Origin of the sequence: Gracilibacillus suaedae, from assembly GCF_017599345.1 — a bacterium.
GTDB classification, from domain to species: Bacteria; Bacillota; Bacilli; order Bacillales; family Amphibacillaceae; genus Gracilibacillus; species Gracilibacillus suaedae.
Genome location: NZ_JAGFVL010000020.1, coordinates 1 through 115,343 on the forward strand (window position 1 = coordinate 1; position 115,343 = coordinate 115,343).

Annotated in this window: 89 protein-coding genes (1 of these 89 running past the window's edge); 16 read left to right on the forward strand and 73 right to left on the reverse strand. The window is 36.9% G+C overall.

What is annotated here, in order from left to right:
- Positions 1 to 560: 560 nt before the first annotated feature.
- Positions 561 to 1,622 carry an ABC transporter substrate-binding protein gene (locus J5J03_RS04375; protein WP_208586442.1) on the reverse strand — a complete coding sequence of 354 codons (1,062 nt, stop codon included), beginning with the start codon at positions 1,620 to 1,622 and terminating at the stop codon, positions 561 to 563.
- Between the two features lie 408 nt (positions 1,623 to 2,030).
- Here J5J03_RS04375 and J5J03_RS04380 point away from each other — a divergent pair, with 408 nt between their 5' ends.
- From J5J03_RS04380 to J5J03_RS04395, 4 genes are read left to right on the forward strand one after another with little or no spacing between them, the layout of a single operon-like run.
- Positions 2,031 to 3,272: a HAMP domain-containing protein gene (locus tag J5J03_RS04380; protein ID WP_208586444.1), complete on the forward strand. Its 1,242-nt coding sequence runs from the start codon at positions 2,031 to 2,033 to the stop codon at positions 3,270 to 3,272.
- Between the two features lie 24 nt (positions 3,273 to 3,296).
- Positions 3,297 to 5,030 carry a sensor histidine kinase gene (locus J5J03_RS04385; RefSeq protein ID WP_208586446.1) on the forward strand — a complete coding sequence of 578 codons (1,734 nt, stop codon included), beginning with the start codon at positions 3,297 to 3,299 and terminating at the stop codon, positions 5,028 to 5,030.
- Between the two features lies 1 nt (position 5,031).
- Complete coding sequence (locus tag J5J03_RS04390) at positions 5,032 to 6,537, forward strand: response regulator (protein WP_208586448.1); 1,506 nt, start codon at positions 5,032 to 5,034, stop codon at positions 6,535 to 6,537.
- Positions 6,538 to 6,551: 14 nt separating this feature from the next.
- Entirely contained in the window at positions 6,552 to 7,499 is a 948-nt protein-coding gene (locus J5J03_RS04395; RefSeq protein WP_208586450.1) for a substrate-binding domain-containing protein, read from the forward strand.
- Positions 7,500 to 7,591: 92 nt separating this feature from the next.
- Here the strand turns inward: J5J03_RS04395 and J5J03_RS04400 are convergent, their stop codons facing one another.
- The 5 genes from J5J03_RS04400 to J5J03_RS04420 form a co-directional block, all read right to left on the reverse strand.
- A complete protein-coding gene (locus J5J03_RS04400; protein WP_208586452.1) occupies positions 7,592 to 8,272 on the reverse strand; it encodes a YesL family protein in 681 nt (226 codons plus the stop codon).
- A gap of 48 nt (positions 8,273 to 8,320) precedes the next feature.
- A complete protein-coding gene (locus tag J5J03_RS04405) occupies positions 8,321 to 9,355 on the reverse strand; it encodes a LacI family DNA-binding transcriptional regulator (protein WP_331460434.1) in 1,035 nt (344 codons plus the stop codon).
- Between the two features lie 44 nt (positions 9,356 to 9,399).
- On the reverse strand, positions 9,400 to 10,230 hold the full coding sequence (locus J5J03_RS04410) for a carbohydrate ABC transporter permease (RefSeq protein ID WP_208587077.1): 831 nt from the start codon (positions 10,228 to 10,230) through the stop codon (positions 9,400 to 9,402).
- 29 nt (positions 10,231 to 10,259) lie between these two features.
- Positions 10,260 to 11,177 (reverse strand): carbohydrate ABC transporter permease, encoded by a 918-nt coding sequence (locus tag J5J03_RS04415; RefSeq protein ID WP_208586456.1) that lies wholly within the window; start codon positions 11,175 to 11,177, stop codon positions 10,260 to 10,262.
- Positions 11,178 to 11,266: 89 nt separating this feature from the next.
- Positions 11,267 to 12,598, reverse strand: coding sequence for an extracellular solute-binding protein (locus J5J03_RS04420; protein WP_208586458.1), 1,332 nt, complete (start codon positions 12,596 to 12,598; stop codon positions 11,267 to 11,269).
- Between the two features lie 443 nt (positions 12,599 to 13,041).
- Between J5J03_RS04420 and J5J03_RS22330 the strand changes: the two genes are divergently transcribed.
- Positions 13,042 to 13,185, forward strand: coding sequence for a DUF3221 domain-containing protein (locus tag J5J03_RS22330; protein ID WP_208587080.1), 144 nt, complete (start codon positions 13,042 to 13,044; stop codon positions 13,183 to 13,185).
- A 55-nt stretch (positions 13,186 to 13,240) separates the two neighbouring features.
- On the opposite strand, the gene J5J03_RS04430 is transcribed toward J5J03_RS22330, so the two are convergent.
- Both J5J03_RS04430 and J5J03_RS04435 read right to left on the reverse strand, forming a co-directional pair.
- Positions 13,241 to 13,423, reverse strand: a complete 183-nt coding sequence (locus J5J03_RS04430; protein ID WP_018931074.1) for a cold-shock protein — start codon at positions 13,421 to 13,423, stop codon at positions 13,241 to 13,243.
- A 965-nt stretch (positions 13,424 to 14,388) separates the two neighbouring features.
- Complete coding sequence (locus J5J03_RS04435) at positions 14,389 to 17,490, reverse strand: glycoside hydrolase family 2 TIM barrel-domain containing protein (RefSeq protein ID WP_208586460.1); 3,102 nt, start codon at positions 17,488 to 17,490, stop codon at positions 14,389 to 14,391.
- Positions 17,491 to 17,624: 134 nt separating this feature from the next.
- On the opposite strand from J5J03_RS04435, the gene J5J03_RS04440 reads away from it, so the two are divergent.
- Positions 17,625 to 18,608: a LacI family DNA-binding transcriptional regulator gene (locus tag J5J03_RS04440; protein ID WP_208586462.1), complete on the forward strand. Its 984-nt coding sequence runs from the start codon at positions 17,625 to 17,627 to the stop codon at positions 18,606 to 18,608.
- A gap of 52 nt (positions 18,609 to 18,660) precedes the next feature.
- Here J5J03_RS04440 and J5J03_RS04445 read toward each other — a convergent pair whose 3' ends face one another.
- The 6 genes from J5J03_RS04445 to J5J03_RS04470 all read right to left on the reverse strand — a co-directional run bounded on the left by J5J03_RS04445 (position 18,661) and on the right by J5J03_RS04470 (position 22,305).
- Positions 18,661 to 19,446: a sugar phosphate isomerase/epimerase family protein gene (locus J5J03_RS04445; RefSeq protein ID WP_208586465.1), complete on the reverse strand. Its 786-nt coding sequence runs from the start codon at positions 19,444 to 19,446 to the stop codon at positions 18,661 to 18,663.
- 402 nt (positions 19,447 to 19,848) lie between these two features.
- Positions 19,849 to 20,466: a hypothetical protein gene (locus J5J03_RS04450; protein WP_208586468.1), complete on the reverse strand. Its 618-nt coding sequence runs from the start codon at positions 20,464 to 20,466 to the stop codon at positions 19,849 to 19,851.
- A 123-nt stretch (positions 20,467 to 20,589) separates the two neighbouring features.
- On the reverse strand, positions 20,590 to 21,606 hold the full coding sequence (locus J5J03_RS04455) for a dienelactone hydrolase family protein (RefSeq protein ID WP_208586470.1): 1,017 nt from the start codon (positions 21,604 to 21,606) through the stop codon (positions 20,590 to 20,592).
- 161 nt (positions 21,607 to 21,767) lie between these two features.
- Entirely contained in the window at positions 21,768 to 21,911 is a 144-nt protein-coding gene (locus tag J5J03_RS04460) for a hypothetical protein (RefSeq protein WP_208586472.1), read from the reverse strand.
- Positions 21,901 to 22,071 (reverse strand): hypothetical protein, encoded by a 171-nt coding sequence (locus J5J03_RS04465; protein WP_208586474.1) that lies wholly within the window; start codon positions 22,069 to 22,071, stop codon positions 21,901 to 21,903. The genes J5J03_RS04460 and J5J03_RS04465 overlap by 11 nt, the downstream gene beginning before the upstream one ends.
- A gap of 24 nt (positions 22,072 to 22,095) precedes the next feature.
- Positions 22,096 to 22,305 (reverse strand): hypothetical protein, encoded by a 210-nt coding sequence (locus J5J03_RS04470; RefSeq protein WP_208586476.1) that lies wholly within the window; start codon positions 22,303 to 22,305, stop codon positions 22,096 to 22,098.
- 174 nt (positions 22,306 to 22,479) lie between these two features.
- Here J5J03_RS04470 and J5J03_RS04475 point away from each other — a divergent pair, with 174 nt between their 5' ends.
- The 3 genes from J5J03_RS04475 (at position 22,480) to J5J03_RS04485 (ending at position 25,313) form a co-directional block, all read left to right on the forward strand.
- Entirely contained in the window at positions 22,480 to 22,731 is a 252-nt protein-coding gene (locus J5J03_RS04475) for a YkuS family protein (protein ID WP_208586478.1), read from the forward strand.
- 274 nt (positions 22,732 to 23,005) lie between these two features.
- A complete protein-coding gene (locus J5J03_RS04480) occupies positions 23,006 to 24,400 on the forward strand; it encodes a Na+/H+ antiporter NhaC family protein (RefSeq protein WP_208586480.1) in 1,395 nt (464 codons plus the stop codon).
- A 67-nt stretch (positions 24,401 to 24,467) separates the two neighbouring features.
- Entirely contained in the window at positions 24,468 to 25,313 is an 846-nt protein-coding gene (locus tag J5J03_RS04485) for an alpha/beta hydrolase (RefSeq protein WP_208586482.1), read from the forward strand.
- Between the two features lie 452 nt (positions 25,314 to 25,765).
- Here J5J03_RS04485 and J5J03_RS04490 read toward each other — a convergent pair whose 3' ends face one another.
- From J5J03_RS04490 to J5J03_RS04660, 33 genes are all read right to left on the reverse strand, one after another.
- Positions 25,766 to 26,422, reverse strand: a complete 657-nt coding sequence (locus J5J03_RS04490) for an SGNH/GDSL hydrolase family protein (protein ID WP_208586491.1) — start codon at positions 26,420 to 26,422, stop codon at positions 25,766 to 25,768.
- Positions 26,423 to 26,439: 17 nt separating this feature from the next.
- Positions 26,440 to 26,961: a D-lyxose/D-mannose family sugar isomerase gene (locus J5J03_RS04495; protein WP_208586499.1), complete on the reverse strand. Its 522-nt coding sequence runs from the start codon at positions 26,959 to 26,961 to the stop codon at positions 26,440 to 26,442.
- A 283-nt stretch (positions 26,962 to 27,244) separates the two neighbouring features.
- Positions 27,245 to 28,399 carry a Gfo/Idh/MocA family protein gene (locus J5J03_RS04500; protein WP_208586501.1) on the reverse strand — a complete coding sequence of 385 codons (1,155 nt, stop codon included), beginning with the start codon at positions 28,397 to 28,399 and terminating at the stop codon, positions 27,245 to 27,247.
- A gap of 16 nt (positions 28,400 to 28,415) precedes the next feature.
- Positions 28,416 to 31,826 (reverse strand): glycoside hydrolase family 2 TIM barrel-domain containing protein, encoded by a 3,411-nt coding sequence (locus J5J03_RS04505; protein WP_208586503.1) that lies wholly within the window; start codon positions 31,824 to 31,826, stop codon positions 28,416 to 28,418.
- Between the two features lie 27 nt (positions 31,827 to 31,853).
- Positions 31,854 to 32,546, reverse strand: a complete 693-nt coding sequence (locus J5J03_RS04510; RefSeq protein ID WP_208586505.1) for a YesL family protein — start codon at positions 32,544 to 32,546, stop codon at positions 31,854 to 31,856.
- 255 nt (positions 32,547 to 32,801) lie between these two features.
- Entirely contained in the window at positions 32,802 to 34,442 is a 1,641-nt protein-coding gene (locus tag J5J03_RS04515) for an ABC transporter substrate-binding protein (protein ID WP_208586514.1), read from the reverse strand.
- A 111-nt stretch (positions 34,443 to 34,553) separates the two neighbouring features.
- On the reverse strand, positions 34,554 to 35,426 hold the full coding sequence (locus J5J03_RS04520) for a carbohydrate ABC transporter permease (protein WP_208586516.1): 873 nt from the start codon (positions 35,424 to 35,426) through the stop codon (positions 34,554 to 34,556).
- 13 nt (positions 35,427 to 35,439) lie between these two features.
- Complete coding sequence (locus J5J03_RS04525) at positions 35,440 to 36,381, reverse strand: ABC transporter permease (RefSeq protein WP_208586518.1); 942 nt, start codon at positions 36,379 to 36,381, stop codon at positions 35,440 to 35,442.
- 496 nt (positions 36,382 to 36,877) lie between these two features.
- On the reverse strand, positions 36,878 to 37,897 hold the full coding sequence (locus J5J03_RS04530; RefSeq protein ID WP_208586520.1) for a Gfo/Idh/MocA family protein: 1,020 nt from the start codon (positions 37,895 to 37,897) through the stop codon (positions 36,878 to 36,880).
- A gap of 100 nt (positions 37,898 to 37,997) precedes the next feature.
- Complete coding sequence (gene yicI, locus J5J03_RS04535) at positions 37,998 to 40,262, reverse strand: alpha-xylosidase (protein ID WP_208586529.1); 2,265 nt, start codon at positions 40,260 to 40,262, stop codon at positions 37,998 to 38,000.
- Positions 40,263 to 40,283: 21 nt separating this feature from the next.
- On the reverse strand, positions 40,284 to 41,108 hold the full coding sequence (locus tag J5J03_RS04540) for a carbohydrate ABC transporter permease (RefSeq protein WP_018931102.1): 825 nt from the start codon (positions 41,106 to 41,108) through the stop codon (positions 40,284 to 40,286).
- Complete coding sequence (locus J5J03_RS04545) at positions 41,105 to 41,968, reverse strand: carbohydrate ABC transporter permease (protein WP_018931103.1); 864 nt, start codon at positions 41,966 to 41,968, stop codon at positions 41,105 to 41,107. Before J5J03_RS04545 ends, J5J03_RS04540 begins: the two co-directional genes overlap by 4 nt.
- A gap of 72 nt (positions 41,969 to 42,040) precedes the next feature.
- Positions 42,041 to 43,336 (reverse strand): ABC transporter substrate-binding protein, encoded by a 1,296-nt coding sequence (locus J5J03_RS04550; protein ID WP_208586533.1) that lies wholly within the window; start codon positions 43,334 to 43,336, stop codon positions 42,041 to 42,043.
- A 196-nt stretch (positions 43,337 to 43,532) separates the two neighbouring features.
- Complete coding sequence (locus J5J03_RS04555; RefSeq protein ID WP_208586536.1) at positions 43,533 to 44,612, reverse strand: LacI family DNA-binding transcriptional regulator; 1,080 nt, start codon at positions 44,610 to 44,612, stop codon at positions 43,533 to 43,535.
- 615 nt (positions 44,613 to 45,227) lie between these two features.
- Positions 45,228 to 47,255: a beta-galactosidase gene (locus tag J5J03_RS04560; RefSeq protein WP_208586538.1), complete on the reverse strand. Its 2,028-nt coding sequence runs from the start codon at positions 47,253 to 47,255 to the stop codon at positions 45,228 to 45,230.
- Positions 47,256 to 47,480: 225 nt separating this feature from the next.
- Entirely contained in the window at positions 47,481 to 49,181 is a 1,701-nt protein-coding gene (locus tag J5J03_RS04565; protein WP_208586540.1) for an ABC transporter substrate-binding protein, read from the reverse strand.
- A gap of 50 nt (positions 49,182 to 49,231) precedes the next feature.
- The gene (locus tag J5J03_RS04570) at positions 49,232 to 50,116 is read right to left on the reverse strand and encodes a carbohydrate ABC transporter permease (RefSeq protein ID WP_208586542.1); all 885 of its coding nucleotides are present in this window, start codon (positions 50,114 to 50,116) and stop codon (positions 49,232 to 49,234) included.
- A gap of 21 nt (positions 50,117 to 50,137) precedes the next feature.
- Complete coding sequence (locus tag J5J03_RS04575) at positions 50,138 to 50,998, reverse strand: ABC transporter permease (protein WP_231710610.1); 861 nt, start codon at positions 50,996 to 50,998, stop codon at positions 50,138 to 50,140.
- A gap of 904 nt (positions 50,999 to 51,902) precedes the next feature.
- Entirely contained in the window at positions 51,903 to 53,246 is a 1,344-nt protein-coding gene (locus J5J03_RS04580; RefSeq protein ID WP_208586546.1) for a DUF4340 domain-containing protein, read from the reverse strand.
- The gene (locus J5J03_RS04585) at positions 53,233 to 53,919 is read right to left on the reverse strand and encodes a YesL family protein (RefSeq protein ID WP_208586548.1); all 687 of its coding nucleotides are present in this window, start codon (positions 53,917 to 53,919) and stop codon (positions 53,233 to 53,235) included. Before J5J03_RS04585 ends, J5J03_RS04580 begins: the two co-directional genes overlap by 14 nt.
- Positions 53,920 to 53,932: 13 nt before the next feature.
- Entirely contained in the window at positions 53,933 to 55,414 is a 1,482-nt protein-coding gene (locus J5J03_RS04590) for a response regulator transcription factor (RefSeq protein WP_208586550.1), read from the reverse strand.
- The gene (locus tag J5J03_RS04595; protein WP_208586552.1) at positions 55,415 to 57,223 is read right to left on the reverse strand and encodes a cache domain-containing sensor histidine kinase; all 1,809 of its coding nucleotides are present in this window, start codon (positions 57,221 to 57,223) and stop codon (positions 55,415 to 55,417) included.
- 71 nt (positions 57,224 to 57,294) lie between these two features.
- Complete coding sequence (locus tag J5J03_RS04600; RefSeq protein ID WP_208586554.1) at positions 57,295 to 59,547, reverse strand: glycosyl hydrolase family 95 catalytic domain-containing protein; 2,253 nt, start codon at positions 59,545 to 59,547, stop codon at positions 57,295 to 57,297.
- 5 nt (positions 59,548 to 59,552) lie between these two features.
- Positions 59,553 to 62,348 carry a beta-glucosidase gene (locus J5J03_RS04605; protein WP_208586556.1) on the reverse strand — a complete coding sequence of 932 codons (2,796 nt, stop codon included), beginning with the start codon at positions 62,346 to 62,348 and terminating at the stop codon, positions 59,553 to 59,555.
- A gap of 398 nt (positions 62,349 to 62,746) precedes the next feature.
- Positions 62,747 to 63,532: a Nif3-like dinuclear metal center hexameric protein gene (locus J5J03_RS04610; RefSeq protein ID WP_208586565.1), complete on the reverse strand. Its 786-nt coding sequence runs from the start codon at positions 63,530 to 63,532 to the stop codon at positions 62,747 to 62,749.
- Between the two features lie 411 nt (positions 63,533 to 63,943).
- A complete protein-coding gene (locus J5J03_RS21940) occupies positions 63,944 to 69,310 on the reverse strand; it encodes a family 43 glycosylhydrolase (RefSeq protein WP_231710603.1) in 5,367 nt (1,788 codons plus the stop codon).
- Between the two features lie 287 nt (positions 69,311 to 69,597).
- Positions 69,598 to 70,590 carry an endo-1,4-beta-xylanase gene (locus J5J03_RS04630; RefSeq protein WP_208586567.1) on the reverse strand — a complete coding sequence of 331 codons (993 nt, stop codon included), beginning with the start codon at positions 70,588 to 70,590 and terminating at the stop codon, positions 69,598 to 69,600.
- A gap of 20 nt (positions 70,591 to 70,610) precedes the next feature.
- Complete coding sequence (locus tag J5J03_RS04635; RefSeq protein ID WP_208586569.1) at positions 70,611 to 71,528, reverse strand: carbohydrate ABC transporter permease; 918 nt, start codon at positions 71,526 to 71,528, stop codon at positions 70,611 to 70,613.
- 12 nt (positions 71,529 to 71,540) lie between these two features.
- Complete coding sequence (locus J5J03_RS04640; protein WP_208586571.1) at positions 71,541 to 72,509, reverse strand: ABC transporter permease; 969 nt, start codon at positions 72,507 to 72,509, stop codon at positions 71,541 to 71,543.
- Between the two features lie 224 nt (positions 72,510 to 72,733).
- Entirely contained in the window at positions 72,734 to 74,455 is a 1,722-nt protein-coding gene (locus J5J03_RS04645; protein ID WP_208586573.1) for an extracellular solute-binding protein, read from the reverse strand.
- Positions 74,456 to 74,721: 266 nt separating this feature from the next.
- Positions 74,722 to 76,482, reverse strand: a complete 1,761-nt coding sequence (locus tag J5J03_RS04650; protein ID WP_208586575.1) for a sensor histidine kinase — start codon at positions 76,480 to 76,482, stop codon at positions 74,722 to 74,724.
- Between the two features lie 10 nt (positions 76,483 to 76,492).
- A complete protein-coding gene (locus tag J5J03_RS04655; protein WP_208586577.1) occupies positions 76,493 to 78,031 on the reverse strand; it encodes a response regulator transcription factor in 1,539 nt (512 codons plus the stop codon).
- Positions 78,024 to 78,689, reverse strand: coding sequence for a YesL family protein (locus J5J03_RS04660; RefSeq protein ID WP_208586579.1), 666 nt, complete (start codon positions 78,687 to 78,689; stop codon positions 78,024 to 78,026). The genes J5J03_RS04655 and J5J03_RS04660 overlap by 8 nt, the downstream gene beginning before the upstream one ends.
- 204 nt (positions 78,690 to 78,893) lie before the next feature.
- Here J5J03_RS04660 and J5J03_RS04665 point away from each other — a divergent pair, with 204 nt between their 5' ends.
- A complete protein-coding gene (locus J5J03_RS04665) occupies positions 78,894 to 80,033 on the forward strand; it encodes a glycosyl hydrolase family 8 (protein WP_208586581.1) in 1,140 nt (379 codons plus the stop codon).
- A 96-nt stretch (positions 80,034 to 80,129) separates the two neighbouring features.
- Here the strand turns inward: J5J03_RS04665 and xylB are convergent, their stop codons facing one another.
- Both xylB and xylA read right to left on the reverse strand, forming a co-directional pair.
- Positions 80,130 to 81,629 (reverse strand): xylulokinase, encoded by a 1,500-nt coding sequence (gene xylB, locus J5J03_RS04670; protein ID WP_208586589.1) that lies wholly within the window; start codon positions 81,627 to 81,629, stop codon positions 80,130 to 80,132.
- Between the two features lie 114 nt (positions 81,630 to 81,743).
- Entirely contained in the window at positions 81,744 to 83,069 is a 1,326-nt protein-coding gene (gene xylA / locus J5J03_RS04675; protein ID WP_208586597.1) for a xylose isomerase, read from the reverse strand.
- A 161-nt stretch (positions 83,070 to 83,230) separates the two neighbouring features.
- Between xylA and J5J03_RS04680 the strand changes: the two genes are divergently transcribed.
- The 3 genes from J5J03_RS04680 (at position 83,231) to J5J03_RS04690 (ending at position 86,480) form a co-directional block, all read left to right on the forward strand.
- The gene (locus tag J5J03_RS04680; RefSeq protein ID WP_208586599.1) at positions 83,231 to 84,406 is read left to right on the forward strand and encodes an ROK family transcriptional regulator; all 1,176 of its coding nucleotides are present in this window, start codon (positions 83,231 to 83,233) and stop codon (positions 84,404 to 84,406) included.
- Positions 84,407 to 84,582: 176 nt separating this feature from the next.
- A complete protein-coding gene (locus J5J03_RS04685) occupies positions 84,583 to 85,455 on the forward strand; it encodes a superoxide dismutase (protein WP_208586601.1) in 873 nt (290 codons plus the stop codon).
- An 83-nt stretch (positions 85,456 to 85,538) separates the two neighbouring features.
- The gene (locus J5J03_RS04690; RefSeq protein WP_208586612.1) at positions 85,539 to 86,480 is read left to right on the forward strand and encodes an NERD domain-containing protein; all 942 of its coding nucleotides are present in this window, start codon (positions 85,539 to 85,541) and stop codon (positions 86,478 to 86,480) included.
- Between the two features lie 172 nt (positions 86,481 to 86,652).
- Here J5J03_RS04690 and J5J03_RS04695 read toward each other — a convergent pair whose 3' ends face one another.
- From J5J03_RS04695 to J5J03_RS04740, 10 genes are all read right to left on the reverse strand, one after another.
- Positions 86,653 to 88,161, reverse strand: coding sequence for a GH39 family glycosyl hydrolase (locus tag J5J03_RS04695; protein WP_208586614.1), 1,509 nt, complete (start codon positions 88,159 to 88,161; stop codon positions 86,653 to 86,655).
- Positions 88,158 to 88,802 (reverse strand): bifunctional 4-hydroxy-2-oxoglutarate aldolase/2-dehydro-3-deoxy-phosphogluconate aldolase, encoded by a 645-nt coding sequence (locus J5J03_RS04700; RefSeq protein WP_208586616.1) that lies wholly within the window; start codon positions 88,800 to 88,802, stop codon positions 88,158 to 88,160. The genes J5J03_RS04695 and J5J03_RS04700 overlap by 4 nt, the downstream gene beginning before the upstream one ends.
- 11 nt (positions 88,803 to 88,813) lie before the next feature.
- Entirely contained in the window at positions 88,814 to 89,770 is a 957-nt protein-coding gene (locus J5J03_RS04705) for a sugar kinase (RefSeq protein WP_208586618.1), read from the reverse strand.
- A gap of 2 nt (positions 89,771 to 89,772) precedes the next feature.
- Positions 89,773 to 90,618, reverse strand: a complete 846-nt coding sequence (locus tag J5J03_RS04710; RefSeq protein ID WP_208586620.1) for an SDR family oxidoreductase — start codon at positions 90,616 to 90,618, stop codon at positions 89,773 to 89,775.
- Positions 90,587 to 91,693, reverse strand: coding sequence for a mannonate dehydratase (gene uxuA / locus J5J03_RS04715; RefSeq protein WP_208586629.1), 1,107 nt, complete (start codon positions 91,691 to 91,693; stop codon positions 90,587 to 90,589). The genes J5J03_RS04710 and uxuA overlap by 32 nt, the downstream gene beginning before the upstream one ends.
- Positions 91,694 to 91,710: 17 nt before the next feature.
- Positions 91,711 to 93,756 carry an alpha-glucuronidase family glycosyl hydrolase gene (locus tag J5J03_RS04720; RefSeq protein ID WP_208586633.1) on the reverse strand — a complete coding sequence of 682 codons (2,046 nt, stop codon included), beginning with the start codon at positions 93,754 to 93,756 and terminating at the stop codon, positions 91,711 to 91,713.
- Positions 93,757 to 93,773: 17 nt separating this feature from the next.
- Entirely contained in the window at positions 93,774 to 94,451 is a 678-nt protein-coding gene (locus tag J5J03_RS04725) for a GntR family transcriptional regulator (RefSeq protein ID WP_018931137.1), read from the reverse strand.
- A 77-nt stretch (positions 94,452 to 94,528) separates the two neighbouring features.
- Positions 94,529 to 95,014, reverse strand: a complete 486-nt coding sequence (locus J5J03_RS04730; protein WP_208586635.1) for a hypothetical protein — start codon at positions 95,012 to 95,014, stop codon at positions 94,529 to 94,531.
- Between the two features lie 785 nt (positions 95,015 to 95,799).
- Complete coding sequence (locus J5J03_RS04735) at positions 95,800 to 96,318, reverse strand: DoxX family protein (protein WP_208586637.1); 519 nt, start codon at positions 96,316 to 96,318, stop codon at positions 95,800 to 95,802.
- Positions 96,319 to 96,371: 53 nt separating this feature from the next.
- Positions 96,372 to 96,890, reverse strand: a complete 519-nt coding sequence (locus J5J03_RS04740) for a DoxX family protein (RefSeq protein ID WP_208586639.1) — start codon at positions 96,888 to 96,890, stop codon at positions 96,372 to 96,374.
- A 244-nt stretch (positions 96,891 to 97,134) separates the two neighbouring features.
- On the opposite strand from J5J03_RS04740, the gene J5J03_RS04745 reads away from it, so the two are divergent.
- Positions 97,135 to 98,055, forward strand: a complete 921-nt coding sequence (locus J5J03_RS04745) for an aldo/keto reductase (RefSeq protein WP_208586641.1) — start codon at positions 97,135 to 97,137, stop codon at positions 98,053 to 98,055.
- A gap of 71 nt (positions 98,056 to 98,126) precedes the next feature.
- Here J5J03_RS04745 and J5J03_RS04750 read toward each other — a convergent pair whose 3' ends face one another.
- The 5 genes from J5J03_RS04750 to J5J03_RS04770 all read right to left on the reverse strand — a co-directional run bounded on the left by J5J03_RS04750 (position 98,127) and on the right by J5J03_RS04770 (position 103,085).
- Entirely contained in the window at positions 98,127 to 98,567 is a 441-nt protein-coding gene (locus J5J03_RS04750) for a hypothetical protein (protein WP_208586644.1), read from the reverse strand.
- A gap of 321 nt (positions 98,568 to 98,888) precedes the next feature.
- Entirely contained in the window at positions 98,889 to 99,710 is an 822-nt protein-coding gene (locus tag J5J03_RS04755) for a sugar phosphate isomerase/epimerase family protein (protein ID WP_208586646.1), read from the reverse strand.
- The gene (locus J5J03_RS04760) at positions 99,707 to 100,885 is read right to left on the reverse strand and encodes a dihydrodipicolinate synthase family protein (protein WP_208586648.1); all 1,179 of its coding nucleotides are present in this window, start codon (positions 100,883 to 100,885) and stop codon (positions 99,707 to 99,709) included. Before J5J03_RS04760 ends, J5J03_RS04755 begins: the two co-directional genes overlap by 4 nt.
- A 12-nt stretch (positions 100,886 to 100,897) precedes the next feature.
- A complete protein-coding gene (locus tag J5J03_RS04765; protein WP_208586650.1) occupies positions 100,898 to 102,049 on the reverse strand; it encodes a Gfo/Idh/MocA family protein in 1,152 nt (383 codons plus the stop codon).
- Positions 102,050 to 102,242: 193 nt separating this feature from the next.
- Positions 102,243 to 103,085: a helix-turn-helix transcriptional regulator gene (locus J5J03_RS04770; protein WP_208586652.1), complete on the reverse strand. Its 843-nt coding sequence runs from the start codon at positions 103,083 to 103,085 to the stop codon at positions 102,243 to 102,245.
- Between the two features lie 131 nt (positions 103,086 to 103,216).
- Between J5J03_RS04770 and J5J03_RS04775 the strand changes: the two genes are divergently transcribed.
- Entirely contained in the window at positions 103,217 to 104,398 is a 1,182-nt protein-coding gene (locus J5J03_RS04775) for a Gfo/Idh/MocA family protein (RefSeq protein ID WP_208586654.1), read from the forward strand.
- Positions 104,399 to 104,441: 43 nt separating this feature from the next.
- On the opposite strand, the gene J5J03_RS04780 is transcribed toward J5J03_RS04775, so the two are convergent.
- Both J5J03_RS04780 and J5J03_RS04785 read right to left on the reverse strand, forming a co-directional pair.
- On the reverse strand, positions 104,442 to 104,690 hold the full coding sequence (locus J5J03_RS04780; protein ID WP_208586656.1) for a hypothetical protein: 249 nt from the start codon (positions 104,688 to 104,690) through the stop codon (positions 104,442 to 104,444).
- Between the two features lie 36 nt (positions 104,691 to 104,726).
- Positions 104,727 to 105,617 (reverse strand): helix-turn-helix domain-containing protein, encoded by an 891-nt coding sequence (locus J5J03_RS04785; protein ID WP_208586658.1) that lies wholly within the window; start codon positions 105,615 to 105,617, stop codon positions 104,727 to 104,729.
- Between the two features lie 278 nt (positions 105,618 to 105,895).
- Here J5J03_RS04785 and J5J03_RS04790 point away from each other — a divergent pair, with 278 nt between their 5' ends.
- Positions 105,896 to 108,265 (forward strand): carbohydrate binding domain-containing protein, encoded by a 2,370-nt coding sequence (locus J5J03_RS04790; RefSeq protein WP_208586668.1) that lies wholly within the window; start codon positions 105,896 to 105,898, stop codon positions 108,263 to 108,265.
- A 63-nt stretch (positions 108,266 to 108,328) separates the two neighbouring features.
- Here the strand turns inward: J5J03_RS04790 and dhaM are convergent, their stop codons facing one another.
- The 7 genes from dhaM to J5J03_RS04825 all read right to left on the reverse strand — a co-directional run.
- Positions 108,329 to 108,715, reverse strand: a complete 387-nt coding sequence (gene dhaM / locus J5J03_RS04795) for a dihydroxyacetone kinase phosphoryl donor subunit DhaM (protein ID WP_208586670.1) — start codon at positions 108,713 to 108,715, stop codon at positions 108,329 to 108,331.
- Between the two features lie 2 nt (positions 108,716 to 108,717).
- Complete coding sequence (gene dhaL / locus J5J03_RS04800; protein WP_208586673.1) at positions 108,718 to 109,338, reverse strand: dihydroxyacetone kinase subunit DhaL; 621 nt, start codon at positions 109,336 to 109,338, stop codon at positions 108,718 to 108,720.
- A gap of 12 nt (positions 109,339 to 109,350) precedes the next feature.
- Positions 109,351 to 110,343, reverse strand: a complete 993-nt coding sequence (gene dhaK / locus J5J03_RS04805) for a dihydroxyacetone kinase subunit DhaK (RefSeq protein ID WP_208586675.1) — start codon at positions 110,341 to 110,343, stop codon at positions 109,351 to 109,353.
- A 117-nt stretch (positions 110,344 to 110,460) separates the two neighbouring features.
- Positions 110,461 to 112,113, reverse strand: a complete 1,653-nt coding sequence (locus tag J5J03_RS04810) for a glycerol-3-phosphate dehydrogenase/oxidase (RefSeq protein ID WP_208586677.1) — start codon at positions 112,111 to 112,113, stop codon at positions 110,461 to 110,463.
- Positions 112,114 to 112,234: 121 nt separating this feature from the next.
- The gene (glpK, locus tag J5J03_RS04815; protein WP_208586685.1) at positions 112,235 to 113,725 is read right to left on the reverse strand and encodes a glycerol kinase GlpK; all 1,491 of its coding nucleotides are present in this window, start codon (positions 113,723 to 113,725) and stop codon (positions 112,235 to 112,237) included.
- A 79-nt stretch (positions 113,726 to 113,804) separates the two neighbouring features.
- On the reverse strand, positions 113,805 to 114,647 hold the full coding sequence (locus J5J03_RS04820) for an MIP/aquaporin family protein (protein WP_208586687.1): 843 nt from the start codon (positions 114,645 to 114,647) through the stop codon (positions 113,805 to 113,807).
- Between the two features lie 295 nt (positions 114,648 to 114,942).
- Positions 114,943 to 115,343 carry the end of a glycoside hydrolase family 31 protein gene (locus J5J03_RS04825; RefSeq protein ID WP_208586694.1) on the reverse strand. Its footprint extends 1,984 nt past the window's final position, so only the last 401 of its 2,385 coding nucleotides appear in the window; its start codon lies beyond the right edge, outside the window; it ends in the stop codon at positions 114,943 to 114,945.

The following is a 115,343-nucleotide window of genomic DNA, read 5'->3' on the forward strand; positions in this document are numbered from 1 at the left end:
CCGAAATCAACCAATCGATTTCTCCACCATATGTAGCATAGGGTGCGACTATGCCCAAGGGCGGGGTTTACAGCCGATTAGCACTGTAATAATACAGAAAAGTTTAGTTCCATGAGTTCATTTCTTTTTATAATCAGAGAACAAAAATAGCGTAGGCAGAATACGGAGACTCCTGTGGGACAGCGAAAGCTGAAGATCCACTTTGCAAAGTTAGCTGAAGCCGAGCCCACGGAAAGCGGAGCGTTCTGCCGGAGCGGTTTATCTGCACTCTTCAAGGAAAGAATGGAAGAAAACAAATCCACGTCTTCATTACTTCGCAGTTTATAGAAAATTCATGTTAGATACCTAGAAAGATAAGGTGAAACTTATCACGGTGTTAGCTTCTGATAACCTTCACTTAGCTTCCTTGTATTACTCAAAGCTTGAAATGAGGACCTCACAGAGGTTTAGCACCGTGATAAATCAGAACTACTCCCCTATTAAGGGAATAATCATTCGGATGTATGTTTGACTGATATACTTTTGTCTCACACTCTACTTCATTGCTTTCTCTCTATTTCTTAATATTCACGTGTTGGCAATAGCTTTTCTGCTTGATCCATTGTGTACATACTTTCTTCTACCGCAATACGTTTATCTAATTCCTCTCCAGCGAAGTGTTGTTCAATTAAATCCACTAATTGCGGACCAAACAACGGATTACATTCGATTGTGACGTTCATTTTGCCATCAGCCATAGCTTCGAAAGCTCCTTTTACAGCATCTACACCAATAATCGTAATGTCTTCTGCCGGTTTTAAACCATATTCTTCAATTGCTTGAATCGCACCAATCGCCATATCATCGTTATGCGCATATAGTACATCAATGTTGTCACCATCAGATTTTAAGAACGCTTCCATCACTTCTTTTCCTTTTGCTCTTGTAAAGTCACCAGTTTGTGATTTGATAATTTCAAATTTATCTTCTTCTCCAATTATTTCTTCAAAACCTTCTTTTCGGTCAATAGCTGGCGCTGAACCCACAGTTCCTTGCAGTTCAACGATATTGATAGGTCCCTCTTTATCTGCCATTTCTTCCACTAACCAGTTTCCTGCTTTACGTCCTTCTTCTACGAAATCAGAACCAAGGAACGTCGCCCATAACGAATCATCGTCAACATCTACGGCACGGTCTACAAGAAACACTGGTATGCCTGCATCTTTTGCTTCCTGTAATACAGTTTCAAATCCAGTTTCTACTACTGGTGAGAAAACAATTGCGTCTACCTTTTGGGTAATAAAAGAACGAATTGCTTTAATCTGATTTTCTTGTTTTTGCTGGGCATCAGAGAATTTCAACTCGTGACCAGCATCTTTAATTGCATCTTGGATCGACTTCGTGTTAGCGGTACGCCATTCACTTTCAGCACCTACTTGTGAAAAACCGATCACTAATTTTTCAGCTGCTTGATCATTACTATCTTGGTTTTCTGTATCATTTCCATCTTCTGTTTGTTCCGTGTCATCACTCGCATCCTCATCATTACCACCACTTTCATCTGCAGAACCACATGCCGCTAACAATAATAAAAGTGCGAATAGTAACACTAATAACCCCTTAGCTTCTAAAAATCTCTTCATGTTCGTATAACCTCCCTTTTTTCTACACCAATATATGTTGGTATAGGGTTATTCTAAAACGCTTCCACGTATTAAGTAATAGAAATTTTTTTGAAAAAAATTAAAATATTTATGAATGATCTTTTTTTAGTTTAATTTTTTTAACTAAAATTGTATTATTTTTTAAAATACATAAAATAGACTATAGAAACTTGTTCTAATAAGTTAAAATATAGGAAAGACTTATTTAAAACAACGAGCGTATCTTTTACATATAAAGTTTCGTTATTGCTCAGCGGGAGCTCTGTCCCCCACTGAGCAATAGCGAAACTTATCAGGGTGTTAGCCCCTCTTATCTTCGTTGTGTGAAGGAGGGCTATTACAGACAATTAGCACCGTGATAAACCATCAATAAGGAGTATGGTAAAAATGAATGCGTTTTCAATTTATCGTAAATTATCGATTCGCTCAAAATTCCTGATTCTATTTGTTTTACTTTTCATATGGTTAGGTCTGATCCAACTTGTACAGCTCTTCTTTTTTATTAGTTATATTAAGCAATACAACGAAATGACGGAAACAATCCATTTAACGAATTCGATTCACGGTCAGTTAAGAGATCAATTAGAGGAAGAAATTCGAGATATCGTTTATGGAAAAGTCTATTTTGAAGATGGAAGCCAATATCGAATTTTATCCCAAATGGAGGAACACCTAAACACTGTAGCAAGTAAGGAAATGGCACAACCATTTACCAATGAAATAGCAGAGGTAAGGACAATTCTTGAAACAACAACCGAATATGTCGACCAACTAGGTGATCAAATTAAATTAAATGCACCTGCCGAAGACAAATATATTACACAAGAATATATCGGCATCGCTTCAGGATTAATTAATAAGCATGTCCAGACATTACTGCAAAAGACTTTACAAGAAAGTGAAATAGAAAAGGAAGCGATTAAAGAAAAAATCAGTCGTGATATCGTTATAAGTGTTACAGTCTACATACTATTAGTAGTAGTTACATTTTTCGTGATTTGGATCGTTTCTAAACGTATGTTAAAACCGATCTATTCTTTACAACATCTTGCCAAAGAAATTGCGAAAGGAAAATTAAATATTAAGATTAACCCGGTAACAGCGACAAATGAAATAGATGACCTTTATAATGGTTTTCGTTTGATGACTAATTATTTAAAACATATTATTAGTCAAGTACATCATACGAGTGAAGAAATCATCCGCACATCACAACAAATTCATCAGAGTACAGAGGAAAATCTTGCAGCTGGAGAACAAATGACATCTACTAGTCAATTCATCACCCGTGATCTACAGCTACAACATACATTGCTGCAACAACTGCAGCGAGAAAATGAAAATTTATTACAAAGACAAATAAGTTTTCAAACGCAATTAAATAATCTTCCTGAGGAACAACATTTCATCTATGAACACACTTCTATCACTATCACCATCATCAAACAGCTACAAAAAAATATCGAGGAATTTAAAAGTCAAATCACGGAGTGCTTCGCAAATATGGAAGTGATCGGAGCTCTAGGTGAAGAACAATTAACCACTATCGAAGAAATCGCCGAAAACTCTGATAAGCAGCTAGCCTATTTAGATCAACTACAGCAGCAATTAAGACACTTTACTATTTAACTGCGGCCTAAGGGATGATATCTTATGCAAAAGAATTGGTTCAATTGGTTAGACAAAAGCTTACGCCTAAAAATGCTCGTTATGTTTGTTCTGTTAACAGTCTTTCCGTTAGTTTTAATCGGATTAATATCTTATATAAAATCATCTAATATTGTTTCAGAACGAGCTTACAGTTTGGCGCAAATTAAAACAAGTCAAATTACAAGAGAGATTGATGTTGTTTTTCAAGACCTTCATCGATTTAATGAGATTGGAAAACAGCAGAGTACCGTTCAATTCTTGCTCCATCAAGAAGAAACCTACGATGAAGCGAAAGAAATACTAAGTTTGTTTGATTTTTACCAGAAAAGCTATTTATCAGGTGAAGATATCTTCGACATTGAAATCATGAATTTAGAAGGTAAAACAATCAGTCATAACAAAGGGGTCTATCAACGCAGCGATATCGATACAGAGGAATGGTTAACCGGAGATCCTACACAAGCTAAGATGGAAATTGTCTATCGAAATGGTTTCCCCATATTAGAAATATCGAATGCTATTGTATGGGATATAACAGATTCTGTGATCGGTTTGTTAAAAATAACAATTGATGCATCTGTGATCACTGCTGTTTTGGATGACGTCAAGTTAACGGAGAGCAGTTCCTTCTTTATCACATCCAGTGATCGTGATATCTTCTTTCAGCAAAAGCAACGTAATGATGCAGACAATGTTTATTTCGACCTGGATAGAATTTCCGAGAAAGAACAGGGGTATTACACAGATGATGGCACATTTTATGTCTATGAAACTTCGAAAATGACAGACTGGAAAGTCATCGGCCAAGCGCCAATTCATGAAATTATGAAGGATAGTAATGAAATTCGTAGTTTAATCTTTTTAACCGTTATTTGTAGTATCATTTTCATTATCGGACTTTATATGTTTATTTCTAACAAGTTAATATTACCGATCCGCATACTAAAAACCAAAATGACGCATGCTGCCGAAGGAAATCTTCATGCAAAAGTAAACCCGGTTGGAGAAGATGAAATTGCAACTTTAGGCCATAGTTTCAACCAAATGATTGCCAAAATAAAATTGCTTCTCGATCTAAGTATTGAAGAGCAAAAGAAACTGAAAGCAGCAGAATTTCGTACCATGCAGGCTCAAATAAATCCGCATTTTTTATATAACACGCTCGATACAATCGTCTGGTTAGCAGAAGCAAAAGAACATGAATCTGTTATCGAACTGACTAAAGCCTTATCCCAATATAGTAGAATCTCTCTCAATAAAGGAAAAGACTGGATCACTATTGCAGATGAAATGTCTCATATAGATAGTTATTTATATATTCAACAAACTAGATATGAAGATATATTAGATGTAACGGTTGATGTAGAGCAGAATCTATATCACTATCATATTTTAAAGCTCTTATTACAGCCTGTAGTGGAAAATGCCATTTATCATGGCATTAAAAATAAACGCGGCAAAGGGTTTTTACGGATAAACGGAACATTAGAAGATAAAGATAAGGTTCGTTTTGAGGTGATTGATAATGGCATTGGAATGGATGAAGACCGATTAGAAAAGTTAAGAAATCACCTAATCTCCGGCGAAATTGTTCCAGATTCGAAAAACGGATTCGGACTTATAAACGTACAACAACGAATACAGTTGTATTATGGAAAAGAATATGGATTAAAGATAAATAGTTGGAAAGGATCAGGAACAAAGGTAACGATCACTATTCCAAAAAGGGGTGCGTAAATTGAAAAAAGTATTCTTAGTTGATGATGAAGCTGTGATTAGACGGGGGATTGCACAAAAGATTGATTGGAAAAAAGAGGGGTTTATCTATTGTGGTGATGCATCTGATGGAGAAATGGCATTACCATTAATTGAAAAACATCAGCCTGATATTGTGATTACCGATATAAAAATGCCTTTCATGGATGGATTATCGCTATCCAAAATAATAAAGGAAAAAATGCCACATGTTAAAATCATTATTTTAAGCGGACACGATGAGTTCGAGTATGCTAGGCAAGCGATACGAATACAAGTTGAAGAGTATTGTTTGAAACCTGTAAGCAGTCAAGATTTAGTATCTATATTACGAAAAGTAAAAGCGGAGATGGAAACAACAAGGAAGGTTTTTAATAGCATAGAAACTAAGGAAGCATTATATGAACAACTTTGTAAGGGCTTCCTATCAACAGAGGAAATTATCCATCAAACCAAAAATCTTCAAGTAGATTTAATGGCGAGTTATTACACTGTCCTTGTAATCGAACGAAAGAGTGAAACAATCAAACAAAAATTAGCAAGTTACCAACCCTTACTTTTTGAAAAAGATACGAAATCGGTGATGATTTTAAAGCATGACTTGGAACATTTACTGCTAAAGCAAATCAAAGAAATAAAAGAGATAGTAACATCCCATCATCAACCGCTTTTATTTGGATTAGGATCGATCGAGACAAGGACGGAACATATTACGCTAGCTTATGAAAATGCATTAGAAGCTTATAGTTACAATCGTGCCATACAATCTTATACTTTTTTGCAAGATCATCAGGACTTCCATCAGGAATTAATGCAGTCCTTTGACAGAAGAAAACTCATTCATTTTCTAAAGTTTGGCCAATTAAATCAACTAGATACGTTTGTTCAATCATATGCTAGTTTTATTTATCAAAAACAAGAACCTTCCAATGTATTTCTCTATTATTTTTTGCTAGATTTTACGATTACACTCCGACATCATCTGGACGAAACTGTTCAATATGATAACCGTTGTAAAGAAAGAATTGAACCATTAGAAAATTCTATCCACCAAGTTCGGACCAAAGAAGAGATGATTGATTTGATGAAAAAAATGCTACATCCATTGTTAGTACAGCATGATTATCACTCTAGCAAATATGGAAAGGTGATACAACAGGTGAAAAAAGTAGTTACTTCACGATTTCATGATTCCAGTTTGTCTCTTCAAGAAATTGCAAAGGAAGTAAATATTAGTGCTTCTTACCTTAGCAATATTTTTAGTAAAGAGATGGAGCAGACGATTACGGAGTATTTAACGAAAACAAGAATGGAGCAAGCAAAAATATTATTACAAACAACTGATCAAAAAACATACGAAATTGCTTATAAAGTAGGCTTCAATGACTCTCATTATTTTTGTCATACATTTAAAAAATTGACAGGTATGACAACAAAGGAATACAAAAATCATATAGCAGAAACGATTTCGGCAACAAGCTTCAACTAAAAAGAGGGATATATATGTGGAAATGGATTTTTACGATATTGGGTCTTTACATTTGCATTAGTATTATTATCTTATTTTCTGAATCCAATCAACCCGTATTGCAAGAAGATAGTATACAGAATAATGAGCAACTAGATTTGGGTTATACATTTGCAATTATTTATCCCGTCGCACATCCTTTCTTTGAAAAAGTAACCAAAACTGCGCGTGAACAAGCGGACAATCTAGGAATTAACATTATTATTGATGCACCCAAAATTGCTTCTGCTGAAGATCAGGCAAAAATTCTGCAAGAATATATAGAACTACAGGTAGACGGAATTGCCATCGGAGCTACAGATCCGGAGAAGATAACTCCTATCATCAATCAAGCAATTGATCAAGAAATTCCTGTTGTTTCCTTTGATACGGATGCTCCAAACAGTAATCGATACGCCTATATTGGCACAGATAATTATTTAGCTGGCTTACATATTGGGGAGACGGTAGCAAAGCATTTAAATTATAGTGGAGAATTAATTGTAAGTAGTGGATTACCGACAATGGAAAACTTACAGCTTCGAATAAAAGGTCTAAAAGCTGTCGTCGAACGATATCCTGATTTGACAATAGAAGAAATATCCTTTAGTGACGGAACAGCACCTGATACTTTATCAAATATCGAAGAATTAGTAGATAATCACCATGATTTTGATGGTTTTGTTGGTATTGATTCATTGGCCGGTCCTGCTGCCATTACGGTTTGGAAAGCTCATGGCCTTGATAAAACAGCGGTTACTTTTGATGATTTACCGATTATTCTGGAAGGATTGAAGAATGGGCAAATTACAAGCACTATCTCCCAAAATCAAAGTGAGTGGGGAAAACTGCTCATCAAAAGACTAGTTGAATTGAAAAACGGAGAAAATGTTAAAGAAAAAGAATTTACGGAAACAATTGAAATGGATGGAATGGCAGAATGATGGAATATTTCTCAGACCATTGCAACGATAAACTAAACCGCATGAAAGTTGCATTTCATGCGGTTTGTTCATTTAAAAAGTTCTGCCTCTTGCTAACGATAACGATATTTTAATAAACACTGATCCAAAAAGTCTTGCGGTAATTTTTTGACAGCTTTTTGCCATATATTAATATGGATAAATGCAAAAAGACTCACACCTGCAATAATTGCCATGGGGAAATACAATCCCACAAATACAAAAATGGCACCTATGCCTCCAATTAATAAAATATCAGGCAATATGGTAATCGAAGCAATCCAAGAATTTTTCCATAACTTTAATCCTTTTAGATGAGATGTGACGATTAGTGGCAGCATTGCTAGTAAGGTGAGAATGAAAATACTTGCTGCAAATAACCATATCACTTGCATAAGAAAATGCAGAAATCCGTTAAATGTTGGAAGAATACTTGCATTCAAAGTAAAGATAATCGCAATCACACCAACATTAATTCCCAAGAATAGCGTATTTCTAAAGTTCAGTTTAAAAGCTTGGTAAAACGTCTTCCATATCCCTGTTATATCTACTCCATGTTTCGACCATTCCAAGACAACGGCATACATAGCAACAGTTGCGGGAATAACGGTAACAATCCCTAATGAGAAGAAAAACCATAATAACTGTAATGCCAAAAACGAAGCAAATACATGTAGAATGCGAAACAGCATCGTTTCTGTCTGGTTCATCTCATCACCCATTTCTCCTATTATTTTAGAATATTGTGTTAACATTATAGCCGTTTTCTAAAATAATAAACGTATTTAATGAGAAATAGATGGTTAAATTTGTGCAGAATTTCTGATAATTAATTCAGGGTCAACATATACTGTTTTTTGCACCTTTCTTTCATTTATTAAATCGTGCAACATATTAGCTGCAAGTCTGCCAATCTTTACTTGATCCTGTTTAACAGTTGCCAACGCTGGGTCACTATATCTACACGCCTCAATATCATCACAGCCGATTATTTTTATGTCTTTAGGAACCGATAACCCCGACTCTTTAATCGCTTTCAAAGCTCCTAATGCCATCATATCAGAAACAGCATAAACCGCCTCAGGTATACTTCCCTCTTCTAAGATTTCCTTCATTTTTTCATAGCCGCTCTCTTCAAAAAAGTTTCCATATTTAATCCATTGATCACGCAAGTCCATTCCAAAATCTTGCATGGATTGTTCGTACGACGATTTACGTACATTAGAGATTATCGAATCTTCTTGCCCACCAATAAATGCCAATTTCCGGATGCCATTCAAATAAAAATACTCGACAACCTGTCTGGAGATTTTTTCATTATCTGTCATCACATAACTAGAACACTCTCCAGACAACTCTAAATCGACAGCCACTGTCGGAATATCACTTTGATCTAATTGATAAATCGCTTCCTCGATCTGCTCCCCTGCAATAATTAAACAGCCATCTAATTGATAGTGTTTTGCTCGGGCTACATAGTCTTCTTTCCCAATATTAAACGCTTGGTTTGAAAAAACAAGAATATCGTATCCTAGCTGTCCTACCGTATTTTTGAAGGCATTGATAACCTGGTTAAAAAAAGGATGATTGAATTCAACATGAACTTCCCCAGCATATATAAGACCAATCATATTCGATTTCTTTGTTGCAAGAGCTTTTGCTGAAAAACTTGGTTGATATCCTGTATCTTCTATGACTTTCTTTACTTTTTGAATCGTGTTTGGGCTAATGCTACCAGTTTGGTTAATTACTTTTGACACTGTTCCAGGTGAAACCCCTGCCATTTTTGCAATCTCTCGTATCGTCAACTTCATAATTTTATCCCTCTGCCTCTTTATCTAGTTAAAATGTCCGAACCAACAAAACATTCTATACTCTATTTTTAGCTTTTTACAGCCCCTTCTGTCAAGCTAGAAATAAATAATCGATTCAATAATAAGAAAATAATGATTAATGGGACAGTAGCCCAAAATGTACCGGACATAATCATACCGTTATCTCGGACATAATTATCAATCAGCCCACGTAAAGCAACCTGGATTGTATAAGACGATTCTTCGCGTAACACAACTAATGGCCAAAGGAAATCATTCCAAATATACATAAATCGAATGATCGCTAATGTTGCGAACGCAGGAATAATTACTGGCACTGCAATATTCCAATACACCCGAAAATTGGAGCATCCATCTATTTTTGCTGCATCAACCAATTCATCTGGCACATTGCTGCTGATATATTGCCTCATCCAAAATATTCCAAATGCATCAATTAAACCTGGAAAAATAATCGCTTTTAGGTCATTTAACCAATCCAATTTTGTGATGATAAAATATTGGGGAATTAATCCTAATTGTGGAGGAATCATCATCGTAACCAAAATTGCGATAAATAAAAAATTTCGCCCCTTAAATCGTAATTTAGCAAATGCATACCCTGCTAAAGAACATAAAAATAATACCCCAATCGTCGTAATCGTTGAAACAAGGAAAGAATTCCACATTGCTCCAAAAAACTCAATCGTGTTAATAACGTTCTTAAAATTCGTAACCAATTCTGCACCAGGTATAAAAGCTGGTGGAACACTGTTGATCACACTATTATGATTTGTCGCCATTACAAACATCCAGTAAAAAGGAAAGATGGAAAGAATGGCAGCAGCAGCTAAAGTTACATAGATAAAACCTTTTGCCGACGTATTTTTTGCTTTCATCGAAGCTTGTGTACTCACATTCATTCCTCCTATCGTCCAATCCGATTTGCTACAAAGACATTAATACTAGAAACAATGATAATTATCACAAATAAAATAATCGCAGTTGCCGATGCAGGTCCGAATGCAAGATTCGTAAATGCTTCACGATATAAATAAAGCACAACGGTAATACCTTCTTCACGAAACGAACGGCCAATGTAAATTAATGGTTCAGTAAATAATTGTAAAGCGCCAATCGTAGATGTAAAGACTGTTAAAATGATGATCGGTCGCAACATCGGAATCGTAATATATTGAATCTTCTGTCTTACTGTGGCTCCGTCAATAACAGAGGCTTCATATAATTCATTCGGAATTCCCTGAAGGCCAGCTAAATAAATGATTGTGTTGTAACCAACCCACCTCCAGAAAACCATCGTGGAAATTGCAATTTTTACACCCCATTCTGAAGTTGACCAGCTAATTGGATCTACACCAAACCAACTAACAATTACATTCATCAAACCAAAATCCTGACTATTGAACATGACGCCAAACACAATGGCAACAGCAACGGTCGATGTCACATAAGGCATAAATATGGAAACGCGAAAAAAACTTTTCATCTTAATGAGTGTTGAATTCAAGGCATATGCCAATATAATCCCTAAAATCAATTGTGGTAATGTTCCTAAAAACCACATAATCAATGTATTACTCAATGATTTCCAAAAAATCGGATCTGTTAATATCCACTGGAAGTTTTGCAATCCGACATACTCCATTTCACCAAGCCCATTCCATTTTTGAAAACCTAAATAAAAACTGAAAAGGATCGGGAATAATCCAAAAACAGCGAACAAAATAAAGAATGGTGAGACATATAGATAGCCTGAAAAAGCTTCTTTTCGTTCTTCGTTCCAAAATTTACGATTTTTACGAGATTGGGAATTAACATGCTCCACTTGTGTACACTCCTCTCTTCAATTCCATTAAGGCAATACGGCCAATTTATATTGACCGTATTGCTTACTTGAGGGAACAAGCTATATCGTTATTGTCTCTCTAATTGTGATTCAATCCGGCTAATCGCAGCATCCCATTCATCTTGCGGATCTGCTCCTTCCACTGCCACATTGGTCAGAGCTGTTACAATCTCGTCATTCGCAATCGAGTAATTCACTCCCATGTATACAGGTTGAACAGATTCTGCTGCTTCAGCAAATATACGAGCTGTTTCTGCTCCACTGAAATAGTCATCTGTTGTCGCTAAAAATTCTTCATCTTCATATACTTCTGGTGCAGATGGGAACAAACCATTGTTATGAAACGATTTTAATTGGATTTCAGGTGATACTAACCATTCGATAAAGTCATATGCTTCTTGAGGGTGTTCAGACTCTGCTGGTATCGTTAAAAATGAACCACCCCAGTTACCTGCACCTTCTGGAATCGTTGTCAATGACCAGTTACCACCGGAATCAGGTGCATTTCCTTTCACATTAGCAATCATCCATGCAGGAGCACCGATTAGAGTAGCATAGCTTCCATCCTCCATTGCACTGCCCCACTCTGGTGTCCACAATGAATTTTGTCCTACATATCCTTCCTCTATCATTTTAGTCGTAAAATCATAAGCTTCTTTTACGGTGTCTTCCATAATCAATTCATCATCTTCATTAAAATATTGCTGATCTTGTTGATCACGGATCGCATTAAACATTAATTCCGGACTATCTGTGATCGGTTTACCAGTTTTATCATATATTTTCTGAGCCGCATCATAATAAGCATCCCACGTATCGATTTCAGCAGCTAACTCTTCCGGATCTGTCGGGAACCCAGCCTCTTCCATTACATCAGTACGATAAAACATTGTAGTCGGGCCAATATCTGTTGGTAAACCTAATTGAAATGAACCATCGACACTTTCAGCTTGTAGCCACTTCCAATCCAGATACTTATCTTTTACATCCTCTGCACCATAATCATATAAATTATAAAACTGATCACTTGCTTCCATAAATTTTGCGATGTTACTTACCTCAATCATGGAAATGTCAGGTGCTCCACTTCCAGCTGAAATGGAAGTGAATAGATTATTATGGACATCTTCCATCTCACCTTCATTAATATTTATTATGACATTTGGATTTTCTTCCATATATTCATCTGCTAAGACGTCGTAACCTGCACTACCAAATACCCAAAAGTCTAGTTCAACTCCATCACCACTGCCTGACGCACCTTCAGAATCATCTGTTTCTGTCGCTTCACTGTCGTTGTTATCATCCGAATCATTATTTCCACTACTGTCATCATCACTACATGCTACTAACAACATGAATAAGCCTACGGTTAACAAAAGCATTAACCACTTTTTCATTTTTCCTAACCCCCATTGGTTTTAATTTTAATCCTTCTTCATACCTTGCCTGTTACAGTCCTAAGGCATAGATTCTCATATAAAATGTCATTTACTTGATGTATTGCCGAAAATTGATTCAGCACAAGGAAACCGGTTTCTTATAATCGTTAAAAACAAAAGCGAACATCTTCTGCAGCAAAATGTAATCGCTTTCTACAATGATTATATTTCGTTAAACTGAAAAAATCAATACTTTTTTACAAAAGATTAATAATAAATTATTTTTATAAAGAAATCGCTTTCTTGGTTTTGATTCTATAACTGAACTTTATATGGATAAATACTTTCAAGCATACTATAGAAAAATAACTATTCCAGTAGAAAATAAAGAATTGCAAGAGTCTGAAGAAGAAAATTATGAAGATTAATTCCGTAAAAAAAATGGATTCGATCTATTAACCATTCCTTATGATCATAGAAAAGACCTAAACCTAAATAATGGGGATTATATTTCCGTCACGTTAGACGGCCCTATCTTAGAGTCTTTTCCTATGCAAGGCAATGTCACACAAGTGGAGATCATTCAACCAAGAAATGCTTCTTAAACCTATCTAGATTATGAAAAAGCTACTCCCTCATCAGGGAGTAGCTTCTCATCTATTATTTCATTTCCGGAATTACTCTTACTTCCTTCTTCATTTCTGATTTACAGATTGGACATGCAGGTTCTTTTTCAAATGAATAATTCTCACGCATCCAGCCTTGACAATCATCACTTACACAGGACCAAACATTCGTCTCAACATTTTGGACAGGTTCTTTCTGGTTATTAAAATAAGCCATACGGCACTCCCTTTCATGGGTGATACCTCTATTATACGCTTATTTGTCTACAAATACAAAGTTATTAAGAAAAGCGAAGAGTGCCATAGCAAATACTGAGTTAGTTGAGATAATTACCCTAAAATGATAATGGAAAAAATTCAGATTAAAATAGAAATAAATAAAAATATCTATGGCAATCTATTTAAGAGATGGTGAAATAGATATAGGAGGTAAGTATATGGATAACCAAGTATTAATTGAAATGTTTTCAACCTTATTTAGATGAAAAAATTACAACCTTTAGATATTCGTTTACAAAAACTTGAAGATGGTCAACAGAGATTAGTGAATCGTCAACATGTGTTAGAGGAGGGTCAGCAATTAATCATTAAAAAATTAGATAATGTTATGAATCTAAGTTGCTGATAACACCGAAAAACAAACTAGTATTGAAAACATCAACAGTAAGCTTGCTGAACACGATACAGATATCAAATTAATGAAAAAATTTATAGCAAATTGACTTGTTAAATTTTAGAAAATATAAACAGGCTACCTAGTCCTTCTCTACTCACTTTCGTCCACTCAAAAGGCTACACACTTTTGCTTATAGCTCTCACGTCAACATTTTTTGCTAATATAAATTCTAGCAACTACTTTTTTATTTTGTTTCCGTTCTAACTAAAAAGGACAAAAGAGTAACTAAATAGGAAATAGCTGAATACAAATGGCTGAGCAAATGTACCGCATCAGTAAAAAACTTCGCTTTCCGTAAACACTTCATACAGTGGTTCTTTAACTCGCATGAATGTCCACAGAAGTTTACATATCTTCTAGGGTAAAATCAGATTGTTCGTATTCGTTCTTCCTATTTAGTTATGTCCCATCCTCTTTTTTATTGCTATCTAATCACTATTTTTCTCTCTAAAATTGAACCTGTTAAAAGCTCTATCTTAAAGTCTCGGAAACTTTAACCAAAATCTTTATTTAGAAAATCCTACTAATGTGAATCGATAACGGTAAGAGCGATTCGCATGCAGTCGATACTCGGGATGAACCTGTTGCCCCCAACTGTCATCTCCTCCAACACCCATTTGCCAGCCATTAACGCGGACTGAAACTTTATCAGTGTCAGGCAGTTTATAATGATGACTAGCTTCTTCTAATTCAAACGCTGTATAGGGAAGAGCATTTACTTCAATGGTAGGGTCTCCCGTTATCTTCAGGCCATTGCCTTCTCCATCGGAAAGCTTCAACCAACGGACACCACATTTATTTCCGCTCTCCTGAGGTTTTAAGTACGGCTGTAATTGATCTTTTACTTTACCATTATGAATGGCTACCTTACCGCTTTTTTGGCGATCCCAATACGTTTCATGCGGGCCTTTGCCATACCAAGTCAGATTTTCAAAAGTATCATTTATTTCAAAGCGCATGCCGATCTCCGGTATATCAGCTGACCTTGCTCCAGGCAGTAATTGCTGTTCTACTTCAACCTCTCCCGCTGGATCTACCGTATAGGTTAAGTTAACCATTGAAATAGTGGATGTTGGCAGGCGATAGCTTGTCTCAACTACGATCTGCTTTTCACTGTCATGAACCTTGAAATCAACCAATTGTCTTTCCAAACTAGCTTTCCGCCATTCATCACTCGTTTGATCTACCTTTGCACCACGATCATTGTCTGTCATTGCTCGCCAATAATTTGGTACAAGTGGCTGTCTGATAAACTCGGTACCTTTCACTTGATAGGAGGATAATAAGCCCGATTTCTTTTCAAACGTAACCGTAAATGATTCACCAGTCATTCGATAAACATGAGCATCCTCTTCAATATGCACATTGCCACTGACAGCTTCTTTATTTGAAGCAGCAGGGATAATAAATTGCTCAAAAGCAACCTCATGGTCTGTTTCTGCCCAGAATGGTGTATGATCATAAATCACCTGTAACGTAACAATTTGTTCTTTTGTTGGCTGAAATTGTTCATTTTGATAGGCTAATTTTACGATTTGTTCACCGCCCGCTTCCGCATCTAACGGGTGAATGCCAGACTCTATTACTTCTCCATTTTCCTCCACAGTCCAAACTAATTTATAATCGTTTAAGCTTTGGAAGAGATTTTTGTTTACTACATTAAATTCACCCGTCTTCATATTAATAGCTTGGAAATCAATATTACGATAACAAGCTTTCGTTTCTAGCAGTTTTGGCGAAACAGTACCATCAGCAAAAATTAAGCCATCACCCGCAAAATTACCATCATGTGGTGATTCTCCAAAGTCACCGCCATAAGCAAGAAATTCCGTTCCATCTTTCGTTTGATGTCTTAATGCTTGATCCTTCCAATCCCAAATAAATCCACCTTGCAAGGAAGGATACTTATCAAAAAGCTCTGTATATTTATGGAGGTTTCCTGTGGAGTTCCCCATAGAATGACTGTATTCACACAAAATATACGGCTTTTTCTCTCCTGGCTGATTCGCGTAAAATTCTAACTCCTGTGGACTACGATACATGGTTGTTTCCATATCCGATGCATCATCAGATCGACGGTAATGGAATACTCCTTCATAATGGACAAGGCGAGTCGGATCCTCTTTTTTAAAATAATCATGCATTTTCAAGAAGTTATCTCCACCAAATGACTCATTGCCAAGAGACCAAATAACAATAGAGGCATGATTTTTATCACGTTCATACATAGATTTACAACGGTCTAAAACATTGGCAGTCCATTCTGGTTTACTTCCAGGTAGAGCATCCTCCAATGTTTCCTGACCATAACGCCAGGTACCATGTGTTTCCAAGTTGGTTTCGTCAATCACGTACAAGCCATACTGATCACATAAATCATACCACTTCGGATGGTTCGGATAATGTGATGTTCGAACCGCATTAATATTATGCTGCTTCATCAAGACAATATCATCAATCATATCTTGTTCGGTTACAGCTCGTCCTCTGTCTGCCGTGAATTCATGACGGTTAACCCCTTTGAAGATAATCCGTTTTCCATTTATATGCATAATATTGTCGATCAGTTCAAATTGACGGAACCCTACTTTTGTTGCAAAAACCTCAAGAACCTCACCATTGTCACCGGTTAATGTAAAAACAAGTGTGTATAAATATGGGTCTTCAGCACTCCATTTTTTGGGATGTTGTATCATGGTTTTCGTCGTTACTTCTGCTTTTTCTTTATCGGTAATATCAAGTTCAACTGACTGTTTGGTAACGACTTCGTGCTCATCAGTTAATAATTCTATTTCTAGACGACTGGCAGAGAAGGGTTTTAGATGATAGTTGATTAGTTGTGCTTGCACTTCCAATTCTGCGTTCTCATAGTCTTGATCAAAAGTAGTGCGGACACGATGATCATATAAGTGAATGTCCGGTAAAGCATATAAGTAAACGTCACGGAAAATTCCGCTCAATCTCCAAAAATCCTGATCTTCCAACCAGCTTGCATCTGCCCAGCGATATACTTCCACCGCTAATTTATTTTGTCCAGCTTGTAAATATGGAGTCAAATTAAATTCTGCTGGTGTAAATGTATCCTCACTATAACCTACGAGTTCTCCATTTAACCACACGTAAAAAGCGGCTTCAACGCCTGCGAAATGTAATACTACCGGTTGATCAGCCCATTTTTCAGGTACCTCAAAGGTTGTCACGTATTGACCAACTGGATTATAATTGGTTGGAGCAAATGGTGCTTTAATATCATCATGTTCAATCCAAGGATATCTTGTATTGACATATTGAGGATAATCGTATCCTTCTAATTGCCAATGTGCAGGTACCTGAATCATATCCCAATTGGAAACATCATAATTGGTTTGGTAAAAATCCTTTACTCTTTTGTCTGGATTTTCCGAAAAGTGAAAATACCATTTCCTATTTAAATTTTTGTAATAGTGTGACTTCTGTTCTTGTTGTAACAAAGCCTGTTCACGATTATGATAAGGAATCGCTATAGCATGCTGTGGCATCCGGTTTAATTGAAATATCTCTGGGTTATTATTCCACTCTGGATATCCATTCTGTGGCGGTGTGTAATCTAACTTTGATTTGTTTAACATTAAAGAACCCTCCTCTTTTTGAAATCGGATACATTACGTAACAAAAGTTGTGTTTTCTTAGCTAGTATAATAAAATAATTAGTAAAACTAGTCAAGTTAAATTTTACTTATTTTACTTAAAGGTAGTGAATAGTATGGCAACCATTAAAGAAATTGCGGAAAAAGCTGGTGTTTCGATTGCAACGGTCTCCCGAGTATTAAATTACGATCCAAAGCTATCAGTCGGCGATGAAACAAAAAAAAGAATTTTTGAAATCGCAGAATCTCTTTCTTATCAGAAGAAAGCAACCAGGAAAAAATTAACGAGAAGAATAGCTTTTGTACATTGGGTAACAGAAGCTGAAGAACTTACCGATTTATATTACATGGGGATCCGACACGGCATTGAAGAGCAAGCCAATCAGCATCATCTGCACTTATTAAAATATACGGTACATGAATTGGCGGATATTCCGCAAGATATAGACGGCATTGTTGCAGTCGGGCGTTTTAGTAAAAAACAAATTGACCAATTCAAACAGCTGACACCGCATATTGTCTTGGTCGATTCTGACATTGAACATACTGGTTGTGATGCGGTATTGACTGATTTCCACAGCGTCATCAAGCAGGCAGTGGATCATTTTTTAACGCTTAATTTTAAGCAGATTGGTTTTATTGGTGGGAAGGAAACATTACAAGGAACAGCCGAGCCTGTCCAAGATATTCGTGAGCATTACTTTCGGGAATATCTGAAAGAAAAAGGTTTATTAAATGAAAGGCTGATATTATTAGATCATTTTCATGTTGGCAGTGGTTATGATTTAATGAATCAATATTTGGAAAGGCCATTGGAAAATAAGATAGGTTTTGTCGCTGCTAACGATCCACTTGCCATCGGTGCACTAAAAGCAGTAAATGAGGCTAAAATCGAGATACCTGATCAAATCAGCTTAATAGGTATTAATGATATCAGCGTTTCAAAATATGTTTATCCTGCACTCACAAGTGTTCGGATTGAGAAAGAGTTAATGGGGAAAACTGCGGTAGACTTGATAATGGAACGGTTGAGAGATGATCGGCAAATTTGCAAAAAAGTGTATATGGACACAACCTTAATCAAAAGAGAAACAACCTGATATTCGTTATCAGGTTGTTTTATATACGGGAAAAGAAAGTATAAAAATCGGTCTAGCTCCGGGCGCCCTGCGCTTTTCTTACGCTATCTCTTAACAGATGTAATGTTTGAGCATCTTTCAGAAATTGTCTTTCATCATCATCTTTGACAAATTCCATTAATACGTAACGATCGTGTCCATCTTGCTGGATTGCCTTTAAATATTGGTGCCATTCTCCTTCACCACTTACAAGCTCTAAACGGTCCTCGAAAGAATGCCAGTGAAAAATATGGACATTCGTTATCCACTCCTTCACTAAATCGATACTCGCTAACCGTTCAGCTACAGAGACATTATTAGCAGGTTGCCAATATAGGAAAAGGTTTGGATGATTGATCTCCTCCATTAGTCGTCTGGCACTTTCTTTTGTATCTGTTAACGTATGATCATGATATTCCAAATGTACGGTAATTCCTTCATCTGAGGCTAAATCTGCTACCCTTCTGGCATCCTCGATTACTTTTTTACGATAATGATCATCTGCTTCGTTACTTCCTTTCATACCTGCCCAAACACGAATTGCCGGTGCTTGTAATTTCTTGGCCGTACCTAGGATTGTGGTAAAGTCATATTCATTACCGGCATGGTCTGCCAGTCGATAGTAAGACCCGTAGGAGCTTACCTCTAAGCCTCGGGATCTCGTTATTTCGCCTACCTTTTCTGCATGCTCGTAATCTCTAGGTGGAACATGGACATCTCCCCCCCATTCAATCCCGTCTAAAGAAACTTCCATCGCTAAATCTACAATTTGTTCTGGACTTTTATCACGAAATGTTACCGAGCATAAACCTATTTTCACACTAAATCCCCTTTCTTAAGCCATTTTTAGAAATTGCTGCTTAGATACGGACCATTGGAGCGGTTCTTCGTTGATATATCGCTTTAATTCCTCTAACATATAGGCACCCATTCTGCCACATTCTTCTCCTTCACTTGGCAGGTGACACTAGTACGTAACGTATGTCTAGCGAGCGGACATTTAATCCGCTATTTGATGGAATAACACCCATTATTCGATGGCGGTGGACATTTAATCCCTTATTCGGTTACTTTTGATAAAAATAAGCGTTATTTTCGATGAATAGCGGAATAGATGTCCGTCAACACCCTAAAAACAGGACTTTTGTCTCAAATAACGGAACAGATGTCCGATCCAATTATCTAGTGAGAAATCGACAAGTTGTTCTTGTCGATTTCTTGGTTAGGATTCCAATAACGTTTCTAAAAATTGTGTGGTTTTGTCATGATTCTCTGAATTAATAGGGATGATTAAAACCTTATCCCGGAAAGGCTCGATATCATCAAAAACATCTAACTGATTCGTATCAATCCCATATACGGATTCTGTACCGAATTGATATAATTCCACACCATTCTTCTCCAATAATGATTCGGCAACGACTTCTTCTACTTCTAATATACCTTCCTGTTCTACCATTTGTTCTGCTATCGTTTCATTGGTTACAATAATATCAACCATATTAGCACCAATATTGGCCCAAAACTTTTGAATATCTGCATAGGACAAATCCGCAATAGATTCGCCTCCAGAAGTTATATTATTAACTGTTACTTGGAATTCATCAAAGTATTTCTCATTGACTTGATTGGAGAATTGCTCCGTAATATCATATGGTATTTCACTGACAACCATCACTTCATATGTTTCTTCTTTCTCCCCCAAAACAGTTGATAAAATGGATACTAGAAAAGCTACTCCTAATACAATTCCGATTATGTGGATTTTATAATATTCCCAAATATAATCTACCGCTTCTCTAAAAGACATCGTTTTCAAAGTTTCCCATAATTTTTTCATCGTGCAACTACTCCCCCTGCTACCATTCTGTCTTTAATCATGAGTATATCACATTCATGAGAAACTGAAACTGCAATCATGAATTTTACATAAAGATTCCATTGTTTTAGATTCATCACAAAATTAAGCGTGCTGCAACTGATCTTTCAACCAATCATACGACTTTCTCCCACTAATTTCATGTACCCCTGGAAAGATATCATAAGCAAATTTCGCAGGGCGATTATGATAATATTTTTCAATTTCAGCAATTGCCTCTTCAACAAACTTACTAGGAAAAATCGGATCTTTTTCTCCTGATTCAACAAATAAACTTCTTGGTGAGATTAATGCTATCCATTCCGGTAATTCCGCATAATTTAATATGCCTGGTATATAATTATCAATACAGTGATGCATTGCCATAATGCTTCCTTTAAATGTATTTGGAAATCCTGTTAGGACAGTTGCACTTACTCGAAGATCCAAGGCAGCAGTGTACGTCGTAACAACTGCTCCACCAGAAAAACCCATCATCCCTATTCGCGAAGTATTTACGTCAGAACAGGCTTCCATGTAATCTAACAAACGACGTGCCTCCCAAATTCGTAAACCTGCAAGTGTTTTCCCTTCCATTAATAGGTTTGTTGCCATTGCTTCACAAGAATTAATATTCCCAGCTTCCTTATCTCGTGTGAGTCGCCGCTCTCCAAAACCTATTACCTCTGGTGCGAACACTTTTAAACCACGTTTTACCAATTCTACTGCAAATCGCTTATGAATACCTGGCTCTCCTTGTTCCTCTTCCCCACTATTAGTCAGTCCAACTGCTTCGTTGACACCATAGCCATGACCATGAACTGCTAAAACAGAAGGATATGTATGTTGTTCATCTTTAGGTGTCAGGACATAGACTGGTATCTGGATTAATTCTGTAACTGGTAAAGTAATCAATTCTCTTGTATAGTCATCAAATTCTTTCGTTTCCATAACAGTAGGTTTCATCTTCACTCTTGTTTCGTCTAAATAAGAGAAATCACCTAATAACTCTACTAAACTACTTTTTAAAGTTAGTTTTCGTTCGATGGGGCCAACCGCTTTAACCGTTTCTTCTAGTGCATTATCATAAAATTGGTTAAACAATCGATCTAACTGATTCATATGTCCAACTCCTTTTATATTACGTAGCCAAAAATGAAAACGTTTTAAAGTGTAATTCTATTATATACGATTTTGGTACTTTAAAAAAATAAAAAAAATAAAAGAAGCTTAAATTATGGAAAGGGCTAACCTTCCAAAATCGAAAGTTAGCCGCGAAAAGATTATAGCCCACCACAGTTTTTCCCAATTTGTTTTCTTATTAATTCATCTCTTTCTCCGCCATCCGATAGTTCTTCAGAAAATTCATGATCTTTCTTATTTTTTATCTTGTCATTTGTATGGTATGGTTGTCTTTTAGTTTTCACCTTGTCCACCTGTTTCTGTATTTAGATAATCATTACTTGGTTCAATCGAGACTTGTTGTAATCTTGTTTCATCCCTTCCAGGATGATGTGTTTCATGATGAATTTCAGGTATTGTTTCTTGTTCAATCTCTACTTTTTTTGGTGTTTTTTTCTCTTTCATTCTAATCCCCCTTTTAAATCAAGATTACGAGTTATTCCTTACTTGTCCAATTTCTTTGTTAGCAACATATTCATTCGCTTCTTCCAATTCTTTATGTGCGTCAACAGAGTCCCCTGCATAGCGCTCACGTGAATCTTCAAGATGGGCGGGATCTACGTCTTTTCTGATCCCCATTTCTCCATCCTGATTTGCCGGGCTAGGCATGTGAAAGCTCTTTTTTTGCTTGTTTTTCATGATGATCACCTCAGCATTATTTTTTGCATTATTGTTGTTTTCATGCAAGAACGTATTTAATAAATAAAAAATTTGAGGAATAAGAGAATAAAAGCAGTAAAAAATATAACTATGTATGAAGTGGAAATGAAAGAACATATTAAAAGATGATGATAATTTAAGGAGGTAACTAAAATGGCTCGTATTGGAGTAGAGGAATCCTTAACAGCAGTGCAACAACAACTACAAGAAAATGGACATGAAGTCATTACATTAAGACAAGAACAAGATGCCAATGGCTGCGATTGCTGTGTCGTTTCTGGTCAAGACCAAAATGTGATGGGGATGCAAGACGCGTCGATTCAAGGTGCGGTAATTAGTGCTCAAGGACTTAATGCGAATGACGTTTGTCAGCAAGTAGAGCAAAGGTTGCAGCAGCAACAGTAAATTTTTCGAATGTAAACCTATATCATAATAATGAAAAACCAGCCTGCAAATAATGAAATGGCTGGTTTTTCATTATTTTATTTAACAATAATTGGTTAATTGTTTATATCCGCATGTTCGATAGGGATAACTTTATTTGTTATACAATTCAACTAAGCAACCACACACCCATGCTTTCATTATACTTTTTTAAAACACTGCATGTTACAAAGTATAGTTTTATCATTTTAATACAAGCTATAAGCATCAGTTTGTTATCAAAGGAGCTACACAAATGGAAGGTAGTTGGATTGCTATAATTCCGTTTATCGTCGTGATCGTGACCGCGATAAAAACAAAGCAAGTATTCCCTGGGTTAACACTAGGGTTGATCGTTGGGGCTTATTTCGTTGAACCATCTCTTATAGGTGGTATTGAACAAGCGGCACAATACATCGTTGACAGCTTAACAGATATCAATAATTTAAAAATCATTATTTTCTTATATATGTTTTCTGGTCTTGTTGGGATTATGAAAGCTTCAGGTGGTATCAAAGGATTTGTTGAATTGACTTCTAAAAAAATTAATACAAAGCGAGAGGCAATTTTGCTTACGTGGGCTTCGACGCTTGGTACATTTAGCGCTCCTAGCTTCCGGATTGTAACAGTAGCACCAATTATGAAGGCTTTATTACAAAAAATTAACATGACTCGCAAGGAGCTTGCCTTTATGATTGAGACAAGTACACAACCTGTTATTGTGTTAATCCCGATTGCTACAGCTTTTGTTGGATATATGGTTTCCGTGATCGAAATGGGCTTGCAAAATCAAGGAATTGAAGCGGATCCTTATTCTATGTTTATCCGCAGTATTCCGTTTAACTTTTTTGCCATTTCAATGATTGTTATCGGGACGTTATTCGTTATATTCCGCCATCCAAAAGAAATTGATCAGGATGAGCGTGACCCTGAACGAATTAAAGATGAAGACAACACCTCGGTAGCCGATGATATCGAAGCAAAACCATGGAATTTAATCATTCCCGTATCATTAGTAATTATCTTAACTTTGTTTCTGACCTGGTGGGATGGTAATCAACAAGGATATGGATTTTTCCAGGCCTTTATCGAAGCTGATGTCTTACAGGCAATGGTGGTGGCGCTATTTATTACCTTATTAATAACGGTCATCATGCAAATCATTCAAAAAAACTCGTTAAAAAACACTATACATGAGTTTATTGAGGCTGGAAATAATCTCATGTCTGTCATCCTCTTATTAGCTGTTGTATGGGGATTATCCTCTGTTACCGAAGATCTAGGTTTTTCAACATTTGTTACCAACAATGTAGATTGGGTACCAGCTATGCTGATTCCACCTGTTATGTTTTTAATTGGCTCATTTGTGTCCTATTTTATTGGATCTTCCTGGGGAACATGGGGTATTTTAATGCCACTTGGCGTCTCTCTGGCACAGGCTGCTGAAGCATCCTTACCTTTAGTAATAGGAGCAGTATTTGCAAGCGGATCATTTGGTTCAATCGCATCACCGTTAAGTGACAACAATAATACGATTGCTGGATTATTGAACATTAATGCGATGCAATACGCTAGGTATAAATTAATTCCAGCCTTAATCGCACTTGCTATTTCTGCCGTTCTATATGGTGTGATGACATTTATCTTATAGGTGAGACTTACATCAGCGGGGCTTACGGACGGTTATTGCAGTTATAAAGCTAAAGTGGAGGTATATCATGTATTCGAGCAACTATATTCAATCAAAAGATGGCATTAACCTTTTTTATCAAACATGGACACCTTCCCATCCGAAGGCAGTTATTATTATTGTACATGGAGCCGGTGAACATTCTGGCAGGTATCAGCCAATTACCGCACAATGTGTCAACCATGAAATTGCAGTAGTTGCTCCTGATTTACGTGGTTTCGGACAATCAGAAGGAGCTCGAGGGCACATTAATACATTCCAGGAATATGTAGACGACCTACATACGCTAGTTGAGTGGGTATCCGCCCAGTTTCAACATATGCCGATTTTTTTATTCGGCCACAGCTTAGGTGGTTTAATTGTGATTCGTTACAGTCAAATTTACGCATATGAGACAAATGGTGTAATCCTATCTTCACCTGCATTAGCATTGCGTTTTGAGCTGCCTTCTTTTAGCAAAAAAATCCTTGCAGTTGCTTCAAGTGTATTACCGAACCTATCGATACGTCCTAATAAGTGGGAAAGGATTTTCAGAGCAATAACATCCTTAGAACCGTATCTACCAAAGAAAAAAGAACTTAAAAAAGACCCATTAATGACGTCGCAGTATACGCCACGTTGGCTATTTGAGTTAATCCAAAATGGAGTTGATGCTATAGCAGAAGCAGCCTTATTCCAATTCCCTGTTCTATTTGTCTACGATCAAAAAGATCCGATCATACATCCTCGTTTTATTCAAGATTTTTTCCATTCCGTTTCGATACCGGATAAGCATTTCGTTACGTTTAATGATGGATTCCATCACCCGTTACAAGCCCACTATCGAGATTTAGCACTGGATAATGTTATGCAATGGATCAATAAGCGGTTATAAGTAATAAAAAAAGATAAAACAACCTCAAATTCATCATTTATTCAAGGAACAGGAGAGCTTTTTCCTCGGAAGGGAATGCTTTTTCCCCGGAACAGGATTTTGCTTACGGGGATAAGCGCTCCGCTTCCGGGGATATTCGCTTCTCTTCCCTGGATATATTCATTTATCCAGGGAACAGGAGGACTTTTCCTCGGAAGGGAATACTCTTTCCCTGGAGCAGGATTTCGCTTCCGGGGATAAGTGCTCCGCTTCCATGGATGTTCGCTTCCCTTCCCTGGATATATCCACTTATCCAGGGAACAGAAGGGCTTTTCCTCGGAAGGAAATGCTTTTTCCCTGGAGCAGGATTTCGCTTACGGGGATTTTTCTTCGCTTCCTTGGATATCCAATAATTACTCGCACCATGATAAATAGAACGAACGGCAAGTGAGACTAGACTAGTTTAGTTACCTTTATTGTTTTCGCCAGTTAAAATCTATCGTATTTAAGAAAGCTTTTGCTAAAACCGTATGTCCCGTGTTATTGGGATGAACTCGATCCCATGCAATTGCTGCCGGATAGATTTTCTCTAAAACGGTGTTAAATGCTTTTTGTGTATCAACAAATAATGTATCGTGTTCTTTCGCAATTTGCTTAACAACTTTACCATACTCATCCATCTTATAACGCATTGGATCATTTGGATTAGGTTCGAGATAGAAAGGTGTCATCAGCACTACATGCTTTACTTCTGATTTTGTTTGCTTGACTAGCTCCCGGTATGTTTTCTCATATTCATCGATATAAACATGACGATCTGGAATAAAAGGAGAATCGAATTGGCGCCACACATCATTGATACCAATCATGATGACTAACCAGTCAGGGGCTTGGTCAAGTACGTCTTCCTGCCAACGATTTTTTAAGTCTGCTACATTATTTCCGGATATCCCTTTATTTACGACACGGATTCCTAATTCAGGGTATGTCGATTGTAGGAATGCATCAACAATGGATACATATCCAGTTCCTAACGCTTGAAATAATCCTTCCCCCTCTGGTTTTGCACGATCACAATCAGTTACAGAATCTCCAATAAACAATAATTTTTGATTTTTTGCTAGCTTCATTTTGTCCTCCTATTATATTATGGTATTCGATTAATTTCAGGATTAGTAAAGATATCATACTCGTCTCGACTAGTAGTAGAAAACTCGGAAACAATTGCACCTTGATCTGTCGCCTGGAACCAATGCAACGTATTCGGTGGAATCGTATATTGTTCACCTGGGTTCAGTTCAATCTCGTGAAATACGGTATAATATGCTTCACTTTCTTTCGGAATCGTTGCTTGGATCGGCTCTGTTTGTTCTCCTTCTACATATAAATAAACTTTTCCTGCTCGACAGCGAAATGTTTCTTGCTTCCCTTCTGATCGACCAATAGGAGGGTGCTTATGCTCCGGGCATGTTTGATTTGGAAACAAGACAAGTTCTTTAGCACAATAGTGGACGTTATTTTCATATGTAATTAACTGTAAGCCTTCTTGCTTTAAACGGTTCAAGCCAAAATCAGCAATTTCCACACGTTGCTTTTCCTCTTCTGTTAACGCTAATCCAGCGCTTGTTAAAGTTTCAATTGTTTTATACTGAGCCTCTTTTCTATCCATTTGTATCACCACCTATTTATTTTTATGATATTGTACACACCTATTATTCTATTTGAATGAGATACTTTTTCCTTGAATCGGAGATTACCGAATACCCCCACCTATCGTAAAACGCTTTCAAAACTATCTCTTCAAATCTTAGCATATTAAAGTGGACAAGCCAATATAATTGTTAGTTCTAGGTTTTGTAATTAAATAAAAAACAGCCCTCAGAAAATTCTCCAAGGGACTTTCATTTTTATTCAATTTTCCTCGTCTTTCTGTGCTCCAATTCTCATTAATTCTATTCATACTTACCACCAGTTGTAATTTCCGTATCAGAGAAATTTTCTACTGATGCTCCTTTTTCATAGAACTGTTTCGCATTTTGTAAAATACCTTCTCTCGTATAAAAAGGGCTTTCTTTTGTTAAAGGTAATGTCACTGTACGCAGGTAGTTAGCAGATTCATAGATTGCTGTAATCAATTCTAAAGTTTGTCGTCCTTGTACGCCATCAACTAAAACCGGTTTGTTTTCCATAATCGCATCAAGTACATTTTCGATCTGACCAGAATGTCCCTCATACTCTAAATCAGGCTGGCTGTTAAATGCTTCCGTCAATAATTGCTCAAGTTCAGGATCATCATTCGGAAAGCCATTTTCCTTTGAAGTTGACGCCTTTACCTTCCATGGTACGGAGACACGTGCTTTCTTACCTTGGAAGATCAACTGCTGCTCTTCTCCGTGGTGAACAACAGAACTGGTGATTTGAGCTAAGCTTCCATCCTGATAACGACCAATTGCAATGGAAATGTCCTCTACTTCAGCATTGTCATGAGCCGTGTTACTTGTTACTGCTGTTATTTCGGATGGCATGCCTCTCATCCATTGGAAAATATCAATATGATGTACGGCATGATTTAATGTGCAGCCACCGCCTTCTTTTTCCCAAGTGCCTCGCCACCATAAATCATAATAGCTATGTCCTCTCCACCAGAAAGAATCAACTTGTGTATGGAGAATCGGGCCCATTAATTCTGTTTCAAGTACATGCTTCAATTTCATCATTGGCGTTGTAAATCGATTTTGAGCAACAACCGATAAAATTTTGTTATTCCGTATGCCGGCTTCAACCATCGCATCACATTCTTCTAAGGAAGACGCCATCGGTTTTTCAACCAGTACATGTTTTCCAGCGTCCAAACTGTTAATCGCAATATCGGCATGAGTATATGGTGGTGTACAAATAGAGATTAGATCGACTTCCTCCTTATCAATTAAATCCTGATAATTATCAAATACATTCGCATCTAGGTTGAATTCTTGTTTTATTTTTTCCGCTTTTTCTGGATAAATATCACATAATGCAACAATCTTACACTTACTTGGAAATTGCAGATAACTTTTTACATGAGATGGGCATATTGCTCCTGTACCAATGATCGCTACTCTTAACAAATTAATTCATCCTTTCTTATTTAAATTGGAACCAACTAAAATTAAAACGTGAACCCGGTAAAAAGATGAATGAAACCTTTTGCACTCCCTTTATCTCTTCTAAATCAAAACTTATGTCTTTGTAATTGTTGCTATGATCAAATTCTAGAATTTCTGCTTTTTCTCCTTTTCCATCAAAAAAACGAACATGTATTGAATTGTTATCAATCGGAGAGTGTCCGTTAATAACTAACTTAGTAGCACCTTTGTCTCCAAAATCAATATTATCGAACTCAAACGAAACGTTATTTCCAATTTCTTCAACTCGGTCTGATAACTTTTTGAACGTATCACCATAAATTTTATCTGCATTCACCACATAATTTTTAGAAAACGCTCGGTTGTGTTTTTTAAAAGAAAATCCTTTAATATGCATTTTTTTATTCGTAACAAAATAGATTGATGTAATGCCTTTGAGCATTTTGGAAAGTTTGTATGTTTCTGATTGATATACATTCCACTTAGATACTTTCTGATAAGTAGTGTCCGCTAATAATTCACTTTTTGAATCATACGGCTTTCCTTCCCAGATCTGTAGATCATATTCTTCACTTGTAAGTGCAAAAATTGGTATAGTAATTTCATCTGACCCCTCTTTACCAAAATCAATATTCCAGAATCCTATTACCGTTTCACCATCTCGACTAGTTGCAATACCTCGTTCATTACCATTTGTCACTTCCCCTTTACTCTCATCATATAAACCAGCAGAAATAAAGCAATAAGGGTCTTTATAAGCAGTACCTAATTTTTCTGCTGTAAATTCCAATTCAGAAATAATGTTAATGTGTTCTTTACCATTTTTACTTGTACAACGAACTCTGAAATCACCATCTCCAAACGCAGTTACGATCGCTTCTTTTCCATGCGCTTTAATAGCTGCAATATTTGATGCTATCCCTACGTCATTTACTACACTCCATTCTATCTCAGTATAATCTGTATTAGCTGGATAAAGCCTGGCATGTACTTTTGCTTCTTGTTTTTCCTTGTTTAAAATTTGCCCACTGTCTGAACAAATTTCTATTTTTCGCAATGGAATTTCTTCTTGATTTCCTGTTAATACTTCCATTGATTGATTATGATCCAAAGGTATACTGCTTTGTTGGTTTGTGCTCGTCATTCCTTCAGCGTATAGCTGTACAGAAGTACTTGTTAATTGGGGAGAAGTAACGGTAATAGTTATTGGACCTGTTTCTAACGTAGAACCTATAATCGCCATTAGTTTACCATTAAATAACCTTCTGCTAATTCCTTTGTATTGATCATAATCAGTACTATCTCCGTTATCCAATCCTACCAATCGCCCCTCTCCTTGAACATTTACATGTACACGATTATTCGCATTTTCGACTGGATGACCATTACTGTCTTTCATACCAATTTCAATGAAAGCCAGATCTGCTCCATCTGCTTTAATGTTCTTTTTATCAGGATTCAGTACAATTTCAGCTGGATCTCCAAATGAATGCTTTTGATCTTGTGCAATGACCTGATCATACTCATCAAAAGCATTCGCTACAAGTGTTCCTTTTTGATATGGCACTTTCCACCATCCAGTTATCGTATTTCCATTATGATGGTCAAATTCCTGAATGCCCAACGATTCACCATTTAAGATTAATTCAACTTTGGGAGCATTTGTTGCCACTCTTACGTCAATAATCTGTCCTTCATTATAATCCCAATATGGAAATAGATGAATCATTGGTGCTTTCTTATAATTCGTCCACGCCGATTGATATATATAATAAGAATCTTTCTTAAAAGTAGCTGTATCAACCTGACCAAAATAAGAATTCTTCGTATGATACGGAGTCGGTTCTCCAATATAATCAAAACCACTCCAAATAAATTGCCCCAGTGAATAAGGGGTATCACGTTCTTGAATTAATGCAGCTTCTACTGATTTCGCTCCCCAACTTGTAGCACTATTCCCAAGTGCCGAACAATGCTGATCATCATCAGCTAATATCGGTTTATTATATGGAAAGTGATACACTCCTCTGCTTTGAACAACTGCCATTGTCTCACTACCGTAAATCACCCAATCTGGATACTGTTGATGATGTTTCTCATAATATTTTTCACCATAGTTATACCCCACTACTTTGACAATATCTGCACATTTTTGGGCGTTTTCCCACGGCATATAATTAGAACCTATCGTTACTACTGCATTTTGATTAGGATCGAACTGATAAACCGCTTCCATTAAATCTTTTGTTAGTTGCTGACCACGTTCATCAGCATGTGTATCGTAAATTTCATTTCCTATACTCCACATCAAAAGGCTAACATGATTTCGATCACGTTTTACCCATGATTCGATATCTTTTTCATACCATGACTTAAAAAATCTTGCATAATCATAAGTTGTTTTCGACCTTTCCCAAATATCAAACGCTTCCGTAACGACAAGGAACCCCATTTCATCTGCAAGCACCATTAATTCTTTTGCTGGCATATTATGTGCGGTACGTATCGCATTAACACCCATTTCTTTTAAGATTTGCATTCTTCTTCTTAAAGCGTTAACATTAAAAGCTACTCCTAAAGCTCCCAAATCATGGTGCTCATTGACACCGAATAATTTCATATGTTCACCATTCAGAAAAATTCCTCTATACGGATCAAGTGTTACTTCTTTAAAGCCAATATTTTGACTGTGTGACTCTACTATTTCATAGCTATCATTTTTCTGCAATGTAGTATTTAATTTATATAAATGCGGAGAATCAATATTCCATATATAAGGATTAGTTATCTGTAACGCTAGTTCATTTGAATTTTGTCCTGGTTCGATTTTAGCAGAAACGCTGGCTACTACTTCTCCCTCTTTTTCAAGAGAATGTGTTAATATAAGTGATTCAATTAATTGCACCTTGGTATCAAGCTCAACTTTCCAATGATCACTTTCCTTAAAGGTAGATACATAAATACCATCCGTCTCTATATAATTATGACTGCGCTCTTTCAACCAAACATTACGATAAATACCCGCCCCTGTATACCATCTGCTATTAGGACTTTGGTAAGTTACCTTTAGTAAGATGTCATTCTTACCCTCAACTAGAAATTTTGTAATATTGTGTTCAAACTTAGAATAACCATATTTCCACTCTCCTGCAAAATGGTTATTCACATATAATTGAGAATCCATGTAAACACCTTCGAAACATAGCAATACATTATCTGGGATTGATTGGTATTCCATTGTTTTTTTGTACCAACCCCTACTGTTCTCGTATAGTTTTTTTGTATTATAAATTAACCAGTCATGTGGGATTTCTACTGGTTTAAAATTAAGTTGTTCACTTGTTTCTGTATCTAAGTCACTCTTTACAAATAACCAATTATTATTAAATAATTCCGTTCGATTGATCATAGTGGTTCACCATCACTCCTATAGAAATTATTTATGTATTCTATTGCTCTCGTTTTTTACAAAGCTAAATTTCACATCTTCAATAATCGGTTTGGTATTTAATATTAGTAACCAAGCTACTAAGCTACTAATAAACAGAACTATAAAGTCAGATGTAAAAAACATAAGTACAATAGTGAGAAACAGAATTCCCATATTACCCGTTGATCTTTTAACCCATGTAAAAAAATAATATAGAGACAACCGATAAATATCTCTTATTCTGAATTTATAATGAGTGGTAATAACCAAAGAATAAAATGCAAAAATGACCATGATTAACAAAACCACCAAAAAAATACCATTTAAAATTTGATAGAATACAGTTGGATTTTGATTAAAATACTGAATATCGATAACTATAATAAAAAAGGCAGTTAGTATAGGTAACCATACTTTTGTAACATCCCAGTAGTTCATTTTATAAGCTTTTAAAAACTCCTTAATTGGTGTTACTTCTTTTTTTCTTACTAATACACTTACACTATGAAATAAAGCAGCAAGTGCGGGTCCAGTAGGAATAAACGCTATATAATAAAATATAGCATTGGATATGCTAGGAATTAACAAGATAAGTGCAGCAAAACTAAGAACATTGGTTAACACAAATAAAATATTTAATATTAATAACCAATAAACATAATTAGAAAAACGATAAAATCCACCTTGATTTAAATCCATCAAAAAACCCTTTCTTTTTTATCTATTTTTTATAACATTCTACTATGAATTGTTGTCACATGGGTAATTATTAGAATTATTTTTTATAGAATGTTTATACATTTTTTTGATGAACTTAGCAGTTATTCTTCCCCCTTTTTCTTAATGATTTTCAAATGTCTTCCAACATGTATCTAAATACAACAGAATAAAATTTCTGATAAAGAAGTATATAACACGGAGAAGGAATTCCTCCGTGTTATAGTTTACTCCATATTATTTATTGTTTTGGTACACTTCATTTGCAAGATCTACATATCCTTGCATATTTTTACCTTCTAGTTCTTGTATATAAGCATCCCATTCTGACATATCTCTATCACCCACAATGAATTTCAATGTGTTTTGTTCAACAGTGTCTTTTAACGGTGTTTCTAATAATGAAGATTGCTCTAGCTGTGTCGTATCATAGCGGATTGGTGGATCTGGTAATAAAAGTTCTTTTGTTTCGTGCATTGCGTTTTGGAATTCAATTTCTTCCTCACTAAACATCGAGTGAAGTAATTCAGTTGGACCACCGTAAGACCAATTACCTTGGGAAAAACCGTAATCAATTTGAAGGTGTTTTTCCGCGCCCTCATTCATTCCACGGAATGTAACGTCTTCTGCTAGCTGACGGTTACCGCCTTCTTTAGTAAATGTTTCTCCTTCAACCCCCCATTTAGCAAACTCTAAACCTTCATCACTGTATAATAGCCAGTCAATGAATTGTAGCATTGCTTCGAAATTAGGGTCTTCTGCTGCTTTTGCCGAGAACATGATACCGTTTTCGAGTTTAGATCCATTCATTAATTGTCCAGCAGGACCACCTGGAACTACAATTTTCTTAATAGAATAATTGTCTTTACCCAATGTTTCATTCATGGTTGTACGATATTGTGTTAACGTTTGCCCATTTGTATTAATTACAAAAGATTCGCCGGAAGTGAACTTCTCAATTGCAGGATCATCTTCTTGTGTAACACTTTCAGGGTCTAATAATCCTTGTTCAATTAATCCGTTGAAATATTCAACCATCGAACGATATTCTTCTGTCGCGGGCGCAAAAATAAATTCATCGGAATCTTCTTGATATTCCAACATATTTCCTAGACCCCAACCAGCTCTTGTACCAAACCCAGTCGCTGCAATATTTAGAGTACTTTCAAACTGGAATCTGTCAGAGAATGGGTACTTGTCAGGGTATGCTTCTTTCATTGCCACAAGCATTTCTTCTACTTCTTCCCACGTTGTTGGTTCTTCAAGTCCAAGCTCTTCTAAGATATCTGTTCTTACTGCTAAACTATAATCCGGCCATACATTTTCATGAATTCCTGGTAAAACATAGTATTTGCCATCACGTTGACGTAATCCCTCTAAGAATGGTTCAATTTCCCATTCTTCTACTTTTTGTTGATAGTGCGGCATCAAATCTACATAGTCACTAATCGGTAATATTGCTCCTGAAGATACGAATTGTGTTTCTTCTCCCGGATATGTTTTTGGTATAATATAAGGTGCATCACCACTACTGATTAACAAACTTCTTTTTTCCGTGTAATCACTCATTGGTACAGAAGTAATGTCTAATGAGACATTCGTTTTCTCTTTTAGTTTCTCAAAGAATAACCAATTTTCGTCTAGTGGATAGTTTGGGTGATCATTAAAAAGCGATGTAAATGTTACAGGCTCTGTAGCTTTAAATGAATCACCTACACTGTAATCCTCCATTGCTACTCCTGATCCGCCTTCACTTGATGGATCATCATCACCTTCTTCAACGTCATCAGACGAACTAGAATCACTGCAAGCTGCTAATACACCAACAACAAACACTAACAAGATCGTTAACATCATTTTTTTCCATTTCTTGGTCATGGAACTTCCCCCTCTTATTATGTTTGAACATAAATATAAATAATTGCACTTCATCAGTTTCGGCTATTTATTTTGTTAAGCCAACCACCTCCTTAAAGACTTGTCATTTTATCATCCTTTTACTGAACCTAACATGACACCTGACACAAAATATTTTTGAATATACGGATATACCATTAAGATAGGTAATACCGTCAATACCATTGTCACAGATTTTATATTCGCTGAAATTTGAACCATGTTATCTGCTGCTGTTGCACCAGTTCCAACTGTCGCTTCTGCACCTTTAATCATGTTTCTTAAATAAATAGATACAGGAAATAATTCTTTATCCGAAAAGAAAATAAATGCTGGGAACCAAGAGTTCCAGTGTGTAACTGCATAGAATAACATCATAGTTGCTAAAATTGGTTTTGACAGCGGCAACACAATTTTGAACAGAATACCAAAAGTGCTTGAACCATCCATAATTGCTGCTTCTTCTAATTCATCCGGGATGTTTTGAAAGAAGGTTCTCATAATCAACATATTGAATACACTAATCGCATTAGGTATTACGATCGCCCATATACTGTTCCCAAATCCTAAAGATGTTACAAGTACATAGTTAGGAATTAAACCACCATTAAAAAACATAGTAAACACGAAGAATAAAGTTAAAAATCTTCTGCCTTTTAATCTAGTTTTAGATAATGGGTAAGCAATCATTGTCGATAAGATTAGTGATATTATTGTTCCAACAACCGTATAGACAACTGTATTTTTATAGTTAATCCAAAACATTGTATCGGACATGATTTGTTTATACGTTTCAACGTTAAAACCTTTTGGCCATAGACTAACTTGACCAGAATTTATATAGGCTTCTGAACTAAAGGATTGTGCAACGATATTAAAGAATGGAAATAATGTTACAAATACAATGAACATTAAAACAGTTATATTAAAGACTCTGAAGATTTTATATTGCCATGATTGCTTCATGATTTATCCCCTCCTACCACAAACTGTTATCTGTAATTCTTCTAGAAAGATAATTCGCGCCTAACACTAATATTAAACCAATGATAGATTCAAAAAGGCCAATTGCTGTACCGTAACTAAAACTACCTGATTCCAGACCCACTCGGTATACGTAAGTAGCAATTACGTCAGCTGTCTCATATGTTAACGGATTGTAAAGTAGTAAAACTTTCTCAAAACCTATTTGCAAGAAATTACCAATATTTAAAATTAATAATACTATAATAGTAGGTAAAATCCCCGGGATAGTAATGTGTATTGTTTGTTTCCATCTGTTTGCTCCATCAATTCTTGCTGCTTCATACAGTTCTTCGTTTATACCTGTTAAAGCTGCAAGATAAAGTATTGCTCCCCAACCTAACGTTTGCCACAAGTCAACACTTACAAAGATCGTTCTGAACCACTCTGGTAATTGCATGAAACTGATTTTTTCAAATCCCCAACTTGCTAGCAAACTGTTAACAGGACCGTTAAGAGCTAATACTTCAAATACCATCCCAGCTACCACAACCACTGAGAAAAAGTGTGGCAAATAAGAAGCCGTTTGTACAAAACGTTTAAATAATTGACTTTTCAATTCGTTAAGTAGTAATGCAAAAATAATAGGTGCTGGAAAGGTGATAACTAAAAGTAAAAAGGCTAAAATAAATGTATTGGCAAAGACATTATAAAAGGTCGGATCATTTAAAAACATATTAAAATACTGCAATCCTACCCATTCTTCCCCAATAATACTTCCACCAGGTACAAATCTTCTGAAGGCGATAATATTACCAAACATCGGACCGTATTTAAAAATAATTAAGTATATTACTGGTAACAAAATCAATGAATAAAGTTGCCAATCCTTTTTTATACTAGTCCATAAATGACTCTTGGAAATTATAGATTCTTTCACTTTCTTGGTAGCTTCCATACTTTTCCCCCTCCTACTACATCCATCCTCCATTAAAATACGTTCGTATGTATGAGAAAAGATGTTATTTAAACTCTACACAAAGAAAAGGCTTACATTTTTACATTTCATCCTTTACATTCCACTACGCCCTAAAGATTTTTAGTATGACTAGTATGGTAATAATAACAAAACAAAGCAGAGAACGCTTTCAAACATCTTTGTTTGTTCGTTGAACTTATTATATATTAGGTAATTCTATTTGTCAATATACTAGAATGGTAGTATTAAATGGTTTTAGATAAAAATTTTTATGTTTTAAAAACATAAAAAAGCTAACGATATTATAAGTTAAATAAATCGTTAGCTTAACTTGTCTTTTTAGTAAAAGTTTATCACGGTGCTAACCGCCTGAAACATTTCCACTTCCAGCTTCAATTAACACAAGAATAAGTTTTGGGATAAGTTTCGCTAATGATCAGTGGGGTCAAAAACCCCCACTGATCATAGTCTCACTTTATAGATATACTTTCCCACCTTTCTCTGCACTTTCTATTGCTGCAAATACCATTTTCATACTATGAATGTTATCATTACAATCTGTTTCTGCTTGACGATTTTCTTCCAAAGCAGAAAACATTTCATCTAAGCAGCCAGCATGTTCTTCTTTTCCAGTCCAACTATTTGGTATCGTGCTTTTTTCCGTTTCTTTGAAAAAAGCTGTGTCAGCTGGCTTCTTGACGATTTCGGTTGTAAGATGTTCAAAACCGTCCCATTTAGCTGTCCCTTTCGTTCCGATAATTCGCCAATCCCCATTCCATGACGTTCGTAATCCTTCTGCTGCCCAGGAACCACGGAATGTAAAAACAGACCCATCTGCCATTTCAAATATACAAATAGCTGAAGCATTACCATTATACCATGACCCCGCCGGATTGAATTCATGACAATAGACGGAGATAGCATTACTATTCGAAATATATCTCGCCTGATCAAATGTATGTATTGCCATATCAACAATTAACGGATGATCCATTTGCTCACGAAATCCGCCGAAATGAGGACCTAAGTAGAAATCTACATCTAAAGTATGAACTTTCCCTAATCCATCACTTTCCATGAAATGGCGAAGGGATCTTATTTCTTTGAGATACCGTCGATTTTGCATGACACTATATGTTTTGTCTGTCCGTTCTGCTATTTTTTTCACTTCCAGAGCATCGTTTAAAGATTCTGCCATCGGTTTTTCACCTAATACATGACATCCAGCTTCAAGTGCTGTTGTAACAACTTGCTTATGAGCAGCTGGAATGGTCACATCGAAGACGAGATTTGCTCCTGTTTCTTTTATGGCTGCTGCTAGATCTGTAAAAATAGGTACGTGTAAGTTGCGTTGATCAGCCATTTTCTGAGCTGCTTCCTTATTGAGGTCGACCAACCCGACAATTGAGGCATTTTCACGTTGTTCCACGTAGTCCAACCAAACATTTGCCATACCGCCACATCCAGCAACTATAATGTGATGTTCTGTAGACATAGGCTCACCCCTTTACCACTCAATGATAACGGATTCATTCAGAGAATACTAGAATTTAGTATTCGCGAAATAAGTGTAGCTATCTCGCGAATACTCTGCATTATATTTCAATTGTAACGTTTTGTTTTCCAGCGTTTACGGATACTTTCTTATGACCGACAATTTCAATATGATAAGCTTTCTCGACACCAGTTGTCTGTACATGAATCTTATTAGCATTTCGTTCTGCTACAATTGAGCCAATCTCTTCCCCTTTTGCGTTAACAAGTGTTCGTTCCGCTGTTTGCTTATTTGATAACTGATAGATTTTAAAGGTTACACTATCCGTATAGTCATAAACAGGGTTTTCTTCACTTGTTCCTACCGGCAAAATGGTGTTCGGATTTACAAAAAGTGGCAGACTGAAGTAATCGTATCGTTCTTTTATCCATGTACCGCCATTCACTATTTCTCCAGTTAAAAGGTGTGTCCATCTACCTTCAGGCAAGTAAAAAGAGCCCATTCCTTCCTCATTGAAGATTGGTGCTACAAGAATGGAATCACCAAGCATATATTGACGATCTAATGTCTCACACAATGGATCATCAGGGAATTCTAACAACATCGAACGCATGACAGGGACCCCTGTTTGACTGTTTTCCACTGCTTGCCCATAAAGATAAGGCATTAAACTATTTTTCAACTTGGTAAAGTGACGCGCAACATCTACAGCTTCGTTATCAAAGTTCCATGGGACACGATAGGAAGAACTTCCATGAAAACGGCTATGGCTTGAAAGTAAACCGAATGCTGTCCACCGTTTGAATACATCCGGAGTGGCAGTATTTTCAAAACCGCCGATATCATGACTCCAATAACCAAAGCCTGAAGTAGTTAATGATAAACCGCCACGTAAACTTTCGGCCATCGCATCGTATGTCGAGTCACAGTCACCACCCCAGTGTACCGGGAATTGTTGTCCACCTGTAGTTGCTGATCGCGCAAATACAACAGCTTCCTCTTCACCTTTTTCATCTTTCAGTAAATCAAACACTACTTTGTTGTATAAATAAGCATAGTAGTTGTGCATTTTCTGTGGGTCTGATCCATCATGGTAAACAACATTAGTCGGAATCCGTTCACCAAAGTCTGTTTTAAAGGAATCCACACCCATATTCAATAATACCTTCAGCTTGTCTTGGAACCACTTGCTTGCATCCGGGTTCGTAAAATCAACTATACCCATACCTGCTTGCCATAAATCCCATTGCCATAGATCACCATTTGGCTTCTTTAATAAATAACCTTTTTCCATTCCTTCATCAAAAAGTACTGACTTCTGTGCAATATATGGATTGATCCAAACACAAATTTTCAGTCCTTTTTCTTTCAAACGCTTTAACATACCTTCCGGATCTGGGAAATTGCGACGATCCCAAATAAAGTTACTCCATTCGAATTCTTTCATCCAGAAACAGTCAAAATGAAAGACACTTAGTGGGATACCACGTTCTGCCATGCCATCAACAAAATGATTAACCGTTTCCTCATTATAGTCTGTCGTAAAAGAAGTGGATAACCATAATCCAAATGACCATGCAGGGGGTAAAGCAGGTTTTCCTGTTAATTCTGTATAACGACTGACTACTTCTTTTGGAGAAGGACCATGAATAAAGTAATAATCTAAATATTCTCCTTCAACACTAAACTGAGCGCGGGATACTGTTTCAGAGCCTAACTCATAGCTCACTTGTTCAGGATGATTGACAAAAACACCATATCCTTTACTACTTAAGTAAAACGGAATGTTTTTATACGATTGTTCTGAGCTTGTGCCTCCATCTTTGTTCCATATATCAACTGATTGACCATTTTTTACAAATGGCGTAAAGCGTTCACCTAAACCATAAAGGTGTTCTCCTACTCCAAGGCGTAATTGACCACGCATATATGTTTTATTTCCCGGCCCATTAATCCATGCAAGTCCTTTTCCATCAGAATCTGTTAATCTACCATTTGCATTTTCAAATGATAAAGCAAAATTTTGTTTGGAAATCTTCAATTTTAACGTGCCAGTTGTGAACGTCACATGTTCCTCTTCATCTTCCAACTGGATCGCGTTTTCCTGATTAAAAACTTCAAAATTTGGATATTTCGCTTTACCACCTTTGAAGTGCCATGTTTCGACACGAATCACTTCATCAACGGGTGATGAAATTTTAATCGTTAACAGTGGACCATCTAAAGTGTCTCCACGATGATTGAGATATTTACATGGTGCATATAAGGTCACCGAACCGTCTATTTCTTCCACTTCATGAATTAATTTTGGAAAATGTATTTCATACCCCTCTCTTACTAACCAATTACCGTCTGTAAACTTCATATTTTTCCCTCCTGTATTAAATTATTTAACTGCACCTTCAGAAATACCATCAATAATATATCTTTGTAGGAACATATATAAAACAATAATCGGAATCATCGCAATAACTAAAGCCGCTAATGCTAGATGCCATTGTGTGGAATATTCACCAAAGAAATAAAACGTTTTCAACGGAATCGTATACATACCTTCTTTGTTGATCACAAGTGATGGAAGTAAGTAATCATTCCAGAACCAGATCGCATTCAGAACAATAACGGTTACCGTCGTTGACTTTAACATGGGCAACATGATGTACCAATAAACTTGAAACCTATTACAACCATCAATAATCGCAGCTTCATCTAAAGCTTTAGGTATCCCTTTCATTGCACCTACGTATAAGAAAACCGCTAGACTAGATCCTAATCCTAGGTACATAATTGCTAAACCAGTTCGATTTAATAAATCTACTGCACCAAATAGCGAAACTAAAGGAATCATAATAGACTGAAAAGGAATTAGCATACAAATAGCAAACAAAAAGTAAATAGCTGAACTAGTTTTTCCTGGTTTGCGAGATAATGCATACGCTGCCATCGAAGTACAAATGACAATAATCAAGATACTTCCACCCGTTACTACAACGGAATTAAAAAACGTCAACAGGAAATCTAATTCAGCAAAAGCTGTCGGATAGTTTTCCAATGTTGGTGTTCCGGGAAGTCCTAAAGTACTCTCAAAAATATCTGATTTTGTTTTAATCGAATTAATGAATACTAGATAGAAAGGATATATCCACAATAAAGAGACAACAGCACCTATAAACATCATCGTATACTTATGTGTACGTTCTTTGTTTCTCATAGTTCTGTCTCCTTTTTACGAGTGATATAAAGTTGGATAACAGATATTAAAGTAATAATAATTAAGAAGACAATCGCTTTCGATTGCGCATATCCCATATCTTGTACTTTAAAAGCCGTATCATAAATATTCATGGTAGCCATCTCTGTTGATCCAAATGGTCCTCCATTTGTTAAGGCCATATTTTGGTCATATACTTTAAAAGCATTTGATAACGTTAAAAATAAACTTACCGTAAACGCAGGAATAATAAGTGGAAACTTAACCTTCCAAAAACTTTGCCATTTATTTGCTCCATCTATCGTTGCTGCTTCTAGCAGTTCTTTTGGAACATTATTCAAAAAGGATATATAAATAACCATGATATAACCACTCATTTGCCATACAAACAGGATTACCAATCCCCAAAAACCAGTTTCTGTGTCTGAAAGCCAACCTCTAAAAAACTCGATACCAGTCACATCTGCAATTCCTGTAAAAGCTTTTAAAAAGACGAATTGCCAGATAAAACCTAAAATAATCCCACCAATTAAGTTTGGCATAAAATAAATCGTTCGAAATAATGTACTTACTTTCCCTAATTTTTGTGTAACTAATAAAGCAAAAGATAATCCTAATACATTAATTCCGATGACAGAAGCTGCTGAAAAAGCTGCAGTAAATCCTAAGCTATAAAGAAACTGATCATCTGAAAATAACTTGATATAATTATCAAAACCTACAAACGACGTTACTTGAAAGCCATCGTATTCCGTGAAAGAATAATAAACACCTTGAAAGAAAGGTATGATTAACACGAGTAATAAGGCTAGCAGAGTTGGTAATAAGAACAACCAGTATGTGCGGTTTTTAAAATTCAATCTTCCCACTCCTTTAAACCATGTGTATGATGGAGCAAAAATACACTTTTGCTCCATCTTTCTTGGGGATCTTTAACGCATTTCTGAAAATGCATTGCTAGTTGCTTCCTTAAATTCTTCCCAGCTTTGTTGTTCACCTAGATATTTTTGAAACTCTGGATGTAACGCTTCAGAGAAAAAGCCATCAGGATACTGGTTATTTGCCCAAATTTTCCCTTTTTCATCTAATAAATACTGATATACTTCCGCTGATACTGGATCTGAAATGGAATCTGTATCATAACCTTCATGAGAAGGAACATATTTAAAATCCTCAACAATTAATTCTTTTCCTTTGTCAGAAGTATACATCCAATCGATAAATTTCTTAGACTCTTCTACTACTTCTTCATCATGCTCTTTATTAATACCCCAATACCATGACGGACCGGCAACAATTTTCCCTTCGGTATCTGAAGAAACAAAGAGAGGGAGAATTCCTAGTTTTTCTTGCGCAAAACTTTCGTCCATACTATTTAATGTTGGAACAATCCAGTTACCTTGGTGAATAATCGCAGCTCGATCATTTGCAAATAATTCTTCTACAGAAGTACTGTAGTCTAATGATAAAATAGGTTGATAGTTATACTGGTTAAATAAATCTGTATATTCTTTCATACGATCACCATATTCAAAATTCAGTTCATCTGATTCGAAAGCAGTCTTGACATCATTACCAAACTCCGGAGCCGTAAAATGACTTGAGAATTGACTGACGACCCAGTCCTCTTTTGCACTAAAGGCAAACACCGAATCTATACCTAATTCTTCTTTTTGAGAATCGATCGTTTCTACTGCTTCCACAAATTTGTCATAACTATCAATAGTTGACGGATCTACCCCTGCTCTTTCAAAAATATCTTTGTTAATCATCCAACCATATCCTTCAATATTTAAAGGAATTCCATATGGTGTACCATCCATAGAAGCACCCTCTAAAGTTCCGTCTATTGCAGTTTTAGCACTCTCCATATCTGATACATCTAACAAATACTCATTATATTTCTCTACATCCGACAGACCACCTAACAAAAAGATCGCTGGTGCTTCACCAGAAGAGAACTTAGCTTGTAATGCCGAAGGTGCATCTTGTCCACCACCAACTGTGGTTACATTAATTTTCACATTTTCATTTTCACTCTCATAAATATCGATTAAGTTATTTAGTTGATCCGTTGTTTCTACTTTTATATTAAACAAATCAACAACTACTTCATCCCCTTGACCTGATGACTCTCTGTTGTCACCGCTTTCATTTGAACTGCACGCAACTATTAAACTCATAGAAGCTAACATTATTAACGAAATAATTACTAATCTGAATTTCATCATTGACCTCCTTAGTTTTGATATCAATAGTTGATAGATTTGCTACCTTCTACTAATTTCACCTTTCTATGATTCGCGATGATGTACGTACATCATTCTAAGGTGAAAAAGTAGATGAATTACACAACGTAAAAGCGCATTCATCTTCAGGTAACTCATCTATTTATCTATATGATATATTAGAAAATGATGTACGTCAATCATTTTCCTGTTTATTAATTAAATTATTTGCATTATTGATATAATATTTTGCATTAGCCTTGGTTACGATTTCAGGTTTGACAATATATGAACTGGTATCGTTGATATTATCATCTAAAAAGTAGTTCATTATCTTTTTCAATGAAAAGTTAGCTTGTGCTACCGGATCTTGACAGATTGAAGCAGTGATAAGATCCGTTTGAAACGCATGATAAATAGTTTCGTTTATATCGTGGCCGATGATGACAGGCTTCTTCTCCCATTTCTCTACATTTGGGATAATCTTATCTAATAAACCACCAGCTACATAGATAGCATCTGCATCCAGCAACATTTCTTTATGGTTTTTTAACAATTTTTCTACTTGTTCCTCTTCGATATAAGCAGATGTATCGTACTTAATTTTCTGTAGTTGATAATTTACGTTCAATTTTTTAAAATAATCGGTAAACCCATTTTCTTTATTTTGCATTTGGAAGGTGTTTTCTTTTTCTCTTATAAATATTATATTTTGTGCGCTTCTACTAAATAAGTAGATTAGCTCTCCAGCCAGAAAGCCCGCATCATAATAGTCACTACCTACATATGCTATACGTTGACTATTTGGTACGTCTGTGTTTATGGTAAACACTGCTATATCTTCTTTTGTCGCTTGATCAATTATTTTTTCAAGTGGTTTCGTATCATGTGCCGCTATCACAATTCCTTGATATTGCTTCGAATCTACAATTTCCTGCAAATATTCTACTTGCTGATTTTCAGGCACTGTATGTACGCGATGGACATCGACTTTTAATCCGAACTCAGAATAAAGCATTGCTCCTTCTTTAATTTCAAAATCTAAGTCGTCCCAAAAATAATTTGGAAATACAGGAAGAATAAAGGCAATATTAATTACCTTTTGCGTTGCTAAGAATTTAGCTGCTCTATTCCGTTGATACCCTAACTCGTGAGCCTTAGATTTTACTTTCTGTATCGTCTTTTCACTTACCCCTTTCCTATTATTTAAAACTCGATCAACTGTAGCTGGAGATAAACCTAGTTCATCTGCTATCATTTTTGCTGTTACTCGCATTTGTTAGCCACCTCTATACAAGAATGTTTTACTTTTATGTAATCGTCCTCATTATTTACACTTTTTATCTGATTGTCAAGTTTTTCATAGGAATAAGAAAAACCGGGAAAGCCCACCCGGGCCTTTTCATTGACCAAAATAATATATCGATGGTATAAAGTAGTTATTTTGAGATGGATATTGGGCGTAACAACCGCTACGGCTTGCCCACTTCGCTTTCCGTGGGGCGTGTCTTCAGCTAACTTTTGTAAAGAAGATCGCTTTACAAAAGTGGATCTTCAGATCACGCTGATCCCACAGGAGTCGAAGTGGACGCCTACGCTAATTAATGCTCTACAATGAATGTACTCGCTGACATTCCAATTTTATTACACAGGTTAAGGAAGCTCGAGAAGTTAGCAGTCACAAACGTTGTAGAACAGTTTCATAGCTAAGGCCGTCCACTTCCACTCCTACGGGATGGTGGAAAGGGAAGTGGACAGCCGCAGCGATGGTTTCCTGTACAAGCTAACTTTCAAAATAACTACTGCATTTAACACAGTCATTGCGCTAATTTTCCATATAAAAAAAACTAACGATGAACCCATATCACCGTTAGTCGTACGTCGTAATCTATTAAGGACTCAAAATTAATGTATCTTTTGCTTTTATTTCTGTTTCACCTGTATATTTTTCACCCGTTAATAGATTTGTATAGGTCTCTTCACCTGTATGAAAGCTTGCTGGCTTATTATTATGATTCATTACAAATAAAATCTTTTCATCAGCTTTGTTTCGTGCTATAACTTCAACACCTTGTGCAGAATCTAATTCACCTTGTATATTTTTGTCAGCAGTAATGGTATCGACAAAGTCTTGGACAAATACTTGATCAGGACTAGAGGCGATATAGTATGCATGACCTTCTCCGTATTGATTTTTTGTTAGTACAGGCATTCCTTTATAAAAGTCTGAACCATATGTCGCCAGAACATCTGCACCTTCAGCATGAATCAGATCAAATAATATGTTGCATTTGTACTCGCCCGATAGTGACCCGACTTTGTCCTGCATGACAATCTCGTTATAATTAGATGGCTCTAATGCGTCAATTTCTTCAGCCCAAATTCCAACTAAATCTCTCAATTCTCCTGGATAACCTCCCAATGTGACAAGATCGTTCTCGTTAACGATGCCACTGAAGAAAGTGGTTACGAAGGTACCACCTTTTGCAACAAACTGCTTCAAGCGATCAGCATGTCCTTCTTTTACCATGTATAACACTGGCGCAATCACAATATCATAATCACTTAAATCTTCTTCCACACTTATCATGTCGACCGGAATATTCCGTTGATAGAAGGCATCATAATATTTATGCACTTCTTTTACATAATCTAGTGCTATGGAAGGTCCGCTTGATAATTGAATGGCCCAGCGATTTTCCCAGTCAAAGACAATCGCTACCCGTGCGTTCACACGACTATCGATAATTTTATCTTCTAATTGAGTGAGTTCTTTTCCTAATTCTGCCGACTCACGGAATACGCGTGTATGTTCATGCCCAACATGCTCAATCACAGCGCCATGATATTTTTCCGTAGCACCTCGTGAACGTCTCAATTGGAAAAACATCACTGTATCGGCACCATGTGCTACCGCTTGATAACTCCACAGGCGCATAACTCCCGGTCGTTTTAAGGCATTGTATGGTTGCCAATTTTGCTGGCTTGGTGTTTGTTCCATCAGCATAAACGGCTGACCACTTCGAAGACCTCGCATTAAATCATGGGTCATCGCTGTCATACTTTCTGGTGTATCAATCGATGGGTAGTTATCCCATGAAACGACATCCATCTCTTTCCCCCACTTGAAGTAATCAAGCTCTGGATACAGACCCATTAAATTCGTTGTTACCGCAAGATCTGGTGTATGTTTCTTCAATGCATCTCGTTCCAATTTAAACACATCTAATAAACTATCAGACTGGAAACGACGATAATCTAGTGAAATACCTTGGAAATTAGTGTTTTGTCCTCCTTGCCATTCTTCACTTAAACCATTTGGTGCCACAATCTCATCCCACTCGTAAAAAGTATGGCCCCAAAAACGTGTATTCCATGCTTTATTCACTACATCAAGTGTCCCATATTTGTCTTTCAGCCAGACCCGGAATGTTTTTTGACAGTTTTCACAGTAACAATAACCACCATACTCATTGGAAACATGCCAGATTAATACAGCTGGATGGTCCTTGTACCGTTCTGCCAATTTATCCGCGATTCGTTCTGCATATTTGCGATAGGTCGGACTGTTTGGGCAGGAGTTGTGTCTACCACCAAACAGCCTTTTTCTTCCTTCAAAATCAACCCGTCTGACATCCGGATAGTGTTTTGCCATCCAAGCCGGATGGGCCGCTGTACTTGTTGCAAGACAAATATAGACACCATTTTGGTATAAGCGATCGATTGTCTCATCAAGCCACGTGAAATCATAAGTATTTTCATCAGGCTGATTTAATGCCCATGAGAAGACATTAACGGTTGCCACATCAATCCCCGCAAGTTTAAACATTCTGATATCTTCGGTTACAGTCTCCTCATCCCATTGTTCTGGATTGTAGTCTCCTCCATACCAGATTTTTGGTAGTTTTTCATGGATCATTTTGGTTCCTCCTCTAACTATTTATGTATAGCAAGTATTCGACAGATCAATAATAAATTCCTCTACTTTATTTCGATTCGTTGTAAATTTATCACGGTGCTAACCGTCTGAAAAGTTTCGCTAATCAACCACCAACATTAAAACCGAGATCTTCAAACCAATCTCATCCCATAATAGATGAAGCCTGAGACCACTTAGGTGGAATCAGGCCCATCATATATCAGATTACTTTGTACCCCATAGTTCCATAACATCTAATGTTTTTTGTGTCATCAATTCATTTGCCTTTTCAATATTCATTGCTTCTAACTCTTCAATCATGGCATCCCATGCCGCATCAAAATCTGCTGGATCACCTAAAACAGCTTGTGTTATACGTTGCTCTGTTAAGTCGTCTGCTTTCTGCTGGATAATCTCTAAATCGCTTCCTGACTCGATAGTATAATTCGCCGCAGCACCATGTTTAGAAATTCCTAATTCTTCTGCTGGCGGGAACCAATCAATCCAGTTTTCCATATCATATTCGGCTACAACCTCTTTTTCGGCATCATTAAAGTTGTCAATAATATCTTGCTCAGAGTTTGGTGTGATCGGCTGACCGTTAGAGTCCACTGCTCCATTACCCCATTGTGGGAATGGATAGACATAATAGCCTACACCCGTTTCTTTCGCATAATCACTATCAGTATTCATTCTCTCACGGTCATCTTCGTGCATCACTCGTTTTCCGTCTACAATATCATAGTTTTCACCTTCAATTCCCCAGTTAACGAGGATCTGTGCTTCTTCGGAAGCCATCCAGTCTAAAAACTCGAATGCTTCTTCTTGATGTTCACTAGTGGAAGAAATGGAAATTCCCCAACCACCAGCAAAACCATAATCTTTTAGACCTTGTGACTTATACTCTTCACCTAACGTGACAGGAAGTGGTGCATATGTTCTCCACTCTTTTCCATCCGCTACAAGTGCTGCATCTGCGTCACCTATATTCCAATTTTGATCAGCAATACTTAGTACACGACCAGATGAAAGCTTCGAAATATAAGTGTCGTATGTGTGTGTAAATGACTCCGGGTCTAATAGCCCTTTATCATTCAAACCATTTAACCATTTAAAATATTCTTTTAATTCCGGTAACAAGAACTTGTAAGTTGTTTCACCAGTTTCATCATTTATAGCCCACTGCCCATCATCCGGTATGCCTGCAGCGAATCCTGCCGGGTTACCTACCGTAATTAACCAACGCCAATCACTACCTAATAATGATAATGGGATTGTTTTTTGCCCATCAATTTCTGGATACTTTTCATAGTATTCTGTTATCGCTGCTTCAAAGTCTTCTAAAGTTCGAATTTCAGGATATCCGAGTTCACGTAAGACATCTAATTGAATTTGGAAAGTACCACTTGTTTCCCAACGTGCTTCTTCCACACCATAAGTACCGACGTTATAGATACTTGGATCGTCTATTGAGTTGCGTAAGCGATCAAGTTGATCACCATACAAAGCTTTTAAGTTGTCACCTTTTTCCTCAATTAAATCATCTAATTTAATAATACCGCCGGCTTCAATTAGCTTTCCGATATCACCTTTTGCAAAAATTAAATCTGGGTAATCACCACTTGCAATCATTAATGGAATCGCTTCATCATTTCCACCAACCGGATAATCCATTTCCAGTTTGATGCCTGTTTTTTCTGTAATTTTTTGTGCTACTGGATCGTCAAACGATTTTTCTTCGCCATCAGCATTGAAATAAGTCAATGTCAACGGCTCATCACTTGATGAATCACTTTCATTCTCGTCTGTAGCACTGTCCTCCTCGCTGCTTGTATCTGTATCTGAATCATCACTACAAGCTGCTAAGAAAAGTACTGTAAACATGAATAATAAGGTTAAAAATAAGATGGATAGCTTTCTCTTCATGTTATTCCCCTCCGTTTTTAATAAATTTATATATTAATTTTCATTAATACCTAGCTTTTCACTGCACCTAGCGTTAGTCCTGTTACAAAGTATTTTTGCAGAAACGGATATACCATTAGGATAGGTACTGTTGCAATAATGGTAATCGCCATTTTAATCGATTGTGGATTGGTCTGACCTGCTATTACCTCGGCATTCTGTGAGGTAATATCCCCGCTTGAGATATTAGCATTATCTAATATCTTCATTAATTCAAACTGCAACGTCGTTAATGCCTCACTGCCTCTAGCATATAAATACGTATCAAACCAGCTGTTCCACTGCATAACTGCAAGGAATAACGCAATTGTTGCGATAACCGGCAAACATAGCGGGATAATAATTCTGGTAAAGATGACAAAATCATTGGCACCATCCATTTTAGCTGATTCCTCTAATGCTGTCGGTAAATTATCCATAAATGAGCGGATAATGATAACATTAAATGCCGAAATCAGCATTGGCCAAATATAAACACCAAAGTCATTAATTAAACCTAGCTGGCGAATTAGCATATATTCCGGTATTAATCCCCCACTAACAAACATCGTTAATACTAGTAAAAAACCGACTAAGCCATTAAAAACGAAATCTCTTCTGCTCAACACATAAGCAAGCATCGTACTGGCAATAATCCCTGTAAGGGTACCAACTACTGTTCTTAAGATCGACATAAAAAATGCTTGCAGCAGCCTATCATTACTGCCAAAAATCTCTTGGTAATTAGCAAGGGTAAAGTCACGTGGCCATATATGGATTCCACCTTTAGCTGTATCTACCGCATTATTTAACGATATTGCTAAAATGTTTAAGAATGGATACAGCGTAATGACTACTATGAAGAGCATAAAAATAGTTAAAATGATATCAAATGTTGTCCATTTTCTTTTTTGCATCGGTTGTGACACTCCTTTCTGCTAGAATACACGTCCTTCGCCTATTCGTTTCGCAAAGCCGTTACATATTAAAATAAGAATAATACTAATGACGGATTTAAAAATCCCGATTGCAGTACCGAATGAATATCGGAACATTCCTATACCATAGTCTAGTGCATATAAGTCAATGACTAACGCCTTTTCGGCGACTATATTGTTCCCTAATAGCATTTGTTTTTCAAAACCGATATTGATTAAGTTACCAATATTTAAAATTAGTAATACGATGATAACGGGACGAATACTTGGTAAAGTAATATGCCACATCTGTCGCCATCTACTGGCACCATCTACTTTCGCTGCTTCATAGAGCTGGGGATCGACACCAGCCATTGCCGCTAAATAAATGATTGCGTTCCAACCAGTCTCTTTCCAAACATCAGCAGCTGTTACAATTCCCCAAAACATATCAGGTTGTGCCATAAAGTTAATGGGGCTATCGAGAATACCTACACCAACTAACAGATTGTTGACAATCCCCTCTGGTGAAAGCATGGTAATCACGATATTGGCAACAATTACCCAAGATACAAAGTGAGGTAAATAAGATATCGTTTGTGTCCATTTCTTTAACGTTAAAAACCTGAGTTCATTGAGAAGTAAAGCAAATGCAATCGCTGATAAAGTACCAAACACCAGTCCTAAAATCCCCATTCCCAATGTGTTCTCTAATGCCCGATAAAACATCGGTTCATTAAAGAGGTCTTTAAAATGTTTGAATCCTACCCATTCTTGCTCAAAAATCCCTAATTGCGGTTTATAATCTTGAAATGCCATCACCCAGCCTGCAACTGGAATGTATTTAAAAATAACTAACCAAATAACAAAAGGAAAGGACATTAAGAATAACGCCTTTTGTTTACTCAACCTTTTCAAGAAGCCTTTATTGCCTGGATCTGGTCCGCGCTTCTTTCCTTTATATGAAGAAAAGCCTGGCTTCACTGGCGTTTGCAAAGGTGAGTGTGACTCAGGTAGATTTGGTTGTGCCTCTGCCGTATTGTTGATTCGACTCATTTTATCTCTCTCCTAACCTGTCAACCCTGTAATGAAAGCGTTTTTTAAGTTAATTCCATTATATTAGAAACCGTTTTCTCGAAAAACATGAGAAACAAGACATAAAAACCTGTAAAAATGAGAGATGGAGTTAAATACCTTTTTTGGTTGAAAATGAAAAGTGAATTACGCCCGTTCAATACAGATAAATTGATGAAAACATGCTCTAGAATCCGCCAAACATGATGTTCTAGTGGCGCTCATCACAATGATGTATTGTGGAAAGAACAACCAGTTATTCGCATAACGTTTTGAGTAATTTAACTAGTTTTTCGTGAACATCAAGTTTGTATTTTACACAATAAGAAAGACCCGCTTCTTTTATTTCGAAACGGGTTCCTTTTGTTTGCTCGACAAAAAGACAATATTCTACAAGAATAATCAAGAAATCTTTTTTGACTTAGCTTAGATTTGTTAGTTATACCTAGATATTCCACAAATCAGTCTTGACTGAGACTAGATTTGTTGGTTATACCTAGATATTCTACAAATCAGTCTTGACTGAGACTGGATTTGTTGGTTATACCTAGATATTCTACAAATCAGTCTTGACTGAGACTAGATTTGTTGGTTATACCTAGATATTCTACAAATCAGTCTTGACTGAGACTAGATTTGTTGGTTATGCCTAGATATTCTACCAAAATCTCATCTGTGTTTACTTAGATTTGTCATATAAAAACCATAAACATTATGATTCAGTTTGTACTGCCCATGCTATTGCTTGGTGAAGTTTGTCTTTTTTAATGGTGAAGTCAATTTTACTACTGTCGTTTTTGATGATTGCATAGTGTGTATCTGATATTGCATGGAATGCTATCGTGTTTTCAACTGATTGATCGCCCTCATCCGTGATCAGATAGCTTATCATTACTTCCGGCTTATCTTTCACCGTTTCTCCATTATAAGCCTGATCAAATGTCAGTCCTGCCAATTGTTTGTAATCTTCCCGGAAGCTGTCGATATCTAGCTCTTCCCCATCATGGAATACAGTTGTTTTCATCTCTTCTTCAGCATTCTCCTCATGGTCCATTGTATAGTGAACCCTATCCTCTGGTGTCTCAATCGTTAATTCGTCGATTGCTTCCAGAGATACAATATGAACAAAATGATCGATCATATCATAAGCCTTGTAACTATATGGATCTAGTAGTTCTGTAGGTACCTTATAGATTTCTTCCTTACCATCAACCTGGACATAATACTGATTATTTGCCGCAGGATCACCGATGATAAGCTTTTCTTCTTCTTCTCCATTGGAAAATATAATCGAAAAGTCAGAGTCTGCCAAACCGTATTGATCGTCGCCATCGACTGTTTCGACTTTTTCGATGCCATCTACACCAACTACCATCTCCTCAGCATTGGAAAAGGCAACACTATAAACATGTTGATATGGTTCATGCATATACCAGCCACTAAGGTGTGCTAATGACTCCTTTTCTGAAAAAGGGGACTCCTTATTCAATTTAATTACTTCTGTTCCATTGTCTATTTCGATTTCCGTAATATCTTGAGAAGAAATGGTCAGAATCTTATTATCGAATAATGATAACCGTTGCAATGGAATCATTTCCACCGATGAACGGTCTACTAAATAAATCGTTTCTTTTTCTTTATGTTCAACATAATAACGATCTCCTTGAGCCTGCATTTGACCTATAGCAATTTTTTGCGTGTCACCTTGCTGATCCATAAAGGAAACAACCACTTTCGGAAAATCTAAATTGACATTTTTCTTTTCGACTTCGACCGCTTCCCCTGTCATTTCTTCCATTGCTAATAGAAAGCTATCTATTTTATCCGTATCTTCTTGTTCCTCTGCGTCCTCAACTTCCCAACCTTGATCCGTTTTCGTTAAGGAAATATCCTCACTTGCCAACACATCAATTGCAGTTACCTGTTCAAAATCATCAATGAGGTGATCTGACTCTGCTTCAGTTTCCTTTTTGTCCTGATCTACTAAAACAAATAACAAGACGAATAGTGCGACAATACTTACGATCACATAAATTAAAATTCTAGTTTTCTTCATATTCCATCCCTCTTTGTCCCAATTGTTCTTCCATCAACTGAAGTGGCTTTCGCATATTAAACATCATAAAAAAAACTGCTACACTCATACAAAACCAAACGGTAATACTAGGAGCAAAATAATAGATGATCCCCAGTGATATTAATGTGGAAATATGAAACAAAGTCGTCTTAAAGTAACGGAAGACCGCATATACCGATACAATAAGCAAATTCTTTAATTTCACTTCAAACCTTGACAAAATAGGAAATGCATATAACATTAAAAATAGCATGAAAATCAATAAGATTAGAAATACTGGAGATAGCACTGCCAGAAATTGATTAGCATAATATATATCTATTATTAAAATTGTCATAATCGTCAACTGAACGATCCAATATTTGGTTGCGATTTCAAAATTATTTTTGTAATAACTCCAAAAATCTTTTGTTGGACTTAGGTCACGTTCACGAATCATTTTCCCCATCGTTGCGTATAAGGCAGCCAAAGAAGGACCTGCTGGTAGTAAAGCAATAAAAAAAAGGATAATATTTTGCACGGACATTTCAACAAATACAAAAGCTAGTAAAAACAGGAAATTTGCCAGCATAAAATGGATATTAGTTATGAGAAAATAATAAAAATATTGAACACCTATATATAATGGCCTTTCTGTAACTGTTTGTGCCATTTGACATCCCCCTTTAAGCGTGTTGTTTCCGCTGATGTTTTTGATACTCTTTCGGACTAACACCTGCATATTTTTTGAACTTCTTATAGAAGTAATCATTATTGGAATAACCTACTTTTTCTGATACTTCGTACACTTTCAACTCCTTTTCGACTAAGAAATATTTTGCTTTTTCCATTCTGACTATATCGAGATAATGGTGAAAATAACATCCTGTTTGCTTTTTGAATTTTTTACCTAAATAAGAGCGATTGTAACTAAATAAGTCAGCTATTACTTTTAAATTTAAGTCCTTATAATAAAACTTCTCGACAAATTCAACAATTTTCTCGATCGTATTTTCCGAATTACAAGCAAATCCATTGATTTCAGTTGCCGTCTTGCTTAATTGGTTCTTTAGTGAAGACAGCAGTTGTTGTAATGTCTGAGATGCACAGATAATATTGGCCATTTCTTCATTTGAAGGTATATGAATATCTGGGTTGGCTCGCGATAAAATCGTATAGATATCTTTGGTAATTTCAATTAATTCAGCAGTAATTCGTTGGGGCTGGTATTGTTTTGCCTGATAATATTTTTCCATTTCTACAAAATAGCTGTCTAATTTAATATCATCTTCAAACTCAATTGAACGACATACTTCTTCCATCCAGCCGTCTGGTAAACTAGTTTTCTCTGAAATCAGTTCTTGGTTAGATAAAACAGTTGTATCGCCATAACTGAAGTGTAAACGTTGCAACTGTTTCAGTTGGTTGACTATGTCTGGTAACCTCTCAATGGTCGTACCTTCTTCTATAAGCTGAAACTGATGTAGTTTGGCTTCCATTAATCGGCTCTTTGACTGGAATAACCGCTTGATAGAGGCAATTTCACCATTTTTAAAGAGTAGATATATAACTTGATCGATCCAAATATATTTAAAAAGTTGATCCGTCTTTATCTTTTCTTCCACCCAGCTTCTTACCGGTCTATCGATGAAGGTGACACTTGCTACATGGAAGATCTCATTTTGATACTGGTTCAACCTGTTATGTTTTTTTCTCCCTTGTAAAAATTGCTTCCACTCTTCATTCTCTGTCATCGTCTCATATTCGTGTATTTGTGAATGCAATAGATGCTCACTCATACATTTTTCCTTAAGCTGACGAATAAGTGGGATCAGCTCCTCTTCGTCGACTGGTTTCAGTAAATAGGATTCCATCCCCAAACGAATCGATTGCTGGGCATAAGAAAAATTGGAATAACCAGATAATACAACAAACTTACAAGTATAACCTTCATTCTTCGCTTGCTTTACCATATCAATTCCACTTAAGCCAGGCATCCGAATATCTACAAAAACAACATCAGGTCTTAATGTTCTTATTTTTTCTAAACCGACTTTACCATTTTCCGCAGTTCCTACCACTTGATAACCATAATCATTCCAATCAATAACAGAAGCAAGACCTTCTCTTATCAATGGTTCATCATCTATAAACAGTACTTTTAACATTCATCCTACCCCCTTCTCATACTGACCATGTTTAATTTTAGGTATTTTTAAGGTCATCGTTGTGCCCAAACCTTCAATACTATCCATTTCAATACCATATTTTTCTCCGTAATAAAGCCTCAACCGTTGATGGACGTTGTGTAAGCCAATACGATTACCTTCTGAATAGTATTCTTCATCGTTCAGTCTCTCTCTAATTTCACTAAGATTAGCTTTCGGAATGCCAACACCATTATCTTTTACTTCCACTTGGATATACTTATCTTCTTCTTCCATCGTAATCTTAATAAATCCTTGCTCTTCCTTCGCCTCGAGCCCGTGAATAATGGCATTTTCTACAATAGGCTGGATCAATAACGGGAAAATATAATAATCTTCTACTGCAGCTTCCACTTCCAATTGATAACTGAATTTCTCACCGAAACGTAATGTCTGAATTTCTAAATAATGATGCATAAGATCTATTTCGTCAGTAATCGGAACTGGACGATCTGTTCTTTCTAATGCAGAACGCATCATTTTACTTAACATTTTTACAATTTTTGCGACTTCCGGATCCTTGTTTAAAATTGCTTTCATCCGAATCATTTCTAATGTGTTGTAAAGAAAGTGTGGATTAATCTGACTAGCTAGCATTTTAAAATCCATTTCCTTTTGTTTGCGCTTCCAAGTCTCTTCTTTAATTTTATGAATATAGACTTCATCAATGATTTTCTGGACACTTTGGGAAGTTGTTGCTAAATCACGGTAAACCTCACTAATTTCGTCGTGTCCATTTATCTGTTTGTTAACCTGAAAATTACCTTTTGCTACTTGATACATCGTTTGCCTCAATTGCTGAATCCGCTTATGAAAACTTCTGATAAAAATACCTATTAACAGAATAGATACCGATAACGCACCAATGATCACCAAAAGTCCTCGTGTATAAATGGCATTTGGTTCCTTCATCACTTCTTCAACAGGAATAACGGACGAGACTTGAAAACTATTATCCAGCGATTTATCAGGTCGAAAGTCGTGCAGGTTTATCTTGACATGCTCTCCTGCAAACTCTGTATCCATCACATAATTTCCGAATGCACTAGATTCTTGATCAAAAAAAGTTGCTTTGTCACCAATATATTCACGCTCCGTACTATATACGATTGTTTCTCGATCTAATGTGATATATGCTTGATATGGCTCCCCTTCTACTACTGATTTCAGCATATCCGGTGAAACGTAAATGGCTAATACTCCTAATAAATCATTACTTTGACCGTATACTGCTCTTGTTAACGCTAATAATTCCTGACCAGTCCAATAATCCTCCATATAAACCCAGGATAAACGTCCACTTTTTTCAACTGCTTCCTTGTACCAATCCTCTTGCTTTACTATGGAATCCGCATAAATAAAGTGTGAATCCGTTATCATATCTTTGTTCATAAAAAACTGAATGGTTTCAATTTCATCATAGTATTTCAGAAAATCATCGAACACCGGATAACGATTATAGGCATTGTAAATTTCTAATGTCGATTCATACTCATTTTCTAACAACTCTTTCATATTCTGATTGATGTAAACCATATCTGCAATACTAATGACCCGGTTAAAGATCGTTTGTAATCGTAATTCCAGCTTATCTACATTCGATTCGGCTTCACTTAGTGAATGATTTAATACAATATCTCTCGTACTATCATTCAAATACGCACCGACCAAAAGAACAGGTATCGCTGTGACAATCAGGTAAATGCCTAACAATTTATGCTTTACTTTTAAATAGTCAAATAAAGACATGATTTTTTTCTTTAGGAACATTTGTGATCCCTCCTGTCACAACTTCTTCTTACTTATTATCTAGGTTTTCTCGATTCGTTTCAATCACCTGTTTACAAATTTATCTGAAATGAAACTGGTTTATTTCGTTGTAGCATCATAGTTTGCTGGTTTTGCGCCACCTCTTGATAAAGTGGCAAATACAATTTTATTTCCTGATCGATTTGGCTGACGATTTGTAGCTCTATGTGCTTTGCCTCTAAATCCCAAATTAATCTGTTCACTATCATTTGATTTGGCAGGCGAATTCCTTTAATTTCTCCTTTTGAAATCGAAGTCGGAAGGGCACCTAACACGGTTAATCTGCCATTGCTAAAATCAACTAGCATCTCATGAACGACTTGTGGTAATGCTCCGTTTCCATCAACATTGAAGATTTTCTGTTCATTATAATGTGACATCATTAATGAAGAATAGAAACAATTATGATCAATCAACAGACGGAAAATATCATCCATTAATTCCGGCATATGGAATTGGGTAGCACACAATGCGGAATGCATTCGACCATGAGTAGATGAGGTATCCCCCTCTTCATTTAACAACCACGCTTCCAAACGTTTATTAAATGCGGTTCTTGCTGCTTGCCACATTTCTGGATCTGTCTCATCATTAAATTCCCTGCTTTGAAAAACAGAATAAAGGTGAGAAAAATGACGGTGGTTATAATTTTCGCCTTTTTCTGGTGTTAACCATTCTTTCAATGCACCAGCTTCATTCACCTGATAAGCAGGCAGTTTATTTCTCATCTCTTGGCATTTCTTTATCTTTTCTTCTGGATAACCTAAAATTTGATAAGCTTCAATTAAGTTAGCTAATACCTCCTTCGCGACCGATATATCCTGTGTTGCATTATCCGCTGCTCCATTTTCAGCTGAATAGGAAGGGGTAAAACGATATGTTCCGTCTGGATCTTCAACGAGAAAATCTTCATAGAACAAGACAATCTCTTCTAAAAAAGGAATCGCTTCATTTTGCAAAAACAGTTTATCCCCTGTAAAACGATAATATTGATAATACCAATGGGCCAGCCACCCTGCACCACACGTCCATAAATGTAATGGCCATTCTTGATTCCAGTGAACATGTTTGCCACTGTTACTGGAGTGAATCGCTGCCATAACACCTCTTGCACCATAATACTTTTGGGCATTTTCACGAAAACCTGGCATTAACTCTTTTATTAAACGGAAATATCCTTCTAATCCTTCTAATAGATTACTAGAAAGTGCAGCAGCAATCGACAGCTCAACATTGGTATCAAAGGTAAAATCACCACTCCATGCCGGTTCAAACGTCCCTGTCCAAATTCCTTGTAAATTTGGTGTGAGCTCACCGGCACTACAAATATACATATATCGTCCAGCATCATACATTTTTTCTAATAAAACAGATGTGATCTGTCCTTGTTCTTTTGCTTTTGCCACTAATGACCAGATCGATTGTTGCCGTTCCTTTTCTGTCGTTAATCTCAGTTCAACTCGATTAAACATTTCCTTATGAATGGGCTCATGATTGATAAAAAGGCTATCATAATCATCAGATAGTTGAGATTTTTTTCGGATTATACTACGCTCAGACTGTTGATGATAAGGAGAAATTTCCATCCGAACAAGTACCGATTCCTCACTACTAATCTCAAAGCCAATCGCATCTGCAAGGGGCTTTATCACCTCAGCTTCGACTTCGATCATCACATCATACCCACCATCACTATAACAATAGTCAAAATGGGTATGGATTGTTTTTCCATCAATCATACTCGTTTGGCTCATCTTAGGATGCTGGTAATCTTCTAGTTTTATCGTGTATCGACCCGGACTTAGCGAGTGAATAATTTGATTGCAATCCTGTGAAACAAAAACTTTCCTTGAGTAAAAATTTTCATCCACTCTATAAGAGACTTCAAGCTCCCCTGTCTCGTAATTAATGCTCCGTCTATAATCTGAATAGTTCTGGTGATCTGTTTCAACATGCAAATGAAAACCTGGATGTGACGGATCACTCATCGTTAATCCCTGATAACCAAGTTCTGTCGCCTTCTGATAATAATAGGATATTGCTTGTTCATATCCTTGTTGGCGAATAATCGCTCGCATTTCTTCTAAATACGGAGCCAAATCTGGTAAAGCATAGCTGTTGCCTTGTGGTAAATAAAGTCGACAATGGTTGCCAATAATAGTATCATGAACAGGATCACCGAATACCATTACTCCATGTCTGCCATTCCCACTTACTAAAGCATCCTCCCATCTGGAGGCAGGTTGATCAGTCCAGATACCTCTTTTAGGTAATTGATGTAGCAAAGTACTCATCCTTCCACTAATTGTACTGATTGAATCGATAAATGATGGATTTCGAGGATCATAGTGATTGGATCACTATGCGCTAAATCTACATCGATTATTTCATCTGTCCATTGATTGCTATCGATACTTTTCACAGCAACCGGTGACATTTCTCTGTCATTTAAGAAAACATGAATCTGACCAGCCTCACCTTTTACTCTTACTTTCAATTTTACGTTTGGTTGGGATTGTACATTCCGAAATAGAATCCATCCTTGTTGTTCAGCTGTGACACAAGGTTTTTCCATTTCTCCTTTTGTTAACGTAATATTTTCATAATCATCGTAGTTTTCTGCTGGTGTTGGTTCTGCCAGTGAGCGTTCTCTGATCACTTCACCCTCAACTGCTATCGGATCAGAAGCGAAAACAAATTGTTCACTTGATGGACCAATAAGGAAACGAACGATACCTTGTTCAAGCACAAACTGATTCGTTCGGACATCGAACACTTGTAATTGATCTGAATCAATAGATAATGTGACACGTTTTTCTTCATCTGGTAACAACAAGACTTTTTCAAACGCAACCAATTGTTTTTTAGCTTTCAAATAGTATCCTTCCGTTATCGTTGCATACACTTGCACAACTTCTGCCTGCGTAAAATTGCTTTCATTTTTCAATGTTAATGAGATGGACAACTCTTCATTTTTCGCTATTTTCAATTTATCAACCGCGATATCTTGATATGTGACGGTCCCGTAACTTAATCCGTGACCAAATGGATACAAAATATTCGAGTCAGCATATTGATAGGTACGCTTTCCTTTACGAATATCATAATCTGTAATATCAGGTAGTTGGTCCGCGTCTCTGTACCATGTCATGCTAAGTTTTCCTGAAGGATTGTTTTCACCGAAGATCGTTGCAGCTAAACTATGACCAAGTTCTTGTGAGCCATGTGAGCTATAAAGAATTGCCGGAATGTTATCTTGTTCCCAATTGATGGCAAATGAATAACTACCAATTACGACTAGTATCATATTGGGATTCGCTTGATAAACTGCCTGGACTAGCCGTTGCTGATAGTCTGCCAGTTTAATATCCTCTCTGTCTTCTGTTTCTTTACCATTTATCATGGGGTGATTGCCTACACAGACAATGGCAACATCACTTTCTTTAGCTTGAGCCGCAGCTTTTTGTATACCATTTTCAATGATCTTTTTTTCGAAAAGTGTATGATCTGCTTCGTGTACTACTACGTTGCCTTCTGCTATTGTTAACGGGTAACCGTTCCAACTGCTAAGTGTATAGAAATTCTGTTCATTTGGTTGAACACTTATTTTTTCACGATTAAACCAGTCAAAAACCTCTTCTTTTGTTGCTGAAAAAGTACTAGCTTTATCCGCTTGTGTTACATAATGATTCGTTTTAACACTTTTAAAAACATGCCAACCATTTCCCCAGTCTTCATCCACTAATAGCGCAGACTCTTCGTCGTTCCCCGTAACGATCCATTGATTTTCTGCATTCAATCCAACATGTTTTCTCGATTCTTTCGGTTGCCAGATTATGCGATCAAAGCCATCATGATAAGTGATATCGACATCTGGAAGATAGTCCTTGATACCTGCTAACGGTGTTACTTTATATGGAGGGTAACCTGTATACCAATCTCGGAAGACATCATTAGCTGTTGGACCAATCACGGCAAGTTTTTTCCATTTATTTTTCTGTAAAGGCAAAAACTGTTGATCATTTTTTAATAATACGATCGATTCATCTGTTGCTTTACGAGCAAGTTTACCATGTTCCTCACTGCACATCAGATCTAATGGTATATTGTGATAAGGATTTTGACTTGGATCATGATCAAAGTGCCCTAAGCGAAAGCGTACCCGTAGCATTCGACGTATTGCTCGATCAATATCTTCAGGTTGGATTAATTCTCTGTCGAGTGCCTTCCTTGCTGCTCCCTCGACAATTTCTTTACGATCTACAAAACAATCAATTCCTTTTATCAATGCATCTGCTAATGCGTCTTCAAATGTGTGATAATATTGATATTCATCTACATTTAGGGTCAATGCACCGCCATCGCTGACAATAAAACCATCCATATTCCACTCATCTCGGACAATTTCTTCGATTTCATGTATTTGCATACAAGGAATGCCATTAATACCATTATAAGCGGTCATCATGGATAAAGCTTTTGCTTCTTTAAACGCTGGTTCAAACGCTTTCAAATAATATTCTTTACGATTACGTAGATCAATACTGTTAGATGTATCTTCTCGGCCTTTTTCATTATTATTACCATAAAAATGCTTCGGTGCTGCGACAAGTTTCACATAAAAAGGATCATCACCCTGCATCCCTTTAATCAACTCTTTGGACAATTGTCCAGTTAAATAAGGATCTTCTCCATAAGCTTCTTCTGTTCGTCCCCAGCGAGGATCACGTTCCATATCAATCGTTGGTGCCCATAACGTCAGACCCGTTTTTTCGTTCTGAAGCTGATAAAAGACTCTTGCTTCATCTCCTATTGCGCTTCCTACTTGGTGCATCAATGCTTTGTTCCACGTACTGGATAGTCCGATTGGCTGTGGAAATACGGTCGCCTTACCACCTTCGCGATCGACGACTCCATGTGCTGCTTCACCGCCTACTGCATATTCTTTGATTCCTAATCTCGGTATCGCGCTTTGACTGGTACTTAACAGCGATATTTTTTCTTCTAACGTTAGCGCTTCCATTAATGTTGCTAATCGTTGTTCTAATGATAAAGATGGTGATTGAATCTTTTCTACAATACTCAAAAAATCACACCTTTCCATGGTTTGGGGGTGACTGAAAGGAAAGCGGTTTCCTTTTAAGTAAAATTTTATGAAGTTAATAGTCGAATCAAGTACATTATAAATAAATTAATTTAAAAAAGCAATGGCAAATACCTTTCCATATTTTTAATGTCAGAATAAGGAAAGGTATTAATATTGGGGGATTATGTATTGTTATAAACACTTCTACGGAATTGTAGTTGGTTCTATGTAACATTGACCTTCTCTTGAATTTTTGCATGAAAAGTGATGGTTCGCTTTTCATTATATCAAAATGAATGACATTACATTAAGAAATGCCATTCACACACTACCTCTTTTGTAATGACTGTATTTATGTTACTTCGAATTTTGCCATAAATATTCTAGTTTTTCTACAATTAAATGGTCTTGATACAATTATTAGTTGGAATAAACTCCACTGGAATAATTGGGTAGATAGTAGAAAGATATTCAGAGAGAAATAACATTCCAGGCTCTTCACTTTCTAAGTGTCCAAGAATAATAGCAGCTTTGTTTTTTCCCATTGCCAAGGCATCTCTTGTAAATTCTGGTGTTTCCCATTCAGGCCCTTCTCCATATACTACAACATCTGCATCGTTTTCAAGTGCTGGTATAGTATTAATTCCACCACCTCTAAAACCTACTAGAATTGCAACTTTTGTGATGTTTTGAGATAAATCCCCAACGTATTGCAAACGATCTAATTGTAATTGTGATTTGATGTGTTCTGTCACTTGTTGCAATGATTGTATTGGCAAATCAAAAAGAGTATACTCTGTATGATGCTGTTTGACATAGCTATCCCAATTTAAGGCTTTTATCATTCCTTGCATGATTCCATCAGGTTGATAACGATGGATGTAGTCATGTAATCTCCAGATTACGATTCCTGACTCTTGTATAAGCTTTACTTTTTGTTGGTACACATCTGTAACTGTTGCTACTTTATTATCATCATGACTATAAAAGGCACCCTCATGACATATTAGTAAATTAGCACCTGAAGCAATAGCTTGTTTTATTACTTCATAAGTTGGCATGAAAGCAACCGCCACTTTGTTAACAATTTTAGTATCATCCCCAGCAATTAACATATCAACACTATTTTCTACAGGTTCAATATTCTCCATTAATCTATTCATTAGCTCTTTAATTGTAAGCATTTCTATGTTCCACCTTTGATTATCCATACTTTCTGTGCATCTAGTACCACCATAAGACCAGTTACCTTTAGAGAAGCCATGATCAATTTAAAGATCTTCTTTACCGTCTGAATTCATTCCGCGAAAGGTAATATTTTCTGTCAGTTGACGTTCACCGTCTTTTTTTGCAAATGTTTCGTCTTCAACGCGCCATTTAGAAAATTCTATTCCTTCCTCACTATGTAATCCTTCAGTTATCTTATATCAAAGCAGGCCAAGTAAGTCTATTTAAAGATATGACAAGCTATATAGTAATAGAATATGTGATGGCCTGCCGAATAAAAAGAGCCAAAAACTAAGTTCATATACCTTGAAAACGGAGGTTATAGCAAATGGGAGTGTGTTTAAAACCACTCCCAGTTCAATGGTTGTTTACTTATTTTTACTTATAGCTCTATTTACGGACAGAGTGATACCACCCAAAATGAAGAGCAATAATCCAAAAATTAAATAGTTAAATAGATTAGTGGCAGTAGAAGGTAATTCTTGACCATATTCATTTTCTTTTCCGGTTTGATCATCATCTCCATCTTGGCCAGCTTCTCTGTCTTGTCCGTCTTCTCCACTCTGGGTATCTTCTTCCACTTGGCCGTCTTCTCCACCTTCTCCATCCTGGCTATCTTCTTCCACTTGGCCACCTTCTCCATCCTGGCTATCTTCTTCCACTTGGCCACCTTCTCCATCTTGGTCGTCTTCTCCATCTGAACTATCAGCTGATACAAATACTCCATACGTCGAGAAATGCGAAACTTGCAAAGAAATTACTTGATTTTCTTCATTCACTTCTCCTCCACGATATTCCCATTCATCTGCTTCTTCGTTGTAATAGTAGATTGCAAGAGAATCTGTTTTAGCATCCTCATTATAACCGAACTCTAATGCGAATTCATTCGATGGGATGATAGACCCATCTGGATATTCCAATGTGAAAGTTAACATTTCACCAGCAGGGGTTAAACCTTCGTAATTTGTTTCTTCAACATTCTTAGTCATTACGGTTACTTTTGTTCCTGCAGGTAGGTCAGTTGGCATAGTAACGTTAGCATTTATGCCACTAACACTGTATGTTTTACCAGCTGCAACTTCTTGTCCTTCTCCACCTAATTCAAGCTCAGTTGTCTCTTCATCAGGTATCCTATTTTCTTCATCAGCTTCCGTGAACTTCCAGTAATCAAAATTAAATAACTCGCCTTCACTGTCTCCTTTAAACAGGAAGAATAAATTGTGAATCCCTGAAACATTTGATAAATCTGTTTCAATTAACTTCCAATTTTGCGCTCCTCCAGTGGCATCCACTTCTAGTGTACCAATTACTTCACCAACCGGGCTGTCTAAGCGAAGTTCGATTGTACCACCTACTGTAGAAGCAACATTGGCTTCAAATATTTCAGCGCCATTTTGTCCAAAATCAATATTTGATACCGCTAGCCAATCACCGTCATGAATATCTGTAACATTTAAATTTACCTCCTCGATCATGTTACCTGGTGCTGCTGAATCCTCTGTTGCTATACCCGCGTTCCACGCAATGGTTTCGGCCTCGTTCCTTTGAAATGGGTCTAAATTCTGAAGTTGTGAAACACCTTCCATATCTGCAGTAATGTCTTTTATATTACCGTTATCATAATAGTCTACTTTGTTTAAATGGGGGGAGCGATAACCGTTCACTGAATCTAAAGCTTTCCCTAAAGTTTGAGCATGGTATGTAATATACCATTGATCTTTAAATTCAAAGAAATCTTGATGGTTGTTTCCACCGACGCCAAAAAATTCAGACCCATTTTTCAAAACAGCATCGACATAATTAAATGGACCCATAGGATCGTCACTTACCATGTATGCGATCTCGGCATACTTAGGGTCATCTACTTGGCGCACACCAGAAAAATTAGTGCTGTAAGAGTAGTAATATTTTCCATTATATTTATGGATACCACTCGACTCAAAATGGAATGGTGAATCAATTACTTGTGCTTCACCTTCTGTATGAATCATATCATCACTTAATTTTATTACTCTAGCAGTTTGAGGATGTTCTGCCTGCTCTTGTGTTGGATTATTTCCACCAGGAACTCCTCCACCGTAATAGAGATAACCCTCACCATCATCATCAATTAATACATCTGGATCAAATATCCATACAACACCCTCAGTACCAGGAGTACTTCCATCAATTAAAGGTTCTCCAATCGGATCTTCCCATGGTCCAATAGGCGAATCTGCTGTTAATACACCAATTCCTGAACCATTATTTGAAAAGTATAAGAGGAATCTATCCTTACCGTCAATCTCTTTCTGCCCAACTGCTACTGCCCACGAATTAGTTGCCCACGTTGCTGCACCATCTGGTCCAGCAACCGGAATGGCACCATGATCTGTCCAATTAACCATATCATCTGATGAAATAACTGTTATGGTATTTATACTTCCATAATTGTTATCAATGATATTTCCGTTTTCATCGTATTCCACTTGATCGTTTGTCAAATAGATATATACTCTGTCATCATAAACCAAAGCATTTGGATCTGCACCATACTTATGGCTTATTAGCGGGTTGTTGAAACCTGGTATCTTTGCCAGCGCTTCTGTATCTAGTAGTATTAAATCAATATTTGCAATAGAATCATGTACATTGTATGCTACATCTTGATTACTAGTTACGTCGATATAGTTGATCCTTATTTCTTCTGTTCGATCCTCTGTAACAAAATCAGTCACTTTTAATTTAAGCGTCGCAAATAAATTGGAGGAGTCGTTACTAAAGTGGACATTATCTCCATTGACATTTAGTTTTAATTGATGATTGTCATAACTAAACGTACTTTCACCATCAATATTATCTGTGTTAAAATCTACTCCAGATACTGTTAAACCTTTCGGAATATCAATAGAGGCAGCTATAGATGTGTGATTTCCTTCAGGAAGAGCATCCATTTCAAGTGGAACCTCAAATTCAACATTAGGAGCACCAACAATGTCAGAAACATCTCCTAAGTCTGCATTTAATACTGTTTGGGAAGACTCAGAATCTGTGATCTTATCATCTACTCTGAAATAATCAAAATCTACATATCCGCCAGTTTCTTGTGTTGCATAATTAAACAGTGCAAAACGATAACCCATGAAATGAGGTATTGTGTACTCCATTTGTAGCGTATTCCCTATTTTTGTCCAATTTACACCGTCAAGACTATAATAAAAATACGCCTTGTCTGTTTGATTTTTAAAATCAAAATCCACCTTTAAGTACACTTTATTTTGGCCAATTTCGACTGCTTCTATTTCTTCTTCTGATTCAGAATCACCATTTACCATCACAATAGAGTTAGAATCACCGTCCGTTTTCACCCCTACAAATCCATAATTCTCTTGGAAGGCTGCTAAACCAGTTACATCTCCATTTTTCATGTTACTTATGTCTATTGCTACTTCTCCAGAACTTTCAGGACCAAATGTTCTTTGGGTAAGTGTGTTTCTTGAATCATGGATGCTTGTACTGGTTCTTCCATTTATTAGTCTTAAATAACCTGAACGGTCGGTCAGTGACCAAAAATTATTATTAGGATTATGGTTCCACTGCCATGTTATACCTAGGTTAGAACCATTATCTTCATACTCTCCACTTTTTTCTGTATCAGGCTCAGGTTCGGGGGCAGATGTTTGTGTAAAAGATACATCATCCACATAATAATCCATTAAATCATTGTCAGGATCAGCCGGATCTGCATACGTTGTTTCAATAAAAATGAATGACTCAGACAAATCTGCGTCTGCAGGAATTGTGTAAGTACCTTCAATCGTTCCCCACTCACCTTTTGTAATGGAACTAGATCCGATCACCTCAATCGTTTCCCAAGTTGGTCCATTTTGAATGTTAAAATTAAATCCTTTCTGATCTGGACCTTCGGTATATTTCACTTTAGCTGAAAATTCGTATGTTCCACCAGCTACCACTTTATTCGTTAAATCTTGTTGTGGACCGTCAACAGTTGCCTGGCGATCAAAAACTAATAAACTACTGGATCCACTGTTTGCTTCTTGATCAGTTACCTCAATACTAGCATTTCGGTATTCTGTCCATGGATCTATTCCCTCTTCAAAACCGCCATTTTCAATTAGATTAGGATCTGGTGTAACATCTACAAATGATATATCATCCACATAGAAATCTAATAAGTCTACTTCTGAATCAGGTTCAGAAACCCAAGGTGTCTCAATGAATATAAAGGTTTCTGAAAAGTCTACATTTTCTGGGATAGTGTAGGTACCTTCTACAGTTCCCCACTCACCTTTGTTTACTGTTCCAGATCCGATAACTTCAATGCCTTCCCAACTTGTACCATGTTGGATATTAAAATTAAATTGTTTCTGATCTGGCCCTTCTGTATATTTTACCTGTGCTGAAAATTCATACGTATTTCCTTCCTGTACCTTATCGGTAATTACTTGTTTCGGTCCGTCACCCGTTGCAACTCTGTCTGTCACTAATAAACTGTTGGTGCCGCTGTTGGCTTCTTGATCAGCGACCTGAACAGTAGCCTCCCCATTTACCCTCCACGGTTCTTGTCCATCTTCAAAACCACCATTTTCTAGCAGTTCTGTACCGTTATTAACATCAAGTAATTCCTGTGTAGCCAACATCATTTCTTTTTCATCTGATGAAGCAGCACCTTCTACTGACGCATCACTAGTGTTTAATGCACTTACTGTATTACTATTTTCATACGATTGGTAGAATTCATCGGATTGCACAATATTACTAATTGAATTTGCCCCTTCTGCAGTTATAGACAACTCTTCTGGAACTTTACCATCCACGCCGAATACCGGCCAATCATCTTCCCAAGTGACAGGTACTAAGTAAGGAATTCGTCCAACCGATCCTCGATCTCCGAATAAGAAACCATACCATTCCCCATCAGGTGTATCAACCATTCCTCCTTGGGCAATACCAGAATCCTGTAATACTACTTTTCCTTCATATTCTCCGTCTATACTATCTGAACGGTACACTAATTGAGTTCGTCCGCTATTTTCCGGCCAAGATATCAGTGAAACATAGTATTTACCATTAATTTTTTGAAGATGTGCACCTTCTGCATTAATAATATGTTGTGAACCTGAAATCGAACCTGCATCAGGAATTAGAACTTTGTCAAGTCCTCCTTCTTTAATAGAAGATGCATCAGATGTGAGTTCTATTATTCTAATATCCGTAGCACCATACACCATGTAAACTCGACCATCATCATCGAACAACAAAGACATGTCATGGTATAGATTATCTAATGTCGTTTTGTTCCATTCTCCATTCTCAATATCATCTGTTTGTAAAATATATGTTTTTCCAGTGCTGTTGGAGGCAAATGCCAAATAAAATATACCTTCATGATATCGAAGGCTACTTGCCCATGATCCTTGTCCATATTCATTTTGACCATTTCTAAGCGCTTGTTCTTCCCCTCTATCAAGCGTATCATATGCATAATTAACTATTTCCCAATTGACTAAATCCTTTGATTTCATAATAGGAACGCCAGGATTCATATGCATGGTTGTGCTTGACATGTAATAAGTATCTCCAACACGAATAACACTAGGGTCTGGTACATCGGCCCATACAACCGGATTTTTAGCTATGTTATTTTTTGTTTCCTGTGCTAAGGCACCCATATTAGGAATATAAGCAAATATTATTGTAAGCGCAACCAAAAATAATAATGATTTATTCTTCATATAATCAAATCACTCCTTTTTTAATTCCGAATCATAACCTTATTACCTCAATTACCTTCATCAAACCCTTAGACTCTCATAACCCCCCTATAAAAATGAAAATATCACTAATATTGATCAACCTCTCCTATATTATTTCATGTTAATTGCAAATATTTAATAGAATATTTTTTTATAAGATTACAATTTTTTTATATTTATTTTCCTTTACAAAGAAAACTCGTTTCACAGGATAGAAAACGAGTTTATACATACATCAAAATAATATTTTAGCAAAATCACGATATTTATGTTGCGATAATCTTCTTCATTGCTTCTTTAGGTTGTTGATTTTCATCTAAAAGAAATGGCCAGTTTTTCCGCCCTTTTACAGGAAAATCGTTCAGCCATGTATAATCATCTGCCACTCCCCAGAACGTTACAGCTCCGATATTCTCCTTATACTCTTTAAAGACCTCAAAGAATTGTAAATATCTTTCCATTTGTAGGGCTTCCATTTCTTCTGTTGGTTCGGTTAAATCTGTCCGCTTATCATTAAAAGTAAACATCGATACATCCATCTCGGTAATTTGAATTTCGATACCTAAAGATGCATACTTTTCAATCGCCTTACGGATATTATCCAAGGATGGATCGTAAATATTCCAGTGAGCTTGCATACCAACTCCATGAATGGGTACACCTTTTTCCTTTAACTGCTTGACTAATTGATAGATTTTATCCCGTTTGGCTGGATTCGATTCGTTATAATCATTGTATAGTAGTGTTGCATCTGGATCTGCCGAATGTGCATATTCGAATGCTTTTTCAATAAATGACTCTCCAAGCACCTGATACCATTTAGAATCACGATAAAACTTGTCCTCTTCATCGGCAATTACTTCATTGACAACATCCCAACTGTATATCTTACTTTTATATCTACCAACAACAGTATCAATATGATCTTTCATTCTTTTTAATAAGATTTTTGCGTCAACCAGTCCACCATTTTGTTCAAAAATCCAATCACTCGTTTGATTATGCCATACTAACGTGTGACCTCTCATTGCTTTTTGGTGTTTTTCTGCAAATGCTACCATTTTATCGCTGATCTCAAATGTATATTCATTTTCATTCGGATGAACACTCTCAAACTTCATTTCATTCTCTGCTGTTAAACTATTAAAATGTTTTTTAATTACTTCTTCTGATGAATACATGGTCCGTTGGTTAATCGCTGCCCCAATTTTGAAATCTTCCTCAAAATGCTGATAAAGACTCATTATTTGTTCTGCCATTCGTATTACTCCTTTATTTTCTATTTTACTGCTCCAAGTGTCATCCCTTTAACAAAATATCGTTGCAAGAATGGATAAACCATAATAATTGGTACACTTGCAACTATTGTCATTGTCGCCTGAATCGATTTAGGTGTTACCATGTTAGAACCACCGTCAGCTGAATTAGCAAAAGCAGATGCCATGTCACCACTTGAGGTCGTACTTGAATTTTGCAAAATTTTCATCAGCTCGTACTGAAGTGTTGTTAGATGTTCTTGACTTGAATTGTATAGAAACACATCGAACCATTGATTCCATTGAAACACGGCCACAAACAGAGCAACCGTTGCTAAGACCGGTAAGGATAACGGTAAAACAATCTGAAAGAAAATTCGAAAATCTCCTGCCCCATCAATTCTTGCTGATTCAAAAATACTGTTTGGCAACCCTTCTATAAAGGAACGCATAATGATCAAATTAAAGGCACTAATTAAAGTTGGTAAAATATAAACCCAGAAAGATCCAATTAATTGCAAATCTCTCATTAATAGAAATGTAGGGATTAAACCACCATTAAAATACATCGTCATAATAAAAATTATCGTCACTGACTTCTTAAAGATAAAATTCGGTTGTGCAATAGCATAAGCTACCATTGCGGTACAAAATAATCCGATACCTGCTCCAACAATTGTTCTTAGCACCGAAATAAAGATAGCCTGATAGATAGCAGCCTTCTCAAATACGTGCTCGTAGTTGTGCCATGTAAATTCTCTTGGCCATAAATAGATTCCGCCACGAACAGAATCTGTTGCATCATTTAAAGAAATCGCAACTTGATTTAAGAACGGATACAACATAAATATACAAAGAATAATCATAAAAATAATATTAGATGTATCAAAAATGATATCTTCTTTTGTTCTCATAAAACTTGCTTTTTTTCGTTTAAACATGGATAGTCCCCCTTAATAAAGTCCGCCTTGACCCATTTTCTTCGATAATGAATTGGCTGCTATTAGGAATATAAAGCTGATGACTGTCTTGAACATACCTGCTGCGGTTGCTAGTGAGAAGTTAAACATCGATATACCATATTTAATAACAAATACATCGATATTTTCCGAGTATTCGACGTTTTGACCATTTCCTAGTAAGTATTGTGGTTCAAAACCAGCCTCTAAAATATAACCAATATTCATAATTAGAAGAACGATGATAACAGACTTCATCCCAGGAATAGTAATATGCAAGATTCGCTGAATTCGGGAAGCTCCATCAATTTTCGCTGCTTCATATTGCTCCTGATCAATCATGGAAATCGCAGCCAAATAAATAATTGCATTCCATCCGACATTTTTCCATGTTTCGGCAGCACCTAAAATTCCCCAAAAGTACTCCCCTACACCTAACCAAAGAATTTCTTTGTCAATAAGACCTAATCCCATTAATATTTCGTTAAAAATACCTTCAATTGATAATACTGAAGAAACTAACGCTGCAGCTACTACCCATGATAAAAAGTGTGGCAGATAACTGATCGTTTGAACTACTCGTTTAAATTTCATATTAGATAATTCATTAATTAATACTGCTAGTGTGATTGCTGTAATAAATCCTAATACAAGGTTAATTAGACTTTGTGCTAGCGTATTTCGAAGTACACCAAGAAAACGATCATCAGTAAATAAAAACAGGAAATGTTTAAAACCTACCCATTCCTGATCGGAAAAACTTAATGCTGGTTTATAGTCTTGAAAGGCCATGGACCAGCCCCATACCGGTAAATATTTAAAAATAAACACCCAGATAACAAAAGGTACAGTCATCCAAAGAAGTGCCTGCTGTTGTTTGCATTTCTTAAAAAAACCTTTCAAGCCTTTATTATCATCTGCTTGCGACATTGTTTTTGTTTTAATAGTTGATTCTGATTGCATCGATAGTCCCCCTTTTCTTACCTTAAAAATTTTCTTTATGGTTTCGGACCATCAGGCAAACATAACAGCTCGCCTAATGAACAATCCCTTAAAAGATTTACTTCATTCTTATCTGAATGGTCCGAAAACAACAAAGAATCTTAGTTGTTTGAAAATATTGGCTTATTGTAAAAAGCGGAAGGCTGATAAAAGAAGTCAGCCTCCCCCTTCAACTCTTTAACTACTTACTCAGCACTACCTTCAACAAGTGCTGCTTTGTTTTGCACAAAATTTGTGATTACTTCTTCGTATGCTGCAAAAGGAAGACCTGAAAATTCATCTTTAAATGATGTCCATTGAGCATTGAATTCACCAGGGTCTGCAAATATAATTTCAGGGAATTTACGTTTCATCAAGTCATCTAACTGTTGTTCATACAATTGAGCCTCAGATCCTGTTTCAATAGGTGCATCATATGCAGGATACCAAGGACGTTCATCAGGTTCTGAGAACAATCCTGTAAAGGTGTCAATTTCATACGCATCCAAGAACTCTTTATCGCCTTCATCATACATTAAACTAGCAACTTCCTCTTGTTTCGGAGGTTCAACTGCATTTCCATCCTCATATTCACCATTCATACGCGGCCAGCCCCATTCGAAATATGAGAAGCCAAATTCATCACGGAATTCTGTACTAGATGTTTCATCAATTTGTTCTTCCGTACGATAATAACGACCATCTTCGCCTACCTCATAAGTTTCCCCTTCTATTCCCCACGTGATTAGTTTTTGTGTTTCTTCTTTTGCGATATGATCAAGGTATTTTATAATACGTATTTGATCCTCTTCAGGTGTACCGGCTGTAATACCCATACCAGGTGAAGCAGTAAAACCGATTGGATCAAGATATTGATCTTTCGTGTCTTCATCAAAGACTACCGGAAAGCCCATATAATCATTATATGGATCATCATCTTCCTCTAATGTGTCTAAGGCTTGACCTACTTGCCAGCGATAGTCGAAGAAACCAACCACTCTTCCAGAAGTGATTTTTGCAAGGTATTCATCATAATTCTGAGTAAATGCTTCTTGGTCAAATAAACCTTTGTCATTCACTTCGTTTAATTTCTGCAACCAGTTTTTCGTAATTTCTTTATCATTGTAAACTTCCGCTTCACGCGTTTCCATATCAATTAAAGCCCCACCATCATTTGGATATCCTGCCAAATGCATAGGTTGATTGGAAAGTGCGAAAAATCTCCAATCATGTGTTAGCGCAGTAAATCCAATTGTCTCTGCACCGTCAATTTGAGGGTTTTCAACTGTGTACTCCTCAATAATATTAAAATAATCTTCTAGGGTTTTTGGTTCTGGATAACCCAATTCTTTAAGTACATCACGTTTTATCCACCATGCTCCTTGATTCAAGTTTGCTGGTTTTCGGTAACCGTGAGGCGCACCAGATGAAATAACATAAATATTCCCATCATCTCGTTTCATCAATTCCCAATAAGGTTCATACATTTTATATAAGTTCGGTGCATGTTCTTTAATCAAGTCATTCAATGCTACAAAACCACCTGCATCAATAACTGCATCCGTTGACTGTTCTGCATTTAATAATGTTGGATATTCACCACTTGCAATCATTGTTCCAATCTTTTGGTTTACATCCCCAACAATGTGCTCGATGTCAAAATTTACACCTGTTTCTTCTTCAAACATCTTTCCTAGCGTTGTCTCGGCTGTATTGATATCTTCTCCAGGACCAGATGCATCAAAGAAATCATAAGTGTAAACCTCTCCATCATCTCCACTATCATTTTCTTCATTACTTGACTCTTCAGAGCTGTCATCGCCACTATCAGTAGAGCCTGTTTCCTCACTATCATCGCTACAAGCTGCTAATAGTAACAATAGTGCGGCAAGTAAGCTTAATAGCCATGTATTCTTTTTCCAACCCATAAACTAATTCCCCTTTCCTTTTTTAAAATTTTCTTTTTCGCCTTTTGTAAGCACTTTCATTGTAACGTGTAACGTTTTGAATTGTTACCCATCAAAGTTTAGCTGAAACTTTGAAAAATAAACTATAATAATCAATAGTTCACAAAGTTTTAGTAACTTTAACCAAAAGAAAGAGACTACCCATAAGATTAGCTCGCTACTTAGTAACGGGAATAGTCTCGTTTCCACAGACAACACTTGCTCCGTCTTGATTATTCCTACTAACCTTATTGAACAGTCCCTATCGCTTGAACATTAACAGGGATTTTAAGATAAACGGTTGTGCCCTGACCTTGTGCTGTTTCAATTTTTAATTCAAAGTTATCCTGATAATACATTTTTAACCGCTGATAAACATTCCTTATACCGATGCTCTCCCCTGTAATTTCATTTTCTTGAAAGGATTCAACAATCTCATTGTACGTACCTTCTTCCATACCAACCCCATTATCTTCTATCATACAAATAAGATGGTTATTATCCATTTCAATTTTTATGTCGATCTTACCGATTGTTTTTAATCGTTCAATCCCATGAATGCTAGCATTTTCGACAAAAGGGATAATCGTCATATTTGGTATTAAGACATTTTCTGCCGCTTCTGATAGTTGAATACTATATTGCATCTTGTCAGCAAAACGATATTTTTGTATTTCTAAAAAGGCTTGGATTAATTGCACTTCTTCTTTCACCGTTACAAAGTCTTTATCCCAAGTAATCGAGTTTCTTAACAGTTGTGCCATATTACGAATGATTTCAGCCGTCTCATCTTCTTTTTTCAATAAACTTCTCATTCTGATCGTTTCCAGTACGTTAAATAAAAAATGTGGATTAATTTGACTTTGTAATGCTTTTAATTGTGTTTCTTTGTTTTGTATTTGCAGATCTTTTTTCTGAATCCGTGCAATGTAAACATCATTGATCAAATCTTTAATCTTCTTGGACATTCGATTAAATTCGGTTGTTAATACACCTATCTCATCTTTATATGGTTTCCCAGGTATTAGCTCGAAATTTTGATTTTTGACTTTTCTCATTTTCTTCACGATCGTATTTAGGCGAAAATGAATATTACCAGCAATATAAATGATAAATAAGGTCGGGATCACAAAATTCCATAACGCTAAATATAAAATAGACGGAATTGACTTTCTTACTTCTGCTAACAATTGATCTTCCGGCATGACACCTACAACTTTCCAATCATCTATATACTGTACCGGATAGGATTCTTCTAATACGGTAGCATGGTTAGGAATCGAAATAGTATCAAAAGCAATATACTCAGACTGCCACGGAACAGATTCATTCGTGGTATATTCGATATTATTTTCCTCATTTAACAAATAGATATCTCCCTCAAATGTTTCATTTTCGAACAGCTGATGAATAAAACGATCATTTAAATTAATCATAATAACCTTTTCGTGTGATGAAGTATCACTTGAGTCTAAAGCTCTTACGACGACAAATTGGCTTAGATCACCATTTTCTGCGGTACTCCTTGTTACAACTGGGTATTTTTTTCTCGTTTCAAGTGTTGATTGATACCAATGTGACTCCTTTACTGAATCATCAATCGCAAATACTCCACCTGCTGTAATGACTGTCGGGTTGTCTGTATATAAATAAATGGAACGAATTGAAGAATATACTGGTGTATATTTATTAATATCACGAAAATTATTATTATATGCTATGATAAAATCTACCGGTGACTCATACGTAGTATCTAATAATTGATAGACAAACGCATCAGCATAAAGAACGGATGCTATTCCGACAGCATCCTCAACTCCTTGTTTAAAGCTATTAGCCACTTGCCGTAACGCAAGTTCATTATCATGTATTTTTTGGGTACGGACATTTTCTGACGTCACATTATAGAAGATAACATTCGTGAGTACAATCGGTAAAAATACGGAAAACATATAGATGAATAATAACTTATTGCGAATGCGAATATCATTTAAGTGAATTTTTTTCATAGAAACCCTTCTAACTGATTCGATCCATTAATTTTTTTCGATATTGTGACGGAGTGGTTCCAACAATCTTTTCAAATTGCGTAACAAAATAATCTGGATTATTAAATCCGACATTTTCTGCCACTTCATACACTTTTAAATCGGTAGTTCGTAAGAGTTTCTTAGCTTCATCCATTCTTACCGTTAAGATGTAATCCTTAAAATAAACACCATATGTTTTTTTAAACAATTGCCCCATGTATACCGGATTCATAAAAAATTTGTTCGCAATCGATTTTAGCGTTATCGGTTGATCATAATGCGTATGGATGTATTTCTTGATTTGATAAATGGTTCCTTTCACATTGTTTTGATTTAATTTAGCCAGGATGTTGGCTGCATCTTTGATAAAATCTCCCCATAAAACTTGTAATTGCTGAAGACTTAAAGAATATTGGTCCCACTCTAGCATTTCTTTTAAATTGGCGATTTCCTGTTCATTTCCTTCTGATTCTTTAATCGATTTAAGAATTTTATGATTGAGGCGGTTAACCATGGTTCGCCAAGCATCTTTAGCGAACTTCATTTCTTTGCAAGCTTGTAGCATCTTATTTAATTGTTTGTCGATCTTTTCATGACTATTTTCTTCTACACATTCCATCATTTTGTCATAGTAGGCCTGATCTAGATCAATGAAAAACACACCTTTTTCAGCAATCATGGCAGATGTAATAATCGGCTCATCAACTAAGTATTTGAATTGCACACACTTTTTTGCCGTCTTATATGAAGTAGTTAATTCTTCGACCTTCTGAACCGTTTCACCACAATAAATATGCATATCTAAATCTGCTCGCCGATACCACTCATGGAGAAATTGATCTAGCGTTTGATGATTCGCAGACAAAAATTTGTCACTGATTACCAAACCAAAGCAATTGATATTATCTTCAAAACAGATAAAATGATTTTGTGCGTCCATCGAAAGCAAAACATTTTCTAATTGTTCAAAGCTTTGTTGATAATCCATATTCAAGCCGTTTAACTCGGCTTTTATAAATGTATAAGCCGTCGCTTCCAAGAAAGGATGCTGCCATTCATTTGACAGGTTACATTCTTTGTCACATAAAAGAAACTTCTTCAATTCTGATACCGTTTCCAATTTATCTTCCATTTGTTTGGTTTCATATTCAGCTTCGATCGCATCAGCTATTTTTTTCAATGTTTGATGAATTTCATCTTGATCAACAGGTTTCAAAATAAAATCTTTTACTCCATAACGAAGTGCGCGCTGTGCATATTTAAAATCGTTATATCCACTAATGACAATAAAATAAGGGGATTGGGATAACGTTTCTTTCGCATGTTTAATTAAATCCAAACCATCTAAGACAGGCATTCTGATATCGGTTAATACAAGGTCTGGCTGAAGTTTCTTTATTTCCGTCAATGCATCTTCTCCATTTCCTGCTTCCCCGCAGACTGTAAAGCCATATGATTCCCAATCTATCAATGTTTTGATTCCTTTACGAACAAAGACATCATCATCGACCAAATAAACTTTATACATGCTTCTTCTCCCCTTTCATATATTCTTTCTCTAATAAGCTTTGCTGCCTGTTTTCAAAGCTTTCAAAGGCAAAAATAGCCAACCGAGTGACAATATAAAAAGTGAAGCTGATGCCAACGACTGGGAGTAGACCAGGAATAAACCTCCATACATATTGCAGTAAAAATAAAGCAACGAACATTGCTAGCGTAACAAAAGGACTAAATAACCCTAATACAATCGCATGCTTAAATGTTTGCCGTATCGTTAAGTCGAAATGTGCAAAGGTTGGAAATATGTACAATATCGTAATCGTGTAAATAATCCCAATGACGATAAATAAGACCAGAAATAATGATTGAAAGGTTGAAGTATGCTGGGTAATCCATTGAAAATCCACATATAAAATATAGCCAATAATAGTCAATAGATAGCCGATTACGTTTGATTGGATAAACTTATGCTTATAAGCTTTGAAAAATGTTTTGTTAAAAGCAATCTCATCCTTTCGCACACACCACTCCCTCATGGTAATCACTAAAGCCGCTGTAGCCGGAAATATACCGAGAACAAGCAAGCCAACAAGTGACATCATTACCCACAACAAATTTAAATACATAATCCACATCAACCATTCCAAAAAACGATAAAAGCCATTGGAATTTACTGTTTTTGCCATTGTGACCCCCCTTTATTGAAAACGCTTTAAAAAACAAAGAAAAAAATATACTTTGTTTATTCGATAGACATACTTATTATAGTACAATATGTATCAAAAGAAAAGTGGGTTTTCGATTTATTGTGATTATTTTGCCCTAGAAATTTCCACTAATTGATTTTATTGTGTAAGTAGCCCATGCAGAACAGCAGAAGGAGGAGTTTTATGAGTTACGCAGCTACATTTACCAACAGAAACTATCGAAACGTATGGAAGGAATATGAGTATGAAGAGGAGCTAATCAATCGTAAAGTAGAGAATACATGGAAACAATTATTTGATCCCTCACACCCAGAAACACAAATCTATTTTCCTGTCGGTGATGATCTAGGTTATATGCTTGATACCGGAAATGACGACGTCCGAACAGAAGGTATGTCCTATGGAATGATGATGGCAGTACAAATGAATGATCACGATATTTTTGATCGATTATGGAAGTGGTCAATGACTTATATGTATATGGAAGAAGGAGAAAATGCTGGCTACTTTGCCTGGTCATGTGCACCAGATGGTTCAAAGAATGCTTATGGCCCTGCCCCAGACGGTGAAGAATATTTTGCATTAGCACTGTTTTTTGCTTCACATCGCTGGGGTGATGGTTCAGGAATCTATCAATATAGTAAACATGCAAAGGATTTATTACATCGTTGCATTCATAAAGGAGAAAATAATGATGGCTATCCAATGTGGAATCCAGATAATAAACTGATAAAGTTTGTTCCTAGCGTAGAATTTTCTGATCCCTCCTATCACTTGCCGCATTTTTATGAATTGTTTGCGTTATGGAGTTATGAGGAAGATCGTGATTTTTGGAAGGAAGCTGCCATCGCTAGTAGGCAATATATTGCAAAGTCGGCACACCCGATAACCGGTTTGGCACCCGAGTATGCTTTTTATGATGGTTCACCTAATCATATTAGAGGGTTCGGCCATTTCTTCAGTGATTCTTACCGCGTTGCCTGTAATATTGGATTAGATTATGAATGGTTTCAAGATAATGCTTGTCCAGTCGTCGTCACGGAAAAGATCCAAGCATTCTTTGCTGATAAAGATCCTGAGGATTACAGAAGGTATAAAATTGACGGAGAACCTTTCGACGAAAAAGCACTTCATCCAGTGGGACTAATCGCCGCCAATGCTATGGCATCATTAGCGACAAGCGGTGACAATGCGAAAAAAGCTGTTGATCTATTTTGGAATACCCCCGTCAGGAAAGGAAAGAGAAGATACTATGATAACTGTCTTTACTTTTTCAGTCTTTTAGCATTAAGTGGGAGATTTAAAATTTGGTTTCCATCATAAATAAGGATATGGATTGATAGGGTAATAGTAAGTATCGGCAGTGTTATACTGTGATTATACTAAAAAGCCAAGGAAATTAACCCTTGGCTTTTTTTATTATTTTCTAAAGTCCATCAAATCTTGATTTAGTTGCTTTGTTTGTTGGTATACATCTAGATACAGCTTAAATAACTGCTTATATTTTTCTACGTTGTCTGGATTTGGTTGATAAGTTTCAGCATCTTCTAAAATGGCATCTGCACATTCTTTTAATGAAGGATACCAGCCAGAACCATAGGCAGCAAGCATCGCAGCTCCCATTCCAGGACCCTGCTCACTTTTTAATTTCACAATATTGGCATCAAAGATATCAGCTTGCATCTGTAGCCAATCTTGATTCTTCGCTCCACCACCGATCGAATAGATCGTATCGATTTGCTTGCCATTTTCTCTAAAGATCGCAATCGATTCGTTAAGTGAGAAGGTAATTCCTTCTAATACTGCACGGGCAAAATCCTTTAATGTATGGGAACTATCCATACCGATAAAGCTACCGCGAATTTGCGAATCGGCATGTGGCGTACGTTCACCCACAAGATAAGGCGTGAAAAGTAAACCATTTGCCCCAGCAGGTACTTCACCAACACCATCTAACAGCTCATCAAAGCTCTGTTCAGCTGCAAATGTTGTTTTAAACCAATTTAAGCTATGCCCAGCTGCTAACGTAACACCCATGGCATAGTATGCATCCTGTTCACCATGGTTGAAATAGTGTACTTTTCCTTTATAGTCTTTATCACCTGTTGGTTCATAGGAAAGTACCACACCAGATGTTCCAATACTTGCAAAAGTTTTTCCTTCAGATAATATACCTGAACCGATCGCACCACAGGCATTATCCGCTCCACCAGCAAATACATCTGTATCTGGAGATAATCCAGTTTCAGTTGCAATCTCTGACGTTATTTTTCCGACATTGTCATGTGAATCAACTAGTGGCGGGCAAATCGAAACGTCTAAGTCAAGTAAGTCACAGATTTCTTTGCTCCACTCTTTTTTCGCTACATCTAATAAACTAGTACCAGCTGCGTCAGAGTAATCCATATGCACTTGCTCTGTTAAGCGGTAACGCACATAATCCTTAGGTAAAACGAATGTTTTTGCTTTCGCAAAGATTTCCGGCTCATGTTCTTTCACCCATAAAATTTTCGGTAAGGTAAAACCTTCTAATGCTAAATTTTTCGTAATATCAATAAACTTTTCTTTGCCTACTTTTTGATAAATTTCCACGCATTGTGAAGTTGTACGCGTATCATTCCAAAGAATAGCATTACGCAACACTTGATTATTTGCATCAAGTAGTACTAATCCATGCATTTGACCGGAAAAGCTTAAACCTTCAATTTCAGAAACATTTCCACCAAATTGTTGTACAAGCTCTTTTAGCCCAGCTACTGTTTGTTCTACCCAGTCTTCTGGCTTTTGCTCAGAGTATCCCGTTTTCTCTTGAATTAATGGGTAATCCTTCGAAACTTCCTGAACTACTTCACCAGCTTTGTTTACTAATAAAAGTTTCACTGCGCTTGTGCCAAGATCGACACCGATTACATAACTCACAGTCACACCTCTCCTCTAACTTTTGCTTATCATTGTAACCAATACAACTCCTATAATCGAAGGGAAGACTTAGCTATGCACGAGATCAGCTAAGTCTTCTTCACACTGTATTAATTATTGATCAGCGTATGCGTTTAATAGATATTGGTTGATCGTTGCTTTGATTAATTCTAAGCGACCTGATTTGTTTTTAATTTCTTTAAGGTTTAATGCATGTTCTTCTAATGATTTGAAGTCTGCTTTACCTTCTACGATATCTTTACCGATACCTTCTTTAAAGCTTGCATAACGGTCATCAATGATTTTTTCAAATACTTGGTCTTCTACTAATTTGCTAGCTACTTTGTATCCAACTGCAAAGTGATCCATACCTGCAATATGTGCAAGGAATAGGTCATCTTGTTCAAATGAACCACGACGTACTTTGGCATCGAAGTTCAGACCACCAGATCCAAGTCCACCGTTTTTGATGATTTCATACATAGCTAGAGTTGTAGAGTAGATATCTGCAGGGAATTCATCTGTATCCCATCCTAATAATGGGTCACCTTGGTTTGCATCCACAGATCCTAGTAATCCGTTAACACGTGCATAACGAAGCTCGTGTTCGAATGTATGACCAGCAAGTGTCGCGTGGTTTGCTTCAATATTTAATTTAAAATGATCCTCCAAACCATACTTTAATAAGAATGCATGTGCAGATTGAGAATCAAAGTCATATTGGTGAGTTGTTGGTTCTTTTGGTTTCGGCTCGATTAAGAATTGCGCATCAAAGCCGATTTCTTTCGCATAATCTACTGCCATGTGGAAGAAACGTCCAAGATTGTCTTGCTCTAATCCTAGATCAGTGTTAAGTAGTGTTTCGTAACCTTCACGTCCTCCCCAGAATACGTAGTTTTCTCCACCAAGTTCTTTTCCTATTTCTAATTGTTTCTTTACCTTCGCTGCTGCATATGCGAATACATCGGCATTGCTAGAAGATGCCGCACCATGAACAAAGCGTGGATTCGTAAAGTTATTTGCTGTGTTCCAAAGTAGTTTTACATCACTATCTTTCTTATAATCTTTAATCATTTCAACAATTGTATCAAGGTTTTGATTTGATTCGCGTAGTGTAGCACCTTCTGGAGCAATATCTACGTCGTGGAAACAAAAATATTTCACACCTAGTTTTTCAAAGAATTCAAATGCCGCTTCTACTCTCGCTTTAGCGCGATCCATACCATCATACTTATCCCAGTTACGGATTGCTGTCCCTGTACCAAATGGATCAGATAAATCTTCAGTAAATGTGTGCCAGTAAGCTACACCAAAACGAAGGAATTCTTCCATTGTTTTACCATTGATCTTCTCTTCCGGATTATAAAATTTAAATGCTAACGGGTTAGTGGATTTCGAGCCTTCATATTTAATTTTGTCAACGTTTTCAAACCATGTCATTTATACATACCTCCAAGTTATATCCATTATAGATTTGATTTCGTGATTATTATAGCAACAACACTTAAGTTTGTCTAGTGAATAAACAAAGATTATAGAATTATTTTTTTGATTGTGTTAAAATGAGGTTAATTTATTATGTTAAGGGAAGAGTGAGCAGATTGAGTCAAACGTGGAATCAGCATGTCGTAAAAAAAGAGAACAAAGCACTAGTTCTTAAAACTATTCAAGAAAGAGCGCCTATCTCTCGAGCAACAATTGCAAATGTTACCGGTTTAAACAAAGGGACTGTTTCATCACTCGTAAGTGAACTAATAGATGAAAAGTTAATTCATGAATCTGGTACAGGTAAATCCAGCGGTGGCAGACGACCAGTGATGTTACTTTTAAATGAAACTGCTGGATTTACTATTTCAGTTGATCTCGGTGTTAAAAGTATTTTAGGTGTGCTAACCGATCTTCGTGGTAATATCTTGTCAGAGAAGAAAGTCCGTTTCAAACAGGAAGATTTCGATGAAGTATTGGCATTGTTATATCAATTAATTGATGGCTTAAAAAACGATGCCCCAGAATCTGAATACGGAATTGTTGGTATCGGTATCGGTGTACCAGGAGTTGTAACTATGAATGGCGAAATTTTATTGGCACCAAACCTTGGTTGGAAAAAGGTTCCGCTCCAACAAATTCTTTTTGACCACTACAAGGTCCCTGTTACGGTGGAAAATGAAGCAAATGCCGGGGCATACGGTGAGAAAGTTTACGGAGTCGGACAAATGTCCAATGAGTTAGTCTATACAAGTATTAGTATCGGTATTGGTGTCGGTTTGATTTTGGAAGGTAAATTATATAAAGGTTTAAGAGGCTTCTCTGGTGAACTCGGACACATGACAATTGAAAAGGATGGACCAAATTGTCGTTGTGGAAACCAAGGTTGTTGGGAACTCTATGCTTCTGAACAAGCATTGCTAGACCAAGCAGAAGCAGATGGATTTAAAGATGCTACGGTTGAACATTTAATCGAAACTGCTGATCAAGGTGACGCGAAAGCGATACAGTTATTAGAAAATGTAGGTGACTATTTAGGTGTAGGAATTACTAATATTATTCATATTTTTAATCCTGAACAAGTAGTTGTCGGCAACACACTACGCCAGGCCGAAAAATATATTATGCCCGCCATTGAAAGAAGAATTGAGAAGAATGCAATCGGCTTTAACAAGAACGACGTCCAGTTAAACGTAGCTAAACTGCAGAACCATTCTACCGTAATGGGAATGGCTGCCTTTAATATTGAGAAGTTTTTTACGGAAACTGGGAATGAACCTGTGATACATTAAATTATCATTTTGTTTACATTTTTACATGCAGCTGGAGCATTTTCTCATTCCTCTTCTATTCCAGCTGCTGTTACCACTTTAATTCCTTCTTTCTACTCCATTATTATTGAATAATTAGATGTACTAATGTATTCACCCCGTTTAGGCTTTTTTCATATGCTACATGGGGTGATGACATGAATAAAGAATACAAAGAATATCTTGAAAACTTGTTGAATTGGGGAGAAAAGCTGAAACAGACTATTCAACAGAGTGAGCTTTTGGACGATGAAAAAATGCATGCTTTAAATCAAGTGGAAAAATGGCAAGGGAATATTTACGAATTATTAGACCAAGAAGAGACGGAGGCAAATCCTGAAAGAATGTTAGATTTAAGAGCAGAGGGGGAACATTTGATCCAAGAAATACAAGGTTCTTCCAATAGAGATAGTGTGCCTTATGGTAAGCACAAACTGCCTCCTTTGCCTTATGCTTATAATGCATTGGAACCTTATATTAGTGAACAAACTATGCGTTTACATCACACAAAACACCACCAGTCCTATGTTGACGGATTAAATAAAGCTGAAGAAGCTTTATACACCGGCAAAAAAGGCAAAGATCCGATCAAGCATTGGTTAAGAGAACAAGCATTTAACGGTTCAGGTCATTATTTGCATACCATCTTCTGGTATAACATGACACCAAACAGTAAGAAGAAACCATCTGGTGAGATACTCAAACAAATCGAAAAAGATTTTGGTTCATGGAGTAGCTTTAAAAAGTTGTTTACTGATGTTGCGGAATCAGTAGAAGGTAATGGTTGGGCAGTATTGCTGTGGTCACCGAGAAGTGGTAAACTAGCGATCCAATCATTTGAAAAGCATCAATTATTCCAATTACCGGACACCATTCCTTTATTAGTGCTAGATGTTTGGGAACATGCCTATTACTTGCAACACCAAAATGATAGAGCGTCCTATATAAAAAATTGGTGGAATGTCGTGAATTGGGATAATGTGAACGAGAGATTAAAAGAAGCTAAAAAAATCAAATGGAAATTATATTAAAATGAATGAAGCGATATTTTTATCGCTTCATTCGACTATTTAACGACCTTTTTGCTATACTTATTAGGAGAGGAGTTGATTAATTGATATTAAAAACCCCACAAAAAACGAAATCATTGTTACAGTTAGAAATACTACAAGATCGTTACCTCGAAGTACCTCCTAATATTGTAGATGCATTCGGTCGTGAACTAGCAGGTTACCTCGGAGAAAAAAGCTTACCTTATTACATCAACCTCACATCATTAAATTCCCATTATGATTTATATAACTTGCGCCTTGAGCATAATAGACACCATTTTCAAATGGATGGATTATTCCTTTTTTCGAACTTTCTTTTGATAATAGAAGTTAAAGGAAAGATAATGCTAAATGATGCAAATCAACTGATTCAATCGAAAGATACTGAAGAAAAAGTTTATGATAATCCCATTATGCAAGCTGCTTTACAAAAAGAACAACTACATTCATTACTGTCAGAATTAGGCTACCACTCCATTCCTATTCACCCTTTAGTCGTTTTCACACATAAAAAAGTAAACCTATCAATTGATCATCCAGATATAATCACTGCTCAACTGCTACCATTTCGACTAAAAAAACTTTCAAAGGATTTCCCTAACCATATACTAACAATGGATCAGTTGCTCACCCTTGGAAAAGAATTGCTTACTTTGAATAGTGAAAAAAATTTGAAACTATTACAGGATACACACACAGATTTACGCAATATTCGCCGTGGTGTATTTTGTCCAAAGTGTAAACCTATTGTCATGAAACGTACACACGGTGGATGGGTATGTCCCAAGTGTAACTATAAAAATCGAGACTGCCACATATATGCTTTAATTGATTTCATTTATCTCTTTGGAGAATTCATTACAAACAGACAGCTTAGATGGTTCCTTTTAATAAATTCAGAATATACTGCAACAAGAATATTAAAAGATTTAGGTTTAAAAGCAGAAGGTAACACGAAAAACAGAAGGTATAATTTGTTACCTTTGTTGAAATATCAAAGATAGAACATTTCTTTTATATTAATGCAAGTTGCACAGCCTTTATTCGATATCAGCTTTTATTTATTGCGAAACGATGCTCATTTATTGCGAAATCACCTTTGTTTATTGCGAAACACTTCTGGAACTATTAATTGAAAATCCGGTGTGATCTCCTTGAGGCACACCGGATTATTTTTTATGAATATGAATCAATCAAGCTATCATCCAACCCTGGGTACGAAGATGTTTCATCCTTTAGTAATTCTACTTCAATTAATTTCACTTCATTTTTTGTTAATAGAAGGTCTAGTTGTAACCTTGAATCTTTAGCATTCTCTTGAAAGGATTCAAATAGTGGCACTGCACTATGTTTTAATGTTTCCACTTGTGCTTTTGACGGAAAACGCGGTCGGCCCATCTCTTGCCATACTCGCCATGGGTTGGCATGTTTTTCACTGATTGATTTAGAAGAGACAAAATACTTCCCGTTAGCTAAAGGCAATTGAATGTTTATTACACGATTATGATCATCACCTTTCTCCATCACTAAATTCCAGACAACCAGCGAAATACTCCCATCTTTCTTTTCCGTAACAAGGATGTGATCATCTCGATATAATACCTTCCTTCCTAATCGATTAAAAAAGGCAAAAAGATGATAGGTTGGCTTTCGTACATGACCTAAGCCCATCAAGCCAAAGCCTCCATGAAATTGCGCTTTCGGTACATCTAGTTCTTCGAAAATATCACTAAATGTCCAATACGAGAAGGAATCAACATGATCGCCACCTGCACTTAATATCTTTGCTAAATAGGCAGCATTTAATGTTGTATCATGAACCGGATTAATCGGACTATACGATGTATTATATTCCGTTATATGAAAAGGTAGATCAGGAAAATCGGAGTCTTTAATCATCTGTCTAACATTTTTAAATTCAGTTAACATCTTATCTGGTTCTGCTAACTCTTGATAATAATAATCCGCTGTTACTTTATGTGGTGGACGTGATGTATAGGCATGACGCGAAACGAAATCAACAGGCACGTTTTCGTTTTTGCAAAATGTCAAAAAGTCTGTAATCCATTCATCTGATCCACCACAAATAGCCGGTCCACCTACTTGGATTTGCTGATCAACAGATTTAATCGCATTAGCTGTCACTTGATATAACGTAAAATATTCTTCCTTGTCAGCATCTTTCCAAAAATTCACGAGATTCGGTTCATTCCAAACTTCAAACGGCCATGTTAACACTTCTTCTCTACCATAACGGTCGATAAAGTGTTGCGTTATCGCTTTGATTAAGTCTTCCCATTTTTGATAATCATTTGGTGGTGTGACATTGCCTTCCCAGGCAAAAATCGTTTGATGATCAGAAGCCAATCGTTTAGGCATAAATCCAATTTCAACGAATGGCTTTAGGTCAAGCTCCAGAAATGAATCGAAAATTCGGTCAATATAAGTAAAGTTATAAAAAGATCTCTTCTCTCCATCAACTTCGATCTCTCGATAAATCCCGATATCATCATGTAACAGACCATGACCTCTTATATAGGAAAAGCCGATTTCTTCTTGTACCGTTTTTAAGTGCTCCAAATATTCCTGCTGTAAAGCTAAACCTAAGCGACCAGTACCGATACATTTTTTCCAATTATCCGAAAAAATAGCTTTATTTTCTCTTTTCACCTGAATTGTGGTCATCTTAAGTTCCTTCCTTTCTCCACCGCTTCAATAAATGCTTTTGCTCTATTGGTTAAATCATCTAAATAATTCTTTGTAATCTGATCCGCCTGTTTAACTAATGTACTTCCCGCTCCTACTGCAACAGCTCCTGCCTCGATGTATGCCCTAGTATTATCAACATCTATACCACCTGTAGGCATTAAAGGAATATGTGGAAGCGGACCTTTGATATCCTTAAAAAACCTCGGCCCTACTACACTAGCAGGAAATATTTTAATCATATCTGCCCCTTTTTCATAGGCTGTTAAAATTTCAGTCGGTGTAAAGGCACCAGCAACAGATACGGCACCATATCGTTTCGTCATTTCAATCGTTTCTTCTTTTACTGTTGGCGAGAAAATAAACGATGCACCGGACATTAAGGCTGCACGTGCTGTTTCCGCATCAAGCACGGTTCCTGCCCCAACCATTACCTCGTCACCTAATTCGTCTTTTACTTTCTCTATAAGTGTTAACGCTTTAGGTGTTTCCACTGTTATTTCAAGCGATGTTATCCCGCCATCACGTAATGCTTGCGCAATAGGAATAATTGTTTCAGGTGTGGTTTTGCGCATTACCGCTACTACACCAGTATCTAACATCCTTTGTAATACAGTCATTTGCATTCAACCTACCTTTTGACATCGATATTATCTAGCTGGAACATAAATTGATGTAATTCTTCTTGATCTGGTAATCCTTCGTAATCACCTTTCACTTGTGTTTGCATTGCCCCTACAGCATTCGCCCGCTTGACCGCATCGCTTAACGGAAGTTGATCAAGCATACCAGATAAAAAACCTGCCACGAAGCCATCACCTGCCCCGACAGGGTCGATCACTCGTGGAACTGGAAATCCTTCGATATATCCGCTTTCATTTTTAGTCTTAAAATACGCTCCCTTTTCTCCAAGCTTAATAATAACTGTTTCACAGCCACGAGCTAAAAATGGATCGGATACCTGTTCTGGATCTGTTTCATCAAATAAGAAGTCCGCCTCTGCTAAGCCTGGTAAAACAATATCTGATAACGCCACCATTTCTGTTAGCACAGTTCTTGCTTTTTGTTCTGACCATAGCTTCCGTCTTAAATTCGGATCAAAAACGACTTTTACCTGGTGCTTACGAGCTAGCTTCATCATTCGAATCACAGTATGATAGGCAGAATCACTCAAAGCTGGCGTTATTCCGGTCACATGGAGATATTTGGCATCTTTTATATAAGCTTCATCGATATCATCCGTTTGTAAAGTACTTGCTGCCGATCCTTTGCGATAATAACTGACACGGATATCATCAGCATGGCGGATTTCTTTAAAATAAAGCCCTGTCGGAAAATCCGGATCTCGTTTAACTTGGCTGACATCGATTCCTTCTCCACGCACCGTATTTAAAATATATGTACCAAATTCATCTTTCCCTAGCTTACTAACCCAGCCTACGTTATGCCCAAGGCGAGCAAGACCTATTGCTACATTAGTCTCGGCTCCACCTACATTTTTGGAAAAGGTCTCTGCATAGCGCATCATTGGAATTGATACGGGAGTAAATACAACCATTGATTCACCAATCGTAATGACATCTTGCATGATTACACCCCACTATATGCCATAAATCCGCCATCAACTGGAATACAAGTACCGGTTACAAAACCACTTGCTTCTTCATCAACAAGCCAAAGCAATGTTCCTAATAAATCTTCTGGCGATCCTAGGCAACGCATTGGTGTATGATCAATAATTTTTTGCATACGTGGTGTTGGTGAACCATCTTCATTTGTTAAAAGCGGTCTGTTTTGATCTGTTAAAAAGAAGCCGGGAGCAATTGCATTGACACGTACATTCGCTTCCGCCATATGCACTGCAAGCCATTGTGTAAAGTTATTGATCGCAGCTTTGGCAGCACTGTATGCTGGCACTTTTGTCATTGGACTCGGTGCACTCATTGATGAAATGTTGATAACGGTCGTTTTCCGTTCCACCATCCGCTCGGCAAAAACTTGTGTTGGAATCAAGGAACCGATAAAATTAAGGTTAAATACCGATGAGAAGCCTTCTGTTGTCATATCAAAAAATGTGCGGATGGAGGGGGCTGACAATTCTTCTTTTTCAAACTTTTCACTTGCTGTTGTACCGTCAGGATGATTACCTCCTGCACCATTTATCAGAACGTCACAGGCTCCATATTCTTGGAATATTTTTTCTTCGGCTTTCATCACCGCTTCTCGATCGAGTACATCACAGCCAATTGCCAACGCTTCTCCACCTTGTTCTTTAATAGCATCAACTACCTTTTCTGCTTTTTCGTAAGTGCGATTTAATATGGCTACCTTCATGCCTTGACGTGATAATTCCTTAGCCATTGCTCCACACAGGACACCGCCGCCACCAGTAACAACGGCTACTTTATTTTTTAAGTTCGAATGGATTGGTAACATCTAATTCATCCTTTCCTTTGACTAATTGGTAAGCATCCCATAATCCCCATAAATACATAATGCCAAGTGCTCGATCATATAGCCCATAACCTGGTCTACACTGCTCATCCCAAATATGCCTACCATGATCAGGTCTCGTGTAGCCTGTAAAGTTAATATCATGATAGGCTCTGACAATCTCGTCAATGCCAATTGAACCATCATTTGTTCGGTGAGATGTTTCAATAAAATTACCATTATCAAATAATTTCACATTACGAATATGAGCAAAATGAATACGATCTTGAAACTCATGAATCATCGAGACAATATCATTATCTCTTCGAACTCCTAATGCACCTGAACATAAAGTAATCCCATTATACTCGCTTGGCACCAGACGCATAATGTTACGGAGGCGCTCTTGTGTTGTCACTATCCGCGGAAGACCGAAAATTTCCCATGGCGGATCATCTGGATGAATCGCTAATTTGATATCATATTCTTCACATACTGGAATGACTTTTTGTAAAAAGTACCGTAGATGATCGATTAAATCATCTTCTGTCACGTGCCGATAGGCTGCAAATAAATCCTTTAGTGTCTCTAATCGTTCCGGCTCCCAGCCTGGCATCGTATAATCAGGATTTGCGGCAATTTTTTCGACCAATTCTAACGGATCCATATCTGTCACTTTTGCCTTTTCATAGAAAAGTGCTGTCGATTGATCAGGTAAGGAACCAAATAAATCGGTTCTTACCCAATCAAATACTGGCATGAAATTATAGCAGATGACTTTTACATTTACTGCCGCTAAATTTTTGATCGTCTCTATATAATTCGTAATATATCGATCACGGTCTGCTCTCCCTAGTTTAATAGATTCATGAATATTGACACTCTCCACAACATCTAGGTGTAATCCATAACGGTCTACTTGTTGCTTCACTTCATAGATGCGATCTTGCGGCCATATTTCACCTGGAGGAATATCATGCAATGCCCAAACAATACCCTCCACTCCGGGAATTTGTTTAATTTGAGATAAAGTTACACTATCATTCCCCTCACCAAACCATCGAAACACCATTCGCATGTTGTCACATCCCTTCTTTAGTAGATGGTTCGTCCGTATTGATCTGGGATACCAGATTTACGGTAAAAATAGGTGTTGATCTGATCACGCCATTCCTTAGCGTTCTCCAATTGTCGCTCTAAGCGATTCTTTACATTCTCAAATCGTTCCCTATCAATATGGTTGTTTAATCCATTCCATTGCTTGATTAAGCCTTCAACCTGTTCATAGCCTTTATAATGAGTGTCATAGATATGTTGAATAACCGTCTTCCCGCTTTTTAACGTATACTTGTATGGTACATGGTGAAAAAATAAAAGCAGTTCATCTGGAACTTTATCTAAGTCATTATATATAGATTGATGCGGTTCTTGATATTGTTCGGTATAACCTGTTCCTGTTTCTTTCGTCCGATCAACACCAATTCCAGCCCGATCAGCGAAATGATAGGTTCCCCATTTCGAATACTCATACCCATCAATATTAGGTCCGTAATGCAAACCAGGCGTTACCATCCAGCCCACTCCAAGTGGAGCGGTATAATTTTCATAGATTTTCCATGCGTTTAATAGCATATCTTCAATCGTGTGAAGCACTTCTTCGTTCGTACCAAACGTCTGCCTAATCCATTCTTTTGCAATCTCTTCCGAGGTTAATGCTGGATTCCAGGTTAATCTGCCATATCCATAGAGATTTGCTTGTGCTAATGTATTTCCTGTCCAGTTTTCATCATCACCAATATTTGAAACTGCTGCTACCCCACTGTATTTATTGTGATGAATATTGCCGGCTACTATTTCTTCAATGGTCGTTCCTTCTCCCTTAATGTGCGTATCAAAGGCAAGGACTTCTTTCCACTGTGGTATTAGATAGCATAAATCGATTTGTTGGCCAGTATATTCTTGCGCCACTTGAAATTCGATCATTTGATTCGTATTTGGCATCACCCCAATTAATGGTGAGACAGGCTCTCGCACTTGAAAATCCATCGGCCCATTTTTCACTTGTAAAATCACATTTTCATGGAAACGTCCATCCAATGGTTTAAAGTGATCATAAGCTGCTCTTGCCCGATCTGTTGACCGGTCACGCCAATCCTGTAAGTGGTTATAGACAAAACAGCGCCAGATTACTTTACCTTGAAATGGTTCTAACGCTGCTGCTAACATGTTCGCCCCATCGGCATGGTCACGATCATATGTAAAAGGGCCAGGTCTATTCTCGGAGTCTGCTTTCACAACAAATCCGCCAAAATCCGAAATATAATCATAAATTTCTTTACTTTTTTCTTTCCACCAATATTTTACGTTTTGATTAAGTGGATCTGCTGTATCTAGATCTCCGAGTGTCACAGGGCTGGCAAAATTGATACTTAGATAAAGTCTGATACCATATGTACGGAAAATGCTAGCAATCTCTTGGATTTCAGGAAGATACTTTTTCGTAATAAAATAGGTTTCTTCTTCCCAAACGTTGACATTGTTGATCGAAATGGCATTGATACCGACAGATGACAAAAATCTCGCATAATCTTTGATTCTCGTTTTATCTTCGACAAATTGATTATTTTGATAGAAAATCGATTGACCGGAATACCCTCTCTCAATACTACCGTCAAAGTTATCCCACTGATTCAGCATTCGAAATTGATTTTTCGGCTGTTCGACTATACTTAATTGTGTGATATCTGCATGGAGTTGCATCAACCTTAACAAATGATGTACTCCATACAAAACAGCAACATCAGAATTACCGGTAATGATTAATTGTTTTTCATCCGACGCAAGCAGGAAAGCTTCTTCATTCTTATCTACTAATTTCGCTTGCTTGTTTTCATCTAAATATTGAGCTAGCTCACTCTTGTTACCGATTACAACTTTGCTTTTAAAGGGGTTATTCGAAACGTTGAATTCCTTGCCAAGCATTTGTGGTACAGCCACAAGCAGTTCTTCCTTTGCAGCTTGTACCTGTAACCCATCACCTACCACACTAACTTGATCAAACAAAAGTTGGTATTGCTCTTTCGTTTTGCTATCTGTTACTGGCTGATATTGCAGCCACATGTTATATTCTTTACTATTCATACCTACTCTCCTTCTCTCTAAACAAAAAATTCTGGATTTTGATCTTTTAGCTGATCTTTTTCTATTTCAACGAGCTGTAGATGTTCCATCGCTGCTTTTTCAGCTGTCTCAGGATCTCTGCCAGCTATTGCTTCAAATATATTACGATGCTGGGCGACGATGATTTTCCAATCATGATTGACAGAAAGACGTAGTAGACGTAAACGATCAAATTGAACATTCATTCGTTTTACCATATTCCATGTTCTATGTTTACCACAACCTCGATACATTAACTGGTGAAATTCATCATCTAATTCGAATAAGCGTTGATAAGATCCTTTTTCTAATGAAAATTCCTGAAGTGTTAAGTTGGATTCCATTTGCAACAAATCTTCTTTTTCCATTGTTTCGGCTGCTTCTCTTACAATAGCTTTTTCAATATTTTCTCTGACAAAGCGTCCTTCCTCTACTAATGCTAAATTAATTTTAGTCACAATAGTTCCAATTTGTGGATAGACCCCTAGCAATTCTTCTTGATTTAATTGTAGAAAAGCTTCTCTAACTGGCGTTCTGCTAACATTAAGCTTATCCGAGATTTCTTTTTCAGATAGCTTTGTTCCAGGGGCAATTTCCCCATTCATAATTTGTGTTTTAATCGTGTTATACACATAATCCCGTGACGATCCTCTTGTTCTTTGACTTTGAGTGACCATTCCTACACCTTCTTTATACTAGTATGGTAGTTTATATTATACGCTTATTATTAGTAAATTTCAACATTGAACATGGATCATTCTTCATATTCCCATAAAATTCGCCATTCTTGATCCTCTTCAGCTAAAATAACTGGTTGATCAATTTCTAAATAACCATATTTACTCTGATAAATATAGGTTACGATAAGTCGATAAACGGTTTGAGTGTTTGCCAGATCTGTGGTCATTTGATAATTTTCAATTTTCACCGGTTCATCGATCGTAAAATCAAACGTGTTAACACCAAAATGTTCAAGAAATACATGGGCACGATCCTGAATATAGTCGCTCTTGTCGAATCTGTTCTTCATGGACGAATGAAACATCTCCCATGAATTGGAGAAGTCTCCGCTTTGTTCGTATTGGTAAAACTGTTCTGCAACTTCTTCCACTTCTCGTTCTGTGGAAAAAAACTGTATGATCACATACACAACTAACGTGATGAAAGCTACCGAAAGGATTAATCCGATTAGCAATATGATGTTACGGTTTTTTTGATAATTATAACGGCGAAATTTCATTTTGATCACCCAATTTTCAAAATTATATTCATTTAAAAAGCCTTTATATAGCATATTCGCCATTACTTAATTTAGAATTAACATTATTTACCAATAAAATAAGTATATATACCTATTGTAATCGCTTTCTAAATTTTATATACTGAAATCGGTTACAATAATAGTTGTTGTGTACATATACTGTTCACATCTTCCTGAGATGTGGATACATGTACAGTATTTTGATTCAAAATAGATTGTCCCCCTTTGCACCCTATAATATAGGGTGCCTTTTTTTGCAACAACAAAACTCCTTTACCGAAATCTCCGATCCTGCTTGTTTTTATGATGTGGAGTAGATACATACTGCGAACTAATGAAAATTTGTGGAGTGAGGTTTTCCCCATTCTGATTTTTACTGAGTGCTTACATACGCTACGGCAAGATACTTCGCTGTGCGTAGTGTTCTGTTTTTTGAAAGAAGTAATACATGGGAGTAGATTTCCGAGTATTTTCGCTTTAAAAAGATAGAACACTGTTACTAGCGTAGGCAGAATACGGAGACTCCTTTGGGAACAGCACGAGCCGAAGATCCACTTGGTAAAGTGGTTTTCTTTACCAAGTTAGCTGAGGCCGTGCCCACGGAAAGCGGAGTATTCTGCCGGAGCGGTTTGTCTGCACTCTCAAAGTCAAGAATGGAAGAGAGCAAACACATGTCCAAGTTACTTCGCGGTTTATTGATTTTGTGCTATTCTTTGATATTCTTGGAACAAAAAACACACTCCACTTGGGAGCGTGTTTTTAGCTTAGTGTGCTTCTGCTTGTTTGATAAAGCTTTCTGCATTTTTGTGTGTAACTTTTTCTTTGATAAAAGGAATCACATATCTATCTAATCCAAATCTTCCAGCGTTATAACCTGCTACAAGTATGAATAATGTGAGTAAAATCATTTGACCATTTGTGCTGATGGTTCCACTGAATAGGAATGCAAAGTTCATGATGATTCCCATTAATGCTGCGAAATTAGTAAACACACCTAGGATAAGTGCGATACCTACTAGTAATTCTCCCCACATAACGAGGAATGTAAAGATATCAGCTCCAGGAATTGCAACAGCTTCTAAGAATGCAGCCCACCAGCCTTGAACAGTTGGATTCTCACCACTCGCATTTGCTACAGCTCCTTGTAGAAATCCGCTAGCATCAAATTCTCCACCAGTAATCTTACCCCAACCTGCTGTCATCCATTGATACCCTAAATACACTCTAATGAAAGCTAATATTCCTGCTACTACTTTATTATTTCTTAATAAGTTTACAAACATTATTGGTCACTCCTTTTAATTTTTGTTCAACACTTCACATATTTAACTATAAATTAATTTGTTTCTGCTACGACTTGTTTTAATTGATTTCTTCTCTTATTTGCTATTTTTTGGCGAATAAATGGAATTACGAAACGGTCTAAACCAAATCTACCTGCATTAAAACCTGCTGCTAACAGAAGTGCTGTTAATAAAATCATTTGCGGATTACTGCTTACTGTTCCACTGAATACAAATGCAAAGTTCATTACAATTCCCATCAACGCTGCAAAGTTTGTGAAGATCCCTAGAATAAGCGCAATTCCTACTAAGAACTCTCCCCACATTACTAGAAAGCTAAAGACATTTGCTCCTGGAATTGCCACATTTTCAAGAAATGCTGCCCACCAGCCTTGTACTGCAGGATGGTCACCTCCTGCTTTAGCTACTGCTCCTTGTAAATAACCGGACGCATCAAAACCTCCTGTTATTTTGCCCCAACCTGATGTCAACCAAGTATACCCTAAATAAACACGAATAATAGCTAGAAACCCTGCAACATAACGATTAGTCCTTAAGAATTCTAAAAACATCTTCCATCACTCCTTTTTAATGTTCAATATTTCACATATAGTTATATGTTTGTTATCTTTAATACACTTATATCATATCATGTTTGAGTTCTATTTCAACAATATTGTTCATTTATTCACAATTAAGTCAATTCTTTGTGTCTAATTTGTGACATCGCTTCCTTTTTCAGTTATGCTAATAATACATGCTTTTATTTGCAAGGGATAAACGATCACTTATAAAAAAAGAGATGAGGTGCAAGGAATGAAATATCGCAGACTCGGTAAAACAAATCTAGATGTCTCAGTAGTAGGAATTGGTACTTGGCAATTCGGTGGTGAGTGGGGACAGGATTTTACGCAAGTAGAAGTTGATCAAATTCTCGATCAGGCAAAACAAGAAGGAATCAACCTGATCGACACTGCTGAATGTTATGGTGATCATCTCTCTGAACAATTTATCGGTAATTATTTAAGTAAAAATAATCGTGAAGACTGGATTGTAGCAACAAAATTCGGTCACCATTTTCACCGTAATTTTGAACGAACGCGCCATTGGTCTGCAGATGAAGTGTTGAAACAACTGGATGACTCCTTGAGATCATTAAAAACGGATTACATTGATGTTTATCAGGCCCATTCCTGTACTGATGAAGAATTTACTAATGATGATTTATGGACCACGTTAGACAAACAGAAGCAGGCAGGTAAGATTCGACACTTAGCGATTTCACTAGCTGGAAATGAAGACAGTTATCAGACTGATCAAGCAACAGAGGTTGGAGCGGAAGCAATTCAAGTAGTTTATAACCGCCTTGACCGTGCACCCGAGGAAAAAATATATCCTGCTGCCATTAACCAAGATCTTGGCGTTCTGGCCAGAGTTCCATTAGCAAGTGGCTACTTAACCGGCAAGTATAAACCAGGTTCTACATTTGAAGCAAATGATGTAAGATCCAGACATGATCGTGACAAAACCGACCGCTTGTTAAGAATCGTTGAAGAAATTGCCCGCCATGAAGTTCCTGAAGGAGTAAATATGGCAAGTTGGGCGCTTGCTTGGTGCTTAAAACACGATGCTGTCACGACTGTTATACCAGGTTGTAAAAACCGAGAACAGGTCATTTCCAATGCACGTGCGGCTGATTTAGGTATCGTTTCAGAGAAACATCCGCAAGCTAAATGAATTATCTTGTAAATAATTGTTTCAATAAAAAAACAACAGCTCAATGATGGAAGCTGTTGTTTTTTATGTAGTTATCCACCATATACATCTTCACGAACTGTAGGGCTACTACTATTACCGCTACTACTGCTGCTGCCACTGTTATAACTGCTGGAACCGTCATTATTATCTTGATAATAGTATCTATTATTATTGCTGGACTCTACTTGCTCGGTTCCTTCATATAGGTTTTCTTCATTTTCTAGTTCAACAGTTTCATCAATGTCTTCCTCATCTTCTATTTCTTCACTTTCTTCATTTTCATCCTGTTCTTCTTCTCCAGCTAGTATTTCTAATTCTTTAGGTAAATGAGTATTGATCGTGCTTAATGCCTTTGTCTGATGAAAATCATAAGCATATTGCTGAATGGAATTGTTATTAAAGACGGTTTTACCATCAAGGTAACTTTTAATAAACCATCCTAAGCCAATCAGTAATGTAATCCCTAATGCAATTGTAATGTATACGGCCATCGAATCTTGATTATTTCTCAGGGCTCTCCCCTCCAAGCATTACGACATTCATACTACTAAATTACCATTGAAAGATAAAAATGTAAATAAACCATTTAAATTATTCATAGTTTGCTAGTTTTTAATTCAAGTCTAATGTCCCACTTTTATTTCGCATACAGGTAAGGATCCCCTTTTCGATTTCTAGTTGAGCTACTTGAATCGAGGAACGTTTAGATAGATAAGAATCTTCTCCGTAACCTTTTAAACGGTCAGGATGAGTAAAGTAGAAAGGAGTGTACCCTTAAAAGATACACCCCTTCATCCCATCCCTATCAGTATTTATACATATTTAGCAAAACTTTGCTTGACCTCTTGCAATACGTCATCCCCATCACGATCCCACAATGATTGATTAATGATCTCAACTTCAATCGGACCATGGTAACCTGCTGCTTCTACTGCTTTTCTCATTCTATTAATTTCGATCACACCGTCTCCCATCATAAAACGGCCTTTAAACATATCATCCATCGGAACTTTCCAATCAGACACATGAAACCCTAAAATTCTTCCTTTTGCCCGTTCTATTTCTACATATAGACTGGGGTCCCACCATACATGGTAGACATCGACAATAACACCGACTTCACTTGGATCATATTTTTCTGCGATAGTTGTCGCTTGGTCCATTGTGTTAATAACCGACCTGTCTGCCGCAAACATCGGGTGCAACGGTTCAATCGCAAGTTTGACACCATAATCTTTTGCAAAAGGAACTAATGCATCTATTCCTTCTGCAACATGCTCTCTTGCCGTATCAATATCTTTATCGGCACTTGGACCACAAACCAACACCAATGTATCTGTACCTAATTCTGCTGCTTCTTCTACCGCCCTTTTATTATCATCGATTCTTTCTGCTCTTTCTTTTGCAGTAGCTGCTGGGAACATACCACCACGGCAAACACTGGATACTTGTAAGCCTGCATCCTTGATTAGTTGCTTCGATTTATTCAAACCAATTTCTGCTATTTTATGGCGCCAGACTGAGATCCATGGTACATCATGACGGAGGCAACCTTCTACTGCCTCCTGAAGATTCCATTGTTCGGTTGTGATTTGATTTAAACTGAGACGGCTCATTAATTGATCTTCTGTCATCTTGTACCCTCCTGTTTCACGCCGGCTAATTCTAACGTCAAACGCATTCTTTCTGTTGCTAACTCTGGGTTTCGTAACAAGCCTGCTTGATCTGCCATCACAAATAAATCAGCCAAATGAACGATTGAACGAGCACTTTCTTTTCCACCGATCATGCGGAAATGATCTTGATGACCATTAAGGTATGCCATAAAGACAACACCTGTTTTATAAGAAAAAGTTGGCGTCTGGAAAATATGGCGCGATAGTGGTACTGTTTTTTCTAATAAGTGATTATATTTTTCTAGGTCACCTGCATCTAATGCATGCATCGCTGCCGCTGCCGCCGGAGCAATTGCGTCAAAAATACCTAACAAGGCGTGACTGTATCCTTGTTCATCACCTTTGATAAGTTCTGGATAGTTGAAATCATCGCCGGTATACATTCTAACACTAACTGGTAACTTACGACGCATCTCAATTTCTTTTTGATCATCTAGGAGCGAAATCTTAATACCATCGACTTTTGCTTCATTATCTCGAATGATTTGCAAGCATACTTCCATGGCTTCATCTAAATTTTCATGGCCCCAGTAGCCTTTTAATGCTGGATCAAACATATCACCAAGCCAGTGTAAAATAACAGGCTGGGACACATTTTGTAAAATTTTATTATAGACACGTTGATAATCCTCTGGCCCTTTTGCACAGGCAGCAAGTGCTCGGCTTGCCATCATAATAATTTTACCGCCTTCTCCTTCTACAAAAGAAACTTGTTCTTCGTATGCTCTCTCTACATCTTCTAATGTCACAGACGGAGATGGTTCCAGATGGTCTGTTCCAACTCCGCTTGCGATATTCCCACCGACAGCTTCTGCTTCTTTAATCGAACGTGAGATCAACTCTTTTGCACCTTCCCAGCTTAATCCCATGCCGCGTTGTGCGGTATCCATTGCCTCTGCTACAGATAACCCGAGTGACCATAAATAATGACGATATTCCATCGTTTTATCCCAATCAATTTGAGAATGAAAGGTTGGATCAGCATCTGCTAGTGGATCGGCTACTACATGAGCAGCCGAAAATGCAGTTCTTTTTTCAAAAGGTTTATCTGCTGGAACATCAAAAGATTTGTAATTACTAGCTTGATACGTATATAGTTTTCGATCCTTTTTCGGTAAAATCAGCTTTGTCATTTGTGAACCTCCTTACAATTTGATTTCCGGTACGTCGATCCACCGTCTTTCTTCCCAAGATTTCAAACCAAGATCAGAAAGTTGCGTCCCTTTTGCTCCTTCAAGCAGATCCCAAGGGAACTCCTCATCTGCAAAGACATGTTTAAGGAACAACTCCCATTGCACTTTGAATCCATTGTCATACACATCATTTGTCGGTACTTCCTGCCACTGCGCTTGGAAATCAAATGGATTTTCGATATCCGGGTTCCACGTTGGCTTTGGTGTATTGACACGATGCTGTACTTTGCAATCTCGAAGTCCTGCAACCGCACTACCTTCCGTACCATCCACTTGAATAGTTAACAAATCATCACGGTTTACTCGTACAGCCCATGATGAATTTGCCTGGACAATCACACCATTATCTAATTCAAATGTTCCATATGCTGCATCATCTGCCGTTGCCTTATATGTTTCGCCATTTTCACCGACACGCTCTGGAATATGAGTAGCTCCTAAGCATGACACTGCTTTTACATTGCCAAAAAGGTTATCGATGACATAGCGCCAATGTGCAAACATATCAACAATAATGCCGCCACCATCTTCTTTCCGATAGTTCCAAGATGGACGTTGCGCTTCTTGCCAATCTCCTTCAAACACCCAATAACCAAATTCCATTCTTACCGATAACATTTTGCCAAAGAAACCGGATTCGATAAGACGCTTTAATTTGAGTAAACCTGGTAAGAATAATTTGTCTTGTACTACCCCATTTTTCACTCCCGCTTCTCTTGCCAATCTTGCTAGTTCAATGGATCCTTCTAGATTAGTAGCGGTTGGCTTTTCACAATAAATATGTTTCCCAGCTGCTATTGCTTGCTTAATACTATCAGCGCGCCTAACAGTTGTTTGGGAGTCAAAATAAATTTCATTATAATCATTTTTTAATGCCGCCTCTAAATCTGTTGAATAGCGTTCAATGCCATGAGCTTCTGCCAGCGCTTTCAATTTCTTTTCATTTCTCCCTACTAAGATTGGGTCAGGCATTAATGTATCTTCATTTTTTAACAAAACACCACCTTGTTCTCTAATTGCTTTAATAGAACGAATTAAGTGCTGGTTCGTTCCCATTCTCCCTGTAACCCCATTCATAATAATTCCGATTTTGTGCTCTGCCATTATTTCTTCCCCTTTCAGTTGCTAATTTATAATAAGTTTATCGTAATAAAAAAAATTCGTCTTATTAATCTAAGAACGAATTTCTTAAAATCGGAAATGAATTTGTAAGATAACTAGCATTTTGATCGATTATTGGGCTTCTTTTGTTAATTTACTGGCAACTTTCCATGGTTTTCTGGCAACTTCGATAAGGTTACTGGCAACTTTCTCCGTTTTCCGGCAACTTATCTATATGTTGCTGTTTAGTCCGGTACTTATGAGGAGAAATCTCCGTGATGTTTTTAAAGGCTCGATAAAAAGTAGAAAGCGACTCAAACCCAACCTCAAAACAAATCGAAGCAATATCTTTGTCCGTTTCTGCTAACATTTTCTTAGCTAGACCTACGCGCACTTCTGTTAAATATTGAATAGGGGTCATATAATAGGTTTCTTTGAAAATCGTATTCATATGTCTCGTACTAATTCCTAGCCGTGATGCCAAGTCTTCTGCATGGATCCAGTCAAAGTAATGGGAATCAATATAATCCTTTAGCCGCTCTGCCCGTAATGTATTTGCATCGACTTTTTCATTATTTTTGCCACCACGTGCGATTAACAGTAAAAGTTGTGACAAATATGTGCGTAAAGCTGTTTCCTGATGCAAACTGGCATGAGTCTGTTCATAAAGCATTGTCCGCAAAAGCTGGCGAATCTCACTGCTATTAAAAGGGTTTAAACTGATAAATTTAGATTCGTATAAAGTTTTCTCAAATAATTCTGTATTCGTTCCGTCTTTTATTCGTCTATCAAAAGCGAGCACTAAAACAGTTAATTTATGATCTGAGATAATTGCATGTGGTGTCAATGGTGTAATAAATGTTAGGTGATCCTGTTCAAGAAGATATTCTTTTCCATCTAGGATGATTTCACCTGTCCCTTCAAGCGCATAAAGTAGTTGATAGACTTGATGATGATGTTCTTCAATACGATCACCAGCATGATGCTTGCTTTCATATAGTTGTATACCGAATGGTTCGATTCGAATATCTTTTAACATGGAACTTCCTCCAGATTTCAGATTTTTTTGTTTTGTTTTATAGCATCTACTGCGAAAAATAGGAAGTTGTGATATATTGCTATTATATAGTATTGATTTTAAAAAAAGCAAAAAGTGAGGAGATTTGTCTTATGGATAACCAGATTTCCATTGTATTAGTTGGTATCGGCGGTTATGGAAATGTTTATTTAAAAAATTTATTTGAAAACAATTATGAAAACGTATTCTTGAAAGGTGCTGTTGACGTTGCTCCTGAACAATCGAGGTATTATCAGGAAATCAAGGATAAAAATATCCCAATCTATGATACGTTGGAGCAATTCTATCTAGATCATCAAGCTGACCTTGCTATTATATCAACACCTATCCATCTACATAAAGAACAAGCATGTCTTGCGATGGAAAAAGGCAGTCACGTACTTTGTGAAAAACCAGCAACAGCCAATCGCGAGCATTTGCAGGAAATGATTGAAACACGGGATCGTACCCAGAAAAAATTAGCCATCGGATTTAACTGGTCTTTTACTAAATCAATTCAATCATTAAAACAGGATATTTTAGCCGGAGAATTTGGTCGTCCGATCAGGATGAAAAGTCTAGTATTATGGCCGCGAAACGCTGACTATTTTAATCGCTCCGGCTGGGCAGGAAAAAAATATAGTCCAGACGGAGAAATGATTTTTGATAGTGTAGCCAATAATGCTACCGCTCATTTCTTGCATCATTTACTCTATTTATCTGGTGATTCTATTGAAACGAGTGTAGAAATCGATCAAATTTCGGCTGAACTATATCGTGCAAATCCAATTGAAACATTTGATACCTGTGCGATTCATATTCATACCAAAAACGATGTCGAAATGATTTATCTTGCTTCTCATGCAGTTGCTGATGAACATCGCCCGAAATATACGTTGGAGTTTGAAGATGCAACGATCACGTATCATCCAGAGGGAGAGCGCGGAGATATTGTAGCAAACTGGCATGACGGCAGAGAAAAAATATACGAAGATCCTGAAAATATTCATATCGTAAAATTAGAAGTTATGTTAGAAGCGCTCCGTAATGAAAAGCAAAGTATTTTGTGTGGACCGGAAGCAGCAAGCGCACATGTTAATGCTATTTATGGGATACATCAATCTGTAAAAGATATTCCTAAATTCCCTAAACATTGGATAGCTTATGACGAAGACCGAAAATTGACTACTGTTCAAGGGTTAGATGAGACACTAAAACAATGCTATAATCAGTTTTGTCTTCCCAATGATTTAGGTGTTGAATGGAGTAAGCCGGGGAAGATTGTGAAATTTTAAATAGACCTTAAGAAGCCATGGCATGGGTTTACCATGGCTTCTCTTATTTGGAATGAAGAAGTGAAGGGTGAAAACTTAAAACGGCTTCTACATTCTCGTTATACATCATTTCTTTGTAGCTATGGTAGAAAGGAATATCTGGATAATGGTAATGGACTATTCTTTTTATGGAAGGATCTTTATCAAAGATTGCAACTACATTTAAGTTTTGAATTAACCCATCATTGATAAAAGAGATATAATCATTAACTTCCTGATTCCAACCAACAATACCTAATCTTAATAATGCCATTCGTCAAAACTCCCTCTTTATAATACTTAGTAAGCGCTATCTCTTTAAGTAAGATAAATGAAGAGACTTATAATCATTCGCATTATGATAAATTTCAAGACGCTTTTTTCGGTAATCTCTTGGGGATATGCCAACCTTCTCCTTGAAGTATCGACTAAAGTGTGAAATATTTTCAAAACCACTCTCATACGCGATTTCTTGCACTGGTTTCTTTTCTTCTGCTTCTAGCAAATATTTAACTTGTTTCAGCCGGCACGCCATCACATATTCCATGATCGTATATCCTGTCATCTCTTTAAATACGTGCGATACATATGATTTATTTAAGCAAAGGTTGTACGCAATTTCTGAAATGGTAATTTTATCTTGAAAATGATGCTGAATATAGGATGCGATTTTTTCAGCATGCTCTGTTTTACTGCTAAATTCTTTACTGACATTTGAACAATCATCCCTAAAAAGGAAATTAATCCACACTAGCATTTGACCTAGCAAGAATTTCAGTTCCCATTCCTTCTCGGAGTACTTCATACTCTTACATCGATCAACACGATCCATCTTTTTAAAAATCTCTTCTATCTGTTGAATACTTTGCGTATTATTTGTACGAATTAGGTAATGGGAATGATGAAATACATTTAGTAATTCTATTGCCTTCATGGAATGTAAGACTGGTTCTATTACTTCTGGGATAAAATGAATATGACTTCTAATGTATTCACCCTCTTCTGGTATATTTGGTTTATGGAGAGCAAGTCCATCCATTAACAAAATATCTCCAGGTTGTAAATCATAGATTTGATTGTTAATAAGGTAACGACAAACGCCTTTGTGGAACATAAAAATTTCAAAATCTTCATGGGAATGTAGTTTTTGATGATCAGGATTTCCGCTTAATTGGTACTTTACGGAGAACAATTTATCCACTATTATTCTCACTCCTAAGCTATGTTAGTTTTATTTTATTGTATTATAAACCGAGATAAAATAGCTAGCAGTGGCAAATTTCATTTCAAATTTTGCTGTGAGTGTTTTCTTTTCATAAATGCTTGATTTTTAATTGTTTTGATGATATTAATGTAAACGTATAGTACCATACTAGACAATCTAGAATATCTCTATGTGACTTAACCGTGAAAGGAGGTATTTAATATCATTTATTGAAAGTGCTATCTTTTAAAAATTATATTAAGGATGTGTCTATTATGAGTAGAAAAAGGCTTTATTTTATTTCCATTTTAGTGTTAACAATTAGCTTTGTTTCAACTAATCTTTGGTTACCGCAAGTAAAAGCTACTTCACCAACTAGTGTTATTGAATGGGATGAAAATCGACAGCATATAGACGGATTTGGCGGATCAGGAGCTTTTCAGAAACCATCATATATTATGGAACTTCCAGAACCCCAAAGAACGAAAATTTTAGATATGATTTTTTCTCAAGAGAAAGGCATTGGATTATCCATGGTACGTAACTTAGTTGGAGATGGTGAAGCCGCCTCTACAATCCAACCTGAGCCTGGCAAATATGTGTGGGATGAGCCGGATTGGGAATTAAAGAAAGATGATTTTGACAAGGATCAAATTTGGTTTATGAGAGAGGCCGAAAAACGAGGAGTTACTACATTTTTTAGTTCTGTTTGGAGTCCTCCTGCTTGGATGAAGACAAACGATAGTGTAATTGGTACGGGAGAAGGAAAATTAAAGCGAGAAAATTATCAAGACTTCGCCAATTATCTAGCTGAATATGTGCTAGGCTATAAGGAACATTTTGATCTTGATATAACCTATATTTCGATTGCCAACGAACCCCATTATGGTCCAAGTTATTCGGGAGCAGTTTGGACACCAGAGGAAATGAATATATTTATTCGAGATTATCTTGGGCCTACCTTCGAAGAAAGGAATGTTCCGGCTAAAATTGTAATGCCTGAACATATGCATTTTACTGAGGAGTATGCACTTCCAGCACTAAATGATCCTGTTACGGTCGATTATATTGATGTAGTAGCTTCACACGCATATGGTATTGGCACTGAGGTCCCAGAATTTCCAGTATCAACAGAAAAAGGTAAAACGATTTGGCAAACAGAATATATGAACCAAGGGGAAGGCTTACAGTCTTATGAATTCAATACGATAAAAGATGGACTGCGCCACGCTAATTTGATCGGAGATATGTTTGATGTAACTGGGATTAGTGCATATTTCTGGTGGTGGCCTGCTGCTGTTAACGGTGCAGATGGTTCTGATTTAATACGTTTGACCACAGATGAAAACGAGAAAGTAAATGGAATGTTTAGAGTTTTTAAGCGGTATTATGCAATTGGTAACTACAGCCGCTTTATTCGTCCTGGGTATATGATGATCGGATCAGACAAATCTCCTGTTGAAGGTGTACAGATCTCTGCATATAAGGATCCGGAAACAAATAATTTTAGTATCGTTGCTGTCAATAATAATGATACAAATCAAACCATCACATTAAAACTAGATCAGTTCCCTGAAAAAATAAAAGAACTTGTCCCATATCGGACATCAGGTAACGAAAACTTGAAAAAATTAGACAATGTGAAGGTTACGAATAACGGTAAATCTATTACGGTGAATTTACGTAGTAATAGTGTAACCACTTTTATTCCAAAAGATTATGAGCTTCCAGCATTTGAAGATATGAAGGATGTCTTTTCAAGTTATGAGGCAGAAGAAAATGACGGTCAATCGAAAGGTATTCCTAAAAGTAAGGAAAAAACATACATTAAGCATGTTAGAAACGGCGACTATATCAAGTATGAAAATATAAATTTTGCAGATGGTACAGCTAATGGCCAACCTGGAATGGAACATATTTTATCAATGGATGCTTCTGTGAGGCCAATAAACGGAGGATTGATTGAAATTCGACTTGATGATCCAGTAGACGGACCGGTCGTAGGGGAAATGTCCGTTTCAACTGATAACTCTAATAAATGGGAAACAGTTTCGACCATGATTGATACAAATCCATCTGATGGTGCGTATGGTTTCCATGACATGTACCTTGTATTTAAAGGAGATAGCAGAAAAAAGCTTTTTGCTATAGATAAATTTACTTTCAATGATGGAATTGAAGAACCTATCGAACTGGAAAAGTTTTTGTTTGATTATGAAGATGGCACAACGAATGGCTGGAAAGGTAGAGGGGGATCAGAAATATTAGAAGCTACACAAGTAGAGAAGCAATCTGGTGAATTTAGTTTAAAAACAACTAATCGGACTTCCTCTTGGCACGGACCTTCTATTGATATTACAGATATGGTTGTAAAAGGAGAAGAATACGAATTCTCAGCCTATTTCCGTTTCGTTGATGCACCTGAAACTCCTAGTACGGTCAAATTCATGCTTGAAATAACAGATTTCGGAGGCACAACTTATTTACCACTTGAGGAGATAGAAACCAATAACGGTGAATGGCTCCCATTAACAGGAAACTATATGATCAGTCAGGAAATTTCTTCCTTGAAATTATATGTTGAAACTTCCAATCCTGAAGATTCATTTTATATCGATAATGTTATAATTGATCCAATAAACTAATCTTTCAATCTAATATGAAACCTAATCCCCTGTCTTATCCAGTGATGACAGGGGATTCTTATATTACATATTTATCTTCATTTTTTCTAAGCTAGACATAATTTCCTCTACAGACTTACCTAAGTTAGATTCCACCGCTGCAATATAAGAACCTTCTACAACTGGAATATCCTCAGCGATACGAATACTCGAAGACTCCAGCAATTCTAGCGCCATTTCTGCATTCATTTTTGCACTACCCAGATCGTAAAAGATAATAGCGCCACTATCACTTACAGCTTGTTCAATGGCTTCTTGGATTTTTTCAATACTGGTACCAATTTCATTATCCTCTGTTCCACATGCCAGCGAAAGTGGCACATCATCAATAACTTGATCAATCAACGCCTTGATTCCTTGACCAATTGAATAACTGTGGGAAACAATAATAATTCCTACCTTTTGTGACATCTCTATTCCTCCAAATCGAGTACTTCGGCTAGAGCTTCAAAAATATAAAAAGAGGACATCGAACCAGGATCTACATGTCCTTTGGAACGTTCTTTGAGATAGGAAGCTCGGCCTTTCGTTGCAGCCATTTCTCGTGTGTCCTCAATCGTTGCCTGACAAACTTCTAGTATACCGTACCAATCTTTTACATCTTCTTCTTGTAAAAAATTCGCCACTTGCTTCCATACATCATACATGGTTTTCTCGCCGAAATCTGCTTTACCGCGAGCTTGTAGCCCTTCAACTGCATCATTTATCGCTTGTTTAAAGACGTCCTGATCTACTTCTTTCCCTTGCATTGCCAAAGACATTTTGAGAAAAGCAGTTCCATATAGCGGACCTGATGCCCCACCAACTTTCGCCATTAAAGTCATTGCAGCACTTTTGAGGACATCCGCTACGGAATCATATGTCGTATGATTAACTTTTGCAACAACTTCATGGAATCCACGCGCCATATTAATCCCGTGATCCCCATCTCCGATCGCTTGATCTAGTTCTGTTAATTGATCTTTATGATCAAACATTCTTTTTTGAATTTCTTTCATCCAATCCTTTGCTTTATCAACCGTTAATATAATCATCCAATTCTCCTTTTACACGTGAAATGCAATTGTTTTGACATCTTGAACTAATAGATTTTTTAATTCGCTATCTAATTTTAATAAGGTTATCGAAAATCCTGCCATATCAAGTGATGTCATATATTCCCCTACCCAAGTTTTGTACAGTGTAATCTCTTTTTCCTTTAAAAGATCCGATACCTTTCTATTCACAATATGTAACTCCATTTCAGGTGTTGCCCCTAAACCGTTCACCATTAAGGCAACTTCTGCTTTTACATAATTGATATCTGCTAGAACCTTGTCAACCAGAATGGTGGCAATATTATCCGCTTTCTCCAATGGTACTCGTTCTATCCCTGGCTCACCATGGATACCAATACCAATTTCCATCTCATTATCCGCTAATGTAAAGCTTGGTTTTCCAGCAGCAGGTACAGTACATGATGATAATGCCACCCCCATAGATCGAACATTTGCAATCGTTTTTTCAGCGACAGCTTTTACTTCTTCTAATGATGCTCCCGTATCTGCCTTAGCACCAGCTATTTTATGAACAAACACAGTGCCAGCTATTCCCCTTCTTCCCACTGTAAAAGTACTATCTTCCACAGCGACATCGTCATTAACAATGACACTGTCTACTTTTATTCCTTCCATTTCCGCCATCTCTTGTGCCATTTCAAAATTCATGACATCGCCCGTATAATTCTTGATAATTAAGAGAACGCCATTGCCACTGTCTACCGCTTTAATCGCTTCGATAATTTGGTCAGGAGTTGGAGACGTGAAGACCTCCCCTGCTACGGCTACATCTAACATACCTTTTCCTACAAATCCAGCATGTGCTGGCTCATGACCACTTCCGCCACCACTTACAATACCAACTTTCCCCTGTACCGGCGCATCACTTCTCGAAATGACAGTTGTCCCTGGAAGCCTTTTCAAAAAGGTCGGATAAGCTTCCACTAATCCATCTAACATTTCATCCACGACATGATTGGCATCATTTATCACTTTTTTCATTTACCTATCACCTCTTTTTATTTATTTTTATCATAGCGGAAATCAATTGGTTTTTCCAGTTTTTAGACAATAAAGATATAATGGACTCAGCATGTTAGACTAAGTCCACTATTTCCCTTATTTTTTAGTTGGATGTACAGCTTCGTATGATAATAGTTCCAGTTCCTCTGTATAAGCTTGTTTTGTTTGATCGGACCAATTAAAGATCTGCTGCATCTCACTAATGACCGCTTCTTTCTCTTTTCTAACCCAGTTAATATCGAAGAAAAGTGCACCTGTTCTGCGAATAAAAAAGTCAACTGGTTTACAAGTCGCTTCATGCTCGATGCTATATTGAAGCATAGCATATGTTACAGGTGCAAGAGAATTATCATTGGTTAAAGCTTGTTGATAGTAATCATAAACAATCGGAATATTAGAGCCATAACGCTGTACAAGCATTCTAGCCTCTTCTGTAGATAATCCTAATTCTACCCCTTTGGCGATTTGTTTTTTCATATATGCTTTAAAACCTGTTGATCCACCAACATCACCACCTGATATGGGTAAATGCTTTGTATCACTTGGATAAAAGACTTTTTTCTCAGCTTGAACCATTTTATCTCGAATGACATTTACTACATGTTCCGCCATTTTTCGATAACCAGTTAATTTACCTCCGGCAATCGAAATAAGACCAGAATCTGATTCAAAAATCTCATCCTTACGTGAAATTTCGGAAGGATCTTTTCCCTCTTCATGAATTAATGGGCGTAATCCTGCCCAACTAGATTCAACATCATCAGCTGTAATCTTCTGATCAGGAAACATAAACGCAATTGCGTTTAATACATAATCTCTGTCTGCCACGGTCATTGTCGGGTGTGCGATATTTCCTTGGTAGACAGTATCTGTAGTTCCTACATATGTTTTACCGTCCCGTGGAATTGCAAAAACCATTCGACCATCAGGTGTATCGAAATAGATCGCTTGCTTTAAAGGGAACCGTGATTGATCAAAGACAAGGTGGATCCCTTTCGTCAATTGCAATGTTTTTCCTCGTTTCGAGTGATCTTTCTCACGAATGGTATCTACCCATGGACCAGCCGCATTGATAATATATTTTGCTTTTATTTCGTGTACTTCATCTGTTAATTGATCTGCTACTTCTACACCAATGACACGGTCGTTTTCATAAAGGAGATTCGATACTTTTGCATAGTTTAAGGCAAGAGCTCCTTTCTCCACTGCTTTCTTCATTACTTCCATCGTTAGTCTTGCATCATCGGTACGATATTCGACATAATATCCTGCACCTTTAAGTCCTTCAGCTTTCAATAACGGTTCACGTTGAATAGCTTCTTCCCGGTTGAGCATTTTTCGACGTTCCGATTTTTTGACCCCGGCAAGGAAATCGTACACTCGCAATCCGATATTAGTTGAAAAAGGACCAAACGTCCCGTCTTGATAGAATGGAAGCATCATCCATTCCGGTGTTGTCACATGAGGGCCATTTTCATAGACTATTTCTCTTTCCTTCCCAACTTCAGCAACCATTTTCACTTCAAATTGTTTTAAATAACGTAACCCACCGTGGACAAGCTTGGTAGATCTGCTTGAAGTACCAGCTGCAAAATCCTGCATATCGACAACGGCCACTTTCAACCCTCGTAAGACAGCATCAAGAGCAATTCCTGCACCTGTAATACCGCCACCTATTATGATCATATCCAATGAATTATGTTTCATTTGATCATACATATTAGTGCGATTTTTGCTTGAAAAAGTCATAGATTTCTCCCCTTTAAATTCTGACAATCAATTGTTGCTCGTTTTTGGTTACAATAATAATTTTATAACGATGCTTATCGTCCATAAGACTTCTGCTACTGGAAGGCTCACTTTATTTCTTTTATTTAAAAAGTCTGGTTGCTTCTACAGCTTTTTTCCAGCCTTTATATAGATCGTGTCGCGTTTGACTGTCCATCTCACTATTGAATTGTTTATCTACTTTCCATTGACCGCTAATATTGTCTCTACTCTCCCAGTAACCAACTGCTAAACCTGCTAAATAAGCTGCTCCCAAGGCAGTTGTTTCAATTACTTCTGGTCTTTCTACTGGAACATCCAATAAGTCACTCTGGAACTGCATCAAGAAATTATTAGCAACAGCACCACCATCAACGCGTAACGATTTCACATCGATATTTGAATCCTCAATCATTGCACCAAGTACATCCTTAGTCTGATATGCAATCGACTCTAATGTGGCACGGATGAAGTGTTCTTTTGTAGTTCCTCTCGTTAAACCGAATACGGCACCACGAGCATCACTATCCCAATATGGGGTACCTAATCCTACAAATGCCGGTACTAGATAAACACCATCGGCAGATTCCACTCTTTCAGCATATTTTTCCGTTTCTTCTGCGTTTTTAAACATCCGTAAGCCATCACGTAACCATTGCACAGCACTTCCGGCAACAAATATACTGCCTTCCAGCGCATATTCTACCTTTCCATCGACACCACAAGCTAATGTAGTTAATAAGCCATGATCGGATCGAACAGGTTCTTCACCAGTGTGCATCAGCATAAAGCAACCCGTTCCATACGTATTTTTCACCATTCCTTTTTCAAAGCATGCCTGACCGAATAATGCTGCTTGCTGATCTCCTGCAGCACCAGCGATTGGAACATTTTGACCAAAGAAATGATAATCGACCGTTTCACCATATATTTCTGACGATGATTTTACTTCTGGAAGCATGCTTTTTGGCACACCTAATATATCTAATAATTCTTCATCCCATTTCAAATCATAAATGTTGTACATTAAGGTACGAGAAGCATTGGAATAATCTGTTACATGTGCTTTACCGCCAGTTAACTTGTAAATCAACCATGTATCGATGGTTCCAAAAAGCAGCTTACCCTGTTCTGCTTTTTCACGTGCTCCCTCTACATGATCTAGAATCCATTTTACCTTTGTTCCAGAGAAATAAGCGTCAATCAATAGACCTGTTTTCTGACGGAAGGTATCCTGGTAACCTGCTTCACGTAATTCCCTGCAAATATCTTCTGTCTGGCGAGACTGCCACACAATTGCTTTATAAATAGGCTTACCTGTTTCTTTATCCCAAACAACTGCTGTTTCACGTTGATTGGTAATACCGATCCCGGCAATTTGAGATGCTTCGATATCTGCTTTTCTTAAGGCTTCTGCAATACATGCTAAAATAGAAGTCCAAATTTCATTAGCATCATGCTCAACCCAGCCAGACTTCGGAAAAAATTGTTGAAACTCCTGTTGCCCTACTTCCACAATTTCTCCTTTCTGGTTAAAAATAATTGCTCTTGAACTGGTTGTTCCCTGATCAATTGATAAAATATACTTTTCCATTATACTTCCTCCCCAAAATGTATTTATCACGGCGTTAACCGTTCTTAAGCCCTAGCTGATGGAAGTCTCATTTTATCTTTTAAACTGCTTCCTTTTCAGAAGAGCTGTTGGATGACTTAATTGGCCCATTATGCTTTTTCAACTCTGCAGTTAACGCTACTCCTAATATAACTACCATCACAATCGACATGATCCAAAATAAAAGCGTGATGTCACCAACAAAGATAGCGTTATAAAAAACTGCTCCATAAACCCCACCGATAATCGGACCTATTACCGGTATTAAAGCATAACCCCAATCGGAATCTCCCTTTCCAATAATCGGCAAAACAGCATGAGCAATTCGGGGGCCTAAGTCTCTGGCCGGATTAATCGCATAACCCGTTGTTCCCCCCAGTGACATCCCGATTGCTACAATTAACAAACCTACTATGGCAGGATTTAGCCCTTCCGTAAATTGATTGGCACCGATAAATAACAGCCCCATAATTAATACGAAGGTACCAATTATTTCACTGACTAAATTGGAAGGTTTACTTTTTACGGCAGGGTCTGTAGAAAATACTGCTAACTTAGCCCCTTTATCTTCTGTTTCCTTCCAGTGCGGTAAGTATTGAAAGAAGACAATGACCGCTCCAATAAATGCACCGATCAATTGCGCCCCAACATACATCGGAACTTTTGCCCATGGGAATTCACCAATTGAAGCAAAACCTATAGTTACAGCAGGGTTGATATGTGCTCCAGAGACATTTCCTACGGCATAAACTCCCATCGCAACAGCTAGCCCCCAGCCTATTGAAATGACGACCCAACCTGCACCTTCTGCTTTTGATTTCTTCAAAACCACACCACCGACAACACCGCCTCCAAAGATAATCAGAATCATCGTTCCTATCAACTCAGCTAAAAACTCTGACAAAATGATCCACCCCTTATTTTTAATAAGTTCCATCTTCAACAAGAGATGCACGTGCAGTGCCAGAAAAAAAGCCCACACAGCCTTTTACGCACCACTTCCTAGGAAAGTGCGCAAAATTGCTGTGTGGACTCCTTATCTCCGACACATTTTTTAACTTGTTAACTATAACGATACACCTAAAGTAAAGCGCTGTCAATGATTTTCTTTTCCAAAATTTTGCTCATTTGTGTTAACTTTTCAATAGAATCGTAATATTTACGATTAATCATGTCCATATCACGGGGTTTAACTACATTTAAATATCCAGTACGAATTGATGGTGATTCTGACTAATTTGACCATTTATTTTCACTTTTCTTTCTTCCACTTTCGGTAAATAGAAGGTTATTTTGTCATATGGCAGTTGATATTCTCCAACTACTTCTGTGTTAATATCTATAAATTCACCATTACATGCCATCTTAATTTTGATATACGTATATTCCCCGTCTTTATAGTTGTTTGTCTGACCATCATCTTCATATATATATTCTTCCGATACCCCACTCTTTTCATATGGGAAAAGGAGTACACCTCTCTCTTCTTCGGTATTGGAGAAGCTTATCTCTCCGTCTCGAATTGGAATGATGGCTCCTGCTTGAGCAAACATAGGAATCGTATCTAATGGCGCTTCATTCGTTAAGCTGATTCCGCCAT

Bases quoted from the DNA above. Each gene is read 5' to 3' on its own strand.
- J5J03_RS04375 (WP_208586442.1), bottom strand. From the start codon at position 1,622: ATGAAGAGATTTTTAGAAGCTAAGGGGTTATTAGTGTTACTATTCGCA.
- J5J03_RS04380 (WP_208586444.1), top strand. From the start codon at position 2,031: ATGAATGCGTTTTCAATTTATCGTAAATTATCGATTCGCTCAAAATTC.
- J5J03_RS04385 (WP_208586446.1), top strand. From the start codon at position 3,297: ATGCAAAAGAATTGGTTCAATTGGTTAGACAAAAGCTTACGCCTAAAA.
- J5J03_RS04395 (WP_208586450.1), top strand. From the start codon at position 6,552: ATGTGGAAATGGATTTTTACGATATTGGGTCTTTACATTTGCATTAGT.
- J5J03_RS04400 (WP_208586452.1), bottom strand. From the start codon at position 8,272: ATGTTAACACAATATTCTAAAATAATAGGAGAAATGGGTGATGAGATG.
- J5J03_RS04410 (WP_208587077.1), bottom strand. From the start codon at position 10,230: ATGAAAGCAAAAAATACGTCGGCAAAAGGTTTTATCTATGTAACTTTA.
- J5J03_RS04420 (WP_208586458.1), bottom strand. From the start codon at position 12,598: ATGAAAAAGTGGTTAATGCTTTTGTTAACCGTAGGCTTATTCATGTTG.
- J5J03_RS04430 (WP_018931074.1), bottom strand. From the start codon at position 13,423: ATGGCTTATTTTAATAACCAGAAAGAACCTGTCCAAAATGTTGAGACG.
- J5J03_RS04435 (WP_208586460.1), bottom strand. From the start codon at position 17,490: ATGTTAAACAAATCAAAGTTAGATTACACACCGCCACAGAATGGATAT.
- J5J03_RS04440 (WP_208586462.1), top strand. From the start codon at position 17,625: ATGGCAACCATTAAAGAAATTGCGGAAAAAGCTGGTGTTTCGATTGCA.
- J5J03_RS04450 (WP_208586468.1), bottom strand. From the start codon at position 20,466: ATGAAAAAATTATGGGAAACTTTGAAAACGATGTCTTTTAGAGAAGCG.
- J5J03_RS04455 (WP_208586470.1), bottom strand. From the start codon at position 21,606: ATGAATCAGTTAGATCGATTGTTTAACCAATTTTATGATAATGCACTA.
- J5J03_RS04465 (WP_208586474.1), bottom strand. From the start codon at position 22,071: ATGAAAGAGAAAAAAACACCAAAAAAAGTAGAGATTGAACAAGAAACA.
- J5J03_RS04470 (WP_208586476.1), bottom strand. From the start codon at position 22,305: ATGAAAAACAAGCAAAAAAAGAGCTTTCACATGCCTAGCCCGGCAAAT.
- J5J03_RS04475 (WP_208586478.1), top strand. From the start codon at position 22,480: ATGGCTCGTATTGGAGTAGAGGAATCCTTAACAGCAGTGCAACAACAA.
- J5J03_RS04480 (WP_208586480.1), top strand. From the start codon at position 23,006: ATGGAAGGTAGTTGGATTGCTATAATTCCGTTTATCGTCGTGATCGTG.
- J5J03_RS04485 (WP_208586482.1), top strand. From the start codon at position 24,468: ATGTATTCGAGCAACTATATTCAATCAAAAGATGGCATTAACCTTTTT.
- J5J03_RS04490 (WP_208586491.1), bottom strand. From the start codon at position 26,422: ATGAAGCTAGCAAAAAATCAAAAATTATTGTTTATTGGAGATTCTGTA.
- J5J03_RS04495 (WP_208586499.1), bottom strand. From the start codon at position 26,961: ATGGATAGAAAAGAGGCTCAGTATAAAACAATTGAAACTTTAACAAGC.
- J5J03_RS04505 (WP_208586503.1), bottom strand. From the start codon at position 31,826: ATGATCAATCGAACGGAATTATTTAATAATAATTGGTTATTTGTAAAG.
- J5J03_RS04510 (WP_208586505.1), bottom strand. From the start codon at position 32,546: ATGGATTTAAATCAAGGTGGATTTTATCGTTTTTCTAATTATGTTTAT.
- J5J03_RS04515 (WP_208586514.1), bottom strand. From the start codon at position 34,442: ATGACCAAGAAATGGAAAAAAATGATGTTAACGATCTTGTTAGTGTTT.
- J5J03_RS04520 (WP_208586516.1), bottom strand. From the start codon at position 35,426: ATGAAGCAATCATGGCAATATAAAATCTTCAGAGTCTTTAATATAACT.
- J5J03_RS04525 (WP_208586518.1), bottom strand. From the start codon at position 36,381: ATGGAAGCTACCAAGAAAGTGAAAGAATCTATAATTTCCAAGAGTCAT.
- J5J03_RS04530 (WP_208586520.1), bottom strand. From the start codon at position 37,897: ATGTCTACAGAACATCACATTATAGTTGCTGGATGTGGCGGTATGGCA.
- yicI (WP_208586529.1), bottom strand. From the start codon at position 40,262: ATGAAGTTTACAGACGGTAATTGGTTAGTAAGAGAGGGGTATGAAATA.
- J5J03_RS04540 (WP_018931102.1), bottom strand. From the start codon at position 41,108: ATGAGAAACAAAGAACGTACACATAAGTATACGATGATGTTTATAGGT.
- J5J03_RS04550 (WP_208586533.1), bottom strand. From the start codon at position 43,336: ATGAAATTCAGATTAGTAATTATTTCGTTAATAATGTTAGCTTCTATG.
- J5J03_RS04555 (WP_208586536.1), bottom strand. From the start codon at position 44,612: ATGCGAGTAACAGCAAAAATGATAGCAGATGAACTAGGTTTATCTCCA.
- J5J03_RS04560 (WP_208586538.1), bottom strand. From the start codon at position 47,255: ATGATCCATGAAAAACTACCAAAAATCTGGTATGGAGGAGACTACAAT.
- J5J03_RS04565 (WP_208586540.1), bottom strand. From the start codon at position 49,181: ATGAAGAGAAAGCTATCCATCTTATTTTTAACCTTATTATTCATGTTT.
- J5J03_RS04570 (WP_208586542.1), bottom strand. From the start codon at position 50,116: ATGCAAAAAAGAAAATGGACAACATTTGATATCATTTTAACTATTTTT.
- J5J03_RS04575 (WP_231710610.1), bottom strand. From the start codon at position 50,998: ATGTCCTTTCCTTTTGTTATTTGGTTAGTTATTTTTAAATACATTCCA.
- J5J03_RS04580 (WP_208586546.1), bottom strand. From the start codon at position 53,246: ATGAAGAAAACTAGAATTTTAATTTATGTGATCGTAAGTATTGTCGCA.
- J5J03_RS04585 (WP_208586548.1), bottom strand. From the start codon at position 53,919: ATGGCACAAACAGTTACAGAAAGGCCATTATATATAGGTGTTCAATAT.
- J5J03_RS04590 (WP_208586550.1), bottom strand. From the start codon at position 55,414: ATGTTAAAAGTACTGTTTATAGATGATGAACCATTGATAAGAGAAGGT.
- J5J03_RS04595 (WP_208586552.1), bottom strand. From the start codon at position 57,223: ATGTTCCTAAAGAAAAAAATCATGTCTTTATTTGACTATTTAAAAGTA.
- J5J03_RS04610 (WP_208586565.1), bottom strand. From the start codon at position 63,532: ATGCTTACAATTAAAGAGCTAATGAATAGATTAATGGAGAATATTGAA.
- J5J03_RS21940 (WP_231710603.1), bottom strand. From the start codon at position 69,310: ATGAAGAATAAATCATTATTATTTTTGGTTGCGCTTACAATAATATTT.
- J5J03_RS04630 (WP_208586567.1), bottom strand. From the start codon at position 70,590: ATGGCAGAACAAATAATGAGTCTTTATCAGCATTTTGAGGAAGATTTC.
- J5J03_RS04635 (WP_208586569.1), bottom strand. From the start codon at position 71,528: ATGTTTAAACGAAAAAAAGCAAGTTTTATGAGAACAAAAGAAGATATC.
- J5J03_RS04640 (WP_208586571.1), bottom strand. From the start codon at position 72,509: ATGCAATCAGAATCAACTATTAAAACAAAAACAATGTCGCAAGCAGAT.
- J5J03_RS04645 (WP_208586573.1), bottom strand. From the start codon at position 74,455: ATGGGTTGGAAAAAGAATACATGGCTATTAAGCTTACTTGCCGCACTA.
- J5J03_RS04650 (WP_208586575.1), bottom strand. From the start codon at position 76,482: ATGAAAAAAATTCACTTAAATGATATTCGCATTCGCAATAAGTTATTA.
- J5J03_RS04655 (WP_208586577.1), bottom strand. From the start codon at position 78,031: ATGTATAAAGTTTATTTGGTCGATGATGATGTCTTTGTTCGTAAAGGA.
- J5J03_RS04660 (WP_208586579.1), bottom strand. From the start codon at position 78,689: ATGGCAAAAACAGTAAATTCCAATGGCTTTTATCGTTTTTTGGAATGG.
- J5J03_RS04665 (WP_208586581.1), top strand. From the start codon at position 78,894: ATGAGTTACGCAGCTACATTTACCAACAGAAACTATCGAAACGTATGG.
- xylA (WP_208586597.1), bottom strand. From the start codon at position 83,069: ATGACATGGTTTGAAAACGTTGACAAAATTAAATATGAAGGCTCGAAA.
- J5J03_RS04685 (WP_208586601.1), top strand. From the start codon at position 84,583: ATGAATAAAGAATACAAAGAATATCTTGAAAACTTGTTGAATTGGGGA.
- J5J03_RS04695 (WP_208586614.1), bottom strand. From the start codon at position 88,161: ATGACCACAATTCAGGTGAAAAGAGAAAATAAAGCTATTTTTTCGGAT.
- J5J03_RS04700 (WP_208586616.1), bottom strand. From the start codon at position 88,802: ATGACTGTATTACAAAGGATGTTAGATACTGGTGTAGTAGCGGTAATG.
- J5J03_RS04705 (WP_208586618.1), bottom strand. From the start codon at position 89,770: ATGCAAGATGTCATTACGATTGGTGAATCAATGGTTGTATTTACTCCC.
- J5J03_RS04710 (WP_208586620.1), bottom strand. From the start codon at position 90,618: ATGTTACCAATCCATTCGAACTTAAAAAATAAAGTAGCCGTTGTTACT.
- uxuA (WP_208586629.1), bottom strand. From the start codon at position 91,693: ATGCGAATGGTGTTTCGATGGTTTGGTGAGGGGAATGATAGTGTAACT.
- J5J03_RS04720 (WP_208586633.1), bottom strand. From the start codon at position 93,756: ATGAATAGTAAAGAATATAACATGTGGCTGCAATATCAGCCAGTAACA.
- J5J03_RS04725 (WP_018931137.1), bottom strand. From the start codon at position 94,451: ATGGTCACTCAAAGTCAAAGAACAAGAGGATCGTCACGGGATTATGTG.
- J5J03_RS04730 (WP_208586635.1), bottom strand. From the start codon at position 95,014: ATGAAATTTCGCCGTTATAATTATCAAAAAAACCGTAACATCATATTG.
- J5J03_RS04735 (WP_208586637.1), bottom strand. From the start codon at position 96,318: ATGTTTGTAAACTTATTAAGAAATAATAAAGTAGTAGCAGGAATATTA.
- J5J03_RS04740 (WP_208586639.1), bottom strand. From the start codon at position 96,890: ATGTTTTTAGAATTCTTAAGGACTAATCGTTATGTTGCAGGGTTTCTA.
- J5J03_RS04745 (WP_208586641.1), top strand. From the start codon at position 97,135: ATGAAATATCGCAGACTCGGTAAAACAAATCTAGATGTCTCAGTAGTA.
- J5J03_RS04750 (WP_208586644.1), bottom strand. From the start codon at position 98,567: ATGGCCGTATACATTACAATTGCATTAGGGATTACATTACTGATTGGC.
- J5J03_RS04755 (WP_208586646.1), bottom strand. From the start codon at position 99,710: ATGACAGAAGATCAATTAATGAGCCGTCTCAGTTTAAATCAAATCACA.
- J5J03_RS04760 (WP_208586648.1), bottom strand. From the start codon at position 100,885: ATGACAAAGCTGATTTTACCGAAAAAGGATCGAAAACTATATACGTAT.
- J5J03_RS04765 (WP_208586650.1), bottom strand. From the start codon at position 102,049: ATGGCAGAGCACAAAATCGGAATTATTATGAATGGGGTTACAGGGAGA.
- J5J03_RS04770 (WP_208586652.1), bottom strand. From the start codon at position 103,085: ATGTTAAAAGATATTCGAATCGAACCATTCGGTATACAACTATATGAA.
- J5J03_RS04775 (WP_208586654.1), top strand. From the start codon at position 103,217: ATGGATAACCAGATTTCCATTGTATTAGTTGGTATCGGCGGTTATGGA.
- J5J03_RS04780 (WP_208586656.1), bottom strand. From the start codon at position 104,690: ATGGCATTATTAAGATTAGGTATTGTTGGTTGGAATCAGGAAGTTAAT.
- J5J03_RS04790 (WP_208586668.1), top strand. From the start codon at position 105,896: ATGAGTAGAAAAAGGCTTTATTTTATTTCCATTTTAGTGTTAACAATT.
- dhaM (WP_208586670.1), bottom strand. From the start codon at position 108,715: ATGTCACAAAAGGTAGGAATTATTATTGTTTCCCACAGTTATTCAATT.
- dhaL (WP_208586673.1), bottom strand. From the start codon at position 109,338: ATGATTATATTAACGGTTGATAAAGCAAAGGATTGGATGAAAGAAATT.
- dhaK (WP_208586675.1), bottom strand. From the start codon at position 110,343: ATGAAAAAAGTGATAAATGATGCCAATCATGTCGTGGATGAAATGTTA.
- J5J03_RS04810 (WP_208586677.1), bottom strand. From the start codon at position 112,113: ATGACTTTTTCAAGCAAAAATCGCACTAATATGTATGATCAAATGAAA.
- glpK (WP_208586685.1), bottom strand. From the start codon at position 113,725: ATGGAAAAGTATATTTTATCAATTGATCAGGGAACAACCAGTTCAAGA.